This is a genomic window from Nonomuraea sp. H19 (genome assembly GCF_052068215.1).
Taxonomy (GTDB): Bacteria; Actinomycetota; Actinomycetes; order Streptosporangiales; family Streptosporangiaceae; genus Nonomuraea.
Genome location: NZ_JBQHCV010000003.1, coordinates 1 through 115,343 on the forward strand (window position 1 = coordinate 1; position 115,343 = coordinate 115,343).

The window sequence follows — 115,343 nt, forward strand, 5'->3', positions numbered from 1 at the left end:
CCAGCTGGGCATCAGAGCCGGTGAAGGCAATGTTCTTGACCCGGCCGGTCACGGTCCAGATCGAGATCGTCCGGGCGCGGTGGTCGAAGGACAGGCACCGGTCGTCGAACGGCTGAGCGGCCGTGGAGCAGAAGCGGATCGGTTTGCCCTCGATCTTCGCCCGCCGGGTGGTGCCGGGCGGGCCGTAGTTGCCGGCGTTGAGGTTGGCGCGCAGCGCGGTGTAGGCGTCGGCCACCTTTTTGATGACGTGCTGGGCGGCCTGGGCACCCAGCCCATCGGCCCGGAGCCGGCCGTACACGTGTTTGCGGAGGGCATATTCGCGCCGCGCGCCGGTGGTGTGCGCGACCGTGGAGGTGAGGTTGGCGGCGTGGTTGCAGGCACGCAGGGTAGCCTCCAGCGCCGCCGCCTGCTTAGGTGTCGGCAGTAGCCTCACCTGCACCACCAGTTTCACGGTCGAACATACTAGCGTGTGATACAGGTCACTGTCCTGGGACCCGAATATTTCGAAATTAAGAGCCTGCCCTGCGTAGGGATACGTACATTCCCCGATGTTCTGCCCGTCCGCCACGCCTACTCTCTGGCCCGTCGAGCGCCTTCCGAGCAAGGTGGGTACATGCGCGCACTGTCCGTGTTACTGTCGTCCCTCATCGTGATCACCACCCTCTCCACTCCCGCGAGCGCGGGAACGAAACCGGCCCCGGCCACGCCGTCGGACGTCGTCTTCCGGCGGGCCGATTTCACCGCCGGCACGGCCGAGGGCACGACGGCCGGCGACGGCCTGTCGTTCGGCACCGCCGCGGGCACCACCTCCTACACCGACGCGCTCGGCACCAAGACCTGGGAGTACGCCCGCTGGACCGGCCCCGAGCAGGCCATCGGCTTCCCGGCGACCGAGCTGATCGCCTCCTGGACCGCGGACCTCCCGCCGGGCAGCTGGCTGCAGGTCGAGGCCCGCGGCAGGAACGCCGAGGGCCTGACGAAGTGGTATTCGCTCGGCCGCTGGGCCTACGCCGAGGGCGACATCCGCCGCACGTCGGTGCCGGGGCAGGGCGACGCGGACGCCACGGTCTCCGTGGACACGCTGGTCGCGGCGGCGGGCAAGCAGATCAGCGCCTACCAGCTGCGCCTCACCCTCTATCGCACGCCGGGCTCGGCGGTGATCCCGCGCGTTCGTACGTCCGGCGCCATGGCCTCCAACGTGCCCGCACGCAAGACGGTGCCGGTCAGCCCGGGCGGCGGCGCCTGGGGGACGGAGCTGAACGTGCCACGCCGCTCCCAGAACGTGCACGAGGGCCACTACCCCGAATGGGACGGCGGCGGCGAGGCGTGGTGCAGCCCGACCTCGACCACGATGGTGCTGGGCTACTGGGACAAGTGGCCGAGCGCGCAGGACACCGCGTGGGTCGATCCGTCAGACCCGAACCCCGAGGTCGACTACGCGGCCCGCTACACCTACGACCACGCCTACCAGGGCGCGGGCAACTGGCCGTTCAACACCGCGTACGCGGGCCGGTACGGCATGGACGGGTTCGTCACCCGGCTGCGCTCGCTGACCGAGCTCGAGCTGCTGATCAAGGCGGGCATCCCGGTCATCACCTCGCAGTCGTTCAAGAAGGGAGAGCTGCCCGGCGCCGGGTACGGCACCAACGGCCACCTCATGGCGGTCGTCGGCTTCACCACCGACGGAGACGTGATCGCCAACGATCCGGCCTCGCCGAGCAACAACGCGGTACGCCACGTCTATCCGCGCGCCGACTTCGAGAACGTCTGGCTGCGCAGCTCCAGCAGCGGCGGCGTCGCGTATGTCATCCACCCGCCGGGCCACGCTCTGCCGGCTACGACGCCTGGCCTGCCCGCCAACTGGTGAGCTCCGCCAGGCCCTCCTCCCGGGTCTTGATCGGGCGGTAGCCGAGCTCGCGGGTGGCCTTCGAGATGTCGATCGTGCATTCCAGGCCGGACAGCCACACGCTCATGTAGTCCAGCGGCGGCGCCCCGGCCGGGCCCAGCCGCCGCCAGATCGCCTCCCCTGCCGCCGCCGCGGCGAGCGCCGGACGGAGAGGGAGCGATCGGCGCGGCGGGGTGACGCCGTGGGTGGCCAGCAACTCGGTGAGGAAGTCACGGAAGACGACAGGGCTGCCGTCGGTCACGAAGTACGCCTGCCCGGGCCGGCCCTTCTCAGCCGCTGCCAGCAGCCCTTCGACGGCGTTGTCCACGTGCGTCGTGTCGGTGAGGTGGCGCCCGCCGCCGATCCAGGCGAACCTGCCGCTCCTGATCATGGCCGTCAGCTCCGGGAGCAGGGTCGTGTCGCCGGCGCCCCAGACGAACCGGGGCCGCAGCACGACCGTCTCGATGCCCTCGGCGTCCAGCACCAGCCGCTCGGCGGCGGCCTTGGACGCAGAGTAGTTCGCCCGCGAGTCCGGCCGCAGCGGCGCGGTCTCGTCCACGCGGACCAGCGGCTGCCCGTCCATCAGCGCGGCCTCGGTGCCGACGTGCACCAGCCGGCGCACTCCCGCCTCGCCGGCGGCGCGCACCACGTTGGCGGTGCCCTCGACGTTGTCGGCCCAGAAGGCCGCCCGGTCGCCGCCGCGCGAAGTCCTGGCCGCGGCGTGGAAGGCGATCTCGCTGCCCGCCGCGGCGGCACGCAGCGCGGCCACGTCCTGGACGTCGCCGCGTACGGCTAACGCGCCCAGGGCCTCGACCGTGGCGGCGGCCGCTTCGCTGCGGGCCAGCGCCCGTACTTCATGCCCGTCGCCGACCAGGCGCGAGATGAGCCGCCCGCCCACGAACCCCGAACCGCCGGTGACCAACACCGTTGCCATGGCCTGTCCCTTCTTTGGTAAGTATGTCGTCCGCTATAGTTTCAGGCATGCCGAGACCAAAGTCCAATTCGCGGGAGAAAATCGTCGAGAGCGCGCGCAGGCTGCTGAGCTCTCAGGGCTACCAGGGCACAGGGCTGGCGCAGATCGTCGCCGAGAGCGGGGCGCCGCGGGGGTCGACGTACTTCCTGTTCCCCGGGGGCAAGGAGGAGATCGCGGTGGCGGCCGTCAGGGCCGCGGCGGCGGACTCGGTGGCGTTCATCGTCGAGTGCCGGCGCGCGAGCCGTACCGCGCGGGAGTGGGTGAGCACCATGGGCGCGCACTTCGCCCGCCACCTGGAGGAGAGCGGCTACACCGAGGGGCTGCCGATGACGACGGTGACGCTCGATTCGGTCCCCGGCTCGGCGGCACTCAGCGCCGCCTGCCACGAGGCCTACGAGTCGTGGGTGACGGCGCTGGAGGAGAGCCTGGTGGCGTACGGGGTGGCGGCGGAGGAGGCGCGCGGGCCGGCCATGCTGATGCTGGCGACCCTGGAGGGCGGCATGATCCTCGCCCGCGCCTACCGGTCGCTGGAGCCGCTGGAGCTGATCCAGGCGCAGATCCTGGCGCTGCTGCCGGACCAGGATCAGCCAACTCGACGCGGGACGGAGACTTCCGTACCCTAACAACCCTCGACGACCGTGGGGTGGGACGGATGACCGAGGACGAATCGACGCTGGAGAGAACCCGGGTCGTGCGTCCCCAATCGAGCGGTCCACCGTTGCTGCTGTCCTCCGCGGGCGCGCGGGTGCTGGTCGCGGGCACCGGCGCGCATCGCCCCGCGTCGCGGTTACCGCAGGTCCCCGCCGTGCCGTCGACCGTCAACGACGTCGGACAGGGCCTGGTCGAGCGGGCGGGCCTGGCGCCGGCCAATCTGCACGTGCTGCTGGACCCGGCGACCCCGGCCAACCTGGGCGAGGCGCTGGAGCAGCAGGCGCGCGAGGCCACCTCGGTCCTGATGTTCTACTACGTCGGACACGGCGTGTTCAGCCCGGACAACGAGCTGCACCTGGCCACGCGCGCCACCGTGGACCTCGGGCAGGGGGTGCCGGGCTACCAGGCGCTGCCGTACGGAGTGGTGCGGGGCATCCTGTCGGCGGCGCGGGCCGAACTCGTCGTGGTGGTGCTGGACTGCTGCTTCACCGGGGGCGGGCGACCGGTGTCGGCGAAGGCGATGGAGCAGGTCTTCGAGGGGATGGGGCGCGGCGCGTACGTGCTGGCGTCGTCGAGCCGGGACGACAACGCCTGGTCGTTGCCCGGCGTCCGGCACACGGCGCTCAGCGGGGCGCTGCTCAGGTTGCTGAACGAAGGCGAGACGGCGGGGCCTGCGGCGTTCACCCTCGATCATCTCTACCACCGGCTGGCCAGCACGCTTCCGGACGCCGGGTTCCCTCGACCGCGGCGGCAGGCCACCGACGTAGGAAACCGGCCGGCGCTGGCGGCCAACCCCGCCCACAAGGGGCCTGCGCCCGCGGGGCCGCCGATGCGGTCGCCCGGCGACCTGTCCAGCCCCTATCGGGGTCTGCCCCCTTACCGGACCGAGGACGCCGAGCTGTTCTTCGGCCGCGAGGACCTGACCGAGTCGCTGGTCAGACGGGTGCGGCAGGCTCTGCGGGCGGGCGGGCCGCCCGTGGTCATCGGCTCTCAGGCGTACGAGGCCGGCGGGCCGCTCATCGTCACCGGACCGTCGGGCTGCGGGAAGTCGTCGGTGCTGCGGGCGGGGCTGATCCCCGCACTGCGGAAGGAGTCCGCGGAGGACCTGTCGTGCGTCGTGCTGACGCCCGGCGCGGATCCGCTGGGGGCGCTGGCCGGCGAGCTGGCCGCGCTCGGCGGGGGCGACCCGGCCCGGCTGAGGGCGATCATCGAGTCCGATCCCGCAGGGGTACGGCGCGGGCTCCCCCGGCAGTTGCTCGTGGTGGTCGACCAGTTCGAGGAGATGTTCACCGCCTGCGCGGACCCGGCGGCCCGGCGGCGGTACGTCGAGGCGCTGGCCGAGCTGTCCCGGTCGGCGGCCGTGGTGATCGCGGTGCGCGCCGAGTTCTTCGGGCGCTGCGCGGCCTACCCGGGGCTGATGGAGACGATGCGGCGGCCCGAGGTCGTCGCGCCCATGACCGAGGCCGAGCTGCGGGCGGTGATCGAGGAGCCCGCGGTCCGATCGGGGCTCAGCGTGGAGCCCGGGCTCACCGACCTGCTGCTGGAGGATTCGCGGGCGGAAGAGGCCGCGCTAGAGCGTTCCGGCGGCCTGCTCCCGCTGCTCTCCCACGCTCTGCTCGCCACGTGGCAGCGGCGCTCCGGCGGCGTGCTGACCATGGCGGGCTACCGGGGCGCCGGGGGTGTCACGGGTGCGCTGGCGATGAGCGCGGAGGACACGCTGCGGGGGCTCGGGGCGGAGTTCGAGCCGGTGGCGCGGGATCTGCTGGTCCGGCTGGTGCTGGTGGACGAGCAGATCGGCGGCACGACGCAGCGGGTCGCGACGGCCGACCTGGCGCCCGAGGGGCTGTCGGTCGCCGGGCAGGTGCTGGCGGAGCTGGCCAGGGCGCGGCTGGTCACGGTGGACGAGGGCGAGGCGTCGCTCGCGCACGAGGCGCTCATCCGGGCCTGGCCGCGGCTCGGGGGCTGGATCGACGCCGAACGCGCGGCGCTGCTCGTCCGCCGCCGGCTGGGCGAGGACGCGGCGGCCTGGCAGCGATCGGGCCAGGACCCGGCATACCTGTACACCGACAGCCGCCTGGCGGCCGCCCAGGCCGTGGCGGCCTCCCTGACGGCACCGGACACGCCCGCGAAGACGCGAGACCGGGCAGCGCCAGGCACCCCGCCGCCGACGAGCGGCACGGCACCACACGGCCCGGCGATGGCGAGCGGCACTGCGGCACCAGGCGTGCCGCCGGCACTTGGCGGTGCGCCGGGACCAGGCGGTGCGCCGGGACCAGGGCCGGGCGGTGTGCCAGGGCCGAGGGCGGCCGCACCCGGCGGTGCGGCGGTCCATGGCCTGCTGGACGGCGCGCTGACCCCCGTCGAGCGGGAGTTCCTGGACGCCTCGGAGCGGCGGCACCGGCGGCGCGAGGTGATCGGCCGGGGAGTCATCGCCACCCTTACGGTGCTCGTGCTCATAGCCGCGGTCGGCGGCGTGCTGGCGCTGCGGCAGGCCGGCACCTCGTCCGCGGCGGCCACGACGGCGGCGACGCAGCGCGACCAGGCGCTGTCCCGGCAGATCGCCGCGGCCGCCGCCACCATGCCGGACACCTCGCTCGGGGCCCAGTTGGCGCTGGCCGCGTACCGAGTCTCCGCCACCCCAGAGGCCCGGGGGGCGTTGCTCGGCACGCTCTCCCGTCCGCTGGGAGCGCGGATGATCGGCCACACCGCGCCCGTCGAGCGCGTCGCCTATCGTCCCGACGGCCGCGTCGTCGCCACCGTCTCCGGCGACCGCACCGCGCGGCTGTGGAACGTCGCCGACCCCCTCCGCCCCAAGAGCGCGGGCGTCGCGAAGGGCCACACGGGCAGCTTGACTGCAGCGGCGTTCAGCGCGAACGGACGGGTGCTCGCGACCGGTTCCGCCGACGAGACCGCCCGCCTGTGGGATGTCTCCGACACCGCCCGGCCCCGCGCCCTGGCCACGATCAAGGGCCACCAGGAGCCGGTGGTCGCCGTGGCGCTCAGCCCCAACGGGAACCTCCTGGCCACGGCGTCCGCCGACAAGTCGGTGCGGCTGTGGAACATCGCCGATCCCGCCAAACCCCAGCCCGTCTCCGTGCTGAAGCAGGCCACCGCCCCCACCGACGTGGCCTTCAGCCCCGACGGGCGGATGATGGCGGTCACCTCCTCCACCGGCGTCACGCTCCTGGACGTGATCACCCCGGCCAAGCCCGGCAACCTGGCCGCGCTGGCGTCCAAGGACGTCAGGAGCGTGGCGTTCGCCCCCAACGGGGTCTACCTCGCCACGGCCTCCAGCACCGGGGCCATGCAGCTGTGGAACATCACCGCGGCCAAGCTCACCGGCACGGCCACCGGGCCCGCCTCGCCGATCGGCGACATCGCCTTCAGCCCCGACGGCAACGTCGTGGCCGGCGCCTTCGCCGACGGCACCGTGAGCCTGTGGGACGTCTCCAGCCCGAGCGCCCCGAGGCGGGCGGCCACGCTGACGGGGTTCGGCGGTGCGGTGACGGGGGTGGCGTTCAGCCCGAACGGCCAGAACCTCGCCACCTCCTCGGCCGATGGCACCGCCCGCGTGTGGAACGCCGCCGATCCCGCCCGCGTCGCCTCGCGCGCCCGGCTCGCCGGGCACACCGGGCTGGTCAACGGGGTCGCGATCGCCAAGAGCGGCCGCACTCTCGCCACCGCCTCCGGCGACAGGACCATCAAGTTGTGGGACGTCTCCGATCCGGCGTCGGCCGCGCCCGTGTCCACGTTGAGCGGGCACACCGGCGAGGTCGTCGCGGTGGCGTTCAGCCCGGACGGCCGCCACCTGGTCTCGGCCTCCCGCGACCAGACCGCCCGGCTGTGGAACGTCGCCGACCCCGCCGCCCCGAAGCAGGTGGCGACGATCTACGGGCACGCGGGCGGCCTGCGGTCGGCCGCGTACAGCCCCGACGGCAAGCTGGTGGTGACGACCGGGCAGGACGGCAAGACGGTGCTGTGGAACGTGTCCACGCCCAGCAGCCCCAAACGGGTCGCGACGCCGGGCGCCGCCGACGACCGGCTCGACACGGCGGCGTTCCGGCCCGACAGCCGCGTCCTGGCGACCGGCTCGGGGGCGGCGTCGGTACGACTGTGGGACGTGTCCAAGCCGGCCGCGCCGCGCCGGCTGGCCGATTTCACCACGCACACCGGCGGCCTGCTCGACCTGCAGTTCAGTCAGGATGGCAAGACGCTGGCCACGGCCGCGTCGGACGGGATGGTGCGCCTGTGGGACGTCACCAGCCCGGAGCAGCCGAAGCAGGTGTCGGTCCTGCAGGGCCACCTCTCGGACGTGACCGGCGTCGCATTCGGCGCCGACGGCCGCACGCTCGCCACCGCGTCCCGGGACCGCACCATCCGGGTGTGGAACGTCGCCGACCGGACCCGGCCGGCGCTGTGGGCGGTGCTCGCGAGTCCGTACGCGGTGAACGACGTGGAGTTCGGCCCCGAGGGCACCGTCCTGGCCGGCACCTCCGACGTGGCCACCCAGCTGTGGGGCGTGGACGTGGAACAGGCGCGCGCGAACGTCTGCGACTCGTCGGGGATGTCGATCACCCGCACCGAATGGGCTCAATACCTCCCGGGTCGCCCTTACGCCCTTCCCTGCCAGGCCCAGAACTGATCGCCCCGCGTGCCCTCCCCTAGCATGGGCAGTCAGCGGTTTCTATGGGCTTCAGGAGGGACGATGGCGGTCGCCGAGCTGCCGGGCGTCACGTTGCACCACATCGACGAGGGTCCGCGCGACGCCCCGGTGCTCCTGCTCGTACACGGGTGGGGTGGCGACGCGCGGGCCTGGGCGCCGGTGACCGCCGCGCTGCCGCCCCGCTTCCGGGTCATCGCCCCTGACCTGCGCGGACACGGACACTCCTCAGGGCCGCCGGCCGGGTACCGGCCCGCCGAGCTGGCCGCCGATCTGGTGGCGCTGATGGACCGGCTCGGCGTCGAGACGGCGGTCCCGGTCGGGCACTCGATGGGCGCGCAGATCGTCACCGCCCTGGCCGTCGGGCATCCCGGCAGGGTGCGCTCCCTCGTGGTGGTCGACCCCGCCTACGGCGCGGACGCGGAGGAGGAGCGGCTGTTCGCCGGTCGGCTGGCGGCGCTGCGGGCCGATGGCGCGGCGGCGGCGGTACGCCAGCTCGGCGCCGATGCCCTCCCCCCCGCCGTACGCGACCAGCTCCTCGCCACCCCCGGCCACGTGCTGGCCGAGTGCTACGAAGGCATGTACGTCACCGCGGAGGCGTTCGGCACCCGTCGAGCGGCCGAAACGTACCTGGCCGGACGGCGCTGCCCGGTGCTGAGCCTGCATTCGCTCCCCGAGCCCGCCGCCTGGGAGTCGGCCATCCCCGCGCCGCCGGGATCGCGCGTCGTCACCTGGCCGGGCACCGGCCATTTCCTCCACCTGGAACGCCCGGAGGCCTTCGCCGCCCTCCTCACCCAGTGGCTCGCCTAGAAGCCGGCGTCACCGGCTTGGCGCGGAGTGCCGGCCCGGGGATCGCTCCCCGGGCCGGCTCCGGCCTTCGAGCGGGGGACGGGAGTCCGCTCGACGAGGGAGGCGACAGCGGCCATGCACAGCTCCCCCAGCGGCCGCCGGGACAGGTCGATCGCGGCCACCGGCAGCCGGTGGTCGCGTAGCCAGGCATCCTGGGGCGGCGTGAGCCGGGCGCCGGCCAGCAGCACCCCCGCACTCCCCCGGGCGGCGACCCGGCCGAACCACCCGGCGTCGGCCAGGGAGACCACCAGGTCGCCGTGCGCCTGCCGGGTAGCCCGCTCGGCGCTCTCGATGACCTCGCCCGCGTACGGCGCCGCGAGGTCGTCGATGAGCAGGTCGAACAGCCAGAGATTGAGCGGGATGCGCCGCCGGTAGCCGCGGCGGCGCAGCACGTCCAGGACGCGCGCCCGGGTCGGAGGCGACACGTCCGCCCTGCCGTTGATCACCTTGGACACGGTGGACGGCGAGACGCCGGCTTCACGGGCGATGACCGACAGCTTCGGGGGGTTCACGGCACGCTCCGGGTAAGATCATCGAGATTGCCCAGGGTGACGCCCGGCGGGTTGTTCAGAGCGTCCGATAGGTCGCGTCGCGGAAGGTCGCCTGGCATCCCTCGCCCGCCAGGTCCTGCACCCACAGGCCGACGAACGCACCGGTGAAGCCGAAGCTCCGGATCTGGCCGTCGATGATCTCGTCGGCGTTCTCGTCCGACAGGACCGTGGCGTCCAGTTCCACAGGGATGGGCTGGTCGTCGCAGGTGAAGCGCAGGACCGGGCCGTCGAACTCGACGCCGAGCCGCCTTCCCGGCGCTCCGGTGAAGTGGACGGTGCGGACGCCCCGGTCGCTGCCGGTCAGGACCAGACCGTCGGTGGTGATCGCCAGGTGGTACCAGTTGCGGGAGTTGTAGTAGGCGGTGATCCCGGCGGACTGGTGCACGCTGTCCGGCTCGAACGTCACGTTCGCCGCGAACGCGCACCGCTTGCTGGTGACCCGGCGGCCGACGAGGCTGGGGGCGCGCAGCCCGTACGGGGACTGCCCGCCCGTGATCGTCACCCGGTCCCCGTCGAAGGTCACCCAGTCCGGCGAGGCGGGGCGGCGCAGGGTGCTCCAGTCGCTGCCCACGGGCGGCCACGGGTGCGGCGGCAGGGCGGGCATGGGCACCTCGACCGCGGCCACTCCCCCGGCCACCCGCGGCCAGCCGTCCACCCACTCGACGGGCTGGAGCGCGGTCTCCCTGCCCAGCACGCACCGGCCGCGCGTGGTGTAGGGCCGGGCGACCAGGTGCGCGACGTACCAGCTGCCGTCCTGGATCTGCACCAGGCAGCCGTGCCCGGCCTTCTGCAGCTCCAGGTTCGGGTCGTGGCGCGAGGTGAACATCGGCCCGGCCGGGTCCGGCTCGTACGGCCCCTCCAGCGAGCGCGACCTGAGCACGGAGGCGCAGTGCTCGTAGCCGGTGCCGCCCTCGGCGACCAGCAGGTAGTACCAGTCGTCGATCTTGTAGACGTGCGGTCCCTCGGTCACGTGCCGGTTCTCCAGGATGAGCCGCGGCTTGCCCCCGTCGAGCGGCTGGAGCTCGATCCCCGCGAACCCGTGCCCCGGGCGGGAGTCGAAGACCATGTTCAGCAGGTACGAGGTCCCGTCGTCGTCGTGGAAGAGCGAGGCGTCGAACCCGCGCCCCGGCAGCCGGACCGGGTCCGACCACGGGCCGTCGATGGCGGGGGCCGTGACGAGGTAGTTGGCGATGTCCTTGAAGCCGTGGGCGTAGGTGTCCATCACCCCGTAGACCAGGTGGAACAGGCCGTTCGCATAGGTGAGGTCAGGCGCCCACACGCCGCCGGAGTCGGGCACGCCGGACAGGTCGAGCAGCCGGCGGTCGGTCAGGATGCCGCCCAGGGGCCGCCAGTTGACCAGGTCGCGGGAGTGGTGGACGCGCACGCCCGGATACCACTCGAACGTCGAGGTGGCCAGGTAGTAGTCGTCGCCCACCCGCAGGATGGACGGGTCCGGGTGGAAGCCGGGGAGGACGGGATTGCGGATCATCGAATGGCCTCCATGGGGATGCCGCTGCGCCAGTGCTTCTGCGGCGAGAACATGAACAGTGCAAGAGAAATAATGGCCAGCGGCGACCCGGTGATGACGAGCGAGGTCATGTCGCCGGCGGACGGCACCGGGGCGTGCCACGCGTGGCGGCGGCTCACCGGCCCCGCCGTCGGGCACAGCTGCGCGGCGGCCGGGCTCCGGTCCTGGCCGGCGCGGCCCGCCAGGGCGGCCGGCAGGCTCGCGGCCACCGCCGTAGCCGTCTCATCTCTGCCTCCAGTCACAGAAACCGATCGCTGCGAACGCTACGACCGTGTGGCCATGACCACAAGAACACGTTACGCATACGTTACACGGAATGCGGAAATACCCGGTTGCCCAGGAAACATGTTTCTCCACGGCTCGCCGTTGACCGGAATCCTTGGCACTCCTACGTTAGACATCGGTTTCTATAACGTCCTCCGAACGGAGGCCTTGCCCGTGCCGCACCGTCCGAAGACGTTGTTCGCCATGCGCGCGTTGATCACCGGTGAGCTGCCCGCTTGCGCCACGAGACCGTGCGCCTCACCTGATGGCGTTCTCCGCCTGGAACGCCCGATCCGGCCGTGGGCGTCGCGCTGGTGGAGCAGCAGTGATCGATGGGGACCATCGGCTGGGATGCCGAGGGATCGCGGTGGCCATAAACTGCGAGCGTTGGCGTACCTCCCACAGCTGTCCGTGAAGGGTCGGCCTTGTCGCGAAAGATAACCCCAAGAGGGGTGAGTACGGACGACGAGCGGATCACCATCCGGGACGTGGCCGCGCGGGCCGGGGTGTCGGCCACCACCGTCTCCAGGGTGATCAAGGGCGACTACCCGGTCGCCCAGTCCACCAGGACGCGGGTGCTGCGGGCCATGCGCGAGCTCGACTACGTGCTCAACGTGCACGCCCGCGCCCTGTCCGGGGCCAGCACGAAGATGGTGGCGTTCGTGCTCGACGACGTCACCGGACCCTCCTTCGCGTACGTCGCCAAGGGCGTGGAGCAGCAGGCCACCGCCGAGGGGCGGCTGTGCATGGTGTGCACCACCCACGGCGATCCGGCCCGCGAGCTGGCCGTCGTGGAGGCCATGCGGGAGCAGCGGGCCGACGCGGTGATCCTGGTCGGCGGGGGCTCGCTCGACGACACCTACCGCGAGCGCATGTCGCACTTCGCCCACGCCCTGGACAAGGCGGGCTCCAGGCTCGTCCTGTGCGGGCGGCCGCCGCTGGGCGACGACGTGCCGACCACGGTGGTCGAATACGACAACGAGGGCGGCGCGTACGCGATGACCAGCCACCTGCTCTCGCAGGGGCACCGGCACATCGCGCTGGTGGGCGCCTCCGCCCCCGACGACCTCAACACCACGAAGGTCGGCCGGCAACGCGGCTTCGTGCGCGCGCACGAGTCGTTCGGCGTGCCGTACGATCCCGGCCTGGTCGTCCCGGCCTGGTTCGGCCGCGCCGACGGCTACGAGGCGACACGACGGCTGATCTCGCTGGGCACCCGCTTCACCGCGGTGTTCGCGGCCACGGACATGGTGGCCATCGGCGTGCTGGCCGCGCTGCGCGAGGCGGGGATCCGGGTGCCGGACGACGTGTCGCTGGCGGGCTACGACGACATCCCGTTCGCCGCCGACCTGGAGCCCGGGCTCACGACGGTGCACATCCCGACGGAGGAGCTGGGCCGCACGGCGGTGCGCCTGGCCCTGCACCGGGACGAACGCCAGCACGTCGTCCTGGGCACCCACATCGTCGTCCGCGACTCCGTCCGCCCGCCCAGCCGCGACTCGACGCGTCAGGGGTGACGCGGGGGCGCGGTGGACTCTCGCACGATCAGGCGCGGCGGCACCAGCGAGATCTCCGGTTGCGGCAGCCCGTCCAGCTCGGCCACCGCCGCGTGGAAGCACGCCCGCCCCAACCCCAGGAAATCCATCCGCACGGTGGTCAGCGCGGGCGTCCAGAAGGCCGAGCCCGGGATGTCGTCGAACCCCACGATGCTCACATCCCCGGGCACGTCCTTGCCCGCGTCGTACAGCGCCCGCCGCACCCCCTGCGCGATGTCGTCGTTCCCGCAGAGGATCGCCGTCACGTCGGAACGAGCGGCCAGCCGCTGCCCGGCCACATACGCGGACGCGATGTCCCATCCGCATCCGATGACCTCCGGGATCGCGGCCCGCGCCGACGTCAGCGCGTCCCGCCAGCCCGCCAGCCGGCCGCCGGAGCGGCCCTCGGACGGGGTGGCCACGTGGTGCACGGTCCGGTGGCCCAGCTCCAGCAGGTGCCGGGTGGCGTCGGCGGCGGCGCGCCGCTCGTCCAGGGCGATGGCGACCCGCCCCAGGTCGGGCGCGCCCGGCTCGGCGGCGACGACGGCCGGGATGTGCGGCGGCAGCGCTTCCAGCACCGCCTTGCTCAGCGGGTCGTACGCGATCACGACCACGCCGCCCGCGCTCGGGTCGCTCATGTAGTCCACGGTCTGCTTGACCTCGGCGGATTCCACGACCCTGATGCCCAGCGCCACGCCGTCCGTCCTGGCGGCCTCCTCGATGCCCTGCAGGATGCAGGCGTACCCGTAGAGCGTGGTGTTGGAGGTCACCACGGTGACGCCGTTGGCGCGGCCGAAGCCGAGCGTGCGCGCGGCCCGGTTGGGGCGAAAGCCCAACCGGTCGATCGCGGCCAGCACTGCGGCGCGGGTGGCCGGCCGTACCCTGGGTGACTCGTTCAGCACGCGCGAGACGGTCTGGTGCGAGACGCCGGCCTCGGCGGCCACGTCGCGGATGCTCGGGACGGCCCCTTTACGGACATGTCGGGGGCTCGTGTTCACGATCACATCGTAGTCGGGGCATACCCTGCCAGGCGGAGCACGCCCCAGTGGCTGGTGTCCAGGTAGCTGCGGCCGGTGCTGTCGTTCCAGGTCACCGCACCGGTACGGGCCGTGCCCGTCGCGTCGTTGACCTGCACGTCGAAGCCCAGCAGCGTGCCTTCCTCCAGGGTGATCGCGGGCAGCCGGACGGCGGCCTCGACGACGTACCCGCCGGGCACCACCTTGGCCACCGCCGACAGGTTGTCCTTGACCCCGGACGCGTCGAACGTGCCGCCGACGCTGAGCTTGCCGGAGAAGCTGACCCGGTACTGGCCGTCGTCGTCGGTGTAGCCCTTGGTCTTGCCGTTGCCGGGGTCCACGAAGATCTCGACGGAGTCCTGCTCCCAGAGGTTGGCGGACTCCTCGCTCAGGACGGGGTCGGTGACCTGGGCGAGGACGTACAGCGTGGACCCGCTCCACAGCGACCTGACGGCGGCGGTCGCGCCGGAGGTGCCCTGGATCCAGGTGGCGGTGCGGATCTCCGGCGCGGCCCGCCACGCGGGATCCACCACGCCGTCGAGCACGGGCGCGCGGTGGGCGGCGGAGGTGAGCTTGACGGCGGGTACGGCGGTGACCTTGCCGGTCCAGGAGATGGCCGTGGTCCGGTCGCGCACGGTGACCTGCACGTCGGTGCCCTTCTTGACCAGGGCTTCGACGCGGTATCCGGTCGCGGTCCTCCTGGCCCCGGGGCCGGTTCGCTTGACGACGTGAGAGATGCCGTCCACGGTGAACGTCACCCGGTCGCCGAGGTCATAGGTCGGGTCGGTGACCTCGGCGAGCACGTACAGGCCCTTGCCGGACGAGCGCGACTGGAAGCCGGCGGACACGTCCTCCACCCGGGCGATGGGCGTGTCGGGCAGCAGGTCCCATTCGAGGTCCCGTTTGCCGTCGACCTTGGGAGAACCGGCGGGCGCCTCCAGGCGGCGGATCAGCGGCGGGAGCTTGGACGGGTCCGCGACGGCCCAGTAGGCGGGCTTGGCCTGCAGGTCGTGGTCGAAGAGCAGCGGCGCGTTCAGCCGCGGGATCGGCCAGGACTGCAGCCAGCTCACGTCGTCGGACTCGCCCCAGACGGTGACCGAGCTGAGCTTGCCCGCCTGCCGCCGGAAGACGTCGAACAGCTCCTTGTACCGGTGCCCCTGCTCGGCGAGCAGCTCCGGCGAAATCGTGTCGTAGGAGGAGACGAAGTCGGTGTAGATGCTCACGTCCAGCTCGGTGACCTGCTGGTCCACGCCGAGCGGGGCGAAGCGCTCGATGGTGTCCTCGACGTAGGAGGCGGGCGGCTGCTCGATGTTGAGGTGGAGCTGGTGTCCGACGCCGTCGATCGGAACGCCCTCGTCCTTGAGCCGCTTGACCAGGGCGTACAGGGCCTCACGCTTGCGCGGGAACTCGGTGTTGTAGTCGTTGATGAACAGCTTGGCGTCCGGGTCGGCCTCGCGGGCGACGCGGAAGGCGGTGCGGATGAAGTCGAGGCCGGCGATCTCGTACCACTTGGAGCGGCGCAGCCCGTCGGGCTGGTTCTCGTCCACGACCTCGTTGACCACGTCCCAGGCGGCGATCTTGCCCTTGTAGCGGGTCACGAGGGTGCGCACGTGGTTCTCCAGGCGGCGCAGCAGCGTCGCCTTGTCGGCGCCGGCGAACACCCAGTCGGGGGTCTGGCTGTGCCAGATGAGCGTGTGCCCGCGGACCGTCATGCCGTGCTCGACGCCGAAGTCCACCAGGTGGTCGCCGTCGGCGAAGGTGAACTCGCCCTCCCTGGGCTCGGTGGCGTCCCACTTCAGCTCGTTGCCGGGGGTGATGCCGTTGAAGTGCCTGGTCAGCAGCTCGGCGTGCACGCCGAGCGTTTCGGGCCTGGTGAGCGCCGAGCCCATGACGAACGGCACCTTGTCCTTGAGCGCGGGGATGTCGGTCTGGATCGGCTTCGGCGCGACGTAGGTCATCGCGAAGTCGTCCAGGTAGAAGGGGAACGTGCCGCTGTCGGACTCGACGTACACGCTGAGGAAGTCGACGTCATAAGCCAGCGTGTACGTCCCCGCGAGCCGCACCCACTCCCCTGCCGGCACGGCCTTCGGCGCCACGATGCGCTCGTAGGAGGGTGTGCCGGCGGTGCGCCGCTCGATCGACAGGCCGAGGCGGCCGGCCGTGGCGTCGGGGCCGAGCCGTACCCACACCTCCAGGGCGTACTTGTCGCCCTTGCCCATCCGGCCGAGCACGTTGATCGCGGGGCCGTCCCACGTGGCGGAACGGCCGGTCACGGCGAGGCTGCGGGCGCCCCCGTGGGCGGCGGCCGTGCTGGACTCCAGCGTGGCGGCGGCACGCGGCGACCAGTCCTGCGCGGTGCCGTCCTCGAAGCCGGTGCTGATCGGCTCGCGCGTGGGGTCGCCCTGCGGGCTGATGACGATGTCGTCCAGGTAGAACTGGGCGGTGGCGTCGGAGCTCTCGGCGTAGAGCCGCATGTCGGTGGAGTCGGCGCTGAAGAGGTACGTGCCCGCCAGCCGCACCCACTCGCCGTCGGTCACGGTGGCCGCCGCGACCCGCTCGTACGTGGTGGTCCCACCGGTGGGCGTGCGCTGCACGGTCAGCGCGATCGTACCGGCCGGCTGGCCGCCGGCGAGGCGGGCGTAGGCGGTCACGCGGTAGGTGACGCCCTTGACGAACGGCGCGGGGAGCGAGGCCCCGTGCCAGGTTGCGGTCCGTCCCGTGGTGACCAGGCTGCGCGTGCCCTCATGGGCGGCGTCCGTGGTGGCCGTGACGGAGACACCGTCGCCGCGCGGGCTCCAGCCCTGCGTGGTGCCGTCCTCGAAGTCGTACGTGAGGTCGGCCGCGTGCGCGGGCAGCGCGGGCACGACACATAACAGGGCGGCGACCACCAGGGCTCGAAGGGTGCGCACGGCGCTCCTAGGTCATTCCGAAAATGAAAGTTTCAGGAATATGCCGATAAATATCAGGCGGACTCTAGATCCGCCGCGTTCGAGCGGTCAAGACACGTGTCCCGGGTGACGTCGGTACTCCTGCAACCGCTTGTTGCAGGAAAGGTGCAGTTTTACTGGGCCCATTGACGTGTCATGGCTATTACGCGAACGTTTCATGCAACCGATTGCCGCACCCCCCGCGAGGTTGCGTATGCGACTTCTATTCCTTCTCCCCGTGCTACTGATCGCGACGGCCACACCCGCGGCGGCACAGACGCGCACCACCATCGTGGTCGCCGCGGACGGGACCGGCCAGCACACGACCGTGCAGGCCGCCGTCGACGCCGTGCCGTCCGGCAACACCCGGCCCGTCACCATCCTGGTCCGCAAGGGCACCTACAAGCAGCAGGTGGTCATCCCGGCCGACAAGCCCCACATCTCGCTGGTCGGCGACACGCGCGACCCGCGCGAGGTGGTGCTCACGTTCGACGTCTCCGCCTCCACCCCGAAGCCTGACGGCTCCGGCAACTACGGCACCTCGGGCAGCGCCTCGTACGTGATCAGCGCCCCCGACTTCACGGCCCGCAACCTCACCTTCGAGAACTCCTACGACGAGGCCGCCCACGGCAACAGCCAGGCCGTGGCGGTGCGGACGACGGGCGACCGGCAGGTGTACGACAACGTCAGGTTCCTCGGCAACCAGGACACGTTGTACGCCAACACCGCCTCCGCCACCACGTTCGCCCGGCAGTACTTCCGCAACTGCTACGTGGAAGGCGACGTCGACTTCATCTTCGGCCGCGCCACCGCCGTCTTCGACAGCTGCGTCATCAAGGCGCTCGACCGCGGCAGCACCGACAACAACGGCTACGTCACCGCGGCCAGCACGGAGCTGAGCAACCCGTACGGCTTCCTGATCTACCGCAGCCAGCTGACCAGCGACGCCCCCGCGCGCACGGTCCATCTGGGCCGCCCGTGGCCGGCCGGTGGCTCGGCGACGGCCCGCGGACAGGTGCTGGTGCGCGAGTCGTGGCTGGGGCAGCAGTTCAAGGACGCGCCCTGGACCGACATGTCCGGCTTGAGCTGGCGGGACGCCCGGCTGTCCGAGTACCGCAACCACGGCCCGGGGGCGACGGTCAACGACGACCGGCCACAGCTCACCGCCGAGCAGGCGGCGGCCTTCACGCCGGAGAAGTACCTGGCGGGCAGCGACGGCTGGAACCCCGTGCGCCGGCAGCACCCGCGCCCCGACCCGTACCGGCTGGGCCGGGAGGCCCTGCCCCGCGACGACGGCTGGGCGGCGGCCACCACCGGCACCACGGGCGGCTCGGCGGCCCGCGCCGAGAACGTCCACGTGGTCTCGACCAGGGCACAACTGGTGGCGGCGCTCGGCGACCCCGCCGACAACACACCGAAGATCATCTTCGTGAAGGGCGCGATCGACGCCGACACCGACGACTCCGGTAACCCGCTGACGTGCGAGGACTACGCCGTCAACGGCTACAGCCTGCCCGCCTACCTGGCCGCGTACGACCCGGCCGTGTGGGGCAGGACCAGCGTCCCGTCCGGGCCGCTCGAGGAGGCGCGCAAGGCGTCGTACGCGAAAATGGCCAAGCACGTCAGCATCACGGTCGGCTCCAACGTCACCCTGGTGGGCGTGGGCCGGGACGCCGCGCTGAAGAGCTTCGGCATCCGCGTCAGCAACGCCGACAACGTCATCGTCCGCAACCTCACCATCACCGACACCCGGGACTGCTTCCCGCAATGGGACCCGACCGACGGCGCGGAGGGCAACTGGAACGCCTCGTTCGACAACATCGAGGTCTCCGGCTCCACGCATGTCTGGCTGGACCACAACACGCTCAACGACGGCGACAACCCGGACTCCGGCCAGCCGCTCTACTTCGGCCGCCCGTACCAGGTGCACGACGGGCTCCTGGACATCGTCCGCGGCTCGAACTACGTGACCCTGTCCTGGAACCATCTCAGCGACCACGACAAGGTGACCCTGATCGGCAACACCGACAACCCGGCCAGGTACGCCGAGGAGGACAAGCTCAAGGTCACCGTGCACCACAACCACTTCGAGGGGCTCGGCTCGCGCGCTCCCCGGGTGCGCTTCGGCCAGGTGCACGTCTACAACAACTACTACACGGGCAGTGACCGGCACGGATACAGCATCGGCGTAGGCGTCGGCTCCAAGGTCTATGCCGAGAGCAACGTCTTCGACGGCATCCCGGCCGCGAAGGTCCTGGGGGCGTTCAACGGCACCGCGATCACCGCCAAGGACAACCTCGTGGACGGGGCTCCGGCCGATGTGGTGGCCGCGTACAACGCCGCCAACGGGACGTCGCTCGGCACGGACACCGGCTGGACGCCGACCCTGGTCGCCCGCGTCCACCCGCCCATGGCCGTGAAGTTCTTGGTCCCGGCCGGCGCCGGGGCGGGACGTCGGCTCTAGCGAGAAGGCGGCGCCGTTCACCGGCGCCGCCAGGCCGTCCTCGATCGCAGCCGGCACCCGGTCATCACGCGCGCAAGAGCTCGCGCTTCAGCGCGTCACCGACATAGATCGAGTCGATGGCCTCGCCCCGGTATGGCGGACGCTGCGGAATTCTCAGCAACGCGCACGCGTCCAACCAGACTTGTGTGCGTCGGGGCCTCGAACCCCCAACCTGCCTGACATGATCGGGTTGACAGGCCAAAGAGCGGCTATGCGACGCGCTGCCACGTATCACCGAAATCAGCGATGACCTTAAGCTGGCCACCGAGCGCACGAATGTACTCACCCAGGGTGGTAAGTTCGGCGACGGTCCCACTTTCGATCGCAGAAACACGCTGCTGAGACACGCCCATCACCTCGGCGACCTCTGCCTGGGTCATCCCCGCCTTCCTGCGCATCTCGGCCAGAGACTCCGCCCGGACTCGGGAAACCCTGCGCTCACGAGCTTCCTTCAGCGCTTCACGGTCATCAGGGTGAACGAACTCCTCAAGGAATTCGTCCCGGGTATAGGAGTGAAACTCAGCGCTCACGGCTGCTCCTTCAAATAAGCCTCATACCATTTTTCGGCCAGTGGAATCGCTTCCTGATACCAGCGGCTCCATTGTCCGGACTTGTCTCCCGCGACCAAAGACAGCGTTTCGACTTGGGTCGAATATGAACAAGATTCGCACTTCGCTGTCGCCGCTTGACCCAGGACGGAGTTGACTGGTCGCGGAGGCCATCTTGCATAGCGCCTCATACGGAGAGTGGGTGCAGCGCGGCCACCCTCATCGTCCCTGCTCGCCCGATCGCTGGCCTAGTCTCGAAGACATGGACAGCGACAACCTGCTCGGCCAGTTCCTCCGCGCCCGCCGCGAGCTGATCCAGCCCCAGAGCGTCGGCATCCCGGCGAGGCGCTGTCCCTGCCGGGCAGCCTGACCGCCACCGCACCCACAAGAACGTACCGGCTACCGCCAGAGACCCCAGATCTGATCCCCGTCGGCATCATCACGCCGCTCGGCACGAAGCAAGCCGCGACTCGCCGCTGACCGAGCCCGGCCACCGGCACGCCGCTCGGCACGAGGCAGCCCGCGACGCGTCCCCCACCGAGCCGTGCCGCCTTCGCACTCCGGCCTTCGCGGCCGCCAAGGCGCGGCTTCGCCATGCCCTCGATCATCGATCGACGACCACCATGGGAGTGACCGCAACATGCCCGTCAACGACACCCCCGTCTGGTTCATCACCGGATGCTCCACCGGCCTCGGCCGCGCGCTCGCCGCCGCCGTCCTCGAACGCGGCTGGCGAGCGGTGGTCACCGCCCGCGACCCGCGCCAGATGACCGATCTGGTCGCCGGCCACGGCGACCGCGCCCTGTCCCTGCCACTCGACGTCACCGACAAGGCCCAGGTCGCGGCGGCCGTCAAGCAGGCGGAGACCGCCTTCGGCCGGATCGACGTCCTGGTCAACAACGCCGGCTACGGCTACCTGGCCGCGGTCGAGGAGGGCGAGGACCACGAGATCCGCGCGCTGTTCGACACCAACGTCTTCGGCCTGGCGGACGTCACCAGAGCGGTCCTGCCGGGCATGCGCGCCCGCCGGGCCGGCCATGTCGTGAACGTCTCCTCGCTCGGCGGCCTGGCCGCCTTCGGCGCGACCGGCTACTACCACGCCACGAAGTTCGCCGTGGAGGGCCTGTCGGAATCGCTGGCGGCAGAGGTCGCCCCGCTGGGTATCAAGGTGACGATCGTGGAGCCGGCCGCGTTCCGTACGAACTGGTCCGGCCCCTCCATGCGCCAGTCCCCCGTCCGCATCGACGACTACGCCGAGACCGCGGGCGCCCGCCGCACGGCCACCCTGGCGACGTACGGCCACCAGCCCGGCGACCCGGCTCGCGCCGCCGAGGCGGTCGTCGCCGCGGTCACGACCGCCGACCCGCCGCTGCGCCTGCTGCTGGGCAAGGTCGCGTACGACATCGCCGCCGCCCGCCTCGACACACTCAAAACCACCTTCGACGCCTGGCGCGACCTCACCCTCAGCGCCGACTACCCCGAAGACAAGGAACCCGCATGACCTCCACCCAGAAGATCGTCCTCGTCACCGGCGCGAGCAGCGGCATCGGCCAGGCCACCGCGCTGCGACTGGCCGGAGAGGGTCACCACCTGGTGATCGGCGCTCGCCGCGAGAACCGCCTCGCCGCCCTCGCCTCAGCGATCAGGGACGGCGGTGGCAGCGTCGACACGCATCGCCTCGACGTCACCGACCGCAAGGACGTGGCCGCCTTCGCCGACACCGCCGTGGAACGGCACGGCCGGATCGACGTGATCGTCAACAACGCGGGCGTCATGCCGCTGTCCCGCCTGGACTCGCTGCTGGTCGAGGAGTGGGACCGGATGATCGACATCAACGTACGCGGCCTGCTCAACGGGATAGCCGCGACGCTGCCCCACTTCCAGCGGCAGGGCGGCGGCCACTTCGTCACCGTCGCCTCCATCGGCGCCCACCAGGTGGTGCCGACGGCGGCGGTCTACTGCGCGACGAAGTACGCCGCCTGGGCCATCACCGAGGGCCTGCGCCTGGAAGTGGACCCGAGTATCCGGGTCACCACCATCTCGCCGGGGGTCGTGGAGTCCGAACTCGCCGACACCATCACCGAGCCCGGCGCGCGTGAGGCGATGCGCGCCTACCGGGCGGCGTCCATCCCGGCCGACGCCATCGCCGGCGCCATCTCGTATGCGATCGGCCAACCGGCCGACGTGGACGTCAACGAACTCATCATCCGCCCGACCAGGCAACGCTGACCCCATGACCGCCGCCACCACACAAGCGGGCGAAGCGGTCGTCGGGCTGGTCGGCCAGGCGCTCAGAAAGCCCCGGTGTACGGCGCGATCGTCGTCGCGGTGAGCGCGGTCCCCAGGTAGCCGTTCAGCGTGTGCGGGTTCACCAGGCCGATGAACGCCTCGTCGTGGCGATCGACGGGAAAGCGATCGCCGAGCCGCCGCGGAACGGCGACGAAGTCTCCCGGGTCGGCGAGGTTGACCCACCGGCCCACGCCTGGGGGGCGCAGGCCGTTGCCGTCGACCGGCCCGGGTTCGAGCTTGTCGAAGACGGCCCCCGGCAGGCCGAGTGGCGAGCCAAGCGTGACCAGGAGCTCCACCTCCAGGTCCGGGTAGGTGTGCAACGCCTCGTAGGCGACCACCGAGCCGAGCGAGTGCGCCAGCACCACCCGGGGCCGGTGCTCTCTGATCGCCTCGGCGACCTGCGCGCGGGCCGGCCCTCGCCGCTCTGGCAGGGCGAGATAGGCGTGCACCTCCCTGACGAACGCCACCATGATCCGGGCCAGCAGCTTCACCGGCACTCCGCGCCGCCGCGCCAGCCAGTCGAGTCCTTGGCGCAGCGGCATCGTGGCCGGACCCTGCTCATCCGCGGGATCGGGCACTCCGGCCGCCCGCAGCCACGCCCAAGCCAGCGGGACCTCCTCCGCCGACAGCGACTCCACCCGCTCGTCGTCGCCCGGCCCCTGCGCTTCGGCGTCGGCGAGCAGGTGAGCGTAATAGGCCACCCGCAGCTCGGGCACGGGCGCGGTGAAGCCGCCCGCCTGGTATCCCTGGGCGAGCTTGACCTGCCACTTCTCGGCCAGCTTCGCCGCCGCCTGCATCGGGCCGAGCCCGACCTGCCGGTTCCGGATCCCGTGCACGGCAAGGACCGGCGCTTTCACGCTCATCGACTCTCACTTTCGCCGGGTACGGAGAACAAGGCCAGCTCAGGCCCGAAGCTCACTACGAAACCGCGCGGATGCGGCAGCAGCCACTGCGCCGGGTGTGGCACGATCAGCGGCGGGCCGTCGCGTTCACCGGTGGCCGCGTCCCACAGGCACACCCGATGCCCGCTGGTGGTGACCACCCGGGCGCGGCCGCCGGCCCTAGTCACCACCGCTGATCCGACCAGCTCGTCGTGGGCCAGTTTCATGACCAGACGGCGATGGGGCATGTCCCACACCCACACCTTTTTGCCGCTGCAGATGAGCGCATGAGCACGCCCGTCGATATCGGCCACCTCCATGTGCGTGATCGGCCACCCGCTCTTGACGGGGAGGGCCTTGACCAGGCGGCCGTCGGACAACCGGATCAGCCGGAAGAGGTCACCCGACGACATGAGGGCGTGCGCCGTGCCGTCGATGTCGGCCGCCAGCAACTGCCTGCGCCGGGACAGATCCCTGGCCCATCGGGTGGAGCCGTCCACCAGGTCCCGCGCCTCCAGCCAGCGGCCGCTCGCGATCACGGCGTGCGGCCGCCCATCGATCTCGGCCGCCAGGACGCTATCAACGGGCTTGCCGAGCTTGCGGGTGTGCAGCAGCACCGCATCGGGGAGGCTCCACACGTGCACGCGGTGGTGCGGCGAGGAGCAGATGGTGAGCGCGTGCGGACGGCCCCGGAGGTCGGACACGGTCACCGCGCTCACGGGCTGGTCATGGTCGAGCCTTTGTGCCTGGACACCGTCGGCCAGATCCCACAGGCACACCTCGTGTTCGCCGGAGGCGGTCAGCCCGTAGGCGCGGCCGTCCACGGTTGCCACCGCTGCCGACTTGATCGGTTGGTCGCTCCTCAATGTGTGCACCAGGATGCCGTTGTCCAGGTCCCACACGCGCGCGTCCCGGTCGCCGGCCGTGGTGAGGGCGTAAGGTCTTCCGCGTACTTCGGCCGCCGCAATCGTGCGCACCGGTGCTTCGTGGTGGCTGATGCCTCCAGCCAGGTCCCAAACCCGGACGACATGGTCGACGTCGGTGGTCAGTGCGTAGGGGCGCTCGTCGTCCGGGGTGAATGCCGCGGCCTGGACGTTGCCGTGGTGATCAGAGAAAACCTGGTGAAGGGCGCCGCCGGTCAGATCCCACGCGTGCAGGCTCTTGCCGCTGACGGTGAGCACGCGAGTCCGCCGCAGGACCTCGACCACGCCCGCTACCCTTGCCGGCCCCTTGTGGCGGAGTTCGTGGCGGAGCGCGCCTGTGTCGAGGTCCCAGACGGACACGACGTTCACGCTGGTGGTGAGGGCGTGAGGACGCCCGTTGAGCTCGAACGCCGTGATCCCGTGCACCGGGTCGAGGTGGCCGAGGGAGTGGCGCAGCGCGCCGTCGGTGAGGTCCCACACGCGTACGCCGTTCTCCGCGGTGGTGATGGCGTGGGGGCGTTTGCCGATCTCCACACCGGCCACCGCGCGCAGGCGGCGAAGATGGCGCAGGACTCGCCGCTCGCCCCCGTCCGTGAGGTCCCACAGGCGCAGGCCGTCCTCGGCGTACGTGAGCGCGTGCGGGCGCTGGTGTACGGTCAGCGGGTCCACGAGCCGCACCGGTTCCCCGTGGCGCAGGTCGCAGCGGTGCACGCCCTCGGCGAGATCCCGGACGTGCACGGTCTTCCCGGCGGTGACCAGGGCGTGCGGGCGGCCGTCGATCTCCGTCTCCCGCACCTCCTGGACCTGACGGTCATGGATGACGTTGTAGCGTTCGGTGCCGTCCGTCAGGTCCCAGAGTCGCATCTCCGTCCCCGCGGCGGTCAGCGCATGGGGCCGGCCGCCGATCTCTATCACCCGAACGGCCCGCACCTGCTGCCCGCAGGCCAGGACGTGCCGCTCCGCGCCCTCCGCCAGGTCCCAGAGCCACACCTGGCTGCCCTCGGCGGTCAGGGCGTGGGCGCGGCCGTCGATGTCCGCCGTCGCCATCGCCCGTACGTGGTGGCGACGGTTGAAGGCGCGCCGCAGGGCGGGGTGGATGTTCGCGTTCGTCGCCCACACCGGCCGGACGGCGGGCGGTCCGCCATCGGTCACGGCGTGCGCGAGCTCCGGATGGCGCCAGCGGATCGCGTCCAGTTCCAGCAGGCGGCGGCGGGCCTCGGGGGTTCGTTCGGGATGATGCTTGATCGAGGTGTCGAGGATTCTCGCGTGGAGCTTGGCCGTACGGTCGGTGGCGCGGTGCGCGTTCGCCGCCGTCGCCGCCGGATCGGCGTGCACCAGGAAGCGGGGGTCGAGCAGCAGGGCGTTGACGGCCTGCGGACCGGCCGCGACGGCGTGCTCGACGAGATGGCGGCGCACGTACGGCGAAGCGAGGTGCCACAACCGGCTCCTGCCGTCGGGCGCGAGGGGGACCGTGTCCCGCAGCCTGGCGAAGACCGCTTCGGCGACACCCCGGCCAGTGGTGCCCTGGCCGGACTGGTCCTTGCGCATGTGCTCGACGATGGCGTGGTGGAAGAAGCGATAGAGCTGGCGTCCATCGGGGCCGGTGTTGGTGCGCAGGTAGAAGGTCGCCGCCGCGAGCGCCCGCCGCGTGTCGGACAACGTCGGCGCCAGCGCGTGCGACCCGCTGCCGACGGAGGGAGCGGATGCGGTGGCCACCGTGTGGAGGGCGTCGAGTGGCATGCCCTCGCCGCGTGCGCAGGCCACGGCCCGCAGCACCGGGCGCAGCCACGGATCCTGCTCGGTGAGCGTTTCGAGGTGCAGTTCGAGCATGCCTGGCAGGTCGGTGGGGAGACGCTCGACGCTCTCACGGGCATCCAGCGGGTCGCGCAGCCGAGTGAGGTAGTCGGCGAACAGCACGGCCAGGAGGAAGCGGCCGTGGTGGCGGGCGCGGGTGAGCCGATCGGCGGCTTGGCGTGCGACCTCGGTGACCGCACCGGCCTTGCCGGGGGAGGCGTGCGGCCACAGCGCGTCTTCCAGGTAACCGGCGAGGTCGGCGGCGAGTTGCGGGGCGGGCACGCGGTCCAGGTCGATCAGCTCGCCGTCGCTCCTGAGCCGTTCCCGTAACGCGGGGAAGCCGCGCCAAGGGCGGGTGCCGATGAGCACCCGGCACAGCGGCCGCCCGTCGCGGGTCGCGGTTACAAGGGGCAGCACGACCTGCGTGACGAGTTCCTCAGCACGCAGGGCCTCGTCGAGCGCGTCGAGCACGACGACAGCGGGGACGGGTGCGTCCCGCAGCCGCTCCAGCACCGCCTGGGTGGTCCATGGGCCGCCCGCCGGAGGAGCGCCCAGGCTGAGCTGGCCGGCGAGGGAGGAGAGGATCTCGGCCTGGCTGCGCTCGCGGGTATGGACCGCGGCCAGGAAGGGATGCACGCTCGGCCGCTCGGCGGCGGGGATGCGGCTGCGGATGGTGCCCGCGACGGCTTGGAGGTCCTTGTGCGCCAGGCAGAGCGTGACGCCCAGCAGAGCGGACTTGCCCGCGCCGGGCCCGCCGGTCACCACCAGGAGCGATGGTTCGGAGCCTGCCGGGTCGTCCAGCCAGGCGTTGATCCGCAGGCGCTGTTCGCGCCGGCCCGCGAAGCGGCACTCCTCCGCCGCCTGTGACGACGTGCCGGAGGCACGGGAGACGAAGTGCAACGGGTCCAGTCCCGGGTCGGCCTCGGCGGCGAACTGCCATAGGGCGCTGTCACGCCGCCGCTGGAACTGGTCGAAGAGATTGTGGGCGTAGGCGGGGTTGGGGAAGAACGGCGGCGGCTCAGCGAACGCCTCCAGCCGCGGTGTACGTACCACCGTCTGCCCGAAGCCCTGCCCGTCCCGCTCGGCGAGGCGGGCCAGCTCGCGGTCGATCTCCTCGGCGAGGGTCTCGACGGGGATGTACGCGAGCGCGGGCGAGACGTCCAGGACGCCGTCGCGCAAGCGCTCCAGGACGGTCACGGTCGCCTGGGTGAAATGCGCCTTGTAAGCCTTCTCGTCCTCCGTGCACGCGGCGATGACCCAGGACTTCCTGTCACGGACCCGGAGCCGTTGCGCGAGCTGGTACACCGCCGCCCGCCCCGCCCCGCACACGTCCAGCAGGAACAGCGTGGGAGCCCCGTCCGGGGTGTCCTCCACCTCGTCCAGCCAGGTGTTCACGCGGACGGCGGTGCGAGGCAGAGAGCCTGATTCGCTGTCGTGCACTGCGAGGTACAGGGTCGTGTCCGAGTTACCCAGAACGCCGTGGCCGCTGAAGTGCACGATCAGCGCTTCGCCGGCCGCGCGCCCGCGCAGCTCCTGCCACGCCTTCTCCGCCTCGGCCAGCGAAGGGTGCAGCAGCGGCGCGTCGCCGTGCACGCTCAGTCCTTGGAGCCGGGCGATCGTGCGGGCCAGCTCGGTCACGGCAGGGGCCACGCAGGCCAGTGGCTCGAACCCCGTCGCCGCCGATCCCGCGGGATCCCACTCGCTCTGCTCGACCACCCGGAAAGATCCCGCCCCTACCACGAGCGCCCGCGTCACCGTGCCCCGTCCTCCTCGTAGGTCTCGCGAGATAGCCAAAGCGTAGGAGAAGAACGCTGCGGTGTCCGCTGAGATGCACATTCTGTGCACCTGGGTCCGCACGGGATGTCCCCGGCCCTGTCCTGGTAAGTCAGGACCACTGATCGCCGGTATCGGCTTGCTCGGGGCCCGGTGCCCGGCCGGACGAGGGGCGGGTCCACGCGACCCGCCCCTCGGGAGGATCACGTCCCGTAGGCCCTGACCTCCAGGAGGCCGACGGAGCTGGTGCCGTTGCCGGTCAGCAGCACCCGCAGCCGGGTCGTGCTCGTGCCGGTGAAGGTGACGGTGTTGTAGGCGTTCTTGGTCAGCGTGTACGCCGAAGCGCCCGGCACGTCCACGTACGCGCTGCCGTTCCAGTACTGCAGCTTCCACGACGCCGGCATGTCGATGCCCTGGTCGTCGTCGAAGAAGTAGACGTCGGCCTTGTTCAGGGTGCGCGCCGACGACCAGGTCAGGTCCACCCACTGCTGCCCGGTCTCGGGCCAGCAGCCCCAGCGCGGGTTCACGGTGTCGTTGGACGACGGCGGGTCGATCCCGTCGTTGACCGCCGCGACGCTCTCCCACGACGAGGTGTACGACGCCGACGGCGTGGCCGACAGCGCCAGGTTGGCGGGCGGCTGGACCCCGCCCCGGTTGTAGACCTTGACCTCGGTGAGCCCGGTCCTGGCCCCGGAGGCGGCCGTGGCCAGCACCCGGACCCGCTGGGCGGTGACGGCGGAGAACTGGACGACGTTGTAGTTGGCCCGCGGCGTGGCCGGGGTCTTGGCCTGGCTGGGCACGCTGACCCAGTTACTGCCGTTGTGGTACTGGATGTCGTAGGACGCCGGCGCCCGGTAGGTCGAGCTGGCCGGGCGGCTGTCCTTGAAGTAGAGCCGGACCTCGTTGAGCGTGCGGGCAGAGCCGAAGTTCAGCTCGTACCAGTCCTGCCCGGCGGTGGTGCCGCCCCAGAACGGCTCGTTGATCGGGTAGCCGTCGACCGCGCCCGCCGTGGAGCTGCCCGAGGCCGTGGTCGAGGCGGTGGCGGTGGCGCCGGCGGCGAGGTTGGTGAGGTTGGCGGTCAGGTCGACGCCGGCCTTGGCGAGCATGTCGACCATGCGGGCGCTGGTGTGGTTCACCTGCGTGGGCGACTGGAGGCCGGGAGCGGCGACGTGGTGGGTGACGGTGCCGCTCGTGGTGACGTCACCGGTGGCCGGGTCCCACGTGAACGGCACCAGCGACGACACCGTGGCCACCCGGCTGCCGTTGACGTAGATCGAGTAGCCCTCGGGTACGCCGGCGTAGCGGACCACGCCGTCGGCCGGGTCGTCCCAGACGATGGTCAGGTCGGCGTTGCGGTAGCGCAGGTTGTTGACGGTGAAGTGGGTCCAGCCGATGTTGATGGGCGAGAGCTCGACCTTGGCGTCGTTGCGCGGCCGGAGTCCGGCGACGTCCTCGACGACAGTCCAGTTGCTGCTGCCCAGGATGTTGTGGTGGATCCAGGAGCGGTAGGTGATCGAGGAGCCGTTCCAGTCGGCCCAGAACTCGTTGGCGTCCGGCCACTGGGTGTTGCCGTTGACGTATTGGGCCCAGGCGTTCCAGTAGAGCAGCTTCTTGTAGTCGGTGGCGCTCATCCACTCGTTCGGGTAGTCGCGCAGCACCTTGGAGTAGAGGCGGAACTGGACGGTGGAGTTGATGGTGGAGAAGTTGTTGGAGCCGGGCTCGCCTGCGTCGGCGGCGGCCTTCTTGTCCACCTGGTTGGCGGTGAAGAAGGGGAAGATCGGGTAGTGCGCCGGATCGTCGTACAGGCGCAGGGCCTGCTTGTACGTGGCCGTGTTCGGGATCGCGCCCACCGAGAACGGGTAGTAGTTGTTGATCTCCTTCCACGGCACCCACTCGTTGGTGGACTTCAGCCGGTGCTCGAACAGCTGCCTGCTCGGGTTCCACAGCACGTTGACGATGGCGTTCTGGATCTGGGTGGCGAGCGTGCGCATCTCGGTGGCCTTGGCGGCGTTGCCGATGGCCTCGTACGCCTGCGCCGCGGCCAGCGCGCCGCTGTACTGGTAGGCGGCCTCGGCGCGGTCCATGCGCTGGTTGGGCCTCCAGTGGAAGGACACCGCGTCGGCGTCGTTACCGGTCAGGGCGCCCCAGTCGTACTCGATGAGCTTGTTGTTGTCGGTGTCGTAGTACGACAGCTGGCCCTTGACGTCCTGCTCGGCGTAGCGGGCGAGGTTGGCGGCGATGGCGGGCTGGCCGCCGTGGATCTGGTAGCTCTTCCAGGCCGCCTCGCCGATGTACTGGGTGTAGCTGTTGGACCAGTTCTCGGGGTCGCCGGGGTTGTCCAGGAAGCGGCCGTTCTTGGAGATCTGGCCGACGCTCAGCCAGTCACCGTAGGAGTAGATCGGGTTGCGCAGGTATTTCAGGTCGTCGATGTGCATCGGCTGGGTGAGCGCGATCGCGTTGTTGTAGCCCAGCACGCCCTCGGTCGAGGTGGGGAACTGGAAGGTCTGACCGGGGATGTCCGCGTCGAGGTGGTTGAAGCGCATCAGCCACCAGCGGTAGTAGATGTTCTTCTTGATGGCGGGCTCGGGCACGTCGATGTAGGGGACGTTCTCGGCCCACCACCGGTTGTACGCGCGCACGTGGGTGGCGAACGCCGTCGCGGCCGAGTAGCCGGCGTAGGCGTCGTACTCGGTGCGGGAGGCCGGGATCTCGTTGGTGACGAAGCCCATGACGACCTTGACGGTCACGGTGGCGCCGGCCGCGACGGTGACGGACCTGTTGAGGCCGCCGCTGGAGACGGTGAACCCGTCGCCGGTGAGCCTGGGGTAGATCGTGGTGAGGTTGTTGTAGGCGTTGACCTGGCCGGTCAGCTCGCTGCCGCTGCCGGACGTGGCATACGGAGAGGTGGCCCTGACCTGCAGCGTCGTCGAGCTGGAGCCGCCGTTGGTGATGGCCAGGTTGGCCACGGCGACGTTGTTCTCGGTGATGAACTTGGTCTGGTCGACGGTGATCGAGCCGCTGGTGTGCCGGCTCTTCCAGTGGCTGGGCGCCTGCCAGCGAGAACTCACCTGTTCGGTGAACGTGCCGGGCGTGACGGCGACGGTGAAGGCGTTGTTGTTGCTGATGCTCTCCCAGTACGCCGCCTGCCCGGCGAAGCCGAGCGTGCCGGGCGTGTGGGTCTTCATGAACAGCGCCCGCCCGCGCGTCATGAGCCAGGTGCCGGCGGGGTCGTTGCCCGGCCGGGCCAGCAGCCGGTCCATCCAGAAGTCGGTGCCGGAGCTCTCGGCGTCGTAGATGGCCTGCATCATGTTGCCGGTCGTGTACGTGCCGGGCGCGGCGGGCACGGCCGGGCCGCCGAACGTCGGGAAGCCGATGGTCTGGTCGGCCGCCGCCGGCGGACCGGCGACGAGTAACCCCGCGATGAGCAGCAGGGCGAACAGGGCGCGCCTCATGAGAAGGCCCTCCATTCGAGCACACCGGTGGAATAGCCGGACCTGGAGGTGATGTTCAGCCGCAGCCTGGTGGTGCTGACCGGGCTGAATGTCGTGGTGTTGAAGGTGTTGGCCGCCACGCCGCAGCCCGACTGGCCGGGCACGTTGACGTAGGCGCTGCCGTTCCAGTACTGCACCTGGCAGGAGGCCGGCAGGTCGATGCCCAGGTTGTCGTCGAACCAGTACACCTCGGATCTGGAGATCGTCTGTGCGGTGGGCCAGCGGTACTCGATCCACTCGGTGCCCTGGTGGTCCCAGTTGCCGTAGGCGCCGTGGCTGTGATCGGCCGAGTTCGCCGGGGTGTAGCCGTCGTTGATCGCGGCGAGCGTCTCCCACGGCGAGACGTAGGAGGTGGAGGGGGTGGCGCTGGCCGCCAGATTGCCCGGAGTGGTCGGGCCGCCGGTCTGGACGACCTTCTGCATGGTGCCGTCGGCGTTGAAGTAGAGCTTGTCGAGCGTCACCGAGCGGCGGAAGTTGCCCCCGCCCGGGGCGCCGGCGTTGTGGTAGACCATGTACCACTGACCCTTGAACTCGATGATCGCCGGGTGGTTGGTGGTCGAGCTGACCTGGTCGAGGACGACGCCGCGGTGCGTCCACGGGCCCAGCGGGTTGCTGGCGGTGGCGTAGCGGATGCAGGCGTAGTTGGGCGCCGAGCAGCCGGAGTCGTTGGCCGCGTAGGCCAGGTAGTAGACGCCGTTGCGCTTGAACATCCAGGGGGCTTCCCAGAAGTTCGACACGCCGCTCGGGGTGATCACTGAGCCGTTGATCGTCGTCATGTCGGAGTTGAGGCGGGCGGCGCGCAGGCCGTAGTAGGAGCCCCAGTACATGTAGACCTGGCCGTCGTCGTCGGTGAACACGGTCGGGTCGATGTTGAGCGGCGAGGAGTTGGGGGTGCTGTCGCTGATCAGCGGGCCGCCCTTGGCGTCGCGGAACGGGCCGAGCGGGCTGTCGCCCACGGCCACGCCGATGTTCATCCAGCCGGGGCCGTTGCCGTTGATGGAGACGTACCAGTAGTACTTGCCGTCGGCTCCGCGCTCGACCTCACTGGCCCAGGCGTCGGCGCCCGCCCAGGGGAAGCTGGAGATCGACAGCTTGGCGCCCTGGTCGGTGAAGGTCGTGGCGTCGTTGGAGGTGAAGACGTGCCAGTCGCGCATGACGAAGTTGGTGCCGCCGGTCGGGGCCTCGTCGTGGCCGGTGTAGACGTACAGGGTGTCGCCCACGACCAGCGCGGCCGGGTCGGCCGTGTAGATCGCGGTGGTGATCGGCGGGCCCGCGAGCGCGGGCCCTGCGGTGCCGAGGAGGAGCAGGAGTGCCGCGGCGAGGGCCGCCGCCCAGCGTCGTCTCATGAGGTCGCCCCTTACAACCTAGCGATTGCTTGTGTTAACGCTAACATCACTGACCCGAATCGAAGCGGTGAACCTGAAAGGTTTTCGGGAACGTAAAACGGCCAAGCAGGGGCTGTCAATCGGCGACTGCAACCACATGCATAGGGCATGAACTGGCCTTATAGAAATGGCCGGTCGCTGATCAGCCAGCGAGCGCTTGGTCACGGTTTCATATCACCGAAAAGGCTTTCGGCGTGCCGGCCGCTCACTCATCAGAACTTCATGCCTGTCGCGGGCGGTGTTCGCGCGGCGCTTCGCCGAGCTGGTCGGGCAGCCGCCACTGGTCTATCTGACGGAGTGGCGGATGACGCTCGCCGCCGACCTGCTCCGCACGCCCGGTGCGACCGTGGCGGCGGTGGCCCGGCGGGTCGGCTATGCCGACGGATTCGCCTTCAGCAACGCCTTCAAGCGGGTTCGCGGCATGCCGCCCAGCAACCTGGTCCGCTCCCGGAGGTAGGGGGTACTATTGGACGAACGCCCAGGGCGATCGTCCAAACGAGGAGAGCATGGCCTCCACTTCCGCGGAACGCGGCAAAACGACCCGGCAGCGGCTGCTCGACGCGGCCGTCGCGCTGGTGCCCGAAGTCGGCTGGGGCGGCGTCACGACCAGGCTGGTCGCCGAGCGGGCCGGGGTGGCGCCCGGCGTGGTGCACTACCACTTCGCCTCGGTGACGGAGCTGCTCGTCGCGGCCGGGACCGGGTTCAGCGGCGTGCTGCTCGAGCAGTTCGCCGTGGCGCTCACCGCACAGCCGGGCATCGGGGAAGGGGTGGACTGGCTGCTGGGCGAGCTGTCCCGCCACAGCGGCACGGATCCCGCCTCGTTGCTGGTCGTGGAGATGTTCCTGGCCTCGACGCGGCTTCCCGAGCTGCGGGAGCGGCTGGGCGAGCAGATCACCGGATTCCGTGCGCGCGTCGCGTCCTGGCTGGCCGAGCACGGTTACCAGGGCGACGCGGACGCCGCGGCCGCGATGCTGGCGGCGGCCGTGGACGGCATCATGCTGCACCGCGCGCTGGACCCCGGCCTCGACTTCGCCACGCTGGCGGGGCCGCTGCGCGCCATGTTCGGGCTCGATGGCTGACTTCGGAAAGGGAATCAACCGTGAAAGTCCTCATCTGCGGTGCCGGCATCGCCGGGCTGACGCTGGCCTGGCACCTCGAGCGCGCCGGCTGGGAGGTGGAGCTGGTCGAGCGCGCGGCGGCCTTCCGGGACGGCGGATACATGATCGACTTCTATGGTCCCGGCTACCAGGTCGCCGAGCGGATGGGATTGCTGCCCCGGCTGCTGGAGAGCCGCCACCTGGTCGACGAGCTGAGCTACGTCGATCGCGACGGCCGGCGGACCAGCCGTCTGACGCTCACCTCCGGTTTGGAACAGGTGCTCAGCCTGCTCCGCGGCGACCTGGCGCGGGCCATCGCCGACGACGTGCGCGCCCCCATCACGTACGGCGCCAGCGTCGAGTCCGCCGAGCAGTCCGCGCACGGGGTGTCCCTGCGGCTGACCGACGGCACGACGCGCGAGGTGGATCTGCTCGTGGGCGCGGACGGCACGCATTCGCGGGTGCGCGAGCTGTCTTTCGGTGACGTGCTGCCGCGTTACCTCGGGCACCAGGTGGCGGCGTACATCATCGAGGACGAGGCGCTCTCCCGCCGGATCGGCACCCGCTACCGGATGCTGACCGAGCCGGGCCTGATGGCCGGCGCGTACGCCCTGCGCGGCGGCCGGCTCGCCCTGCTGTTCCTGCACCGCGAGCCGGACCCCGCGCTGCCCGCCGATCCGGCGGCGGTGCTGCGCCGGCGCTTCGGCGACCTCGGCTGGATCCTGCCCGAGGTGCTGTCACGCTGCCCGGACCCGCCCGAGCTCTACTACGACCAGGTGACGCAGGTCGAGATGGAGCGCTGGCACCAGGGCAGGATCGTGCTCTTGGGGGACGCCTGCCAGGCCGTGTCGCTGTTCGCCGGGCACGGGGCGACCCTGGCGATGGCCGCCGCGTGGGTGCTCGCCGACGAGCTGGCCGCCGGTGGGGACCTGTCCGCCGCGCCGGCTCGCTACCAGCGGCGGATGGCGCCGGCGATCGCCGACGTGCAGGGGTTCGGGCGGCGGTTCATCCAGTGGATGGCCCCGTCCAGCCGGTGGCGGATCACCGTCCGCGACCTGCTGTTCCGCCTGGCCGCCCTGCCGGGAGGCGACCGCCTGTTCGTCAACTCGCTCAGCGCCGGCGGCCACAACCTGATCACCAGCCGCTCCGGCCTTCTCGACGGCGTCCGCCAGGACTAGCCGGGACGGCTGCCGATCTCAGCTCTCGACGCGCTTCTTCAGGGCCTCGTTCAGGTTCTCGAAGTTCCGCGTCGTGCCCTCGATCAACTTGCCCAGGAACGGCACGAGCAGGCCCTTGAAGCTCTCACTCTGCACCAGATGCGTGCCGCCCTCCGGCGTGGCCGTCAGGGTGAACTCGTGCGTGCCGTCGAACAGCCCCGGCACGATGAGGTGGCCGACCCACTTGAGGCGCTTGCCCGGCTCGGCGGCCAGCACCTCGGGCTTGAACGTCACCGGCCGGCCGTTCTCCGGGAACATGCGCAGCACCAGCCTGCCGCCCACGACCGCCTCCCCCGAAGCCTCCCGCATGAACGGGTTCCACTCCGGGTAACTCGCGAAGTCCACGAGCACTGCCCACACCTTCTCGGGAGACGCGTTGATGTCGATGGCAGAGCTGATTGCGCGCATGCGAGAGCCGCATCATGACGAAGGAAGTGATCCCTTTTGCGGGATACGAGGCATTTATACACGCCTTTCTGATCTCCATCGTTACGTAGCCGGCACAGTGTGGCGCCTCACGCAGCCGGTTCCGTCTCATCCTCCTCGTCCACTTTGCCGGCGGCGCGCTGCAGGGCCAGCATGGCCGCCCTGAAGCGGGCGCACCGCGCCTCGAGCTCGCGTTCGTCCTCGACAATCCACTGTTCGATCATGGGTACCAAAGTGATCACACGCCAGGCCGGCGGGCGGTGGACTTGACGCAGACTTTTCACGCCGGCAACTCGACCGTGCCGCGCTCGCTGTCCACCCTGAGTGCGCCCGCTCCAGCCGGCGCGCGGATCGCCGACCGGTCCGGTGACCGGCTCGGCGAGGTCAGCCGATTTTGTCCAGGAGGAGCTCGGCCTGCGGGGCGAAGGACGGGTCGCCGGTGCCGGTCGCCAGCTCCAGCAGGCGGCGGGCGAGCGCCAGGTCGCCACGCTCGTAGCGGATCTCGCCGAGCCGGCAGGCGGCCTCGGCCACCAGGTCCGGCTCCTCGGTCAGGCTGAGCGTCAGCTCGTAGTAGCGCAGGGCGCCGTCACGGTCGCCGAGCCAATAGCACAGCTCGCCGAGGTGTGCCGCGGCCATCCCGGACTCGGAGTCGCCCGCGTCGATGACCCGCTGGTACCAGGTGAGCGCCCCGGGGAAGTCCCGGTTGCGCTTGGCCAGCGCGCCCAGGTGCATCGCGCCGAGCGCGCTCGTGTGCCCCTCGCTCTCCTCGACGGCGCGCACGTACCACTCGCGCGCCAGCTCCTCGTCCTCGTCGTGGTAGGTCTGGCCGAGCGCGATCATGGCCCGCGTGGCGAGGCCGGCGTCGCCCGCGCCGAGCACCTTCAGGTACGTCTCCCGTCCCTCGTCCACCATTCCGGCCCCGACCAGGGTCTGCGCGAGCGTGGACAGCGCGATGGGCTCGCCGCTGGCGGCCGCCTCCCGCAGCGTGCGCAGCGACTGCGTGGTGTCGCCCCGGTTGTCCTGCAGCATGCCGAGCAGGCTCTCGAACATCGGCCTGATGGGGCTGTCGGCGTCGGCCGCCTGCCGCTGCGCGACGTCGTAGAAGGCGGCGTCGTCGCCTTCGTCGTCGAGCAGTTCGAGCAGCCTGCCCCCGGCGACGAAGCGCACGTCGGGCTCGCCGTGCTCGCTCAGCCGCTCGTACGCCGCCCGCGCCGTGGCGGTCTCGCCCAGCTCCGCCAGCCGGTCGGCGGCCCGCAGCTCGGTGTAGGGGTCCGAGCCGGCCAGCGCGTAGTACTGCCGCACGGCCACCGGGTCCTCGCAGCGGCCGCCCAGTTCGCCGGCGGTCTCCGCGGCATGCTCCCCCATGAGCGGCAGCACCTGCAGCGCCAGCGGGTGGTCGCCGCGCTCGCAGGCGCGGTAGGCGATGGCGTGGAGGTTGCTGACGGCGTTCTCGGCCAGGTCGGTGCCGGTGTCGGCGGCCGCGGCGAACGCCTGCGCCGCCGCCAGCTCTTCGCCCTCGTCATACAGCCACACGCCGAGCGCGAGTCCGCCCCTCGCCACCGCGTCGGGCAGACCGGACTCGATGGCCAGCCACGCCTCGCGGGCGGCGCCGTCCGCGTCGCCCAGCTCGTGCAGCGCCGTGGCGAGGTCGACCCGCACGCTGGGCGAGATGTCCGGGAAGCCGACGTCGATGCCCTTGCGGTAGGTGTCCGCCGCGCGTTCCATGTCGCCGCCGGCCTTGTGCGCGTCGCCCCACGCCCAGTAGCCCATGGCCACGGTCTCCGGGTCGCCGGTCCCGACGGCTCGCTCCGCCTCCCGCACCACGGCGTCGTGGTCCTGCTCCAGGAGCAGGTGGGCGAGCAGCCGGCGCAGGCATTCCAGGTCACCGCCGGACGCTCCGGCGGTGAGCGCCGCCCGTACCCCCGTGGTGTCGCCGCGCGTCTCCAGCAGCTCGGCGAGGAGGTCGGCGGTCGCGGGCATCGCGGCGCGGGCGGCCTCGATCGCCCCGTCGAGGTCGCCCCGGCGGTGCCGGACGACGGCGATGTTGCGCCAGGCCATCGTGCTCGTCAGCGCGTCCTCGGTGGCGGGCAGGAAGCACAGCTCGGCGCGGGAGTAGTGGCCGTCCCCGGCGAGGAGCGCGCCGAGTTCGATCCTGGCCCGCGCGGCCTGGGCGGGCTCGCCCAGGTCGATGATCAGCCGCCAGAACGCGGCGGCCGTGTCGTCGTCCAGGCCTCCCGCCTGTTCGATGACCTCACCGATGGCCTGTGCGCGGGCCACGGGCTCGGCCTCGGCCAGCAGACGGCGTACGGCTCGCGCGTCCTCGTCGTTGAGCGCGAGCAGCGCCGCAGCCGTCAGCTCCGACCCGGTCTGCTCGGTCAGCGACGCCAGGGCGCCCTCCTGGTCGCCCTCCGCGGCCAGCACCCAGGGCAGCTCCTCCGTGGTGGCCCTGCCGAGGAGGTGGCGGGACACGGCGGCGGCGTAGGCGTCGTCCTCCTGGGCCGCGGCCCGCTCCAAGGCGAAGTGCGCGGACTCGGTGTCACCGGCCTCCAGCAGGCGGCGGCCGGCCTCCAGCATGGTCGCGGGCGCCGATTCGGGGTCGAGGGCCGCCGCCCGCTCGAACGCCGCCTTCGCCTCCTCCAGGTCACCGCACTTGGCCAGCAGCGTGCCGAGCAGCCGCTCGGAGGTGCCGGTCGGCTCGGGCGGCGCGGCCTTCAGGTCGGCGAGCGCGCCCTCGGGATCGCCGTGGTCGTGCCGGAACCTGACCAGGTGCAGGGTCGCGGTCTCGCCGAACGCCCCAGCCAGCGACTCGCGGGCCTCCTCGACGCGGCCGCACGCCACCAGCGACTCGCCGAGCAGCAGGGTTCGCTCGCGCCACCGGCGCTCGTCGCCGGTGTCCGGCATCCCGGCGAACGCCTCCACGGCCTCGGCGTACTCCCCGAGGTCCATCAGGACCTTGCCGGCGGCGTTGAGCGCCACCCCGTTGAAGTGCTCGTCCTCTCCCACGGCCCGCAGCCAGGCGTCGATGGCTCCGCGCTGGTCGCCCGCGTCGCCGCGCAGCGCGCCGAGGTAGCAGCCCGCCTGCTGGCGCAGGTCCGGGTGGCCGGTCGCGGCCACCAGCGCGAGCGCTCGGCCGGCGGCGGCCGTCCGTCCGGTGCGCTGCCAGCCGTGCGCGGTCTCCATCGCGAGCGTGCTCGCCATCCAGTACGCCTCCCCCGTGGGCAACGCCCGCGCGGCGGCCTCGAAGTCCCGGTCGAGCAGCAGCGTCCCGAACGTGCTGAGGTCGTCGGAGCCCAGGGCGAAGGCCGCGCGGGCGGCGTCGGGATCGTCGAGCCTGAGCCTGGTGAACCCCAGCGGTACGGCGCCCCGCTCCGTCCACCCCTCGTCGATCATCCGCTCGTACAGGCGGCAGGCGGCGAGCAGGTCACCCTGCTGCTCGTACAGCCCTGCCAGGTCGGCCGCGACCTGGATCCGCAGGCCCCTGCTCTCGGTCTCCATCGCCGCCTCGTACGCCGCCCGCGCCTCACCGGGATGGCGCTCCGCGACGAGCCCGCCGAGCGCGTGCGCCACCCACGGCGCCAGTACGGGATGGCCCTCATCCCTGGCCCGGCGCAGCAGCGCGACCGCCTCGTCCTCGTCGGCCAGCACCTCCTTGCAGATCATCGCCGCGTACGACAACGCGAGCGGGTCGCCGGAGCCGGCCGCCGAGCGGAACAGCTCGGCCGCGTCGGACAGCTCGTACCCGATCGAGGCCAGCACCTGAGCGAACACGGCCGTGCCGATGGCGGCAACGGCCCGGTCGGGGTGGTCCATGGTCGCGCGGTAGCGGACCAGCCCCTCCTCCCTGCCCAGCCGCTGGTGGTCGAGTATCGCCCGCATCACCGGATGCAGCTCGTCGCCCGACGCGCGCAGCAGGTGCAGCATGAAGGCGGCGTTGAAGCCCTGGAGCACGTCGTCGCCCTCGGCCACGTACGCCAGCAGCTCATCGGCCTGCTCGCGGTCGCCCTCGCCCATCTCCAGCTCGGCGAGCGTCACCATGGCCCTGAGCGACTGCGTGGCGGCGCCCGAGTCCGCGGCCTTGCGCAGCAGCAGCCTGGCCTCGGCCAGGTCGCCGGCCTGCAGGCGGGCCAGCGCGGCGTCGGTGTCCTGGAGCGCCTGCTCCTCCACGGGGTCGGCCAGCGGCTGCTGCCTGGCGGCGTGCTCCAGCAGCAGCGTGGCCTTGAACGCGGCGTCGGGGTCGGCGTGCTCGGTGGCCGTCCGCGCCAGTGCCATGACCTCGTCGTACGCCTCCGGATGCTGGTCGAGCAGCAGGCCGAGCAGGGTGACGCTGATCGAGGCCCACTCGCTCTCCCCCGCCTCCAGCACGGCCCGCAGCGCGGCCAGCGCGTCGGCGACCGCGCCCGCCTCGGTGTGCATCTGGGCCAGGCACGCCTGGGCCTGCACGACGTACTCGCGCTGCCCGCTGGCGATCACCCGGTGGAAGATCGCCTTCGTCTCGTCGTCGTCACCGAGCTGAGCGGTGACCTTGGCCAGCTCGATCAGCGAGGGCAGCCGGATCTCGGGCCTGGGGTCCTCGGCGGCCACGCGGTAGGCGGCCGCGGAGTCGGCGTACTCGCCCAGGTCCACCAGCACCGCGCCGAGCAGCTTGTGCGCCATGGCCAGCTGGTCGGGGTGGCCGACGGCGATGGCGTGCTCGCACACCTCGCGGGCCGCCTCGAAGTCGCCCTCCTCGGCGTACATGCGGTAGAGCCGGAACGCCGACAGCGCCACCACGGCGGGGTCGCCGCAGGTCAGCAGCGCGCGGTAGTCGTCCTCGTCCTCCGCGGCCTCGTACAGGTCGCGGGCCGAGGCCGGGTCCTGGTGGAACTCGGGCAGCTCCAGCCGCGCGGCCAGCTCGGCCACGGCGGGGCTGTCGCACCTGCGGGCCCGCTCCAGCGCCTCCAGCGCGCCCGGCGCGTCGCCGAGCTGCGTGCACACCAGCACCATCGCCGTGTCGGCGAGCGCGGCGACCTCGAAGTCCGCGCCGTCGGAGGCGATCGTCAGCACCCGGTGCGCCGCCGGCCACTCCTTGGCGGCGACCAGCATCATGCCCATGGCCATGGCCGAGCGCTGCCCGAACACCGGGTCGCCCGACTGGATCACCGACCGGTGCGCCGCCTCGGCGCCGTCGAGGTCCCCCTGTTCCTGCAGCAGCCCGGCCAGCAGGTGGGACGCCTCCGGGTCGCCCGTGGCCGCGATCTCCCTGAACAGCGCGGCGGCCCGGTCGAGATCTCCCTCTTGCCAGCAGCCCATGGCCGCGTCGAGCTGTTCTGACGCCATTCTTCACTCCAAGGTCATCCGATAGTGTGAAAAAGCTACACATGTGCCACCCTGCGTTACAGGACAATCGGAGATCTCCCGTCCGCGCACGCCGGACTGCGGGAGCGCCGTAGCGTAGTTCTCATGGCCAAAGCGTTCTGGATCGATCAAGAGTTCGACAGAGACCGTGACGGGCGCTATGCCGTACACGTGCGCAAGAACCTGGAAGAGTTCGAGTGGGGTGACATCGCGCCCATCAGATTCGCGTGCGCGGCGTGGCGGCTGGCCACGCCGCCGTCACTCACCCCCGGATATGTGCGGTGGGACCGGCGCGTGCTGGAGGCGACCTGCCACCGCAACACCTGGGACGGCACGCTCTACGCGCGGATCAGGCTCGTCTCGCCGCTGCCGGAGGAGCTGACCCGGTCGCGGGCCTGGTGGCGGGACCGGGGCTGGCTGGGCTGGCAGGAGACCTTCGGTCAATACGTCGAGCCGTCCCAGCAGGACCTGGCCAGGATCCCGTTCCTGCGGGCCTCGCTGCTCGTCGAGGCGCCCGTGCCGCTCGACGACCTGCCGCCGGAGCCCGAGGGCCCGCACGACGACGTCGAGCAGCTGGCCCACCGCGCGGTGGTGGTGCTGGCCCGCGAACTGAACGCACTGGTGTCCCCGGTGCTCGACCAGCTCGGCGGCTGAGGGCCCGGCATTTCAGGTTGATCTGTGGGTAGCAGGGGCCCCATGAGAGTCCTGCTCCTCATCGTGCTGGCGGCCGTCGCGGGCTGTGCCGTGGACACGGCCTCGCCCGCGCGGGCGGCCGAGCGCTTCCACGCCGCGCTCGCCGCGCACCAGGAGGAGGCCGCGTGCGCGATGCTCGCCCGCAGGACCGCCGACAAGCTCCCCGACCCCGGCCAGACGTGCGCCGACGCCCTGGGCGAGCTGCGCCTCGGCCCGGGCGGCGCCGTCACGTCCGTGACCGTATGGGGCGAGAACGCGCAGGTGCGGCTGGCCGGCGACACGCTGTTCCTGCACCGCTTCAGCGACGGGTGGCGGGTGCGGGCGGCCGGCTGCGAGCCGGTGCCCGACCTCCCGTACAAGTGCGAGGTGGACGACTGATGCGCACCGTGTTCGCGCTGACCACATTCCTGATCGTGGTGGGACTGGCGTGGTTCTTCGCTGTGGGGTGGTCGCGGCTGTGAGGCGATGGCTCAAGGCGAACTCGCTGGCCCTGGCATTCATGATCATGTTCGTGCTGGCGGTGGCCGGACAGGCCGTGGCCGGGATGCTGGAATTCAACGATCAGCAGCGGGCGAACGGCTCGGAGGCGGTGTCGCTCCTCCAGTACGTGGGGTCCTCGGATTTCGCGGTCGACGTGGCGGAGAACTGGCAGTCGGAGTACCTGCAGTTCTTCCTGTTCATCATGCTCACCGTCTGGCTCGTGCAGCAGGGCTCGCCCGAGTCCAAGGAGCTGGACATGGCGGGGGCGGAGTCCGACGAGCAGCAGCAGATCGGGAAATACGCCACTGACGAATCGCCCGCGTGGGCCAAGGTCAAGGGGATGCGGCTCTGGCTGTTCAGCAACTCGCTGGGGATCGTGATGGGGCTCATCTTCCTGCTGTCGTGGCTGGCGCAGTCGGTGGCCGGGCAGGCCGCGTACAACTCCGAACGGCTCGACGACCTGCGGGATCCCGTGTCCTGGGGTGCGTACGTCACCTCGGCGGAGTTCTGGAACCGGAGCCTGCAGAACTGGCAGTCGGAGCTGCTTGCCGTGCTGTCGATGGTGGTGTTGTCGATCTATCTCCGCCAGCGCGGATCCCCCGAGTCCAAGCCGGTGGGGGCGTCCCACGCTTCCACGGGGGTGGAGGGCTGACCGGTGATCACGGCGACGACGCGGGTGCCGGGCGCGAAGGCGCCTTGCCGTACGAGGTCGAGGATCCCGTAGAGCATCTTGGCAACATAGATGCCCTCGACTTGATATTCCTCGATGAATCCGTCCAAGGCCGGCGTTGACCTGGCGTATCCGCCGAAGTGATAGTCCAGGTTGATCGACCAGTTCGACCACGTGCGGCCGTACGCCTCCCGCTGCAGCCTCGCCACCTCATCGGCCAGGAACCCCGCCCCTTTGAGCACCGCGAACCCCAGGGCCCGCTTCCCTTCCGGCAACCCGGCCGAGATCCCCGCCAGCGTCCCCCCGGTCCCGACCGGGCAGCAGATGACGTCGTACGCCTCGCCGATCTCCCCCGGCAGCTCGGCGCACCCGCGCACGGCCGCGGCGTTGCTCCCGCCCTCGGGCAGGATCGCCACGTCCGCACCCCACTGCGCGCGCAGCCGCGCCCGCACCTCCTCGGTGTGCTTGAGCCGGTAGGAGGCCCGGTCGAGGTAGGTGATCGTCATGCCGCACGCCACCGCGTACGCCAGCGTCGGGTTCAGCGGCAGGTGCTCCTCGCCGCGGATGACCCCGATCGTCTCGATCCCGTGCCGCCGCCCGGCCTCGGCGACGGCCCTGATGTGATTGGAGTAGGCGCCGCCGAAGGTCAGCAGCCGGCGATGGCCCAGGTTGTACCGAAGTTTGCGCGGTTTGTTGTCATCGGGCATCAGGAACACCCGGACCTGGCCGAGCCCTGGAGCCAGGAGCTCCTCCATGGCGCTAGTCTACGGTCGGGTCTTTGTTGAGGAGTGTTTGGTTATGCGCGTTGTTGAAGCTTTTCGTGCCGCCTATGGCGCGTCCCCCCAGACGGTCTGGCACGTGCCGTGGGGCGTGACGGCCGCGATCACGCCGCGTACGGACCAGACCATCCGCCTCCTCTCGCTCCAGTCCTCCGGCGAGCCCGTCACCGTCGCGAGCCACGCGGAGTCCACGGGCTGGACCCGCTACGTCGTGGGCGTCCTGGCCATGCTCGGCGACCGCGTCGCCGGCGCGGACATCGCCATCGACGGCACCATCCCGCCGGGCGCCGGCCTCAGCTCCAGCGCCGCCCTGGAGGTCTCCGTCGCCTCGGCGCTCAACGACCTCCACCAGCTCGGCATGACGCCGATGGAGATCGCCCGGCTCTGCCAGCAGGCGGAGAACCACTTCGTCGGCGTGCCCTCCGGCATCCTGGACCAGGCCGCCTCGGCCCTGTGCCAGGAGGGGCACGCCCTGTTCCTGGACTGCCGCTCCCTCGGCTCCCGGAACATCCCGCTCGACCTGGCCTCCCACGGGCTGAGCATCCTCATCATCGACACGCAGGTCCACCACGAGCACTCGGGCGGCGAATACGCCAAGCGCCGCGCGGAGTGCGAGTCGGCGGCCCGCAAGCTCGGCGTCGCCGCGCTGCGCGACGTCACGGACCTGGCGGCGGCGCTGGAGCAGCTGCAGGGCGACGAGCGCAAGCGCACCATGCACGTCGTCACCGAGAACCACCGCGTGGAGGCCCTCATCGGGCTCCTGCGGGCGGGCGCCGTCACCGAGATCGGCGCGCTGCTGAACGCCTCCCACCTGTCGCTGAGGGACCAGTACGAGGTGTCGTCGCCCGAGCTGGACGTGGCGGTGGAGGCGGCCGTCAAGGGCGGGGCGCGGGGCGCCCGGATGACCGGCGGCGGCTTCGGCGGCTCGGCCATCGCCCTGGTGGCCGACGACCGCCTGGACGCCGTCCGGGAGTCGGTCGCCGGCGCTTACGCCGAGCGCGGCTTCCAACCCCCGCGTTTCCTCCCCGCCACCGCAGCCCCGGGCGCCCATCGCCTGGCATAACGCCCATCCCGCCGCCCAGCCCTCCCGGCTGGGCGGCCGCGCGCTGGGGCGGAGGCCCGGCGGGCACGTCGAAGAGGCAGGGAGCTCGATCGACGCGTCAGAGGGGCGGGAAGTTCGGGGGACGGCGTTCCAGGAAGCTGGCAACACCTTCGGCGAAGTCGGGCCGCCCGAACGAGGCCATCATCTCCTGGACCGCCGTCTTCGCGGACTCCTCCAACGGCACGTCCCAGTCGTGCCACACCTGCCGCTTGATCACCGCCATGGACGCCGGCGAGCTGTGAACCGCCAGCTCCCTGGCATACGCCTGGGCCTCCCCCAGCAGCTCATCCCGGGGCACCGCCCGATTGGCCAGCCCCAGCTCGTACGCCTCCCGCCCGCTGAACACCCGGCCCGACAGCAAGATGTCCATGGCCCGCTGCTGCCCCATGATCCGAGGCAGCACCCACGACAGCCCGTATTCGGCGATCAGCCCGCGACGCGGAAAAGCCGTGGTCCACTTGGCGTCCTCGGCCGTGAAGACCAGGTCGCAAACCAGCGCGTGCACCATGCCCAGCCCGGCGCAGGCCCCGTTGACGGCCGCGATGATCGGCTTGCCGATGGTCGTGGGGAAGGTGTTGGGCCGGGGATCGGGCGTCTCGTCGTACGAGCCGGTCTGGATGGCGGCCAAGGTCTTGAAGTCGGCACCAGAGCAGAACCCCTTGCCGGCGCCGGTCACCACCACGGCCCGGACCTCGGGGTCCTTCTCCGCCGCCGCCAGCAGGTCGAAGTAGCGCCGCCCCAAGGCGTCCGTCCAGGCGTTGAGCGTGTCGGGACGATTGAAGGTGAGCGTGAGCACGCCCTGGTCGACAGTTGAGAGCACAAGTTCCGCCATGCCCTAACAGAACCAGGTTCTAGCTAAGACCGGCAAGTTCTGTCTCCCATCAACCGGGGCCTCGCGTGGAACGGCCGCCACAGCCGCCCGCGAGGGGTCAACGGTGGTGGACGAAGGCGGGGTAGAGGACGCTGGCGTCGTAGTACCGGTGGAAGACCGGCGTGGCGCTGCCCGAGAGCGGCGGCACGATCCACGACCAGTCCGCCGGGCAGACCCGCCCCGCCTTCTCCTCCTTCGCCAGGTGGGTGAGGAAGCGCCGGGACTCCGTGTGGTGATCGGTCATCGTCACCCCCGCCCGCTCGAACGAATGCAGCACCGCGACGTTCACCTCCACCAGCGCATGATCCCGCCACAGCGAGCGCTCGGTGGAGGTGTCCAGGCCGAGCCGCCGGGCCACCACCGGGAGCTGGTCGTACCGGCCCGTGTCGGCGAGGTTGCGCGCGCCGATCTCGGTGCCCATGTACCAGCCGTTGAAGGGCGCGCACGGGTAACAGATGCCGCCGATCTCCAGGCACATGTCCGAAATAGCCGGTACGGCGTGCCAGCGCAGGCCGAGCTCCTCGAACCACGGGTATTCGGGGTGGACCAGCGGCACCTCCAGCACGGCGTCCCCGGGCAGGTTGCACAGGAGCGGATCCCCGAGCGCGGGCTGGATGATCAGCGGCAGCACGTCGAACCGGCCGGACGACCTGCCGCGCCACCCCATGGCCTTGGCCAGGTCGGTGAGCTCGGCGTTCTTGGGATCGCCGATGACCCGGCCGTCGCGGGTGCGGTGCCCGGCGTAGCGGATGAGCTGGTCGTTCAGTATCCGGGGGCCGGGCAGGACGGGGGTGTCGGGCGCCAGCACGGTGACGGTGGGCCTGATCTTGCCGTTGGCGGTGGCCTCGCGCAGGTGGGCGACGCATTCGAGGGCGACCCCCTCGGCCGTGCTCACGTCCCGGCGGTCGCGCACCCGCAGCGACCGCCAGTAGAGCCGGCCGATGCACCGGCTGCTGTTGCGCCAGGCCACCCTGGCGCCGAACTCGAGCTCCTCGAACGTGTGCGTGTAGGTCCCGCAACGGGCGACGTCCTTGGCGACGTCGCGCAGCCGGGCGTACAGACCGCCCACGGAGGGGTTCTCGGCGTGGAAGAGCCTGATGAAGCGCTCCGCCTCACGCAGGTCGGTGGTTCGCTCGAACAATGTCCGTACGGGGAGCGCATCGAGGGGACGCAGGGACCTGATCCAGGTAGGCACGCGGCAACCAGCACTTCTCCATAATCGGATCGCCCCGCCGTGTTCCGGGTACGGCGGCACGTCCTGGTGGTGGCGCCCTTCCTCGCCTCCATCACAATTTCCCGCGGCTCCGGCCCAGGGGACCGGCCCTCCCATCCTCCCCCGCGGCGTCCGGCCTGTCACGCCAAATCGAAATTGAGTGAGCGTCCCATTACAAAGCGTGAAATGTGCCCCCGGCCGGACCGGGGGCACATGCCGTCTACCTGGCCAGGCGCTCGTCCCACACGCAGGTGAGGTGGACGACGCGGCGGTGCCGCCACTTCTTGCCGATCTTGCGCGGTAGCTCCCTGGCGGGAACGCTGATCGACAGCCGGTGGGCGGGGACGGACGTGACGCCGTCCTCGGTGACGAGTTCGGCGGCCGGCTCGATGACGTGGTCGTCGATGAACTCGTCGACCTTGGACTTGGAGAAGGCCACGACCTTGCCGTCGCTCATCCAGCACGTCAGCGTGCCGCCGTGGAAATCTGGCTCGCCGTGCACCCTGACGGGGCCGTCGTCGGCGAGCGCGGGCCCGGCCAGGCAGGCCAGGCCGAGCACCGCGGCGGTCCCGGCGATGGCGAGGCGTCGCTGCAACATGGGATCTCCCTCTGGAGGTGGTTGGACAACCCCGAGAGTGACCCCGCGCGCCTGAAGCGAGACTTAAGACAGCCGAAGAATTCTTCAGCGAGATATGGCCCGCATAAATCGAAGGCCCTCCCCAGCGTCTGGGAGAGGGCATTCGATGATGGCTCCCGCGATAACGCGAACCAGGCTCTTGCCGTTATCAGTCCACTCTGATTCAGCGGCGATGTCGGCCGGCCGATCGAGTTCAGACCGGTTCAGGACAGTTCACTCGAGGTGGCTCCCTTTCGGCCGATCGGCCAATCACGCCTCTGCGACCGGTGCCGGGCGGCGCATTAGCGCCAGGGCGATCGCGCCAGCTGGCGGATTTCAGCCGCCGCTTGCGATCAGGTCATCAGACGAATCGGGCGCCGGTGCACACGGGCGCGTTCCCGCCGAGGCCGGAATCCTTCGCGCAGGCCTTGTACCCGAACTTGTGTATGGATCGGTGCGCGTCAGTGTAGGCCGTCTTTTTGTTGAGACTCGTGTGCCGTGATTCCCACTTCTTGGTCGAGATGTTGTAGACATGAATGATGAGAATCACACCAGACGCGTCGGAATCCTTGGGGGCGCGAGCCCAGAAATAATTGAGATTGCCGTATTTCCCCGAGCGAAGTTGGATCGTGAATGTGCGGCCACCTATGGTGACCTTCTTCTCCGTCACAGTGCCCACCGATGTCGCGTTGGGTGGCACTTCTGAATTCCAGTAGCTCGCCGCCGATGCGGGGGTTGCGCCCAGCAGAGTGATGCCCGCCATAGCAACGGCGGTCACGCCGCGTTAAATCCAAGAGCTTCCCATGATCGCTTTCCCTTTGCTTGACTCGCTGTCTGACAAAGGACCTTAGAGAGCGTTGGCATGTCGGCGGAATGTTCTGATCGGCGGTGGACACCCGTCTGCCACTCCCACTTGCGCTTTCAGGATGAAGACACAACGCATGCGCCTCTCCGCCCGCCTGTATGCCGTCGTCGCACCCATGGGGTAGCGGGGCTGCCCGGTCGCCTGGCGGCGGCCCACGTCGAGCTTGGCGTTGAACTTTCGGGCGGCGGGCTCCGTCTGATTCGTATGAGCCGGATCTTGCTCGTCGTCGTCGTGCTGGTGCTGACCGGGTGCAGTGCCTCGGCGGAACTGCCGCGTTTCACCGAGCCCGCCCGCTCGGTCGAGGAGGTCGCGCGTCAGTTGCGCGAGTTCGAGCTGCGCGGTGAGACGCCCTACCCCGCAGTGGGTGATGTCTTCCAGCTGTGCCTGGGGACGTTTGATTCCCAGGCACCCGCCGAGCCGCAGGCATTTCCCGCCTTGGTCGCTCATCTGAAGACCGACCCGCCCGTCCACGCGCGGTTCATGCTGATGCCCGACGCGGCGCAAGCGGCTCGCCTGGTGGCCCAGGCCACAGGAGTGGCTCGTGGCTGCGCGGGCCCGGCGAGCGGCACCCTGGGTGAGGGGATGGAGGGGAGACCACAGTGTCCGCCTTCAACCGTGGCGGCTGGTCGGGCGTGCAGGTCATCACCAGCGGGCGGAACGGGAGCGACACCGATGACCCGTTCTTCTACAAGCCGTTCACCACAGGGCAGTTGGTGGTGAACAAGGGCGCGTGGGTCGTCGAGCTGGGTTGGGAGATTCGCGGCAGCTTCGGGTCCCCCGACCCTGATTGGGCCGAGACAGGGCTGCAGGTCTCCGAGTCCGTGCTGGCCGTGGCCGACGGCGCCGTGACCGCGCCGCATGCTCAGGACCAGATGACCCGGGTGGTCCGTGCCCTGCCCGATCCCGGCGCTTACGGCAAGCAGCTGAAGGTCTGGCCGGAACCCGGCAAGCCGCGCCAGTTCCGGGAGCAGGGGTCGGGCCCGCCGATGAGCAGCGACATGTCCTGCAGCGCCGTGTCGTCCAGAGAGCGCCTTCCGAGCTTCGTACCCTCCGTGGAGCGCTCGCTGGTCGGCGAGGTCGCCGTGCACGAGATGGTGTCTTTGGCCCGTGACGAGCAGCAGGCCGAGCAGGTGCGGCGGGCCTGGCTGCACGATAAGGGCTTCTCGATCGGCTTGCCGCCGGACCCTTGTGGATACTCCGACCCGGGATTCGTCCACAGCGAGCAAACCAACGCGAAAGGCATCGCGCCGTCGGTCACGGCCTTCCGGCACGGGGAGTGGACGGGGGAGATCGAGCGGTTCGCCGCGCGTCACCCGAAGGCGACCGCCACTTCCGGCTATCGCGACTCTTATGCTCATGTAGCGGTAGCCGTACGGAGGTGCGATCGCCGTCTACCTGCGATGGCAGGGCCCGGCAGGGGTGGATCCGCAGCCGGTGTTCAAGCACGGCGAGTCGGCCCTGAAGCGCACGCTGGACCGGCTCGCACGGGCCGCCTGAAGTGGCGGTCTCTGATCAAGTCGGGTAGTGGCTCGCTTGTTGGCTCCCGGCACGACTCAGGCCCCCTTCCTTTGATCAAGGAAGAGGGCCTGGTGTGGCAACACAGCTTCTAGCAAAGCTCCCGCGATAGGACTCGAACCAGAATCTCGTGATGTTGATCAGTTCGTGCTGATTCAGGCGCGAGGTCGTGCCGGTCAGTGGTGTTCAGTCCTGTCCAGGCGAGTTCATCGTGGGTGGCTCCCGGTCTGGCTCCCCTTCGACCTTTCGGCCAATCACGCCTCAGACGTTTCCGTCGGGCTGTCAACCATCCTGACTTCTTCGATGCGAAGCATTCGAGTTGATCGCTCCACCTTGCGTATTGCCAGGTCAATCCGTCTGTTCATGTGCATCGTAGTGTGCCGCCGGGTCACTCTGGGCACCCTTGGTGTCACTCACTTTGTCACTTGGCCGCTTACCGGCAGCGACTTCTGATCGCTTCGGTGTGAAGCATCCGAGGGGATCGATTGAGCACATGTGTTGTCTGGCCAGACAACCGCACTATTTCGTCACACGCATCACTTTATAGATGGCGAGGCGCGAATTGGACGAGCAATAGTACTTCGTTTTCCCGATAGTGAGCGCGTTCATAATCTTGGCGGCCTTGTAGCACGCCTTACTAGAGGGGTAGTATTTCACGAAAGTATCTGCGCTGGCCGGGGCCGTGTTGACCGTCAGCGTCAAACACGTCGCTGCTGCCAGCATGGCAATCGTAAAGAATCGCTTCACAAAACGCCTTCCCTTGAAGTTGATACTAGAGGCTAGTTCAACGATGGCCGAATAAATGTCGAGTGAACACCCGACAATCACCGGATAGCATCCTGGATGTCCTGCCAAGGTTGTGGATGTAACCATAGAGTGCGGCGGTATATTTCTGGTATGTCGTGGATACGTTGGCGACGGCTTACGAAGGATGCGCATGTTCCCGCCAGCATCACCCTTGGCCTGCCCGTCTGCCGTCGTCCCATCCGTAGGGGTAGCGGGCCAGCCGCGGGGCTGCCCCCGGTCGCGCGCCCGGCGCCCAGGGCCGTGATGGAGCGAAGGCGGCCCCGCGGCTGGTCTGCTAGGGCTTGCCCTGGGACGGCGGCAGGCGGGCAGGCTTCCACGCCAACCCACTCAGACGGGAAGGGAACGATCTTGGCTGCCCGGAGCCGGAGCGCCCCCGCCGGAGGCAGGCAGTAAGGCCGGCACCGTGACCGCGCACGCGTGCGCTTACCAGGTCGGCCCCGTGACCGGAGAAGTGCGCTCCCCTGTGATCAGATCTGTACCGTCGCACGGCGGCCCCCTCCACTCGTCCGCGCCAGCCGTCCGGCGTGCTTTTAGCCGTCCGCCGGGAGCGTCAGCGGGAGGCGGCGGCGTGCCGAGACGGCGGCGCGTGCGGCCCCCGTGGGGCCGCTTTAATCTTGAGCGACGGGGATGTCTCGGTCGAACGCATCGCCGATCTCGTCGGGCACTCAACACCGAACACCACGCAAACCGTCTACCGGCACCAGATTAGGCCGATCATCGTCCATGGAGCTGAGACCATGGACGTTGTCTTCGGTAACGGTGACCAAACTGGGTAGTGGCTCCCTTGTTGGCTCCCGGAACGACTCAGGCCCCCGATCCTTGATCTAGGAAGGGGGCCTGACCTGTGTGTTCCCAAGCTCGAAAGAGCTCCCGCGATAGGACTCGAACCTATAACCTGCCGGTTAACAGCCGGCTGCTCTGCCGTTGAGCTACGCGGGATCGAACATTGTGCTCGCGACCGGGGCTTTTGGCCCCTCCGTTGAGCGCAGGACTAGATTAGCGCACTCCTGGAGTGCGTGTCGCATCGTAAGCGGGGTAGGCCCGGAGACAGCGGAGGTGCGAAATGCGTTATCGGATGACATTCGCTGTTGGTCTGGCTGTCGGCTACGTGCTGGGCAGCCGGGCCGGACGCGAGCGGTACGAACAGATCAAGCGGACGGCGCAGCGCGTCGCCGACAACCCCAGGGTCCAGGAGATCGCGGGCGTGGTCGGCGCCCAGGCGTCGAAATACGCGGGCATGGCCAGGTCGCGGGTGGGCGACACGTTGCAGCACCGGATCCCCTTCCTGAGCGGCGACGACCACAAACACGACCACGGGACCGGCTGGCCCGAGGACGACGCTGAGAAGAAGGCCCGCGAGAGCGGGATCCCCTACTGAGGCGGACGTCACACGCCCATGCTGCGGCGCAAGCCCTCCAGGGCCTGCTCGGCCTGCGCGCGCAGGCCGGGGTCCTCGGGGTCGAGGCCGTCGTCGAAGACGAGGGTCCAGCCGAGCACCTCACCCCCGGGGCGGCGCCTGGCCACCAGCCGCACGCCGCCCCGGCCGGGCAGGCTGACGTGCTTGTTCACCACGATCGTGGAGTTGACCCGCTCCCGGATGGTCTCGGGCAGCAGGCGCGGCTCGGGGATCCGCTCGAAGTGCCACGTGCCGTCCACGGCGAGGACCCGCAGCCCGTCCTCGTCCCACGCCGCCTTGTCGATCTCCTCGTACGGCACCCGCTTCCCATCGGACAGGAACAGCGCCAGATTCGTGGCCACCACATGACCTTCGTCCGAGGCGGCGAACGTCAGCACCCGCTCCCCCGGCTCGGTCTCGAGGGATTTGCGCACGTCGGCGGGCAGTCGGCGGAAAAAACTCATTCCACCACGGTATCGGCGAGCAGGTCGAGGGTGAGCGCCGCGCTCCAGGAGAAGTCCCGGCAGCCGCGCCCGCTGCCGTCGAAGGGGTCGAAGCACTCGCGGAAGCCGGCCTGCCGCACCAGGCGGAGGGTGCAGTTGGAGAGCTGCTGCACGAGGTGGTCGAGCGAGTGCACGGCCGCGGCGCTGCGCAGCAGCCAGTTGGTGTTCACCCACGAGGGCCCGCGCCAGTAGCGGGTGCGGTCGAACTGGGCGGAGCGGATCTCGCAGCTCGGCACGGGATAGCCGGTGGCCCCCATGAACCTGGCCGACTCCAGCAGCTCCACGGCGGCCTGCAGCTGCTCGCTCGGCAGCCCGGGATCCAGCAGCGGCGCGAACCCGCCCACCGTGCAGACCTTGATCAGCCGGTCCGTCCGCAGGTCCCTGGCGTAGAAGCAGCCGTCCCACAGGCGGTCGAGCATCGCCTGCCTGATCCGCTCGGCCTGCTCGACGTGGGGTACGGGGTCGGCGTGCGCGAGCGGCGCCAGCTTCGCCAGCGCCTGGCAGGAGGCCAGCCAGATCCCGTTGAACATCGGGTCCTCGACCGCGAACGGATGCTCGTCACGCAGGTATCCGGCGCTGTATCCGGCGTCGCGGTAGCGCATGGCGAGCCAGACGTACCGGTCGTGGTCGCTGTCGGGGTGGCGTTCGTCGAGTTCCACGTTGCGGTAGCCGTACCTGATGGCGGGCAGCGCGGCCAGCGGCTGGTCCCAGGCCGGGCTGTCGTCCATGCCCGACTCCCAGGGGTGCACGATCGCGGCCAGGCCCGCGCCGCCGAGGTCGCGGGCCGAGGCGAGGTATTCGTGCTGGGCGACCAGCGCCGGGTACGCCTTCCTGACGAACGCCTCGTCGCCGGTGTGCCGGTAGAGCCACCACAGGGCCAGCCCGTGCAGCGGCGGCGCGGTCAGCCCGGAGGTGAGCACGTGCGGCGCGGCCGCGTGCTCTTGTGAGCGCCATACGGACGGCCCGGGGAAGTAGGCCTCGCGCGTGTGGAAGACGATGTGCGGCACCATCCCGGTCGCCCACTGGCCGCGCAGCAGGCTGAGCAGCTCCTCGCGGGCCCGGTCGGGGCGGTGCCTGGCCAGCCCGATGACCACGAAGGCGGAGTCCCAGCTCCATTGGTGCGGGTAGAGGCCTGGCGCGGGCACGGTGCCCGTGCCTGTCCAGTTCGCCTCGAGCACGGCCAGAGCCTCGCGCCCGAGCGCGGCATCGTCGATCGCCGGCCGCGCCTCCATCACCCAACTATGCCTGGCGATCCCTCAGGAAGCTATGTCCTCTTGGCCCACTTCGTCAGGAGCATGACGCCGGCGGCGACGACGCCGATGACGAGCCCCCATTTGAGGAGCCAGAGCGCGAACCCGACGAGGGGGCCGAGCAGTACGAGTGCGGCGACGACCGCCGCGATGATCAGAAGTATGCGTCCCATGTCTGCAACGGTAAGAGATCTTTTAAGCGGTTTGCAGGTGACACAGGGTTGAATCAGGGACAAGTCAGGGTCCCCCCGAGCTAAAGGAACTTAACCGCTCAGCCCCTCCGTTGAGCCGGTATAAACGGGGCATCGGGGGGCCTCTTCACGGGGGAGCGTGATGAGCCTGAGACCACCAATGAGCAGGGAAGGCGTCGAGCACGCGTTGCGCGCTCGAGCCGACGAACGCGACCGCATCTCCGGCGACCTGCTCGATCTCGAATCCCACACCACTTATCAGTTACTCAAGGGGGCATCCTTACGCGGCGCGACCGAGCGGCGCTGGGCCGCCGCACACGAGTCGCTGGCCACGCTGTGGCTGCTCAACGACGCCTACCGGGCCGTGCTGCGCGACGCCGAGCAGCTCAGGGCCACGCGTGGCAGGCTGGGCGCCGAGCAGCTCGCCGAGCTGACCGAGCTGCTGGCCGGCGCCTCCGTGGTGCTGCGGGCCGCCGCCAAGCCCGTCGAGCAGCGCTCGCTGCTCCCCCAGGCGGACGAGCGGCTGACCCTCGCCCAGACCGTGGCCCGGATGGACGCGGCCTTCCAGGACGTCACCTCCGCGCTCAACGACATCGACGCGGTGTGGAACGCTCTCCTGCCCCTCCTCGACGCCGCCGACGGCGACCTGCGCAGGATCCACGACCTCGAACGCGACCTCGGTGAGGACGCCGGGCTGGACGCGCCGGCGGCCGAGCTGAAGCGATTACGTGCCGCCGTGGTCGAGGACCCGCTCGGCGCGGCCGTCGAGCCGGACCTCGACCGGCTCACCAGGCTCCTGGCCACCACGCTCACCGAGCTGGAGCTGGCGATCGTCGTCAAGGAGGAGTACGCCAGGCGCCGCGAGGACCTGGTGGCGGCGCTCGACCGGGTACGGGCGGCCGAGAGTGAGGCGAGGCTGGCCCACGGCGCGGTCGTCGTCAAGATCGCGCTCCCGCCGCAGGCCCAGCCCCGCAGCGGGGTGGATGCGCTGGCCGACCGGCTGGACGCGCTCGACGCCGCGGCCGACCGCTGGGTGCTGCGCGCCAAACGGCTGGCGGAGCTGGAGAGCGAGGCCCGCAAGGCCGCCGACCAGGCGCGGGCCGCCGCGAAGGCGCTGTACGGCCTGGTCGGCCGGCGCGACGAGCTGCGCGGGCGGCTCGGCGCCTGCCAGGTGATGGCGGTGCGGAAGGGGATGGCGGAGGACCCGGCCGCGTCCGAGTTGTTCGAACGGGCCCGCGTCCTGTTGTGGAGCGCTCCCTGCGACCTGACGAAGGCGGCGGCGGCCGTCGAGACCTACCAGCGCGCGATACACGGAGGTAAGCCATGACCCGCTGCGCGCAGCCGGACTGCACGGGCACGATCGAGGAGGGCTACTGCGATCTGTGCGGCACCGCGGAGAGCTCGCCTGCCGCGCGGTCCTCCGCTCCATTGCGGGCGGAGCCTTCGTCCCCGCACACCAATCCGGTGAGCAGGCCGGCGACCGCGCCGACCGGCAGCAGCGGCAGGTCGCGGGCCGGCGTGCTGGCCACCATCGCCGACCTGCCGTCGGCGCCCTACCGTGACCCGGCCAACGCCGTGATGACCGATCCCGAGGTGCCCGAGGACAAGCGGTTCTGCGCCAACCCCGCGTGCGGCAAGCCGGTCGGGCGCGGCAGGGAGGGCCGGCCCGGGCTGACGGACGGGTTCTGCCCGCACTGCCGCACGCAGTTCTCCTTCACCCCGAAGCTGGGCAAGGACGACCTGGTCGCAAGCCAGTACCGGGTGCTCGGCTGCCTGGCGCACGGCGGGCTCGGCTGGATCTACCTGGCCGCCGACGAGAACCTCGACGGCCGCTGGGTGGTGCTCAAGGGCCTGCTCAACACCAACGACGCCGAGGCGCTGGCGGCGGCGGAGGCCGAGCGGAGGTTCCTCACCACGGTCGACCACCCCAACATCGTCAAGATCTTCAACTTCCAGCGCTCGGCCGGGCTCGGCTACATCGTCATGGAGTACGTAGGCGGCCCGTCGCTGCACGAGCTGCGCCGCCAGGGCCCGCTGCCGCTGCGCGAGACCCTGCTGTACGGGCGGGAGATCCTGCACGCGTTCGGCTACCTCCACGAGCAGGGCCTGGTCTACTGCGATCTCAAACCGGCCAACGTGATCAGGGTCGGCAAGCGGCTCAAGCTGATCGACCTGGGCGCGGTGCAGCCCATCGGCTCGCCGCCGGGCACGTCATGGGCCACCCGCGGCTACCACGCTCCCGAGCTGGAAACCCACCCGTCATCGGTGACCAGCGACCTCTACACCGTGGCCAGGACGCTGGCGGTGCTGTCCATCTCGGGGTTCAACCCGGTCGTGAACGGCAAGGAGGCCCCGCTGCCGCAGGACTGCGGGCACCCGTCGTTCACCAGGCTGCTGCGCAAGGCGACCGCCGTCGATCCGGCCGAGCGGTTCCAGAGCGCGTGGGAGATGGAGGAGCAGCTCGTCGGGGTGCTGCGGGAGGTGTGCGCCCTCGAGGACGGGGTGCCGTACCCGGCTCTTTCCACGCTGTTCGGGCCCGAGCGCGCAGCGGTGGGGACAGCGCTGTCGGAGGAGGGCGGCCAGGTGTTCACGCCGCTCGATCCCGCACTGGCGGCGCGCGGGCTGCCGGTGCCGCTGGTCGACCCGGCCGATCCGGCCGCGGGCGCGCTGGCGGGGCTGCTCGGCCGGGACGGCAGGGAGCTGATCGACCAGCTCGCCGCGATGCCGAAGACTCCCGAGACGACGCTGATGAGGGTCAGGCTGCTGGCCGAGGAGGGCGCGGCGGAGACGCCCGACGCGCTGAACGAGCTGGCCGCGGAGCTGCCCGGCGACTGGCGGGTCACCTGGTATCGCGGGGTGCTGGCGATGACCACCCGGCAGGTGGACGTGGCCGTGTCGATGTTCGACGCGTGCCTGTCGATGCTGCCGGGCGAACCGGCGCCCAAGCTGGCGCTGGCCTTCGCGCTGGAGTGCGCCGGGCGGCCGGCCTCCTCCTGGTACGACACCGTCTGGCGAACCGACCGCGCCTTCGTGAGCGCGGCGTTCGGGCTGGCCAGGACGGGCAGGATGAGCGCGCTCGACGAGGTGCCCGCCACGTCGAGCTACCGGGTGGCGGCCCAGATCGCGCTGGCGGCCTCGGCGGCCCGCCGCCCCGACCCGGCCGCGCTGGCTCCGGGAGACCTGGTGGCGGCGGCGGACCGGCTGGCGAACCTGGCCGACCTCGACCCGCACCGCCGCGACCTGATCATCGCCGAGCTGCTGCACGGCGGGCTGACCTGGCTCGACACGAACTCCCCGCCGCCGGGCCTGAAGCTGGCCGGCGCGCCGTTCACCGAGCTGGAGCTGCGCAGGCGGCTGGAGTCCATCTACCGCAGGCTGGCCCACGCGGCGGACTCCCGCCAGGACCGCCACGCCCTCATCGACCAGGCCAATGCCGTACGACCGAGGACGTGGGTATGAGATGCTGCCCGGTTTGCGAAGCGCCCGTGCTGGCCGGTGACACGTACTGCGAGGCGTGCGGCCATGAGCTGGACGCGCCGGCGTGCACCTCGTGCGGGGCCGCGGCCGTCGACGCGGAGGGCTACTGCGAGCGGTGCGGCCTGCGCCAGCCCACCGGCAGGGACCACGCGGAGACGGTGCTCGACGGCGGCGCGGCGGCCGTCACCGACAAGGGGCTGCGCCGCAGCCGCAACGAGGACGCGATGGCCCTGCTGGCGTCCGGCGACACGATCGTGACCGTGGTCTGCGACGGGGTGGGCAGCTCGCCCCGGGCCGACGAGGCGTCCGCGGTGGCCGTCGAGACCGCGGCCGCCGCGCTGGCCAGGGGGCTGCCGCAGGAGGAGGCGTTCGAGCTGGCCGGCCGGGCCGTGGCCAAGCTGGCGACCTCCGTGCACGACGCCCCTGCCTGCACCTACGTCGCCGCCGTCGTCGAGTCCGGCCGGGTCACGCTCGGCTGGGCCGGCGACACCCGGGCCTACTGGCTGCCCGGCGGCACCCTGTTGACCGAGGACGACGCGGTGGAGACCGGTGAGATCACCGCCTGGCTGGGCGCCGACGCGGAGGACGTCGCGCTCAACGTACGGACTTTCGCCCCGACCGAGCCCGGGCTGCTGCTCGTCTGCAGCGACGGCCTGTGGCGCTACCTGGCCGGCTATTCCTTCCCCAGCACGGGAACCCCGCTCGAGATGGCCCGCGAGATGCTGCGGCACGCGCTGGACTCCGGCGGCCAGGACAACGTGACCATTGCCGTGATCCCCCTAGGAGATGCGCATGAGTGACCAGCCCGCCTTCACCTTGAACATCGACCAGAACAAGTACCTCCCCCTCGACGGCCGTGAGGTGCACGCCATCCTCACCGTCGGCTCCACGGGCGGCGCCACCACGCAGGCCGTGTCCGCCGAGGCCGCCGAAGTGATCATCATTGACACGTCGGGCTCGATGAGCGGCGGCAAGATCCGCGAGGCGCGGCAGGCGGCCGCGACCGCCGTGCAGACCCTGCGCGACGGCGTGCACTTCGCGGTGATCGCCGGCACTGACCAGGCCAAGATGGTGTATCCCGGCGGCCGGCCGCACCTGGTCAAGGCCACCCCGGCCACCAGGGCCGAGGCCGTGGGGGCGATCGGCCGGCTGCTGGCGCACGGCGGCACCGCCATGGGCGAGTGGCTGAAGCTGGCCGGGCACCTGCTGACCGGGCACCCGTCGGCGGTCCGGCACGCGCTGCTGATGACCGACGGCCAGAACAACGAGCGCGCCGACGTCTTCGACTCCGTGCTGGCCGGCTGGAGTGGCAAGTTCGTGTGCGACTGCCTGGGCGTGGGCGCCGACTGGGTGCCCGCCGAGCTGCGGAAGGTGGCCGAGGCGCTGCTCGGCACGTTCGACTTCGTCCGCGACCAGGGAGATCTGCCGGACTACTTCCGCCGGCTCACGCAGACGTCGATGAGCAAGACCGTGGCCGAGCTGTCGCTGCGGGTGTGGGTGCCGCAGACCGCGCGGCTCAAGTTCGTCAAACAGGTCTCGCCCGTCCTGCTCGACCTGACCGGCAAGCGCACCGACGTCAACCCGCTGACCGGCGACTACCCGACCGGCTCGTGGGGCGCGGAGGAGCGCGAGTACCACATCTGCGTCGAGGTGCCGCAGGGGCAGATCGGCCAGGAGATCAGGGCAGGCTGGGTCAAGCTCGTACGCCCCGACACGCAGGAGGTCGTGGCCAGCGGCAACGTGCTCGCCCAGTGGACCGACGACCTGGCGCAGTCCACCCGGATCAACGGGAAGGTCGCCCACTACACCGGCCAGGCGGAGCTGCACGAGCTGATCCAGGAAGGGCTCGGCGCCCGCGCGATGGGCGACGTGGACACCGCGACCGCGCGCCTGGCCAGGGCCAGGGAGCTGGCCGCCGAGTCGGGCCGGGAGGACACCGCCCGGCTGCTGGAGAAGGTGGTCGAGGTCGACCCCGCGACCGGCACGGCCAGGCTGCGCAGGAACGTCGACAAGGCCGACGAGATCGAGCTCGACACCGGCTCGGTGCGCACCAGCAGGCTGCGCAAGGAAGGAAACTGATGGCGACCTGCCCGCAGGGGCACGCGTCCGGCGCCGACGACTACTGCGACGTGTGCGGCGCCCAGCTGACGGCCGCGCCCTCGCCCCAGGCACAACAGAGCCCTGTCGCGGAGCCGGCGGAGAGCTGCCCGGTCTGCCGGACGCCGCGCGCCGGGCAGTTCTGCGAGGTGTGCGGCCACGACTACAGCGACAACGGCGCCGCCGTGCCGCTCCCGGCGACCGGCGCGCGGTGGGAGGCCGTCACGGCCGCCGACCGCGTCTACTACGAGAAGGTGATCGCCGAAGGCGGTCCCGACGCCGACGCGGTGGCGTTCCCGCCGTACTGCCCCGAGCGCTCGTTCGGCCTGTACGGCGAGCAGGTACGCATCGGGCGGCGCAGCAAGGCCAGGAACCTGGCGCCCGAGATCGACCTGTCCGGGCCGCCCGAGGACCCGGGCGTCTCGCACCTGCACGCCGTGCTGCTGGCCCAGCCGGACGGTTCGTGGACGCTGGTCGACCCCGGCTCGTCCAACGGCACCCAGGTGAACGGCAAGCCGCTCAAGGTCAACGTGCCCGTCAGGATCGGTCCCGGCGACCGCATCCACCTCGGCGCGTGGACCGTCATCACCATCAGGGAGGGCACGCCGTGACCCTGGTACAGACCCGGGGCGCCCCGTTACCCGTACGCCGCAGCGTTCCCGGCAGGATCCGCGTCATCTCCGGCGTCACCGTCGCCTCGCTGGCGCTGCTGCTCGCGGCGCTGGTCGCCGGCAGCTCGGCCGCCCGCGACGGGCTGCAGGTCATCGGGCATGACGCGGGACCGCAGGTGGTCGCCACCGCGGGGCTCTACCTGGCGCTGAGCGACATGGACGCGCAGGTCGCCAACGCGCTGGTGATGGGCAACGGGTACGCGCAGCAGCGCCGGGAGGCCGTCGCCCGGTACGAGCGGCGCCGGTCGGAGGCCAACCAGGCGCTGCTGAAGGCGTTCGAGCTGGCGGGCGACAACCCGGCCGAGCGGCGGACCGTGCAGTCGGTGCTGGACGGGCTCGGCAGGTACGAGCGGCTGGCCGGGCAGGCGCTGCTGCTCGACGAGCGCGCCGGGCACGCGCCCGGGCCGCCGCCCGAGGAGGTGGTGGTCACCTACCGCCAGGCGACCGACCTGATGCGGCGCGAGCTGCTGCCGCAGGCCTACAACCTGACGCTGGAGAGCGGCACGATCGTCCGCCGCACGTATGACGAAAAGGCGCTCATGGTGCCGCTCCTGCGGATCGCGGTCATGGTGGCCGGGCTGATCATGCTGGGCTGCCTGCTGTGGCTGCAGATCTTCCTGGCCAGGCGCTTCCGGCGGGTGTTCGGGCCGGCGCTGATGGCGGCCACACTGATGACCGCCGCGGCGCTGATCTTCGCGGAGGCCGAGCTCGGGCGGGACCAGCAGGCGCTCCACGAGGCCAAGACGGCCGGCTTCGACCCGATGCTGACGCTGGCCAAGGCCCGTGCGATCAGCAACAGCATGCAGGGCGACCAGAGCCGCTACCTGCTGGACAAGGAGCGGGCCGACACCTACGAGCACACGTACCTGGACAAGTCGCTGTCGATGATCTACTTCGAGGCGGGCAACCTGGACACGTACCACGACAAGGTGATCAAGGGCTCGACGGACTTCCTCGGCCTGCTCGGGCCCGAGCTCGTCGGCAGGCAGGGCACCGCGGCGCTGGCCGCGTACCGCAGCTTCCAGGCCGCCGACCAGGACTTCCGCGAGCTGGTGACGAGCGGGCGGACCAACGAGGCGGTCGCCGCGCGGCTCGGTCCGGTCGCCGCCTCGTTCGACGCCTACGACCGGGCGCTGGTGGCGCTGGCCGGCCGGCACGAGGACTCGTTCGAGCGGGCGATCAGCACCGGCGAGAGCGCGCTGAAGGAACTGTGGGTGCTGCTCCCGTTCGCGATCGGCGGGATCGGCGTGCTGGTGATCGCCGGAGTATGGCCACGACTCAAGGAGTACCGGTGAAGCGCGTGCTGGCGGTGGTGTCCGCCGTGGTGGTCGCGATGATGGTCGCCGGCTGCGGGACCGGCGGGGCGGAATCGATCGTCGACAAGGACAGCCTGGTCATCGGGGTGCGTCCGGACCTGCCCTCGGTCGGGTTCCGCAAGTCCGGCGACACGTTCGAGGGCTTCGACGTGGACGTGGCCCGCTACGTCGCCGGGAAGCTCGGCAAGGGCTTCTCCTTCCACCCCGTGCTGGCTGACGACCGGGAGAAGGTGCTCATCAGCGGGAAGGCCGACATGGTGGTGGCGACGTACACCATCAGCCAGGACCGCAAGGCGAGGGTGCTGTTCGCGGGGCCGTACCACATCTCCTACCAGGACATCCTGACGCGGCCGGACGAGCGGATCGACAACGTGCGCGATCTCAAGGACCGCAGGATCTGCGAGATCAAGGGGTCCAACGCCGCCCAGCGGGTCGTGACGGAGCGGAAGGTCGCGGCGCAGGTGGTGCCGTTCGGCGACTACCAGGCGTGCCTGACGGCGCTGAAGAGCCGGCAGGTGGACGCGGTCACCACCAACGACGTCATCCTGGCGGGGCTGGCCAAGCAGGACGGCTCGGGGCTGCGGCTGGCCAACGCGCAGTTCAACGAGCAGCGGACCGGGGTCGGCCTGCGCAAGGGCGACGTGGCGGGCTGCGAGGCGGTCAACCGGGCGATCACCGACATGTACCAGGACGGGACGGCGGCGAAGCTGCTGGACAAGTGGTTCGGCACGTCGGGGCTGAACCTGACCGCGATCGCGGTGCCGCAGTTCGAGGGCTGTTCCTGAACGTGCGAACGGGCCGGGGCTCGTGCCGCCCCGGCCCGCTTCGAAGGGGGTCAGTCCAGGTAGTCCCGCAGCATCTGGGCACGCGTCGGATGGCGGAGCTTGGCCAGGGTCTTCGACTCGATCTGGCGGATGCGCTCCCGCGTGACGCCGAACTCCCTGCCCACCTCCTCCAGCGTGCGCGGATGCCCGTCGGCCAGCCCGAAGCGGAGCTGGATGATGCGCTGCTCGCGGTCCGACAGCGTGGCGAGGATGTCGTCGAGCTGATCCTGCAGCATGATGAAGGCCGCGGCCTCCATGGGCACGACAGCGTCGGCGTCCTCGATGAAGTCACCGAGGTCGGAGTCCTCCTCGCCGATGGGCGACTGCAGCGACACGGGCTCCTGGGCGATGCGCTGGATCTCCACCACGCGATCGACAGGGAGGTCCATCTCCTTGGCGATCTCCTCGGGCATCGGCTCGCGGCCGAGGTCCTGGTGAAGCTGGCGCTGCACTCTGACGAGCTTGTTGATGGTCTCCACCATGTGCACCGGGATGCGGATCGTCCGCGCCTGGTCGGCGATGGCCCGGGTGATCGCCTGCCTGATCCACCAGGTCGCGTAGGTGGAGAACTTGTAACCCTTCGTATAGTCGAACTTCTCGACCGCCCGGATGAGCCCGAGGTTGCCCTCCTGGATCAGGTCCAGGAACAGCATGCCGCGGCCCACGTACCGCTTGGCGATCGACACCACGAGCCTGAGGTTGGCTTCGATGAGCCGCTGTTTGGCCCGGGTGCCCTGCCACACGAGCTCCCTGAACTCCGGGAAGGCCAGACGCGAGACCCCGTTGGCCAGCTTGTCCTCGGCGAACAGGCCGGCTTCGATCGACTTGGCGAGCTCCACCTCCTCCTCAGCGGTCAGCAGCGGCACCCGGCCGATCTCCCGAAGGTAGATGCGGACCAGATCGCTGGTCGGCGCCCGCTTGCCTACGTCTTCCTCATCGGCGCGGGTGGTTTCCTCGTCGCCCTGGGGCTCGAGGACCTCCACGCCGTTCTCGGCGAGCATGCGCACGACGCGTTCCAGCGCGTCGGACGGCAACTCGGACCGGTCAAGCGCGGCTGCGACGTCATCGACGGTTACGCTTCCGCGCTCCCTTCCCTTCGCGACGAGGTCCGCCACTTGATCTACCGATGGCGGTCCACTAGTTGGCAGCACCGATGCACCCACGGGAGACAGTCTGCAGTATTGGTTCCATCAAATGGCAGACCCATTTTTGTCACCGAAGGTAAGACGATCGTCCTTACCGAATTGAGATCGGCATAAGGTTTAGCCGAACATTGATCAGGAAAGTAAAGTCAATTACGCGATCAGGATTCACGCGCCCGGCGACGCCGATGGGCCGGACGCATCTCTTTTGCTGCCTGGATGTCGTTGCCCATCCCCTTTGTCGCAGTTTGGACCGCGCCAAGTTTCCTGGTCAACCACCCTGATATACCGCTTGCGATCGCCGCCGAACTGTTATCAACCATCGGCGCGACAGATCATCTTTTGGGAAGTTCGCGGGAGTCCGCGACCTCGCTCGTGCCGGTGCCGGGTCAGCTCCCGGCGGCGCGGTCGCGCAGGACCCTGCGCTGCTGCTCCAGCGCGACCAGCTCCCCGAACAGCTTGTTGTACTCCTGCTGCTCCTCCACCGGATTGAGCCGCTGGATCCGCGACTTGACCTGCGCGATGGCCCGATCGACCGCGATGGCCTCGATGGCCGCCAGCATGGCGCCGGCGTAGCGCTCCTCGGCGTGCGCGTCGGCCTGGATGGCCTCCACCGCGAACCGCGTCACCAGCGCCCGCGCGCCCTCCTCGTGCGCGTGCTCCAGCAACCGGTCCACCCACTCGCGGCCACCGTGCCCGGCGTCGGCCACCCCGCCGGCCGCCAGGACGACCCTGTGCAGCACGACATGGTCCGGCGCCGTGAAGGCCTGCGGGTCGAGCGCGTCGAAGCGCGGCCCCAGCAGCGCAGGCCGCTGCACGGCCAGCTTGAGCAGCTCGCCCTCCACCCGCACGCTCGGATCCATCGGCGCCGCCCTGACGGCGCGCTGCGGGCGGCCCTGCTGCGCCCCGCCGACGGCCGCGATGCGCTGCATGACGAACCGCTCGTCCATGAACCCGAGCCACCGGTCCAGGTCGATCGCGTAGCGCTTGCGCAGCCCCACGTCCTTGATCCCGGCCACGATCGGCGCGGCGGCGTCCAGTGCGGCGATCTTGCCTTCGTTGCTGCGCAGGTCGTAACGGGAGATCGTGCTCCTGATCGCGAACTGGAACAGCGGCTCGCGGCTCGCGATCAGATCCCGCACGGCCGCGTCGCCCTGCTTGATGCGCAGGTCGCACGGGTCGAGCCCGTCACCCTGCACCGCGACGTACGTCTGCGTGACGAACTTCTGCTCGTCGGCGAACGCCCGCAGCGCCGCCTTCTGCCCCGCCGCGTCCCCGTCGAAGGTAAAGATCACCTCACCGCGGAATTCGGCCTGGTCGAGCAGGAATCGGCGCAAGATCTTGATGTGCTCCTCGCCGAACGACGTGCCGCACGTGGCCACCGCGGTCGGCACCCCGGCCAGATGACACGCCATCACATCGGTATAGCCCTCGACGATCACCGCCTGCGCCCGCTTGGAGATCTCCCGTTTCGCGAGATCAATCCCATAAAGCACCTGGCTCTTCTTGTAAAGCGGCGAGTCAGGCGTATTCAGATATTTCGGACCATCATCGGAATCAAGCAGCTTCCGTGCGCCGAAACCGATCACATCGCCCGTCGCGTCCCGGATCGGCCAGATCAGCCGCCCCCGGAACCGGTCCATGGGCCCGCGCCGCCCCTCCTTGGCCAGCCCGCCCTTCACCAGCTCCTCGGCGGTGAAGCCGCGCCCCAGCAGATGCCGCGTGAGCGCCTCCCATTCGGCGGGGGCGTAGCCCACCCCGAACATCTCGGCGTCGGCCCGCTCGAACCCCCGCTCCGACAGGAACCGCCGCCCGACCGCCGCGTCGGGCCCGAACAGCTTGCCGGCGTAGAACTCGGCCGCCGCCTTGTGCGCCTCGATCAGCCTGGCCCGCTCGCCGTGGTCGCGCCGGGGAACGTAGCCGCCCTGCTCGTACTGCAGCTGGATCCCGGCCCGCTGCGCCAGCCGCTCGACCGCCTCGCTGAACGACAGATGCTCGATCTTCTCGACGAACGTGATCACGTCGCCGCCTTCGGAGCAGCCAAAACAGAAGTACATTCCGCGCTCGGGGGTGACGTTGAACGACGGGCTCTTCTCGTCGTGGAACGGGCACAGCCCCTTGAGGTTGCCGCCTCCGGCGTTGCGCAACTGGATGTGCTCGCCGATCACGTCGGCGATGGGCGAGCGCTCGCGTACGAGCGCGATGTCGACATCACGGATCCGGCCAGCCACGCCGGTGAGTCTATTCCGCCCCACCGACCTTCCCGGCACCTGCCGCCAGAATGGCGTCACCTGTGGGTGTCTAAAGGGGGAAACCGGCTCTGCCGCGCCCCCGGGTCGGCTACAAAGGTAAAGGTTGTCGGTGGAAACGGTGACACAGGTGGAGATCATGCGATCGGGGCATCTCGGACGATGGGCGGCCGTGACGGGCGCCGTGCTGCTGACCGGTGCCTGCTCGCAGGTGACCGGCCTGGCGGGCGTGAGCGCGACCGCGCCCTCCACCGCCCCGCCGGCGGGCACGCCGTCGGTCACCGCCACGATCCCCGAGCCGGCCCCGACCGCGGAGCACCAGGCCGCCGAGGAGGAGCCGCCCAAAGGCGACGACCCGGTGAAGGTGCCGCCGCCGAAGCTGTCGAAGTACACCTATACGTTTCCGGTCAAGGACTGCAAGACGACCTACCAGCGCAAGCTGCTCGTGCTGCCCAAGACGACGATCTGGGCCGGGCAGGGGTGCGCGTTCGTGGCCCCCATCGGCGGCGTCGTGGACGAGGTGAACATCAAGAACAAGTGGCGGCCGTCCACGGACGTGGGCGCCGACCGCGAGGGCAGGTTCGTCACGATCATCGGTGACGACGGCGTCCGCTACCTCGGCGGCCACCTCGACTCGGTCGCCGAGGGCATCAGGCCGGGCGTCCGGGTGAAGGCCGGCCAGTTGCTCGGTCGGGTGGGCAAGTCGGGCAACGCCCGCGACACCGGTCCCAACCTGTATTTCGCGATCTCGTGGAAGACCGGCCCGGCCTTCTGGTGGGTCCGCAGGGGCATGGTCAAGCCGTGGGACTACCTTGCCGCCTGGCAGTCGGGCAACCGCACGCTCTCGCCCCGTGAGGAGACGCTGGCGCTGCGCGGCAAGCTGGGCGAGACACCGCGCTGCGCGATCCAGTGCGCGTCGAAGAAGACCCCGCAGCCGGCCAAGACCCAGGAGCCGAAGAACGACGAGGACGTGGTCAGCGTTGTCCCGTCGACAGCTCCTTTTGGTCAACAATGACGCCTGACCTGATGAGCTCCTGGATCTCCTCGACGACGTCCCAGGTGTTGACGTTCATGCCGGCGATCACCCGGCCGCCGCGCAGCCAGTAGGCGATGAACTCCAGGCTGTCGACGTCGCCGCGGTAGACGATCTCGTCGTAGCCCTCGATGTCGCCGGAGAACTCCATGCCCAGCTCGTACTGGTCGGTGTAGAAGTACGGGATCGGGTCGTGGACGACCTCGCGGCCGAGCATGGACCGGGCGGCGGCGGGGCCGCCGTTCAGGGCGTTGGCCCAGTGTTCGACGCGCAGGTGGCGGCCGTACAGCGGGTGGAAGGACTCGGCCACGTCGCCGGCCGCGAACACGTCGGGGTGCGAGGTACGCAGCGCCGCGTCGGTCAGGATGCCCTGTTCGACGTCGAGTCCGGCGTCGCGGGCGAGTTCGACCTCGGGGGCGGCGCCGATGCCGGCCACGACGAAGTCGGCCGTGAGCCGCTCGCCGGAGCTGAGCCGTACGCCGGTGTCGGTGATCTCCGCGGCGGCGGTGCCGAAACGCAGGTTGACGCCGTTGCGCGCGTGCAGGCGGGCGAACACGTCGCCCAGTTCGGGGCCGAGCGCCCTATTGAGCGCGGTGGGCTCGGGCTCGACGACCGTGACCGCGCAGCCGGCCGCGCGGGCCGCGGCGGCGGTCTCCAGGCCGATCCAGGACGCGCCGACGATGATCACGCTGCCGGATTGGGCGAGGCGTTCCCTGATCGCCTCGCTGTCGCCGACCGTGCGCAGGTAGTGGGCGGGCCCGGGCAGGCGCCGGGGCGTGGAGCCGGTCGCGATGAGCAGTTTGTCGTACGGCTGGCGGGCCCCGTTGTCAAGCCTGACCAGATGGTTGTCGAGCTCGATGCGGGTGACCCGCATGCCCGGTCGCAGATCCACGCCGTTGTCCGCGTACCACTCGGGGGCGTGAACGAAGATCTTTTCTCGCTCGCTCTTGCCCTGGAGGAATTCCTTGGACAGGGGCGGTCTCTCGTAGGGCCGCTCGGTCTCCGCGCCGATCAGCACGATCTCGCCGTCGAAGCCCTCCTCGCGCAGCGTTTGCGCGGCCTTGGCCCCAGCCAGCCCGGCGCCGACGATCACAAATGTGGCCATGGGCGCAGTATCCGCCCGGCGCGGGCATCGGGAAAGCGGGTTGTGTCAGGCGGCCGGGCACATGGGCAAAGCTTGGTCATCGGGAGAGCCTGCGGTGCCAGGCGACCGCCGAGGTGTCGGTGAGCGAGGCGATCTGGTCGATGACCACGCGGACGCGGGCGGCGTCGTCCGGGGCCTCCATGTATGCGGGCCGGAAGGCGGGCTCCAGCGTGCCCGGCGCGCCAAGGGTGATCAAGGCGGCCAGTTCGGTGATGATGTCGCGCTGCCTGGCCTGATTGGCGTGGTGGTCCTTGGTGGTCATGACGTAGTGGGCGGTGACGCCCTTGAGCAGCGCGCACTCCAGCCGGGTCGCGTGCGGCACGACGAGATCGGCGCGGTGGCGGGAGCCGTACACCTCTTTGGTGGCGGTCTGGGCGGAGCGGCAGAAGCGTCCGATGAGGCCGCTCGTGAGGGCTTTGAGCCCGGCCAGGTCGGACAGCGTGGCCTCGAAGCGGCGCGGCCACAGCGGGTCGGTGATCAGCTTGGCGAAGACCTCTTCCAGCTCGTTCACGTCGGCGCCGGGGGCGTACCAGGTGCGGGTGATCTCGGACACGTCTCTGCGCTCGATGGGCGAAAGGAGCGCCTCGGGGGTGACGTGGCCGGAGTGCAGGGCGTCTTCGAGATCGTGTACGGAGTAGGCGACGTCGTCGGCCCAGTCCATGATCTGCGCCTCGAAGCTCACCCGGCCTTCCGGCGCGCCCTCCCTGATCCATTCGAACACCGGCAGGTCGTCGTCGTACACGCCGAATTTCGGGGACTTGTCGCAGGTCCACGGATATTTGATGGAGGCGTCCAGCGCGGCCCTGGTCAGGTTGAGCCCGGCGCTGCGGCCGTCCTCGGTGAGCACCTTGGCCTCCAGCCTGGTGAGCAGGCGCAGGCTCTGCGCGTTGCCCTCGAAGCCGCCGCAGGAGGCCGCCAGCGCGTTGAGCGCCACCTCTCCGTTGTGGCCGAACGGCGGGTGCCCCAGGTCGTGCGCCAGGCACGCCGTTTCCACCAGGTCGGGGTCGACGCCCAGCGTGGCGCCCATCTCCCTGCCCAGCTGGCCGCATTCGAGCGAGTGCGTCAGCCGGGTGCGCGGGATGTGCTGCCCCCCGCCGAGCGTCTCTCCAGGGCCTACGACCTGCGTTTTCGCGGCCAGCCTGCGGAGCGCGGCGCTGTGCAGCACGCGGGCCCGGTCGCGCTCGAACGCGGACCGTTCCGGATTGCCGGGAGGTTCCGGAACCCAACGTGCTCGATCGTGCTCGTCGTAGTACGACATTGGTTCAGTGATTTTATCCAGTTTCTCGACTCCGCTAAGGTCAAGCCTCGCGAGAACCCATTCCCCGGGAGTCCTCCTCCATGACGACAGCGTTCCGAGCGGTGCTGGCCTTCGCCCTGCTCGCCGGCTTCTACATACTGGTCGCCCTCATCGTGGCGACGGCGATCTTCTTCGACGTCCTGCTGCTCGTCGACTTCCACGCGAACACCATCAAGTTCGCGATCGTGCTCACCTTGGCGGCGGGCGCGCTCGTGCGCGCCCTGGTCATGGTGAGCCGCCGCAGGGCCGGCGACCAGCCGGGCGTGCCGGTGGGCCGCGAGCACGAGCCCGTGCTATGGCAGACGGTCGAGGATCTGGCCCAGCGGGTGCGCACGGCGCCGCCCCACGAGATCCGCCTGGTCGCTGAGGTGAACGCGGCGGTCTCCGAGGACACGCGCTTCCTCGGGCTGAAGGCGACGCGGCGGCGGATGTTCATCGGCCTGCCGCTGCTGCAGACGCTGACGGTGGACGAGCTGCGCGCGGTGCTCGGGCATGAGCTGGGCCACTACAGCGGCGCCCACACGCGCCTGGGCGCGCCGGTCTACCGCGGGCGGGTCTCGCTCATCGCGACCGTCCAGGGGCTCGGCAACCACCCGTTCATCCAGCGCCTGTTCACCTGGTACGCCAAGCTCTACCTGCGCCTCTCGCAGGCCGTCTCACGCAAGCAGGAGTTGGAGGCCGACCAGTTCGCTGTCTCGATCGGCGGCCGGCAGGCCATGGCGGGCGCCCTGCGCAAGATCCACGCCACGGCGCTCGGCTGGGACGTGTACGTCAGCAACTACCTGTCGCTCACGGGCGCGGGCGGCGCCCGGCCCGCCTCGGTGTTCGGGGGCTTCCACGCGCTGATGAGCGACCCGGAGCGGCAGGCCGAGATCGCCAAGCAGGCCGAGCAGCCCGAGGAGGTCTCGCCGTACGACTCCCACCCGAGCCTGGCCGACCGCCTGGCCGCGATCGAGCAGCTGCCGGAGCCACAGCACGTGCCTGACCCCCGTTCGGCGCTGACCCTGCTGGTGGACCCGAACGTGGCGGTGCAGGCGGTCGAGCAGTCCATGTGGACGCAGCAGGCGCTGGCGGAGCTGCGGCCGGTGCCGTGGGAGGAGCTGGTGGCGCACGGCATGTACGCGGGCCGCAACGCCGACGCGCTCAACGACCTGGCGGTGGCCGGTCAGCGGGTGATGGGGGCGTCGCGACCGTACCTGGACGCGGCGTTCGAGGCGATCGCGCGCGGGCGGCAGGCGGAGCTCGCGGACAAGCTGCGCGAGCTGGGCTGGAGCCCGTCGGAGACGCTGCTGGCCGGGGTGCTCGGGCAGGCGATTGAGGCGGTGCTGATCCAGCTCGGGGAGGCCAAGTGGACGCTGTCGTGGTCGGGTCCCGCGCGGCTGCTGTTCGACGACGGCGAGGAGGTGGCGCTGTCGGAGTACGCGGCCCAAGTGGCGGCCGATCCGGCGGCCGTGGCGGGCTTGCGGCAGTGGCTCGGCAGCCACGGAATGCGCCACGACTACATTCCGGTGCAGGAACTCGCCACATCCTGACCGACGGGCCCCGCCGCCCCGGCGAGCGGGGCCCGTCGGTCAAGGGGTCGGGTGGCGCCTCTTCACCAGCGCCTCGATGCGGGCGAGCTGGACGGACAGGTCGGAGACCTCGGAGCGGAGGGCGGCGATGGCCACCGCGGCGCTCTGGTCGGTCTGGTAGTCGTGCAGCGCGAGCTCGGAGGCCACCTGGTCGCTGCGCCGGGCCGAGATGAGCAGGACGGACGCCTGCAGGCCCGCCAGGCACGACAGCACCAGGTTCAGCAGGATGTACGGGTAGGGGTCGAAGCCGTGCCGCCCGTTGCCGGCGATCCAGGCGCCGAGGACGACCAGGAACGTGATCACGAACGGCCACGACCCCATGATCAGCCGCACCCGGTCGGCGGCCCGCTCGCCCAGGGTGAGCTGGCGGCCGCTGCGGATTCCCGGATGCCGCTCCCAGCGGTTGCGCCGGATCCTGCCCAAGATCGTAAGCGGGTGTGAATGGGTGGTCATGAGGCGAGCGTGCCGCGACGCGGATGAGAACAGGATGAAAGCTACGGCAGGGCCAGGCGGGCGGTGACCACGGCGCCGCCGAGCGGGTCGCCGTTGCGCGCGCTGACGGTGCCGCCGTGCGCGCTGACCACCGCCTGCACGATCGACAGGCCGAGCCCCGCCCCCGCGCCGCTGCGGGCGTCGTCCCCCCGGGTGAAGCGGGCGAACGCGGCATCGAGCAGCCCGGGCGGGAACCCGGGGCCGTCGTCGGCGACCTGCACGGTGGCCGTCTCCCGGTCGTGCGCGACCTGCACGCGTACGGTGGTCGCGCCCGCCGCCGCGCTGTTGCGGGCCAGATTGGCGAGCACCTGCCGGAGTCGTTCGGGATCCGCGTTCACCACCACGGGATCGCCGGACGCCTCGATGCGCACGCCGAGCGCGGGCCCCAGGCGGCGCGCCTCCGCGACGGCCAGGTCGAGCAGATCCACGGCCTCGGTACGCACGACGAGCGCCCCCGTCCGGGCACGGGCCAGCAGCAGCAGGTCGTCGGCGAGCCTGGACAGCCGGTCCGCCTCCTCGAGCGCCGCCCGCAGCGACTCCTCGACCTCGCGGTCGTCCCCGATGGCGTCGAGCGCCAGCTCCAGCTCGCCGCGCAGCACCGCGATCGGGGTGCGCAGCTCGTGGCTGGCGTCGTCCACGAACGCCCGCTCGCGCTCGGCGGCCACGCCCAGCCGGGCCAGCATGTCGTTCAGGGTGTGCGCGAGCCGGGCGATCTCGTCCTCCCCGGGCACCTCGGGCAGCCGGCTGTCGCTCTCCAGCGACGAGATGATGGCGGCCTCGCGGGTCAGCGCGTCGACGGGCCGCAGCGCGGTGCGCACGACCGCCCACGCGCCGGCGGCGAGCGCGCCGGCCAGCAGGGGCGCGGCCAGGAAGAGCACGATCGCCAGCCGGTTCCTGGCGGCGTGTACGGGCTCGGCCGACACCCCGACCGTGAGCACGCCACCGCTCGGGCCGACGCGCTCCGACAGCAGCCGCACGGGGATCGGCCCGCCGTCCTCGCCCGCCCGCAGCGTCCGCGTGGTGAGCGTCACGTCCCCGACCTGGCGGACCTGCTCGGGCGTGAGCAGCCGCTGGTTCGGCAGCGCGGCCGAGCCGGCCAGCAGGTCGCCGCCGGGGCCGTACAGCTGCGCCAGCGGATCGTCGGCGAGGGCGGCGGTGTCGCCGACCTCCAGCGCGGCGGCCAGGTCACCGGCGCGGCCGGCCAGCCCGGCGTCGATGGCGTCCCACAGTTGACGGTCGAGCGCGGCGTACAGGAGGGTGAGACAGAGGGCGAGCGCGCCGACGGCTCCCACCGCGGTGACCAGGGTCACCCGGGCGCGCATGGAGCGTGGGAGCAGCCGCACACTCGCCAGCCTGGCACAACCGCGATCGAACGCCGACTTCGGCTCTCATCATTCTCTCATCGGCGGCCCCGCAAGCTGAGGAAGCGAACAACGGATCGCTTCCCTGAGGAGCACGCCATGACCATCCCCACCTACGACCCGCGCCGGTCGCCCGCCTACCCCGCCCCCGCTCCCGCCCCCCATGCTCCGGTGCACCGGGCGCGGCGGAACGGCCGGCGCGCGCTCGCCGCCGCAGTCGCCTTCGTCGCCGTCGTGGCGGCCGCGGGAGCAGGGGGCTACCTGGGCGGCCGGGACATCGCCAGGGCGACCGCCCCGAGCGTGTCCGCCGCCGTCCCCGCGGCCCCCGCAGGCGCCGTGAACGCACCCGCCATCCTGGCCAAGATAGAGCCGTCGATCGTCACCGTCCGCACCCGCTCGGTCGGCGTCAACGCGTTGCTGGAGCCCGTCGCCGAGCAGGGCACCGGCACCGGGTTCGTGATCGGCGCCAACGGCATCATCGCCACCAACAACCACGTCGTGGAGGGCGCGCAGACCGTCACCGTGACGCTCCACGGCGGGAAGACGCTGACGGCGAAGGTGCTGCGCAGCGACCCGGCCGCCGACCTGGCCGTGCTGCAGGTGAACGCCGGCGACCTGCCCGTCGCCCCGCTCGGGGACTCCTCCACCTTGCGGGTCGGCGACCCGGTCATCGCGATCGGCAACGCCCTGGCCCTGCCGGGCGGCCCGACGGTCACCGAAGGCATCGTCTCCGCGCTCGGCCGTACCGTGCAGACCGACGCCGGCGCCCAGCTGAAGCACGTCATCCAGACCGACGCGGCGATCAACCCGGGCAACAGCGGCGGCCCGCTCGTGAACTCCGCCGGCCAGATCATCGGCATCAACACCGCGGCGGCCGGCGACGCGCAGAACATCGGGTTCGCCATCGCGATCAACGGCGCCCGGACCACCATCGATGGCCTGCTCAATTGAGATTTAGGGTGGAGCCATGAGGGTGTTGGTCGTCGAGGACGATCCCGGCATGTCACGCATGCTGGTCCGCGGTCTGCGGCGGGAGGGCTACGCCGTGGACGTCGCGGGAGGCGGCGAGGACGCGCTGTGGAGCGTCACGGAGAACAACTATGACGCCGTCGTGCTGGACGCGATGATCCCCGCGCCCGACGGGTTCGAGGTGTGCCGCCGGATGCGCGCGGCGGGCCGCTGGGCTCCCGTGCTCATGCTCACCGCGCGCAACTCCGTCAACGACCGCGTACGCGGCCTCGACTCGGGCGCGGACGACTACCTCACCAAGCCTTTCGCGCTGTCGGAGCTGTTCGCGCGGCTGCGGGCGCTGACCCGCCGCGATCCGCACGAGCGTCCGGCCGTCCTGCGGGTGGGTGACCTCACGTTGGACCCGGTCAGCCGCGTGGTGCGGCGCGAGGAGAAGCCGATCACGCTCTCGCCCAAGGAGTTCGCGCTGCTGCACGAGTTCATGCGGCGGCCCGGTGAGGTGCTCAGCCGCACCTACCTGATCGAGCACGTCTGGGACTTCGCGTACGACGGCGCGTCGAACGTCGTCGACGTTTACGTGCGCTACCTGCGCGACAAGGTGGACCGGCCGTTCGGCCGCGACAGCATCCACACCGTGCGCGGCGCCGGTTACCGCCTCGACCCCGCGGCCTCTGAAGCGGCCACCCGCGGTTCCGGGCAGCCGCCTGCCGAGAGGGCTTGAGGCGAGGCCCTGCCGGGAACGCGACCGGGGGCCGCGTTCCCGGCGCGTCAGGTCACGCGTGGCCGCGGGCCAGCTCCCTGTCCGCCTGTTCCTGCACGCCGTCGAGGTCGTCGGCGATCTCGGCGCCCGCCACCGCGTCCGGCAGGTCGTCCTCCATCCGCCGCAGCGGCCGGTACCACAGGCCCAGGGCTCCCCACACCACCAGCAACGCGCCCGTCACGGCGAGGAGCAGCCCGACCCCCCTGCCGGGGCCGACGCCGACGAGATCGCCGACGACCGTGCCGGCCAGCGCCCCGCCGGGCTCCAGCAGCGGGCCGAACAGGTCGGACAGCGGCGGCGCGGTGAGGAAGGCCAGCGGCGTCATGGACACCGCGAGCATCTGGTTGGTGGCCAGCACCCTCCCCTGCAGCTCCAGCCCCACCTTGAGCTGGATGATCGACAGCCAGTGGGCGTTCAGGATGCTGAGGAACAGCCACGACATCAGGCCACCGGCCGCCGCCAGGGCGACCGACGGGCGCAGGCCGATCAGCAGGATGCCGAAGCCGAAGCCGCTGACGAACCCGACCATGCCGATGGCCCGCCGCTCCGTACCGCCCCAGAACACCATGACCAGCGCCCCGAGCACCGCGCCCAGGCCCTGTGCCGCGGTCACCGTGCCGACGGCGGCCACGTCGCCGAACGACAGCACGGTGGGCACGGTCACCGCCAGGGCGAGCATCCCGAGGTAGTTCTCCACCACGAAGAACCCGATCATGATCATCAGCGGTCGCCGCCGGACGAGGAAACGCCAGCCGCCGGCCACTGCCTGCGTGAACGTCTCCTCCAGCCGGTGGAACAGCCGATCGGGGAAGCGCACCAGCAACAGCGTCGACAGGCCGATGACGAAGGTGACGATGTTCACCGCGGCCACCCCGTGCACCCCGATCAGGGTGATCAGCGCCGCCCCGGCCAGCGGGGCCATCAGCATGCCGAGCCCGGTGCCGATGTTGGCGACCGCGTTGGCCTGCATGAGGTACGGCTTGGGCACGAGCTGGGCCACCGCCGCCAGGTAGGCGGGCCGGTGGAAGGCCGTCACCAGCGACAGCACGCCCGAGATGGCGCCGACCTGCCAGACCTCCAGCCGCCCCGCCACCAGTAGGGCCACCAGCGCGGCCGTCGCGACGGCGGAGACCGCGTCGCAGGCCAGCATCACCAGCCGCCGGTCCACCCGGTCCGCCACCGCCCCGCCGAGCGGGGAGGCCAGCAGCGACGGCAGCGTGGCCAGCATCGAGATCAGCGCGTAGTCCGACACCCGCCCGCTCTCCTGGTAGGCCCACACGCCCAGGGCGAAGGAGGTGAGCGCGCTGCCCAGCAGTGACGCGGTCTGGCCGACCGCCACGGTGTAGAAGCGGCGCAGGTCCTTGCGGGCGCGCTCACCGACCACCTCGACGTCGGCGATCGGCTCCGGCAACCGGCCCGCGGCCCAGTCCCCGAGGTGGCCGTCGATCAGCTCGGCCAGGCGCTGCGCCTGGTGCTTGATGAAGTAGTGGCCCGCGCGCGGGATCGTGGCGAGCGCCACGCGCTCGGCGAACGCGCCCCACTCGCGGTAGCGCTCCTGGTAGAGCTCGGTGGAGCGGTCGCGCTCGCCGATCACGCACAGCACCGGCGCCGCCAGCTTGCGCGCGCCTCCGGCGGCCAGCTCGCCGCTGAACCAGGCCTGCGCCTCCTCCACGTCGTGCCGCAGGCCGCGCAGCATGATCGAGGTATCGCCGGAGTCCTCGTCGAGTGCGCCGAGCGTACGCAGGAAGTCGCGTTGCGACCGGTCGGAGGACCATCTGTTCGCCGGGAACCTCCGGTTCCACCAGGCGGAGATCCGGCCGGGCAGCCGGGCGTCGGGGAAGCTGCCGCCGACGAACAGCCCCGCCACGGGCACGCCCGACTCCTCCAGGCGCAGCGCCAGCTCGGTGGCCGCGGCCGAGCCCACGCAGTGGCCGTAGAGTGCGACGGGCCCGGTGCTCAGCGAGGAGAGCTCCGCCACCACCCGGTCGACCAGCTCGGACAGCGTGAGCATCGGCTCTTCCGGCCGGGCCGGGTCGTGGCCGGGTAATTCGACGGCGAGCACCGCGGTGCCGGGATGCCGGGCCGCCAGCTCGGTGGCCAGCGGCCCGTAGGCGGCGGCCGAGCCGCCGCCGTAAGGCACGCACAGCACGGTACGGCTCGCGACCGCGGGTCCCGCCAGCCGGTGCAGCAGCCCGGGCTCGGCCCCGTCGCCGGAGTCGAGATGGGCGGCCAGCTCGCGGATCGTCGGCCGGGTGAACAGGTCGATCACGCGCAGCGCCGGGTCGATCTCCCTGACCGCGCGCACCGCCATGAACGAGTCTCCGCCGAGGGCGAAGAAGTCGTCCTCGACGCCGAAGTCGTCGGTGCCGAGCACGCCGGCCCAGACCGCGGCGATCCGCAGCTCGGTCGGTGTGCCGGGGGCGACCCGTTCGGCCGCCGCGGCCACCTCCGGCATGGGCAGCGCGGCTCGGTTGACCTTGCCGAGCGGGGTGAGCGGCAGCGTGTCGAGGACGACGATGGCCGGCGGCACCATGTATTCCGGCAGCCGCTCCCGCAGACCGGCGCGGACCGCCGCGAGATCGACGGTGGCCGGGGCGATCCAGGCGGCCAGGCGGCGGTTGTGCGCCTCGCCGATCGGCAGCACCGCCGCCTCCAGCACGCCCGGCTGGTCGTGCAGGGCGGCCTTGACCTCGCCCAGTTCCACCCTGAACCCGCGGATCTTGACCTGGTCGTCGACCCGGCCCAGGAACTCGACCAGGCCGTCGGCGTTGAGCCGTACCCGGTCTCCGGTGCGGTAGCAGCGGGTCGTGCCGGTGACCGGGTCGGGCACGAAGCGCTCGGCGGTCAGGTCGGGGCGGCCGAGATAGCCGCGCGCCAGGCTCGGGCCGCTGATCCACAGGTCGCCCGGCACGCCCGCGGGCAGCGGGCGGCCGGCCGGGTCCACCACGTAGCAGTCCACGTTCGGCAGCGGCCGGCCCAGCGGGACGGCCGCCGAGCCCGTGGGCGTCTCCGGCGCGGTGCAGCTCAGCACCGACACCGTGGTCTCCGTGGGGCCGCAGTGGATCTGCAGCTCCAGGCCCGGCCGGGCGGCCCTGATCCGCTCGGCCAGCTCCCATGACGTCGCCTCACCCGCCAGGATGAGCAGCTCGGCCGGCAGCATGCGGGCCAGGTCGCCGTGCGCCGCCAGCAGCTCCAGGTGGCTGGGCACCATCTTGATCACCTCGACCGGGTGGGCGGCGAGGTAGGAGATGTAGGCGTCGGGGTCGGTGGCGGTGTCCTGGTCCACCAGGTGCACGGTGGCGCCGCTGGTGAGCGCCCCGAACAGACAGGTCATCACCAGGTCCGAGGCCATCGTGGAGACCACGCCCCAAGAGGCGTAGGCGCCGCCGATCCGCTCGGCCACCGCTCGCAGGTAGTGCAGGACGGCCCGGTGCTCCACCGCCGCGCCCTTCGGCCGCCCGGTCGAGCCGGACGTGAACAGCACGTGGGCCAGGTGCCCGGGCGATACGCGCACCTCCGGAGAGGTGTCCGGCAGGTCCTCGGCCAGCACGTCTTCCAGGACCAGCGCACCGGGCAGCCGTCGGGCCAGCGCCCGCTCGGCCAGCACCAGGCGCGCTCCGCAGGACACCATGTACGCCAGCCGGTCGTCCGGGTAGGCCGGTTCGAGCGGCATGTACGCGGCTCCCGCCTTGAGCACGCCCAGGATCGCGGGAACCAGGGGCCCGTGCCGTTCGGCGAGGATGCCGACCACGTCGTCGGCTTCGACGCCGGCCGCCAGCAGCCGGTGCGCGATCCGGTTGGCCTGCCGGTCGACCTCGGCGTACGTCAGCGTGCCTGCCGGATCCGCGACCGCGACGGCCTCGGGCGTGCGCGCCGCCCAATCCTCGAACCACGCGTGCAGCGGCCTGGACAGGTCGTAGTCCCGGCGCGGGCCCGCGATCAGAGGGCCGGCGACCGGCTCCAGCGGCACCGCGCCCACCGGGGAGTCGAGGGCGGCGAGCATGCCGTCCAGCAACGTCACGTACCAGCCGGCCAGCCGGCCGGCCGTGCCCGCGTCGAACAGGTCGGCGCGGTAGGCCAGCGAGCCCTCGTAGCCGTCGCCCGTATTGACCAGGGCCAGGTTGAGGTCGTACTTGACGGTCCGCAGCGGCGGCTCGAACACCTCGGCTTCCAGCCCCGGGAAGCGCGCCGGCTCGGGCCGGGCGTCCAAGACGTTCAGCACCGCCTGGAAGATCGGCGTGGTGGCCACGTTGCGCTCCGGGTGCAGCACCTCCACCGCGCGCTCGAACTGCGTCTCCCGATGGGCGAACGCCTCCAGAGCGGTGTCGCGGGCGCGGGCGAGCAGCTCGCGACCCGTCGGATCACCCGACCGGTCGCCCCGCATGACCAGCGTGTTGACGAAGCAGCCCAGCATCTTCTCGGTGTCGGGATGCAGGCGGCCCGCCTCCAGGACGCCCACCGGCACGTCGTCGGTCCCGGAGATCCGGCCCAGCAGCTCCTGCCAGGCGGCCAGCAGCACCATGAACGGCGTGCCGCCGATCTCGGAGGCCGCCGCCCGCACCCGGGCCGCCAGCCCGGGATCGAGCCGGACGGGCACCTCGCCGCCCGCCCAGGCGGCGACGGCCGGGCGCGGGCGGTCGGTGGGCAGGTCGAGCACCGGTTCGAGGCCGGCCAGCCGGTCGGTCCACCACGTCACGTCGCCCGGCGGCTGCCCGGCGAGCCACTGCGCGTAGTCGGCGTACTGCACGCGCGGCGCCGGCGGGCGCTCGGCCAGGCCGAGTCCGGCGGTGTAGAGCGAGGCCAGCTCGGCGATCGCCACGTCCCTGGACCAGGCGTCGAAGGCGATGTGATGCACGGTGAGCAGCAGCAGGTGCTCGTCGTCGTCCATGCGGTAGAGCACGACCCGCGCCGGCGGCTCGCGGTCCAGCGCGAACGGCCGGTACGCCGCCCGCTCCAGCCGTGCCGCCAGCAGCTCCCGATCGGTCAGGTCCTCGACCGTGACCGGCACCAGATCGGCGCCGACCACGGTGGTGCCGTCCTGGTCGACCAGCGTGCGCAGCACCTCGTGCCGCTCGACCAGCTCCCGCACGGCGGCCAGCAGCGCGGCCGTGTCCAGCGGGCCGCGCAGCCGGACGGCCGTCGGGACGTTGTACGCGCCGCGGTCGCCGGGCTCGGCGAGCTGGTCCAGAAACCACAGCCGGGCCTGCGCCGGCGACGGCGCCGCGGACGACCCCTCCGGCCTGGCGGGGATGCCCGGCACGGTACGGGCCGCGGCCTGGCGGGCGGCGGCCAGCCGCATCGCCAGCCGGTCACGCAGGCCCTGCTGCGTCCCGGCCGTCGGCCCGCCTCCAGCGTCGTGCGTGCCCTGCTGCGTCCCGGTCATCGGCCCGCCTCCAGCGTCGTGCGTGCCCTGCTGCGTCCCGGTCATCGGCCCGCCTCCAGCGTCGTGCGTGCCCTGCTGCGTCCCGGTCATCGGCCCGCCTCCAGCGTCGTGCGTGCCCTGCTGCGTCCCGGTCATCGGCCCGCCTCCAGCGTCGTGCGTGCCCTGCTGCGTCCCGGTCATCGGCCCGCCTCCAGCTCCGCCATCAGCAGCGCCTCGACGGCCGTGGCGAACGCCGCCAGCACCGGACGTTCGAACAGCAGCCGCACCGGCACCTCCATGGCCAGCGCCTCCTTGAGGCGGGCGGCGACCAGCATGGCCGCCAGCGAATGGCCGCCCACCGCGAAGAAGTCGTCGTCCACGCCGACCGTTTCGAGGCCGAGCACCGCCTGCCAGACCTCCGCGACGAGCAGCTCGGCATCGCTGCTGGGCGGGACCGGCGTCCCGGTGGCGGCGCGCTCCGGTTTGGGCAGCGCGCCCCTGTCCACCTTGCCCGACGAGGTGGTGGGCAGCTTGTCGAGCGTCATCCAGCGGCGCGGCACCATGTAGTCGGGCAGCCGCTCGCGCAGCGCCGCCTCCATCGCGCCGGTGTCGGCCGTGCCGATCAGGTAGCCGACGAGGTGCTCGTCGTGCACGGCGACCACGGCGTCGGGCACGCTCTCGCGCAGAGCCGCCTCGATCTCGCCCAGCTCGATCCGGTGGCCGCGGATCTTCACCTGCTGGTCGCGGCGGCCGAGGAAGTCGAGCGTGCCGTCAGTGCGCCAGCGCGCCAGATCACCGGTGCGGTAGCGGCGCTCGCCCGGTGCCAGCGGATCGTCGGCGAACGCCGCCGCGGACAGGCCGCGGTAGCCCCCGGCCACGCCCGCGCCGCCGATCCACAGCTCGCCGGGGACGCCCGGCGGGACGAGGCGGCCTGCCTGGTCCAGCACGTAGGCCCGCTCGCCGGGCAGCGGCCCGCCGATGGACACACTGTCGTCGATGGGGGCGGCGATCCTCGTCATGGTGGAGTAGATGGTCGTCTCGGTCGGCCCGTAGGAGTTCCACAGCTCGCCGACCCTGCCCGCCATCTCGCCGGCCAGTGCCGAATCAAGGACCTCGCCGATGCTGACCACGCGGACCCGGTCGTCGCCCGCCCACCCGGCGGCCACCAGCATGCGCAGCGTGGTGGGGGTGGCGGTGAACAGCGTGACGCCGCAACCGTCGATGCGCCGGGCCACGGCGTGCCCGTCGACGGCGGAGGCCCGGTCGAGCAGTTCGAGGCGGAGCCCGTTGCACAGGCTGACCCACAGGTCGAAGCCGAAGACGTCGAAGGAGAACGGGGTGAGGCCGAGCATGACGTCGTCGTCGCGGATGCCGGGCGTGACCCGCATGGCGGCCACGAACGCCGCCAGGTTGGCGTGGGAGACCTCGACGCCCTTGGGCCGGCCGGTCGAGCCGGAGGTGTAGAGGACGTAGGCCAGGCCGTCAGGTGTGGTGGCGGGCGACGCGTCGCCTTCTGGCAGGCCGGCGAGGTCCGTCAGGTCCAGCACGGTCGCGCCGGTGGACTCGGCCAGTTCCCGCGCGACGTGGACGGTGTCTCCCGCGGCGAGCACGACCGTGGCGCCGGAGTCGGCGAGCTGGTGACGCAGCCGCTCGGCCGGGTGGTCCGGCTCGAGCGGCACGTAGGCCGCGCCGGCCCTGGCCACGCCGACGAGCGCGGCGGGCAGGTAGCGGTCACGCGGCAGGCACACGCCCACGACATGGTCGCCTTCAGGGGCGCGATGCCCGGCCTGGGTAGCGGACTGGGCGCCTGGAGAGGCGGGCCAGGCCGGGAGCCTGCCGTGCAGGGCGGTGGCGACGCGGGCCGACGCCTCCGCCAGCTCGGCGTAGGTCAGCGACCCCGCACCGTCCGCCACCGCGACCCGCTCGGGGTGGCGTCCAGCCTGCTCCAGCACCGCGTGCACCACGGTCGCCGCGCCGAGCCCGGGCAGCGGCGCGCCCTCACCCCACGCCAGCAGCGTGGCCCGCTCCTCCGCGGTGACCAGCTCGAACGCCGACAGGGGCAGGTCCGGACCGGCGGCCGTGGCCTCCAGCAGCCGCATGAGCCGGTCGGCGAAGGACCCGGCCTCCTCCTGGGTGAAGTGGTCGATGTCGTACTCGACCTGGATCTCCACGCCTTCCACCGTCGTGTTCACGAACAGCGTGTACGGCGCCTGCGCCCCGCCGCCGCTCAGCTCGCCGAGCAGCTCCACGGTGAGCCCGTCGCGTGCCAGCCGCACCGGCACGGCAGGCGGCTGGTAGGACAGCACGACAGGAGTGAGCATCGTGCCACGGGGGCGCTCGATGCCGGAGACGGCCAGCCGTTCCCCGGGCGGCAGGCCGATGTGGTCGAGCGATCGGGTCGTGGCCGCCGCCGCCTGGATGATGGCCCTCCGTACGGACAGGTCACCGTCGAGACGGAGCCGTACCGGAAGCACGTCGACGAGCGGGCCGACGAGACCCTCCAGCTCGGGGTGGGCACGGTCGGCGACGGCCGCGCCGAGCAGCACGTCGGGCCGGTCGGTCTGCGCCGCCACCAGCAGGCCCAGCACGGTGAAGTAGACAGCGAACGGGGTCGTGCCGGTCGCCGCGGCCAGCTCGCCCACCCTTGCCGCCGTCCGCGCCGGCACGGTGCGCACCAGCCGGGTGCCGCGGAAACGGCTGGGACCGCTCTGCGCGCGGGCCGACAGGTCGTACGGCGGCGCCGCCCCGGCCAGTTCTTCGGCCCAGAACGCGCGGAGCCGTTCGGTCCTGGCGGGGTCCGCGGCCAGCTCCTGCTCCAGCAGTGCCACGTCGCCGACCTGGACGGGCTGCTCCGCGACGGTACCGGTCAGCGCCGCCATGAGCGTGGCGTTGGACCAGCCGTCGTAGGCGGTGTGGTCGGTGACGACGATCAGCTCGGCCGTCCGCTCGTCGTGCCAGAGCAGGGCCGCGCGCAGCAGCGGGACGTCGGCGGACAGGTCGAAGCCGTGGACCGCGAGCCGCTCCGCCAGGCCGGGCGCGTACCGGTGTTCCTCCAGCGGGACCGGCGCCGGCGGCCGCACCTCGGCTACCGGTTCGCCGTCCAGGGCCACGGTGACCGTGCGCAGCACTTCGTGTTCGCGAACCAGTGCGTCCAGCGCGGCCCTGACGGGCTCGGCGGAGTCGAGCCCGGTCAGGCGCAGGCGGAAGGCGAGTGTCGTGGCGTTCTTGGTGTGGCTGACCTCACGTAGCAGCCACATGCCGTGCTGCGCGGAGGTGAGCGGGTAGCGGTCCCTGCCGTGGTGGCGGCTCAGCCGGGGCCCGGCGGGTCCTGGAGATGCGGCCTTGGCCGCCTCCACGAGAGGGGCCAGCTCGGCGATCGTGGGCCGGCCCAGGAACGTGGTGAGCGCCACGCGCGCGCCCAGCTCCCGTTCGATGACCGCGCAGATCCGGGCGGCGGCCAGCGACTCGCCGCCGAGATCGATGAAATGGTGGTGGACGCCGACCTGCTCGACGCCGAGCACCGCGCCGACGATCTCGGCGAGGCGCCGCTCTGTGTCGTTCCGCGGCGCGACGTAGGCGCCGAGTTCGGGGGTGAATTCCAGCGTGGGCAGCGCGGCTCGGTCGACCTTCCCTGTGGGGCCGAGCGGGATGCGCTTCATGAGCGCGATCCTGGACGGCACCATGTAGTCGGGCAACCGCTCGCCCATCCATCGACGCAGCCCGGCCTCGGCCAGCCCCGCCTCCCCCGGCTCCGTCCCGTCCAGGATGGGGGTGTCCGGCGCGGGTTCCACGTAGGCGACCAGGCGCCGTACGTCCCGGGCGTCGTTCTGCGTCAGCACGACCGCGTGGTTGACGCCCGGATGCCGGGTCAGGGTGCCCTGCACCTCGCCCAGCTCGACCCGGAACCCGGCCACCTTGACCTGGTCGTCGTTACGACCCGCGTAGTGGCAGATGCCGTTCTCGCGGCGGACGAGGTCGCCGGTGCGGTAGTGGCGCACGCCGTCCTCGTCGGTCACGAACCGTTCGGCGGTCAGCGCCGGCCGGTTCAGATAGCCCCGGCCGACCAGCGGCCCCGCCACCCACAACTCGCCGATCTCGCCGTCGGCCAGCGGCCGTCCATCAGAGTCGCGCACGGTGAGCACGGAACCGGCGTAGGCCGAGCCGATCGGCGGCTCGCCCTCCTCGTCGCGGAGCACCTCGTAGGAGGTGCAGGTGACCGTGCATTCGGTCGGCCCGTATACGTTTACCACGCGGCGCACGCCGGGGTTGGCGTAGATGCGGTCGGCCAGGGCCCTGGTGAGCGGCTCGCCCCCGGCGATCACCATGCGCACGCCGGCGGGGAGCGGCTCGCTCAGCAGCGCCACCAGCGCGGAGGGGGCGCCGTAGACGGTCGTCACCTCGTCGCGGGCCGGAAGAGCGGACAGGGCCAGCAGGTTGTCGGCGACGATCACGGTCCCGCCGCAGAGCAGCGGCAGGAACATCTGCGTCACCGAGGGGTCGAAGCACACCGACGTGGCGAACAGCATGCCGTCCAGCTCGTCCGGATACTGCATCGCCTCGTGGCGCAGCAGCGCCATGACGTTGCGGTGCTCGATGACCACGCCCTTGGGGCGGCCGGTCGAGCCGGAGGTGTAGATCACGTAGGCGGCGTCCGCCGGGCCGCCGGGCACCGGAGCAGCGTCTTCACCAGAGGGTCCGGCACCGTCGGCCACGGATTCGATCAGCAGGGCTTCGGCGCCCGACGCCCGCAGCACGGCCTCCTGCCTCCGGGCCACCGGCTCCGAGGTGATCAGGTGCGCCATGTCCGCGTCGGCGGCGATGAACTCCAGCCGGTCGGCGGGATAGGCCGGGTCGAGCGGCACGTAGGCCGCGCCCACCCGCCACACTCCCAGCAAGGCGGCGATCAGCCAGTCGTCCCTGTCGAGGCACACGCCCACAGCGTCGCCAGGTCCCGCGCCGCGGCCGCGTAACTCGCCGGCGATCCGCTCGGCGCGAGCGTCGAGTTCGCGATAGGTCACGCGGGTTTCGCCGGCGACCACGGCGATGCGATCAGGCGTGCGCCGCACCTGCCCCGCAAAGGCCTCGTGAACGCGGTCGGTTTCCAGGATGCCAGCCACGACAGATCTCCCCGTTCGGCTCCGATTGATCGCGGCAAGGTTCGCACGGCTATGCGGGAGGCGGGATTTTTGGTAGATATCATTACCATAACAATGATCATGACATTCGGTAAGCACGTGATAACGACCTGACCTGCGGCGACGTCTGTTCGGGATCAGGGTGTTCGGGGGTTCAGAGCTTCGGCCGGTTCGCGCATGGCCGGCGCGGCGCTCTCGCTCACCGGCGGCCGCGCCGTCTGATCAGGATCTCCACCACGACGAGGTTGACGATCCACCCGAGAACCTGCCCGATCGGGATCACGGACGGGGCGTTGGCGCCGATCGAGCCCGCGTTCGCCGTGCCGCTGAACGGCAGTTGGGCCAGCAGGAAGAGCGGCACCAGGACGCGTGAGGTGACGGCGAGGAAGGTGAGCGCGTAGTTGCGCATCATCCAGTTCCGGTGCCGTACGAAGTCGCGGCGGCGGGCGGCCTGGACGGCCAGCCAGCCGGTGACGAGCCACAGGACGGCGGGGACCACCAGGCCGATCTGGGTGATGAGGCGGCCCGAGAGCAGCGCCACCGGTATGGCGGTCAGCGCGGAGGGCGCCACGCCCGCGAGGAGATAGCACCGGCCGATCGTCCGGTGAACCCGCCTGCGCGCCCGGATCGCCGGGACGAACTGGAGCGGGCCGAGCACGAGCGCGACCAGCGCCGTCAATATGTGCGCGACGAGCAGGTAATAGTGCGGCCCGCCGCCCACGTCGAGCCGGCTGTCGCCGGCGTCGAGCCCGAGATAGGGGCTGACGAGCACGGCGCCGAACACTGCCGCGACGACCAGCATCAGCCAGATGCGGCGGGCTCGCGGCGGAGCGGCGCCGACCGGCCCGGTTGGGTGGTGGGTCATGAGTTCCTCCAGGTCATCGGCTGATCCCGGAAGTGCGGTGATGTCTGTGGCCCAGCCCCGATCGCCGCCGCCTTCATCGTCGCGCCCTTACCGGTTGGTGATCCGACGGCTGCTCATCATGCGGCGGCGGCCGTCAGCCCGCATCCACCCGGTGGCGGCGTCCCGGCTACTCAAATCGGCGTACACACGCCCCTGACCTCGCAACGAGTCCACGGCCGCCGCGGCCGCGGCACCGATGACCGCGTTTGATCTCGTTGTCGTTGACGCGTGGCCGGTGGGCCCGGGTGAAGACCGCGGCGGCGTAGCGGCGCCCGTCGGGGAACCGTACGACCCCAGCCTCGTTCCGCACGACCCCGAACAGCCGCCCGCCCTCGCGAACAGGCCCTGGATCGTCATCCGCAGGCCCCTCCACCCGTCGGCGATCAGAGTAAGGGATCACCCATCCGCTTGAAGTCCTGAAGACTCTCCTGCGAGTGATGGCCGGGAAACGGAAGCGACAGTTTCCCAACACTTTTGGTAATCATAAAATCACCTACAGCGAGCGAGGGAGGAGATCGGCATGGGTGGAAAGCACGGCGGCAGCCCCAAGAAGGACAAACCTTTCGTACCCGAGAAGCCCACCCCGGACGAGAAGAAGGGCGGCGACGGCAGACACAGTCGCGGCGGCAGCGGGGGCAACGGCGGCGGCAAGAAGTGACTGGCGTCTCCGACAGGGTCGAGGCACTGATCAATGAGGTCAGCGCCATCGTCCCGGACGCCGGACACATCTGGGAGGCCATGAGGGCCGTTCCCCGTCACCTGTTCATCCCTCCGGTCGGGCAGGCGTACGACGCGGGCGAGACGACGGTGATCGACCGTGACACCAACCCTGGCGCCTGGTGGGGCGCCGTCTACTCCGACACCAGCATCGTCACCCAACTCGACGACGGCGCCACCGACATCTCGACAGGCTCAGGCGACTTCACCTCGTCGGCCTCGGCGCCCAGCACGGTAGCCGACCTGCTGCAATGGCTGGGTCCCGAACGTGGTCACCGAGTGCTGGAGATCGGCACGGGCACCGGCTGGACCGCCGCCCTGCTGTGCCGCCTGGTCGGCGAGCCCGGCAGCGTGACATCGATCGAAGTGGACGCCGCTGTGGCCGAGCAGGCCGCCAAGCGCCTGAACGAGACCGGGATTCACCCGCACCTCGTTGTCGGCGATGGCGCGGACGGCCACGCGGCACACGCCCCCTACGACCGCGTCCATGTGACCTGTGGTGTCCGCGCCGTCCCCTACACATGGATTGAGCAGTCCCGTCCAGGCGCGGTGATCGTCCTGCCGCACTGTCCCGGTTTCGGCACCAGCCACGGGCTGCGGCTCATCGTCATGCCGGGCGGGACCGCGCATGGCCGTTTCCCGGGGTTCGCCTCCTACATGATGATGCGTTCGCAGCGCAAACCGGTGGGCCGCCCGGCCCGCGGTCCGCAGGACAAGCACCACCTCACCACGCACATCGACCCTCGTACGATCGCCTGCGCCCCCGCCGGAGCCGATCTCGCCATCGCGGCATTGACCGGCCTGGCCTCGCATGGCAGCGCGGAGCCCGATGCGGAGGGGCACTTGTACCGGCTGTGGCTGTCCGACCCCGCCGACCCGTACTCCTGGGCGGTCGTGGAGTGGCGTCCCGGTGTGGAGGAGTACGAGATCTACCAGGTCGGCGGCCGGCCTTTGTGGGAGGAGACCGTCGATGCCTTCTTCCGGTGGGTGAGCTGGGGCGAGCCTGGGCGCGACCGGTTCGGCATGACGGTTACCGCAGACGGGCAACGCATATGGCTGGACCGGCCGGATCAGGTCATCGGACAGCCCATATCGCACGATCCAGCACCGGCGAATTGATCATTAAGCTTCGCAGCCGCAGCTGCGTCTGATGACCAAAGGGGCATGCGCGGTAAGCGCCCGGGAAATGTCGCCGAACAGCAGCTCGACGGCCTGCTCGGCCATGGCCCGCAGGGGCTGTTGGGTTACCGTCAGGGCTGGAGCGGTGTGGGCGCTCTCGGGGGTTCCGTCGAGGCTGATCAGCGCGAGCCGGTCGGGGACGGGAAGCCCGCAGGCCCACGCCCCGGACAGGACCCCGGTGGCGTGCTCGTCCGTGGCGGTGATCAGGGCGCGTGGCATGGTGCCTTCAGCGATGAGGTGGCGGGTCAAGGCGTCCGCCGCGGCGCGTGAGTAGTCGCAGCGCAGGAGTACGGCGTCGGGATCGCCGGTGAGGGCCGCGGTCCATGCCTGACGCCGCAGGCCCACGGGTCCTGCGTCGTGCGGGCCGGCCAGGAAGGCGATGCGCCGGTGCCCGTGCCGGCGCAGGTGCGCGACCGCCTCGTGCACGGCGGTCTGGTTGTCGGCCGCCACCACCGGCGCGTGCCCGTCAGGGGGTCCGTGATGGACGTACACGGCTGATACGCCGGCCGCTTCGGCCTGGGCCGCCACGTCGCCACCTTCCTCGGCGGAGACGATCACCAGCCCGTCGACCTGGGCGGCCAGGAAGCGCGCGACGAGATCCCGCTGGCGGTCCGCGGAGTATCCGGCGTTGCCGACCAATGTGAGCCGGTCGCGCTTCTCGAGCGCTTGCTCGATGTGCCTGGCCAGGGCGCCGAAGTAGGGATTGGACGCGTCGGCCAGCACCAGGCCGGCCACGCCCGTGGTACGCGAGCGCAGCGCCCGGGCGATGCGGTTGGGGCGGTAGTGGAGCTCGGCCGCGGCGGCCAGGACGCGTTCCCGCGTCGCGGCGGCGACGGGACGAGGACCGTTGTTGATCACATAGCTGACCACGGCCGTCGAGGTCCCTGCTCGGCGGGCGACGTCGGCCAGCGTGATGGGCTTGTCCGGGCGTTTCGTCATGGCAGTTTACATCCTGCCATCTAATCGATTAGATAGCGTCGATCTAAACGATTAGACAGAAGGTGAGAAGTGCCGGCTCTTCCCTTGATCATCGATACCGACACCGGGTCCGACGATGCGGTGGCGCTGCTGCTGGCGGCCGCCAGCGGTCTGGGCGACGTGCGCGCCGTGACCACGGTGGCGGGCAACGTGCCTGTCGCCACGGGGACCCGCAACGCGCTCGTTTCCCTGCAAGTGGCCGGGCACGTCGACGTCCCTGTTCATCCGGGATCCGAACGCCCGATGACGCGTACGCCATCCACCGCCCAGCAGGTGCACGGCCAGGACGGCATGGGCGACATCGGCTTACCCGACCCGCTGCGGTCCGCCGAGCCGGAGCACGCGGTCGACGCCTTGCTGTCCTACCCCCGCAGGCACCCTGGTGAGCTGACGCTGGTCACGCTCGGCCCGCTCACCAACATCGCGGCCGCGCTGGTCCGCGACAGCGATCTGCTCACCCGGTATCGGCATGTGTACTGCATGGCCGGCGCCGCCGACATGAGCGGCAACATCACGGCCACCGCCGAGTACAACGCCTGGGCCGACCCCGAGGCGGCCCGGGTGGTGCTGCGGGCGGCCACGCCGGACAAGGTGACCTGGATCGGCTGGGACGTCTCCCGCAAGGACGCCGTCATGACGCCCGAGGACCAGTCCCGGCTGGAGCGGCTCGGCACCCCCATGGCCATCTTCGCCCACCGTGTGAACCGAACTGTCGCCGACTGGGCCCGCGACGTCACCGGCCTGGCCGGCTACGACCTCCCAGACCCCGTCGCCATGGCAGTGGCTCTGCGGCCCGAGCTGATCATTGAGCGAGAGCAGGCTCATGTGGACATCGCCCTCGGCGACGAGACACGCGGCCAGCTGATCATCGACCGTCGCCGCGCGGCCCATCCGCCCAACGTGACGCTGGTCCGCCGGGTCAGTGAAACAGGCTTCAAGGACCTGCTGTTCACCACCTGCGCCGGAGCCGATCGTGAACTGGAAGGACGCCGATGAGCTCCGACGCCGTCACCGCTCCCGTGCCGCGTTATGAGCTGCACTGCCATCTCGACGGATCGGTACGCCCCAGGACGGTCGCCGACCTGGCACGCCGCCAGGGGATCGTCTTGAACGCCCCCGTCGAGCGACTGGTCACGGCGCCCGCGGACTGCGGCAGCCTGACCCGGTTCCTCACCTACATCGACGTGCCGCTGCAGGTGCTGCAGACCCCCGGCGCTCTCCACCGGGCCGCCCGCGAGCTGGTCGAAGACTGGAGCGCCGACGGCGTGGTCTACGGCGAGGTGCGCTTCGCCCCGCAGTTGCACGGCCGGCGCGGCATGTCTCAGGACGAGGCGGTCGAGGCCGTCTTCGAGGGTCTGGCGGCAGGGCGGCAGGCCACCGGCGTACGCACCGGGTTGCTGTTGTGCTGCCTGCGGCACCAGACGCCCGACGAGAGCCTCGCCGTGGCCGAGACGGCGCTGCGGCACCGCGACAAGGTGGCCGGACTCGACCTCGCGGGCGATGAGCGGCACCATACCGCCGCCCCGCACCGGGCAGCCTTCGATCTCGCCCACGGGGCGGGACTCCCCTGCACGGTCCACGCCGGTGAGGCGGCAGGCCCCGGCAGTATGTGGGAGGCGATCGACGTGCTCGGCGCGCGCCGGATCGGCCACGGCGTCAGGTGCGTCGGCGAAGACGCGCTCCTCGAACGGCTGCGGCGCGACGGCATCGCCCTGGAGATGTGCCCGACCAGCAATGTGCAGACCGGCGCGGTCCCAAGCCTGCAGGCACATCCCGCGGCCCGGCTCCTGGCCGACGGGCTGGCCGTCACCATCAACACCGACACGCGCACCACCTCCGCGACCACCCTGTCCCAGGAGTTCAACAACCTGCGCGCGGTGGCCGGGTGGACGGCCGCGCAGGACGGACTCGTGCAGGCTCACGCGGCCGGCGCGGCCTTCGCCACCATCCGCCCCGGACGCGACGGCGAGACGCCATGAGTCTTCGCCATCTTCGAACATGCAGGTCGGAGGCTCTGGCGTGGCGCTCGCTCGGGATACTCATGCTGATCTCGGGCGGGAGTCTGCGGTCTTGATCATCCGTCATGTCATCGGTCGAGGCTGTCACATTTGGGTCATTGAACCCAACCCAGCCAGCCGGGTTGTTGATGTCAAACAGCCGCTCGCGGCGGCGCGGCCCGAAGGGCACATCAGCCCCCAGCGTCATCTCCCGGTGCGGTACGCTCTCGCGGCCCACGGCCGGCGACGGCGTCCGCGAGGGTCGCAGCCAGGTCTCCGTTGTATGTAGCGTACGGAAATGACAAGAAGCGAGCGACTCGCGGACCAGCTGGACCGGCACTGGCACAAGAACCTGCGGCCGCGGCTGCACGGTCTTGCCGATGAGGAGTACTTCTGGGAGCCGGTGCGCGGCTGCTGGAGCATCCGCCCACGTGGCACGTCGGCCGCACCGATGTCGGCAGGTTCGGGGGAATGGACGATGGACTCCGCGTCCCCTGACCCGGTGCCGGCGCCGGTGACCACGATTGCCTGGCGGCTGGCGCACATCATCGTCTCCTGCCTGGGCTATCGGGTCGGATGGCACTTCGGCGGCCAGGACGTCGACTCCCAGACATTCGCCTTCGCGGGGACCGCTGACGAGGCGCTAAAACAGCTCGATGAGATGTATGGGAGATGGAACGCGGGGGTCCGCGAGCTCTCGGACGCTGACCTGGAGAATCCGCCCACGGTGGGCCCCGAGCGGTTTCCCATGGAGGGCATCGTCCTGCACGTCAACAGGGAGCTGATCCATCACGGCGCCGAGATTTCCCTGCTGCGCGACCTCTACCGCTGGCAGGACGGAGCCGTACCGCGCCGAATATGACTTTCCGGTAACCGGCGATCGAGCTTCGAAAACCTACGTGGACTCCGTGACGCTCCGTGGCTGCGAGCTTCAGTGAAGCTGCGCCCTCTTGAAGGAGCTGGTCAGGGTGGTGGTGTGAGGGTTGTTCGGAGTGCCCGGCCGGCAGTGCCCGCCACCTGGACCGTATCGACTTCAGGTGGCCGCGCAGCAGATCGGCGAGGTAGTTCACGGTGCGCGTGGACAGCGGCAGGCGGCACTGGTAGACCAGGGACACGGTGTCCCCGGCATGCTTATTGGTTTTCGTCACACAATTCCAACAGCCGCCGGGGGCGCCTTGGTTACGCCCTGCCGTCCGTGCGGGCCGGTCACGGGCGGACGGTGAACTTCCCGTCGGGCCGTTTGTGCAGCCAGCCGCGGTCGGCCGGCTTCGTCAGCTTCCCGCGCAGCGGCTCCAGCTTGCCCCGCACCCCGGTGTCCACGCCCAGCGCCTCGCCGATCTGCCGGGTAGCGACCGGACTGCCGGCCGCCCGCACGGCAGCCAGGATGCGCTGATACTCCGCCGGCAACGCGGACTCCGAAACTCCCATGAACGACAGGCGGATCGGCGGAAGCCGTCGTCTCTCCTTGCCGACGCGAGCTCAGTGGGAACGGCCACCGTGAACAACCGTGCGAACCCGGGAAGCCCCGCAGCGACTGGGGCTTCCCGGAGTCCTTGGTGTTCCGGGGATTTCTAGCGGGTGTCGGAGTCGGTGTCTTTCAAGGCGGCGCGGCCGGCCTCCAGGCGGGCCACCGGGATCCGGAACGGGGAGCACGAGACGTAGTCCAGGCCCACGTCGTGGCAGAAGTGGACCGAGTCCGGGTCGCCCCCATGCTCCCCGCAGATCCCCAGATGAAGATCCGGCCGGGCTGCCCGGCCCTCCGCGGCGGCGATCTCGATCAGGCGGCCCACGCCCTCCCTGTCCAGGGTCTCGAACGGGGAGACGCCGAAGATGCCCAGGTCCAGGTAGCGGTGGAAGAACGAGGATTCCACGTCGTCCCTGGAGAAGCCCCACGCCATCTGGGTCAGGTCGTTGGTGCCGAACGAGAAGAACTCCGCGGCTTCGGCTATCTGGCCCGCGATGAGGGCTGCTCTCGGGACCTCGATCATGGTCCCGATCAACGCCTCGACGCCTACCTCGGCGAGGATCTTGACGGCCTCCTCCCGTACGGACTCGAGCTCCTGTACGGCGGCCACCAGCGGGATCATGATCTCCGGCCGCGCGCCCGGCACCTCCTTGGCCGCCTGGGCGATCGCCCTGACCTGCATCGCGAACAGGCCGGGGATGGCCAGGCCCAGGCGGACGCCGCGCAGGCCGAGCATGGGGTTCTGCTCGTGGAGGCGCTTGACCGCCACCAGCAGCTTGCGATCCTTCTCCGTGACGTCCGACGACGTGGCGACCTTGACGGACAGGTCGACGATGTCGGGGAGGAACTCGTGCAGGGGCGGGTCGATCAGGCGGATCGTAACAGGATCGCCGTCCATAGCCTGAAAAATCCTGATGAAGTCGGACTTTTGCAGAGGCTCCAAGGCGTCCAGCGCCGCCTGGCGCTCCGCATCCGCCGAGGCCAGGACCAGGTCCTCGACCAGTTGGCGGCGCTCCCCCAGGAACATGTGCTCGGTCCGGCACAGCCCGATCCCCTGCGCCCCGAAGCGGCGGGCCCGCGCCGCGTCCTCCGGCGTGTCCGCGTTCGCCCGGACCCCGAGCCTGCGTACGCCGTCCGCGTGCCGCATGATCCGGTCCACCGCCCTGACCAGGTCGTCGTCCGGCTCGGCGCCCTCGAAGTACTCGACCACGGCCGAGTCCACGACCGGCACCTCGCCGAGGAAGACCTCGCCGGTCGTCCCGTCGATGGAGATCACGTCGCCTTCCGAGACGACGACACCGCCGGGCGCGGTGAACTTGTGCTCGGCCGTCGAGACCTCCAGCTCCTCAGCGCCGCACACGCATGTCTTGCCCATGCCGCGGGCGACCACGGCGGCGTGGGAGGTCTTGCCGCCGCGGCTGGTCAGGACGCCCTTGGCGGCGATCATGCCGGACAGGTCGTCGGGGTTGGTCTCGCGGCGGACGAGGATGACGGCCTCGCCCTGCTCGGTCAGCTCCACGGCGCGCTCGGAGGAGAAGACGGCCTTGCCGACGGCGGCGCCCGGCGAGGCGTTCATGCCCTTGGCGATCTTCTTCTTGGGAGCGCCGCCGTCGAAGCGGGGGAACATGAGCTGGGCGAGCTGGTCGCCGGTGACCCGGGTGACGGCCTCGTCGATGGTGATGAGGCCCTGGTCGACGAGCTGGGTGGCGATGCAGAACGCGGCCCCCGCGGTGCGCTTGCCGACCCGCGTCTGCAGCATCCACAGTTTGCCGCGCTCGATGGTGAACTCGATGTCGCACAGGTCCTTGTAGTGCGTCTCGAGGGTCTCCATGATCGAGCGAAGCTCGTCGTAGGAGTGCTTGTCGAGGCGTTCGAGCTCCTCCAGCGGGATCGTGTTGCGGATGCCCGCGACCACGTCCTCGCCCTGGGCGTTCTGCAGGTAGTCGCCGTAGATGCCCTGCCGGCCCGAGCCCGGGTCGCGGGTGAAGGCGACACCGGTGCCGGAGTCGTCGCCGTAGTTGCCGAAGACCATGGCCATGATGTTCACGGCGGTGCCGAGGTCGGCGGGGATGCGTTCCTGGCGGCGGTAGAGGATGGCGCGCGGTGCGTTCCAGGAGTCGAAGACGGCCATGACGGCCAGGCGCATCTGCTCGCGCGGGTCCGTGGGGAAGTCCTTGCCGGTCTGCTCGCGGACGATGCCCTTGTACGTCTCCACGAGGCTCTGCAGCTCGCCCGCGTTCAGGTCGGTGTCCTGGCGCTTGCCCTTGAGCGCGTCGAGCGCCTGCTCGAACAGCTCGCCGTCGATGTCGAGCACGGTCTTGCCGAACATCTGGATGAGCCTGCGGTAGGAGTCCCACGCGAAGCGCTCGTTGCCGCCCGCCTGCTTGGCCAGGCCGTGCACGGACTCGTCGTTGAGGCCGATGTTGAGGACGGTCTCCATCATGCCCGGCATGGAGAACTTCGCTCCCGACCGCACGCTCACCAGCAGCGGGTCGTCGGCCTGCCCGAGCCTCCTGCCCATCTGGGCCTCGAGCGCGTCCAGATGCTCGGCGATCTCCTGTTCCAGGCCCTCCGGCAGGTCGCCTGCCGCCAGGTAGTGGCGGCAGGCCTCGGAGGTGATCGTGAATCCGGGGGGAACGGGTAGCCCGAGGTTGGTCATCTCGGCGAGATTCGCGCCTTTACCGCCGAGAAGATCTTTGAGATTCCTGTTGCCCTCGGTGAAGTCGTAAACATGCTTGGCCACCGCAGCTCCAATCCAACGCCTCTGCCCCGGACTCTACCGGTGGAATTGATGACGAAACTGCACTCCTCGGCTAAGTCGATGTTTGAGCTGGTGAAGGACGCACCAGAGGTCTAATCCAATTATACGCCCGTTGATCGGAAATTGGTTTATACCAATTGGTTTAAACCAATTCTTAGGAAAGGGGGAGACCGGCCGGAGAATCACCGCGCCCGCTCAAGCCAGCGGATTGTCCTCGGGCGGCGTGCCGGGCACGCCGTCGCGCGGCGGCAGCCACAGCACGAACGTCGCCCCCTCCCCCAGCCTGGAGAACACCGCCACGCGGCCCCCATGCGACTCCACGATCTGGCGGACGATGGCCAGGCCGAGACCCGTGTGGCGGTCGCGGCGGCTGGCCTCGCCGCGCCAGAACCGGTCGAACACCCGCTCCTGCTCGGCCTCCCCCAGCCCGGGACCGTCGTCGCGGACCGCCACCCACAGCCAGCCTTCCGACCGACCGGCCGCGACCTTGATCGTGCCGCCGGGCGGAGACAGGCGGACGGCATTGGACAGCAGGTTCGCCACCGCCCGCCGCAGCGCGTCGGAGTCGCCGGTCGTCTCCAGGCCCCGCCCCAGGTCGCGGGTGATCGTCACGTCGCGACCGGCGGCCGGGGCGGCGTACTCCTCGCACGCCTCCCCCGCCACCCACGCCAGGTCCAGGTCGGCGTCGGCGAACGCGCCGCCCTGCCGCCTGGCGCTGGCCAGGAGGTCCTCCACCAGCCTGGTCATGCGGGTGGTCGCGCGGTCCACGATGGCCACGGCCCTGGCCCGCTCGTCGTCGCTGGCGTCGGGGGCGGCGAGCACGGCGTCGACGTTCGCCCGGATGATCGTCAGCGGGCTGCGCAGCTCGTGCGAGGCGTCGTCGATGAGCTGTCGCTGCGCGCTGAACGCCTCCTCCAGGCGGTCGAGCATGGTGTCGATGGTGTCGGCCAGGTCCTTCAGCTCGTCGCGCGGCCCGTTCAGCTTGATGCGCCGCTTCAGGTCGGTGGCCTGGATCTCCTCCGTGGTACGGGTGATCGACCGGACCGGGCGCAGCACCCGGCCCGCGAGCACCCAGCCGATGCCCAGGCTGGCGACGTAGAGGCCGGCCAGGGTGAGCAGCGAATAGTCACGCAGCGTCGCCATCGTCCTGACGTTGACCGCGTTCTCGACCTCCTCGGCGAAGACCACCTCGCGCTTGCCGAGGTAGGTGCTGCCGCTGTAGGCCTTGGCGAATTCCGTCGTGATCGGGCGCTGATCGGTGGACTTGGAGACCGCGTAGTAGATGCCGCCGAGCACGAGCGCCGCCAGCACGAACAGCAGGCCGGAGTAGAGCACGGTGATCCGGAAGCGGATGGTGTGGATCATGTCGGCTCCTTGAGCCGGTAGCCCCGGCTGATGACGGTCTCGATCAGGCCCTCTTCCTGCAGCTTGCGGCGCAGGTTGCCGACCGTGACGCGGACGGTGCTGGTGAACGGGTCGGCGTGCTCGTCCCAGACGTGTTCGAGCAGCTCTTCGGTGGACACGACGTGGCCCGGCCGGGTCATGAGGTAGTGCAGGACGCCGTACTCCTTGGGGGTGAGCGCCAGCGCCCTGCCGTCGATCGACACCTCCAGCCGGGCCGTGTCGATCCGCAGCCGGCCCACCTCCAGCACGGAGGTGCCGCCGCCGGTGTCCCTGCGCAGCAGCGCCCGCACCCGGGCCAGCAGCTCGGGGAACGCGAACGGCTTGACCAGGTAGTCGTCGGCCCCCTCGTCGAGCCCGCGCACGCGGTCGTCCAGCCGGTCGCGGGCGGTCACCATGATGATCCGCACGCCCTGGCCCGCCGCGCGCACGGTGCGGCACAGCTGGAAGCCGTCGCCGCCGGGCAGATTCAGGTCGAGCAGGACCAGGTCGTACGTGTTGACCTGCAACTTCTCGTGCGCCGACGGCGCGTCGTAGGCCACGTCCACGGCGTATCCCGCACGGATGAGGCCCACCCGCAACGCGTCGACCAGGTCCTCCTCGTCCTCAACCACAAGCAGTCGCATGCCTCGGACCCTAGTTTCGGATGATGCGTTCCGCGATGGGCGCGGCCCGGTCGATCGGAATGGCGAAGCCGATGCCGATGTTGCCGCCGCCCCGCCCTGCCGCGATCGCGGTGTTCACGCCGACGACCTCGCCGCGGGCGTTGACCAGCGGGCCGCCGGAGTTGCCCGGGTTGATCGAGGCGTCCGTCTGCACCGCCGTACGTGCGGCGCCGCCCAGCCGCACCTCCCGGTCCAGGGCGCTGACGATGCCGGAGGTGACGGTGCCGGACAGGCCCAGCGGGGAGCCGATCGCGAGCACCTGGTCGCCGACGGACAGGTCCGCGGACCTGCCGAGCGTGGCGGGCGGCAGGTTCCCGGGGGCGGACACCTCCAGCACGGCCAGGTCCTCGCTGTCGTCCTCGCCGATCACCCGGGCGGACAGCCTGCGGCCGTCGTTGAGGATCACGGTCACCTCGTCGGCGCCCTCGACCACGTGCTCGTTGGTGAGGATGTGGCCGCGGTCGTCCACCACGAACCCCGAACCGCCGCCGCGCCCGACGTCCACCGAGACCACGCTGGGCAGCACGCGGGCCGCCGTCGCGCTCAGCCCGGTCAGGTTGGCCGACGGGGCGGCCGCGACCCTGGGGAGGGCGGCGGCGGGGGGCGGCTCGGACCCTTCGTAGAGCCGCTCCCCCGCCACGCCCGCCGCCGCTCCGGTGACGGCCGCGACGAGCGCGGCGGCCACCAGCAGGCGTCCCTTGGGCGGCGTCTTGGGTGTGCCCGGTGTGCCGGGTGCCTTGGATGCGCCGATGACCGGCTGCTCCTCGCGGGTGCCGAGCGGCGGCGTGACGAACTCCGGCCCGCGCGGACTGCCCAGGCCCCTCACGGAAGCCTCGAGAACCAGAGCATCGACGTCACCGCCGCGATCAACGCGGAGATCAGTCCCGCCGCCACGAACCACTGCCATACCTCCTGACGCTCGGTCCGGTAGCCGACCGAGGTGCCGATGTCCTCGTAGACGGCCTGCAGCTGGTCGCCGCTCGCCGCCTCGTAGAAGCCGCCGCCGGCCGTCTCCGCCAGCCCGCGCAGCGCCGGGCCGTCCACCGGCACCGGCACCTCGTTGCCGGACAGGTTGATGGTGCCGCCGGGCGTGCCGTACGCGATGGTGGTGACCGGGACGCCCCTGTTGGACGCCTCGGTCGCCGCCTCGCTCACGGGGCGGCCCGTGGTGCTGGAGCCGTCGGACAGCAGCACGATGTGCGCGGGCGGCCTATCCTCCTGCGAGTCCAGCGAGGCGATGGCCTCCAGCGAGGAGTAGACCGCCTCGCCGATGGCGGTGCCGGAGGACGTGCTGAGCCGGTCGAGCGCGCTCAGCACCGCCTGCCGGTCCGTGGTCGGCGGCACGGCGACCGAGGCCGCCGAGGAGAACGACACCAGGCCCAGGTTGAACCGCTCCGGCAGCCCCTGCACGAACTGCCGGGCCGCCTGTTTGGCCGCCTCGAACCTGTTCGGGGAGACGTCGGTGGCGCCCATGGACGCGGACACGTCGAACGCCACCATGATCGTCGCCCGTTCCCTGGGCACCTGCACCTCGGCCGTCGGCCGCGCGAACCCGATCACCAGCAGGGTGAACATGAGCAGCAGCGCGGCCGCGGGCACATGCCTGCGCCAGCCGGGCCCGCGCGGCGCGACCTTGTCGAGCAGGTCCAGGTTGGTGAACCGGACGGCGTACGCGGTACGCCGCAGCGCCATGATCACGTACGTGACGGCCAGCAGGGCCACGGGGATGAGCAGCAGCAGCCAGATGGGCGAGAGCAGCGTCATGCCACATCACCTCCCTCCCGCGGCCCGCCCGCGCGTGCGGGCAGGGTGGGGCTCGCGGCCAGCATGGCCAGGCGGCGCTGGCTCATGATGTGCTTGACCAGGTCCCGCACCCAGTCCCGGTCGGTACGCAGCCGCAGGTGCGTGGCCCCGGCCCGGCGCAGCGCCTGCGTGATCGCCTCGCGTTGCCCGGCCGCCGCCTCGGCGTACCTGCGGCGCAACCGCGCGTTGCCGGTGGCGACCTCGCGCCGCCGGCCCGTCTCCGGGTCGATCAGCGTGAGGACGCCCACGTCCGGCAGGGTCAGCTCGCGCGGGTCGAGCACCTCCACGGCCAGCACCTGGTGCCTGGCGGTGAGCTTGCGCACCGGCAGCTCCCAGGTCTCGGGCGAATCGAGGAAGTCCGACACGACGACGACCAGGCCGCGGCGGCGTACCACCCGGCCCAGTTGCTCGGCCGCCACGCCCAGCAGCGGCTCGGCCACCCCGGGCGGGGTGCGGGGCAGCGCGAACGCCGCCTGCAGCAGCGCCATCAGGTGCGGCCGGCCCGTCCTGGCGGGCAGCGTCCTGACGCCGCCGCCGTGCAGCAGGTGGGTGCCGATCCGGTTGCCGGTCCGCTGGGTGAGGAAGCCGACCGCGGCCAGCGCGGACAGGGCCAGCTCCCGCTTCTCCATCGCCGCCGTGCCGAAGTCCATGCTGGCGGTGGCGTCGAGCAGGGCCCAGATCTCCAGCTCCCGGTCGGCGACCAGGTCCCGGACGTGGGGTTCGTTGGTGCGGGCGGTGACGTTCCAGTCCATCCGCCGCACGTCGTCCCCCGGCTGGTACGCCCTGGTCTCCGCCGGCTCGCTCCCCGGACCTGGCACCAGGCCCAGGTGTTCACCCTGGAGCAGCCCATCCAGCCTCCTGGTGATCGTCAGCTCGAGCCTGCGCAGCGCGGGCTCTGCCATCAGGTACGGCTTCATGCCACGGCTTCCTGGCGCAGCGTCTCCTGCTGGGGCGTGATGACCGGCAGCGGCACGGCGGCCAGCACCCGGTCCACGATCTGCCGCGGCGCGACCCCGTCGGCCAGCGCGTCGAAGGAGAGCACGAGACGGTGCGCCATCACGTCGTGGGCCAGGTCCCGTACGTCCTCCGGCAGCACGTAGTCGCGCCCCCGCATGAGCGCCAGCGCCCGGCCGGCCGCCAGCAGGCCGAGCGTCGCCCTGGGGCTCGCGCCGAAGGCCAGCAGCCGCCGCACGTCCTCCACCCCGTACCGCTCGGGGTCGCGGGTGGCGTAGACCAGGCGCACGGCGTACTCGGCGACCGCGTGATGCACGAAGACCTCCTCGGCCCGCCGCTGCAGGGCGACGACCTGCGCGGGGTCGAAGATCGGCTGGGCCGCGGGCGGGTCCACGCTCATGCGGTAGACGATCGCCAGCTCCTCCGATTCGCTGGGATAGTCCACGTCGATCTTCATGAGGAAGCGGTCGCGCTGCGCCTCGGGCAGGTGGTAGACGCCTTCGGACTCGATGGGGTTCTGGGTGGCCAGCACCAGGAACGGCGTCGGCACCTCATGGGTGACGCCGCCGATGCTGACCTGCCGCTCGGCCATGATCTCCAGCAGCGCCGACTGCACCTTCGCAGGCGCTCTGTTGATCTCGTCGGCGAGCAGCAGGTTGGCCATGACCGGGCCGAGCTCGATGTCGAAGCTCTCGGTCGACGGCCGGTAGATCCTGGTGCCGACGATGTCGGACGGCACCAGGTCGGGCGTGAACTGGATGCGCGCGAACGTGCCGCCGACCACGGTGGCCAGGGTCTCGGCGGCCAGCGTCTTGGCGATGCCGGGCACGCCTTCGAGCAGGCAGTGCCCCTTGGCGAGGACCGCGACGAGCAGCCGTTCGACCATGTGGTCTTGGCCGACGATCACCCGCTTGACCTCGAACAGCGCCCGTTCGAGCAGCGCGGGGTCCGTCATGGCCGCATGTCCTCCTGGTAGGGGCAGTCGTCCACGACGACCCGGAGTTCAAGGGCGCTCGGCTCGGGTTCGGCGAACGCGGCGCTCCCGGTCATGACCAGTGCTCCCGCGGCCAGTGCCACTAGAGCGAAACGTGATCTACGCATGGGTTTCCTCGTCCCTCGTATCGGCCTCATATCGGGCTTAGGAGGCATGTCATCAGGCGACCGCGAAAACCTGCGTAACTCCCGGCTTTACACGGTTTTTCGGTTGCCGGGGTAGACCTTCCACAGCCCCGGCGCGACCCGTCCCCATGGAGCCGGTGCGTCGTGGGTGGCCGTCCTTCGGAGGGAAAGCCGGACGGCCACCCGCGCGCGGGTGGCCGTCCGTTACCCATGGGTCAGCCGATCAGGTACTTCATCACCTTCTTCAAGGCCGCGTTCCGCTCGTTGTCGGTGCCCAGCTGCTCCAGGCCGAACCCCAGCAGCACCGTGTCCTTCGTGCTCACGGCCGCCGTCTTGTCGGCCTGCGCCCGGACGAAGTCGCCGGCACCGGCCGGGCTGCCCGCCGGAGGTCCGGGAATCGTCCAAGGCCCGAGCCCGCTCTCGAAGCCCTCGGCGTTGAGCGTGCCGCCGGTCGTGGTGACCCTGGTGTCGTCGACGAACGCGCCCACGCCGCCGGTGCCGGGGTCGGTCACGTAGCTGATCGACACCTCGACCTGCTGACCCGCGTACGCGGACAGGTCGAAGGCCACCTGCTGCCAGCCGCCCGAGTTCTCGGTGAACCGGTTCCAGGAGCCGCTGGTCCCGGTCGGCGTGCACGGGTTGCCCGGGGTCAGGTAGCGCAGCAGCCAGGGGTGCTCCTCCAGGAGGAACCCGGCCGCGCACTCCGTCGGGACCCCGGTGTCGGTGCCGCCGTTGAGATCCGGCAGCGTCGTCCAGTTGTCCTGGCCGGCCGTGTGCGCTTCGACGATGACGTTGTCGTAGCCGGGCTCGGTGTCGAAGGACAGCTGGAACGCCAGCCGCGGCTGCTGCGCCGCCGTCACGGAGCCCAGGTCGATCGTCCTGGTCAGCCGCATGTAGGAGTCGTCGGCGTGCGAGCCGTTGACGAACCACTGGCCTTCGACGGGATCGAACGGACCCGGGGTGCCGAGCTGGTAGTCCGCCGCCGGCGTGCCCGCGAAGCGCGGGAAGTCCGTGCCCATGGGCTGCAGCACGCCCGCCTCGTCCACCGGGTTGTCGGCCGTGGCCGGGCCGCCGAAGGCGCCGTTCACCCCGGCCAGCGGGCCGGTTGCGGTGAAGCCGCTCGGGTCGGCGCGCGGGGTGCGGCCGCCGACGCCCAGGTAGTACTGGGTGAAGTCGTCGGCCAGCAGCAGGCACTCGTCGAACAGGCCCTGGATGCTGGTGACCACGCAGTCCCCGTCCGGGTTGCCGTCGATGCCGTAGTAGACGCCGCCGACGATCGTGTCGAGGATGCCGTAGTACGCGGTGGTCTCGCCGGTGTAGAGGAGCTTGCCTCCTTCGTTGAGATAGTCGCGGACGGCGATGGTCAGGTCCTGCTGCGACCGCTTGACGTCGGCGTCCGGCAGGTCGCCGAGCGGGGTGACCGTGACCACGTCCTGCTGGTCCATGGACAGCCGGTTGTCGCCCAGCTCCCACACGAGGCCCTTGAAGTGGGACAGCACGCCCAGGTGGTGCGGCACGCCCTGGGCGTCGACGTCCCAGGTCTCGGACGCGTATCCGGCGGCCTTGAGGGCCTGCTGGTACTTGGTGGTGTACTTGGGCGCGGTCACCGCCGCCGGATAGTCCGGGTTGAAGCCGGTGTAGTCCTCATTGGCGATCACCAGGACCTTGGCCGCGGAGTCCTTGGCCAGCGTGTAGGTGAAGTGCGGGCTGGAGACGACGCCGGTGCCCGGCTTGAAGCCCTGGAACCAGACCTCCACCTTGTCGCCCGGTTTGGCGCCGCTCACGCTGGCGCGGTATTCGGCGAAGTACAGATCGTTCTCGCCGCCGTACCGCTCGCCGCCCGTCCACTCCGACAGCGGCCTGACCTGCGCGGGGCCGCCGTTGATGCGGAAGCGCATCATCTTGGCGAGCAGCGACCGGCGCGCGGTGACGGCCACCGGTTGCGGGTCGCCGTACGAGACCGCGAAGGAGTCCGGCGCGAAGTCGGGCACCGTGCGCCCGACGACCGAGACCGGCTTGTCCGGCGTGTGCACGGACTTGGCCGCGGCCAGCGCCAGCGGGATGTTCATGGCGAACTCGCCCTGGATCAGCTCCTCGTCGTCGGGGAAGGTGAACCCGAGTCCGCCGGCGCAGTCATCCAGCGTCCACTCGTCGTTGGGGTCGCGCTCGGCCGCCGCCTCGCAGGTGGACATTTCCGGCGTGATCGACATGGCGCCGCGCAGGTTGGTCATGTGCCCGTCGGTCTCGCCGTTGGTGGTGTAGAGCTCGGCGCCGATGTCCGGGTCGTACGTCGGCACGGCGGGGTTCGCGTCGTCGCCCAGCAGCGCCTCGAAGATCAGATCGTCGGGCGACGGGGTGGCCTGCTGCCAGCCGATGCCGTAGAGCAGCAGCATGGCCGCGGAGTGGTAGTTCATCAGGTACTTGAACCGCACCCGCTTGCTGAGGTTGTCCAGCGCCACGGTCTCCGGCTCGGACTGGGCCGTCTTGCCGCGGTAGGTCTGGCTGGAGACGATGCCCGACGAACCCTCGTCGTCGTAGCGCCACTTGTAGGCGAAGTTGCGGTTGAGGTCGACGCCGTCGGCGCTGGTGACCTGCCCGTCGCCGTCGTTGTCGCGCAGGTTCTTGCGCCACAGCCGGTTGTCGGGAGTGAACGTGTGGTCGTAGCCGTCGGGGTTGGCCACCGGCAGGAACCACAGCTCCGTGGTGTTCACGAGCTTGGTCAGCTCGGCGTCGATCCCGTACCCGTTGAGGAAGTGGTGCAGCAGCCGCCGTACCATCTCCGGCGTGATCCACTCGCGGGCGTGCTGGGCGGCGAGGTACAACATGGCCGGGCGAGTGCCGTCACGCAGCTTGCGCGCGTCCTTGGTCACTTTGATGGCGGTGATCGGCGTGCCGTTGAGGCTGGTGCCGATCTCGACGACCTTCGCGATGCCGGACTTGGCGTTCGCCGCGGCGACGATCTCCTCGCGGATGCCGCCCGCGCCCGCGTAACGCTTGAAGACCCCGTCGCCCTTCTGCGCCAGGCGTGCCTGGTTCGCGACCTGGGCCTTGAGCGTGATGCCCTGCTTGGCCAGCCGGTCCGCCAGCGCCGAGGCGAGGATGACCTCGACGGTGACCTTGCCGTCCGCCCGTTTGACGATCCTCATCTCCTCGCGGTCCACGCCTGCCGCGATGAGACCGGCCAGTTGGTCCGCGGTGAGTTCGCCGGTGTAGACGAACACGCCGTCCGGACCCGCCCCCGGTTCCGGCACCGCCGAGGCCGGGGGAACGGTCAATGACCCGAATATCAGGAGCAGACCGGCGAACAAAATGAACGTGCGCTTCATCGCGCCTCCGAGAAATCAGCCCCCGAATGCCGCTAGGGATGCCCGCAATCTCTGCGTATGCCGGACGCTTGTCAATCACGACGGCCACATGTGGTCACACCTCATCCGAGTGACACCCGGATCCGTATGACCGGACGAACGGGCCAAGGTGAAACCGCCGCAACCGCCGCTCTACGTGGGACAACGGTGCCGGTCAACCGGGCGCGCGTCACGGCGGCGCGCCGGTGCCGCTCCTTCCGTTCAACCGCCGGACCATCCTTTACGGCGGAGCCACGTGGGCTCCTTCCACCGCACGGGGCTGAGGACCCTCCAGGGAGACGCTCCTCCGCTTCACCGCCGCGCCGCCGCGACGCGCGCCTGTTTCACCGGCTTCGTGGTTTCACGCGTGCACCGGCCGTCGAAACAGAAAGGCCGCCCACCGATGCGCGGAAGGCGGCCTTTCGAAAACGAAAAAGCAGAGGATCAGTCGTTGAGGTGCTGGCGAAGATAGGACTCCACGCCGTCGATGGAGATGCGCTCCTGACGCATGGAGTCGCGCTCGCGGATCGTCACGGCCTGGTCTTCGAGGGTGTCGAAGTCGACCGTGATGCAGAACGGCGTGCCGATCTCGTCCTGCCGCCGGTAGCGGCGGCCGATCGCGCCCGCGTCGTCGAACTCGACGTTCCACTTGCGGCGCAGCTGTGTGGCCAGGTCGCGGGCCTTCGGCGACAGGTCGGCGTTGCGCGACAGCGGCAGCACCGCGGCCTTGACCGGGGCGAGCCGGTGGTCGAGCCGCATGACTGTGCGCTTCTCCATGACGCCCTTGGCGTTGGGCGCCTCGTCCTCGCTGTAGGCGTCCAGCAGGAACGTCAGCGTGGCGCGGTCCACGCCGGCCGCGGGCTCGATGACGTAGGGGACGTAGCGCTCCCCGGTGTCCTGCTCGAAGAAACTGAGGTCGACGCCCGACGCCTTGGAGTGGGAGGAGAGGTCGAAGTCGGTGCGGTTGGCGATGCCCTCGAGCTCACCCCACTCGGAGCCGGTGAAGTTGAAGCGGTATTCGACGTCGACGGTGCGCTTGGAGTAGTGGGACAGCTTGTCCTTGGGGTGCTCGTAGAGCCGCAGGTTGTCCTTGTTGATGCCCAGGTCGGAATACCAGCGGAAGCGCTCGTCGATCCAGTATTGGTGCCATTCCTCGTCCGTGCCCGGCTTGACGAAGAACTCCATCTCCATCTGCTCGAACTCACGGGTGCGGAAGATGAAGTTGCCCGGCGTGATCTCGTTGCGGAACGACTTGCCGATCTGGCCGATGCCGAATGGGATCTTCCTGCGCGCGGACTGCTGGACGTTGAGGTAGTTGATGAAGATGCCCTGCGCGGTTTCGGGCCGCAGATAGGCCAGGCCGGACTCGTCCTCGACCGGGCCGAGGTAGGTCTTGAGCAGACCGCTGAACTGCCGGGGCTCGGTGAAGGTGCCCTTGTTGCCGCAGTTGGGGCAGGTGATGTCCGCCAGGCCGCCCTCGGGCGACTTGCCGTTCTTCTCCTCGTAGGCCTCGATGAGGTGGTCGGCCCGGAAGCGCTTGTGACAGGACAGGCACTCGGTCAGCGGGTCGGTGAAGGTCTCGACGTGACCGCTGGCCCGCCACACCTCGGGCGCCAGGATGACGCAGGAGTCGAGGCCGACGACGTCCTCGCGGGCCTGGACCATCGACAGCCACCACTGCCGCTTGACGTTGTTCTTCAGCTCGACGCCCAGTGGACCGTAGTCCCACGACGCGCGCAGTCCGCCGTAGATCTCGCTCGACGGGTAGACGAGCCCGCGGCGTTTGGCGAGGCTGACGATGGTGTCCATGACGTCGGTGCGTCGTGCCATTTGGTTGGTTCTCTTTCCGGCTGGAGGTCGGCGAGTTGAATTGATGAGATCCCAGCTTAGGGGACGGTCGCACAAACTCGCGCGCCAGTATTGTTATGTCCTGTCCTGCAGGTAAACGTCCTCGAACGCGCTGGGTTCGTTGACCATGAGGATCATGAGCGGATACATCGCCATCCGGGCGGCGGAGAGCGCTCTGCGGTAGAAGCCCGCGCCCTCCCACTCCGTGACCAGCGCCCACAAATTGGGCTCATCGACCGATCGGGCCAGCCTGCCCCGCTGGAAGCCCGGTTGGTCGGTGAGCGTGTCGAGGATGACATGGCCCTGCTTGACGAAGTCTTGGGACTGGGACTCTGGCACGGAGTATCGGATCACGGCGAGCACCCGACCAGATTAGAGGGGTAACAGCCACCAAGTGCACGAACTTCCCGTGGCCCTTGATCCGGCTTCCCATGGCCCTTGAGGAGATGGCTCCCGTAGGCTCGGGGTGTGGCTGCCAACAACAAGCTCCCGCTCCCACAGGGCGAGCGGTTCTTCACACCGGGCGCGACCGGCCTGCGCAAGGCCGTGGAGCAGCGTAGCGCGCTGCCGATGACATACCTGTTCACGCAGGTCCCGCGGTGGCTGACGCCCGTGGTGCTGGTGGTCCTGCTGCTGGTCGGGTTCGCCGTGACCAATCCGCTGGGCGGCGTGGCCGTGCTGCCGGTGATCGCGTTCATCGGCTGGCTGGCCTACCTGTCGTGGCCGTCGCTGGGGATCGGCGGGAAGCTGATGCGGGTCGCCATGCTGACCTTTCTCGTGCTCCTGGCGGCGACCCGCTTCGGGGCGCTCTAGGGCAGCAGCGTGTAGTGCGGGAAGTTGCCCGGCAGGCGCTCGCCGTCCGGGCCGGCGGTCGCGGCTCTCACCAGCAGCTCGCCCCCCACGAACGCGCCGCGCCAGGAGGCGCCGAGCCCGCCGAACAGCTCCTCGCGGTCGCCGCGGGAGCGCGGCCGGTTGTGGCCGACCTTGAACGCCCGCACCTCGGGCGCCAGCCGGTGGAAGGTCTCCTCCTCGTCGCAGGACAGCGTGGCCACGAGGGCGCCGTTGCTGGCGTTCATGGCGGCCAGCAGCTCCGCCTCGGTGTCCACCAGCACGATCGTGTCGACCGGGCCGAAGGGCTCGGCGTGGAAGAGGGGTGACGAGCGGGGCGGGCTGAGGAGCGCCGTCGGGGGGAAGTACGCCGAAATATCCTGCCCCGGCAGGAAATGTCCGGCAGCCAACGGCGCCCGGTGCACCGGCACGCCGCCCCGCGCGACGGCCTCGTCCACCTGGTCGGCCAGCTCCTTGGCCTTCGAGGCGTTGATCAGCGGGCCGAAGTCCAGCTCGGGCAGCGGATCGGCGGGATCGGCGACCGCGAGCGGATGGCCGTACCGCAGCGATCCCACCGCCGCCAGATAGGCGGAGAGGAACTCGTGGAACAGCGACCGCTGCACCACGAACCGCGGATACGCGGTGCAGCGCTGCTTGCCGTAGTCGAACGACGCCCGGATCTGCCGGGTGAGCAGCTCCCAGTCGCCGTACTCCCACACGCCCCAGCAGTTGAGCCCCTCCTGCTCCAGCACGTGCCGGCGGCCGAGGTCGGCCAGCGAGGTCGCCACCTTCGCCCCCGCGTCCCTGCCGCCCACGAACGACACGCAGCCCAGCGACCGCCCCGCCACCAGCACCGGCGACAGCTCCGCCCCTCCCCCGCTGACCAGCGTGAAGGGCAGTCCTTCCCGTACGGCGAGCGCGCAGGCGAGGGTCAGGCAGCACAGCCCGCCGTCCGTGGGGGTCTTGGCGATGACCGCGTTGCCGGCCAGCGCCTGCACGAGCATGGCGTGCATGAGCACGCTCATCGGATAGTTCCAGCTCGCGATGTTGCTGACGGGGCCGGGCAGCGGCATGCGGCCGGCCACCATGCGGTCGATCTCCGTCAAATACCAGCGCACGCCGTCCAGGCAGCGGTCCACGTCGGCGCAGGCGGTCTTCCACGGCTTGCCGATCTCCCACACCAGCAGCAGCGCCAGCAGGTCACGGTGGGCGGCCATGGACTCCACGGCCGCGGACACCATGGCCTTGCGCTCGGCGAGCGGCAGGTGCCGCCAGCGCCGGTGTTCCTCGACGGCGCCCGCCACCGCGCGCCCCGCGCCCGCCCGGTCCAGCCGGGGCGGCCCGGCGATGGCGGTGCCGTCCAGCGGCGAGAATCCGGGCACCGGGCGCCCGTCGCGGTGCCAGATGCCGCCCCAGTGGTTGAGCACCCGGTCGTCGTGGAACGCCTCGGGCGCCGCCGCGCAGCAGCGGTCGTAGGCGTCGTGCCAGGCCGTACCCGGTTTGAGCCGCATGCATATCCTCCTCAGTCGGACCAGTCCGCGGTGATGAGCTCGGGCAGCGGCTCGAACTCCTTGATCGCCTCCAGCGAGGGGCCCATGGCGGCGTTGGCCTCGCGCTCCACCATCACCTCCACCAGCACAGGCAGCCGTTCCCGCGCCGACTCGGCGGTCGCCCAGGCCAGCGCGTCGCGGATGTCGCCGGGCAGCTCCACTCGGCGCGCCGGGCAGCCGAACGCCTCCATGGCCTTGACATGGTCGATGCCGCCTTCCCCGTAGTGCAGGTCCACGGCGTAGTTCATGCCGTACGGGATCTCGGCCTGCCTGATGAGCCCCAGATACTCGTTGTTGATCATGACGATGACGAACGGGATCCGGTACTGCGCCGCCACCGCGATCTCCTCCATCAGGAACTGGAAGGAGTAGTCGCCCACCACGGCCACGACCTGCCGCTCGGGATGGGCGCACTTGACGCCCATGGCCGCCGGCACCTCCCAGCCCAGCGGCCCGGCCTGCCCGCAGACCAGGTAGCGGCGCGGCAGGTAGGTCGTCTGGAACTGGCCCGACCAGATCTGGTAGAGCCCGATGGCGGTGACGAACGTGGTGTCCCGGCCGAAGAACTCGTTGATCTCCTTGAACACCCGCGGCGGCTTGATCGGCACGTCGTCGAAGTCGTCCCGGCGGCCCATGGTGCGGCGCAGGTCGGCGACCTTGCGCACCCATTTGCCCGGCTCCCGCGGCTCGCTGCGGCTGCGTGCCTCGGCGAGCAGCTCCGTCAGCACCGGCCGGGCGTGGCCGACGATCCCGAGGTCGGGTTCGAAGACCCGGCCGATCTGCGTGGGCTCGATGTCGGCGTGGATGAACGTCCGTCCCCGGCGGTAGACGTCCAGGTCGCCGGTGTGCCGGTCGCCGAACCTGGCGCCCACGGCCAGCACCAGGTCGCTGGCGAGGAATGCGGCGTTGCCCCACCGGGTCTGGGTCTGGATGCCGGCCATGCCGGCGAACAGCGGGTGGTCCTCGGGGAAGGCGCCCTTGCCCATGAGCGTCACCTGCACCGGGATCTGGAGGTGCTCGGCGAGCTCGCGCAGTTCCTCGCTCGCGTCGGCGATGATCACGCCGCCGCCGGCCAGGATGATCGGCCGCTTGGCCTCCGTCAGCAGGCCGACGGCCTTGCGCACGGCACGGGGCAGCGGTCCGGGCACCTCGACGGGCAGCGGCGCGTCCACGTCCCGGTCGTACAGACAGGTGCCGCGCTGCACGTCGATCGGCAGGTCGATGAGCACCGGGCCGGGCCGCCCCGAGCGGGCGATCCGGAACGCCTCCCTGAACACCCACGGCGCCTGGGCGGGCTCCTTGAGCTGCACCGCCCACTTGGTCACCGGCCGGGCGATCTCCACGATGTCGACCGCCTGGAACGCCTCCTGATGCAGCTTGGAGGAGACGGCCTGCCCCGTGACGCAGATCATCGGGATCGAGTCGGCCAGCGCGGTGTAGAGGCCGGTGATCATGTTGGTGCCGGCGGGGCCGGAGGTGCCGATGCAGACGCCGACGTTGCCGGTCACCCTTGCCCAGCCGTCGGCCGCGTGGGTGCCGCCCTCCTCGTGGCGCACCGTGATGTGGCGGATCGAGCTGTGCTGGAGCGCGGCGTAGAGCGGCAGGATGGCCGCCCCCGGGATGCCGAAGACGGTGTCCACCCCCTCCGACTCCAGCACCGCCACCACGGCCTCCATGCACGGAATCCGGTTTCCGCGGGCTCTTTCGCCGCCTGCGAAAACCGAGGTTGCTGTGCTTGTGGTTCGCTCGCTTCGCTCGTTCACGTATTGAGCCTTTCGATCACCTTGAGCAGGGCGGAGTGGTCGAGCGAGCCGTGGCCCTGCGCCCTGGCCGCGGCCACGAGCTGGGCGACCTGCCCGGTCAGCGGCAGGCTGACCCCGGCCTCGCGGGCGGCGGCGACGGCGATGCCCATGTCCTTGTGGTGCAGGTCGATGCGGAACCCGGGGGTGAACTCGCGCTTGACCATGGTGTGCCGCTTGAGCTCGAGGATCCTGGAACCGGCCAGGCCGCCCGCGAGCACGTCGAGCCCGGCCGTCGCGTCCACGCCGGACGCCTCGAGCAGCACGATCGCCTCCGACACCAGCCCGTAGATGCCGCCGACGACGAGCTGGTTGGCCGCCTTCACCGTCTGCCCGGCGCCGGCGGGGCCGACGTGGACCACGGTCGTGCCGAGGATCCCGAGGATCGGCCGGCCCGCCTCGACGTCCTCGGGCGCCCCGCCCACCATGATCGAGAGCGTGCCGTCGATCGCGCCGCGCTCGCCGCCGCTGACCGGGGCGTCCAGCGCCCGTACGCCCGCGGCCGCCGCCTCGCGTGCCACCCAGCGGGAGGTCTCGGGCCTGATCGTGCTCATGTCGATGTAGACCAGGTTCGGCCGGCCGTACTCGATGACCAGCGGCGCGACCTCCTCCACCTGGGGCGAGTCGGGCAGCATCGTGATCACCACGTCCGCGCCGCCGACCGCCTCGACCACGCTCGACGCGCCCTTGCCGCCCAGGCCGGCGAGTTGCTCGACGCGCTCGGCACTCACGTCATAACCGGTCACGACATGTCCGGCTTTGAGGAGGTTGGCCGCCATCGGGCTGCCCATGATCCCCAAGCCGACGAACCCGATGTTCATGAGTCCCTCCAGTCGAACGCGCCCGGCCCCGCGTGCCGGTACTCCAGGCCGACATGGCCGCGATAGCCCGCGGCTGCCAGCCGCGCGAAGATCTCCTGGTACGGCATGCGCCCGCTCCCAGGCCGCCCCCTGCCGGGGTCGTCGGCGATCTGCACGTGGCCGAACCGCGCGCAGTGCCCGTCGATGAGCGCCGGCACGTCCTCGCCCATCCGGTGCAGGTGGTAGAGGTCGGCCAGGAAGGCCACGTTCTCCCTGTCCACCTCGTCGATCAGGTCGAACGCCGCCTGCGACGACGTGATCGGATATTTCGGGTTCTCGTGGGAGTTGAGGGCCTCGACGACCACGGTCGCGCCGATGCCGGCCGCCGCGTCCGCCGCCCTCCGCAGGTTCGCCACGGCCAGGTCCCTGTCGGTGTCCGGGCCGTTGCCGTACAGGGCGTTCAGCACCCCGCAGCCCAGCTCGCCGGCCAGCCGTACAGCGGCGTCGATGTTCGTCCGGAACCGGGCGGAGCCGACCGGCCTGGCCAGCAGGCCGCGCTCGCCGGCGGCCATGTCGCCCGCGTCGAAGTTCAGTGCGACCAGACGCACCCCGGCGTCCTCGATGGCCTGCCGCAGCGCCGTCAGCTCCGCGCCCGACGGGTCCGGGCCGTCGAACGGCCACCACAGCTCGACGGCGTCGAACCCGTTCTTGGCCGCCGCGGCGGGCCGCTCCAGCAGCGGCAAATCCGTGAACAGGATGGACAGGTTGACGTCGAACGTGTTCATGGCCTCACTCCGTTCGGCGGGCTCGGCCGCCCGACGCCGAGCGCATGAGACGGGCCGTTTCCGACGGGGTCCTGCCGACCCTGACCCCGGCCGCCTCCAGGGCCTCCTTCTTGGCCTGGGCGGTGCCGGACGAGCCGGACACGATCGCGCCCGCGTGTCCCATGGTCTTGCCCTCCGGCGCGGTGAACCCGGCCACGTAGGCGACTACCGGCTTGGTGACGTGCCCGGCGATGTAGGCGGCGGCCCGCTCCTCGGCGTCGCCGCCGATCTCGCCGATCATCACGATCGCGTCGGTGCCCGGGTCGTCCTGGAACGCCTGCAGGCAGTCGATGTGGGTGGTCCCGACGACCGGGTCGCCGCCGATGCCGACAGCGGTGGAGAAGCCGAGGTCGCGCAGCTCGTACATGAGCTGGTACGTCAGCGTCCCCGACTTCGACACCAGCCCGATGCGCCCGGCCGAGGTGATGTCGGCGGGGATGATCCCGGCCGAGGACTGCCCGGGGCTGATCAGTCCGGGACAGTTGGGGCCGATGATCCTGGTACGGCCGTTCGCGCGGGCGCGGAAGCGCACCGCGTCGTGGACGGGGACGCCCTCGGTGATGACCACGCACAGCGGCACGCCCGCCGCCACGGCCTCCTCCACGGCGGCGCCGGTGAATCGGGGCGGCACGAAGACCACCGAGACGTCGGCCCCGGTCTCCTCCGCCGCCTCGGCCACCGAGCCGAACACCGGCACCGTACGCTCGCCGAAGTCCACCGACCGCCCGCCCTTGCCCGGGGTCACCCCGGCCACGACGTCGGTCCCCGCGGCGAGCATGCGGGCCGTGTGCCTGGTGCCTTCCGCGCCGGTCATGCCTTGTACGAGCACCCGGCTGTCCTTGGTCAGAAAGATCGCCATCTCACGCACCTGCCGCGAGTCTGGCCGCCATCTCGGCGGCGCCGTCCATGGTGGAGACCTGGCGGACGGCCGGGTGCCGGGCGTCGCTGAGGATGCGCCGCCCCACCTCGGCGTTGTTGCCGTCCAGCCGTACGACGATGGGCCTGCCGCGGCCGCGCTCGCCGAGGAGTTCGAGTGCGGTGACGATGCCGTTGGCCACCGCGTCGCAGGTCGTGATGCCGCCGAAGACGTTGACCAGCACCGAGCGCACGTCGGGGTCGGCCAGGATGATCTCCAGGCCGTCGGCCATGACCTGGGCGGACGCGCCGCCGCCGATGTCCAGGAAGTTCGCGGGGGCGGCGCCCGCTCCGGCGACCACGTCCAGCGTGCTCATGACCAGGCCCGCACCGTTGCCGACGACGCCCACCCGGCCGTCCAGTTTGACGTAGTTCAGTCCCTTGGCCCTGGCCCGGTCCTCCAAGCCGTCAGCCGGTTCCGCGTACTCCCAGGAGTGGCGGAAGTGCGCGTTGTCGTCGAGGGTGACCTTGCCGTCGAGCGCCACGATCCGCTGATCGGTGGTGCAGATCAGCGGGTTGACCTCGACGAGCAGCGCGTCCTCTGCGACCAGCACCCGCCACAGCCTCTCCAGCACCTCGGCCGCCTGCTCGGGCAGGCCCGCCTTGGCGGCCAGCAGCCGCGCCACGTCCGCGTCCACCCCTGTCACCGGGTCGACCGGCAGCCGCACGATGGCGTCGGGGTCGGTGGCCGCCAGTTCCTCGATCTCCATGCCGCCCTGGCCGGACACCATCGCCAGGAAACCGCCCTCGGCGCGGTCCACCAGGAAGGCCGCGTAGTACTCCTCGAACGGCACGGTCGCGGCCTCGACCAGGACGCGGCGCGCGAGGTGTCCCTTGATGTCCATCCCGAGCACACGGGCGGCCTCCTGCTCGGCGGAGACCGGTCCCGCCGCCGGCCTGATCCCGCCCGCTTTGCCGCGTCCACCGGTCTTCACCTGGGCTTTGATGACAACGGGCGTGTTCAGTTCCGCCGCGATCGCGCGGGCCTCGCCCGGGGTGGCCGCGATCCTGCCTGCCGGGACCGGGATCCCGTGACGCCCGAAGAGCTCCTTCGCCTGATACTCGTACAGGTCCATGCGAGCCTCCTTTTGTCTACGGTATACCGTATGGAGTATCCTTCGTCTAGGGTCTCGACAGGCGTCCGTCTTCTGGATATTCCATACAGTATGGAGAATGCAATCCGAGATTGGCGTGGCCGCGCGTACCTCCCCGGACCCGTCCCCGCCGACCGCACCCGCATGTTCTGGCTGGCCTGGGCGGCGATGGCGGCGATCAGCCCGCTCCAGTACGGCTACGCCGCGCTCCTCGCCCAGCAGGCCGGCGGCCTGACCCTGCTGGCCGTCTGGATCGCCTGCCAGGCCGCGGGCGCGCTGCCCGCGCTGCACGGGGTACGGCGCGGCCGCCTGAGCGTACGCACCGCGCTGGCCGCGGGGGCCGCACTGAGCGGCCTCGGCCTGGCCACGGCGGCCCTCACCGGCCCCGGCCCGGCCGCCCTCGTCGGGTACGCGCTGCTCGGCGGGCTGGGCGCGGGCCTGGTCTACGGGGTGTGCGGCGAGGTCGTCGCCTCCTGGTACCCGGAGCGGCCGGCCGCCCGGGTCGGCCTGATCACCGGCGCCTTCGGGTACGGGGCCGTGCCCCTGCTGGTCTGGGCCGGGATCGACCCGGCCGCCACCTCGACCGCCTTCCTGGTCGCCGCGGCCGTCGCCGTGGGCGTCATCGCGGCCGCCGCCCGTCACCTGCGGCTGCCGGCGGCCCTGTGGTGGCCCGAGGACCTGGACCCGCGCTCGCACGCACTGGACGCGGCCCGGCTGCGCAGGACACCCGAGGCGGCCCGGGAGTTCGGGCTGGGTCAGGCGCTCCGCACGCGCACGCTCCCCGCGCTCGCCCTGATCCTGACGTGCGCGGGCGCGGTGTCGGTGTTCGACGTGATCGTGGTCGCGGGCACCGGGTCGTGGGGCGCGCTGGCCCTGCTGGTGGCGCTCAACGGCGGGAGCCGGTCGGTGGCCATGCGCTGCTCGGAGCTGTTCGGCCGCAGACGGGTGCTCGCCGCCGTCCTGACCGCCCTCGCCATCGGCCAGGCCCTGCTGGCGGCCGCCGCCGTGCACACCGACTCCTCAAGCGGCGTCTCCACAGCCGGCTCATTGCCGACCGGCGTCTCCATGGCCGGCGAAGCGGCAGCCGGCGCGTCGGGCGGCGGGTTGCTGCTGTGGCTCGGTGTCGTCGCCGCGGGGTTCGGGGGCGGGGCCTTCTACCCGCTGGTCGCCAGCCTGGTGCGCGAGTTCTTCGGCGTGGAGCGGGCCAGCGAGATCCACGCGGTGGTCTACAGCGCGAAGGCCGTGGCGGGAGTCGTGGCCGTCGTCCTCGCCCTGGTCGCCCTCGTCGCCCCCGTCGAGGCGCTGCTGACCGCCGCCGCGCTCGCCGCGCTGCCCGCTCTGGCCACGCCGCGGCTGCGCATCCCCGGCAGGCCCGCCACGATCCCGTTGTGACGAGGCCCTTGTGACGAGGTTCACGGGCCGGGTTCACCCAGTGAACGGTATGCTGTAGGCAGTCGACGAAAAACAGTTACACGCAGCCCCTGGAGACGTGCCCATGTTGCTGTCGGATCAGGCCGGTCAGACGGCGGCCGCCAAGATTCCCCGCCCCGCCACGCTCCGGGAGAGCGTCATCGAGGCCATCCAGGAACTCATCGTCTCCGGCCAGCTCAAGCCCGGCCAGCATCTCGTCGAGAGCGAGCTGGCCGGCGTGCTGGGGGTGTCGAGGCAGCCGGTCCGCGAGGCGCTGCAGCAGCTCAGCGGCGAGGGCTGGGTGGACCTCCACCCGGGCCAGGGCGCGTTCGTGCACGTTCCCACGGTAGAGGAGGCCGACCAGCTGCTCGCGGTGCGCGCGCTGCTGGAGACCGAGTCCGCCAGGCTCGCCGCCAAGCACGCGGGCGAGCACGGCGTGCAGCGGCTGCGCGCCCTGTGCGCGCGGGGCATCGCGGCGGTCGAGTCCGACGACGTCGATGCCGCCGTGGCGACCAACTCGGAGCTGCACGCCCTGGTGACCGCGCTGTCGGGCAACAAGGTGCTCGCCGAGCTGGCCAGCCAGGTGGCCAGGCGGGTGCGGTGGTACCACACGCCGGTGGCCAGACAGCGCGGCATG

Annotated in this window: 87 protein-coding genes, 1 tRNA gene and 2 pseudogenes (1 of these 90 running past the window's edge); 36 read left to right on the top strand and 54 right to left on the bottom strand. The window is 70.9% G+C overall.

All coding sequences use genetic code 11. The annotated features are described in order from the left end of the window. Window positions 1–451 (bottom strand): annotated as a pseudogene (locus ACTMTI_RS06770) (RNA-guided endonuclease TnpB family protein); the annotation flags it as partial. Between the two features lie 162 nt (window positions 452–613). On the opposite strand from ACTMTI_RS06770, the gene ACTMTI_RS06775 reads away from it, so the two are divergent. After that, window positions 614–1,867, top strand: a complete 1,254-nt coding sequence (locus ACTMTI_RS06775; RefSeq protein WP_441118863.1) for a C39 family peptidase — start codon at window positions 614–616, stop codon at window positions 1,865–1,867. On the opposite strand, the gene ACTMTI_RS06780 is transcribed toward ACTMTI_RS06775, so the two are convergent. Next, entirely contained in the window at window positions 1,836–2,819 is a 984-nt protein-coding gene (locus ACTMTI_RS06780; protein WP_441118865.1) for an NAD-dependent epimerase/dehydratase family protein, read from the bottom strand. The two genes, ACTMTI_RS06775 and ACTMTI_RS06780, sit on opposite strands and share 32 nt — an antisense overlap. Before the next feature lie 47 nt (window positions 2,820–2,866). Between ACTMTI_RS06780 and ACTMTI_RS06785 the strand changes: the two genes are divergently transcribed. The 3 genes from ACTMTI_RS06785 to ACTMTI_RS06795 all read left to right on the top strand — a co-directional run bounded on the left by ACTMTI_RS06785 (window position 2,867) and on the right by ACTMTI_RS06795 (window position 8,979). Further along, window positions 2,867–3,481, top strand: a complete 615-nt coding sequence (locus ACTMTI_RS06785; RefSeq protein WP_441118867.1) for a TetR/AcrR family transcriptional regulator — start codon at window positions 2,867–2,869, stop codon at window positions 3,479–3,481. A 29-nt stretch (window positions 3,482–3,510) separates the two neighbouring features. Next, window positions 3,511–8,151: a caspase, EACC1-associated type gene (locus ACTMTI_RS06790; RefSeq protein ID WP_441118868.1), complete on the top strand. Its 4,641-nt coding sequence runs from the start codon at window positions 3,511–3,513 to the stop codon at window positions 8,149–8,151. Window positions 8,152–8,214: 63 nt separating this feature from the next. After that, entirely contained in the window at window positions 8,215–8,979 is a 765-nt protein-coding gene (locus tag ACTMTI_RS06795) for an alpha/beta fold hydrolase (RefSeq protein ID WP_441118869.1), read from the top strand. Here the strand turns inward: ACTMTI_RS06795 and ACTMTI_RS06800 are convergent. From ACTMTI_RS06800 to ACTMTI_RS06810, 3 genes are read right to left on the bottom strand one after another with little or no spacing between them, the layout of a single operon-like run. After that, the gene (locus tag ACTMTI_RS06800; RefSeq protein WP_441118871.1) at window positions 8,976–9,530 is read right to left on the bottom strand and encodes a LacI family DNA-binding transcriptional regulator; all 555 of its coding nucleotides are present in this window, start codon (window positions 9,528–9,530) and stop codon (window positions 8,976–8,978) included. The two genes, ACTMTI_RS06795 and ACTMTI_RS06800, sit on opposite strands and share 4 nt — an antisense overlap. Before the next feature lie 55 nt (window positions 9,531–9,585). After that, a complete protein-coding gene (locus ACTMTI_RS06805; protein WP_441118872.1) occupies window positions 9,586–11,058 on the bottom strand; it encodes a glycoside hydrolase family 43 protein in 1,473 nt (490 codons plus the stop codon). Next, a complete protein-coding gene (locus ACTMTI_RS06810; protein WP_441118873.1) occupies window positions 11,055–11,306 on the bottom strand; it encodes a hypothetical protein in 252 nt (83 codons plus the stop codon). The genes ACTMTI_RS06805 and ACTMTI_RS06810 overlap by 4 nt, the downstream gene beginning before the upstream one ends. Window positions 11,307–11,813: 507 nt before the next feature. Between ACTMTI_RS06810 and ACTMTI_RS06815 the strand changes: the two genes are divergently transcribed. Next, window positions 11,814–12,878 carry a LacI family DNA-binding transcriptional regulator gene (locus ACTMTI_RS06815; protein ID WP_441118875.1) on the top strand — a complete coding sequence of 355 codons (1,065 nt, stop codon included), beginning with the start codon at window positions 11,814–11,816 and terminating at the stop codon, window positions 12,876–12,878. Here ACTMTI_RS06815 and ACTMTI_RS06820 read toward each other — a convergent pair. Both ACTMTI_RS06820 and ACTMTI_RS06825 read right to left on the bottom strand, forming a co-directional pair. After that, a complete protein-coding gene (locus ACTMTI_RS06820; RefSeq protein WP_441118876.1) occupies window positions 12,869–13,894 on the bottom strand; it encodes a LacI family DNA-binding transcriptional regulator in 1,026 nt (341 codons plus the stop codon). The two genes, ACTMTI_RS06815 and ACTMTI_RS06820, sit on opposite strands and share 10 nt — an antisense overlap. 2 nt (window positions 13,895–13,896) lie before the next feature. After that, window positions 13,897–16,821: an endo-1,4-beta-xylanase gene (locus tag ACTMTI_RS06825; RefSeq protein ID WP_441118877.1), complete on the bottom strand. Its 2,925-nt coding sequence runs from the start codon at window positions 16,819–16,821 to the stop codon at window positions 13,897–13,899. 256 nt (window positions 16,822–17,077) lie between these two features. Here ACTMTI_RS06825 and ACTMTI_RS06830 point away from each other — a divergent pair, with 256 nt between their 5' ends. Further along, on the top strand, window positions 17,078–19,303 hold the full coding sequence (locus tag ACTMTI_RS06830) for a pectinesterase family protein (protein WP_441118879.1): 2,226 nt from the start codon (window positions 17,078–17,080) through the stop codon (window positions 19,301–19,303). A 248-nt stretch (window positions 19,304–19,551) separates the two neighbouring features. Here the strand turns inward: ACTMTI_RS06830 and ACTMTI_RS06835 are convergent, their stop codons facing one another. Beyond that, a complete protein-coding gene (locus tag ACTMTI_RS06835) occupies window positions 19,552–19,872 on the bottom strand; it encodes a helix-turn-helix domain-containing protein (RefSeq protein ID WP_441118880.1) in 321 nt (106 codons plus the stop codon). 658 nt (window positions 19,873–20,530) lie between these two features. Here ACTMTI_RS06835 and ACTMTI_RS06840 point away from each other — a divergent pair. Together ACTMTI_RS06840 and ACTMTI_RS06845 are read left to right on the top strand one after the other, a co-directional pair. After that, window positions 20,531–21,391 carry an oxidoreductase gene (locus ACTMTI_RS06840; protein WP_441118881.1) on the top strand — a complete coding sequence of 287 codons (861 nt, stop codon included), beginning with the start codon at window positions 20,531–20,533 and terminating at the stop codon, window positions 21,389–21,391. Continuing rightward, a complete protein-coding gene (locus ACTMTI_RS06845; protein ID WP_441118882.1) occupies window positions 21,388–22,119 on the top strand; it encodes an SDR family oxidoreductase in 732 nt (243 codons plus the stop codon). The genes ACTMTI_RS06840 and ACTMTI_RS06845 overlap by 4 nt, the downstream gene beginning before the upstream one ends. Before the next feature lie 62 nt (window positions 22,120–22,181). On the opposite strand, the gene ACTMTI_RS06850 is transcribed toward ACTMTI_RS06845, so the two are convergent. The 4 genes from ACTMTI_RS06850 to ACTMTI_RS06865 all read right to left on the bottom strand — a co-directional run bounded on the left by ACTMTI_RS06850 (window position 22,182) and on the right by ACTMTI_RS06865 (window position 32,387). Next, window positions 22,182–23,042 carry a hypothetical protein gene (locus ACTMTI_RS06850; RefSeq protein ID WP_441118883.1) on the bottom strand — a complete coding sequence of 287 codons (861 nt, stop codon included), beginning with the start codon at window positions 23,040–23,042 and terminating at the stop codon, window positions 22,182–22,184. After that, window positions 23,039–27,532, bottom strand: a complete 4,494-nt coding sequence (locus ACTMTI_RS06855; protein ID WP_441118884.1) for an AAA family ATPase — start codon at window positions 27,530–27,532, stop codon at window positions 23,039–23,041. Before ACTMTI_RS06855 ends, ACTMTI_RS06850 begins: the two co-directional genes overlap by 4 nt. A gap of 221 nt (window positions 27,533–27,753) precedes the next feature. Continuing rightward, window positions 27,754–31,002, bottom strand: a complete 3,249-nt coding sequence (locus tag ACTMTI_RS06860) for a discoidin domain-containing protein (RefSeq protein ID WP_441118885.1) — start codon at window positions 31,000–31,002, stop codon at window positions 27,754–27,756. Then, entirely contained in the window at window positions 30,999–32,387 is a 1,389-nt protein-coding gene (locus tag ACTMTI_RS06865; protein ID WP_441118887.1) for a glycoside hydrolase family 43 protein, read from the bottom strand. Before ACTMTI_RS06865 ends, ACTMTI_RS06860 begins: the two co-directional genes overlap by 4 nt. A 265-nt stretch (window positions 32,388–32,652) precedes the next feature. Here ACTMTI_RS06865 and ACTMTI_RS06870 point away from each other — a divergent pair. The 3 genes and pseudogenes from ACTMTI_RS06870 to ACTMTI_RS06880 all read left to right on the top strand — a co-directional run. Further along, window positions 32,653–32,883: pseudogene (locus tag ACTMTI_RS06870) on the top strand (helix-turn-helix transcriptional regulator); the annotation flags it as partial. Between the two features lie 49 nt (window positions 32,884–32,932). After that, window positions 32,933–33,505 (top strand): TetR/AcrR family transcriptional regulator, encoded by a 573-nt coding sequence (locus ACTMTI_RS06875; RefSeq protein ID WP_441118889.1) that lies wholly within the window; start codon window positions 32,933–32,935, stop codon window positions 33,503–33,505. 20 nt (window positions 33,506–33,525) lie between these two features. Continuing rightward, complete coding sequence (locus tag ACTMTI_RS06880; protein ID WP_441118890.1) at window positions 33,526–34,701, top strand: FAD-dependent oxidoreductase; 1,176 nt, start codon at window positions 33,526–33,528, stop codon at window positions 34,699–34,701. 18 nt (window positions 34,702–34,719) lie between these two features. Here the strand turns inward: ACTMTI_RS06880 and ACTMTI_RS06885 are convergent, their stop codons facing one another. The 3 genes from ACTMTI_RS06885 to ACTMTI_RS06895 all read right to left on the bottom strand — a co-directional run bounded on the left by ACTMTI_RS06885 (window position 34,720) and on the right by ACTMTI_RS06895 (window position 40,482). Next, the gene (locus tag ACTMTI_RS06885; RefSeq protein ID WP_441118892.1) at window positions 34,720–35,148 is read right to left on the bottom strand and encodes an SRPBCC family protein; all 429 of its coding nucleotides are present in this window, start codon (window positions 35,146–35,148) and stop codon (window positions 34,720–34,722) included. A 107-nt stretch (window positions 35,149–35,255) separates the two neighbouring features. Continuing rightward, a complete protein-coding gene (locus ACTMTI_RS06890; protein WP_441118893.1) occupies window positions 35,256–35,390 on the bottom strand; it encodes a hypothetical protein in 135 nt (44 codons plus the stop codon). A gap of 160 nt (window positions 35,391–35,550) precedes the next feature. Next, the gene (locus ACTMTI_RS06895; protein WP_441118895.1) at window positions 35,551–40,482 is read right to left on the bottom strand and encodes a hypothetical protein; all 4,932 of its coding nucleotides are present in this window, start codon (window positions 40,480–40,482) and stop codon (window positions 35,551–35,553) included. A gap of 123 nt (window positions 40,483–40,605) precedes the next feature. On the opposite strand from ACTMTI_RS06895, the gene ACTMTI_RS06900 reads away from it, so the two are divergent. The 3 genes from ACTMTI_RS06900 to ACTMTI_RS06910 all read left to right on the top strand — a co-directional run bounded on the left by ACTMTI_RS06900 (window position 40,606) and on the right by ACTMTI_RS06910 (window position 42,325). After that, complete coding sequence (locus ACTMTI_RS06900; protein ID WP_441118897.1) at window positions 40,606–41,154, top strand: hypothetical protein; 549 nt, start codon at window positions 40,606–40,608, stop codon at window positions 41,152–41,154. Between the two features lie 42 nt (window positions 41,155–41,196). Then, window positions 41,197–41,571 (top strand): hypothetical protein, encoded by a 375-nt coding sequence (locus ACTMTI_RS06905; RefSeq protein WP_441118898.1) that lies wholly within the window; start codon window positions 41,197–41,199, stop codon window positions 41,569–41,571. Window positions 41,572–41,650: 79 nt separating this feature from the next. Continuing rightward, a complete protein-coding gene (locus ACTMTI_RS06910) occupies window positions 41,651–42,325 on the top strand; it encodes a DUF6766 family protein (protein ID WP_441118900.1) in 675 nt (224 codons plus the stop codon). Here ACTMTI_RS06910 and ACTMTI_RS06915 read toward each other — a convergent pair. Further along, window positions 42,250–43,098, bottom strand: a complete 849-nt coding sequence (locus tag ACTMTI_RS06915; RefSeq protein WP_441118902.1) for a 1-aminocyclopropane-1-carboxylate deaminase/D-cysteine desulfhydrase — start codon at window positions 43,096–43,098, stop codon at window positions 42,250–42,252. The genes ACTMTI_RS06910 and ACTMTI_RS06915 overlap by 76 nt on opposite strands. Window positions 43,099–43,141: 43 nt before the next feature. Between ACTMTI_RS06915 and galK the strand changes: the two genes are divergently transcribed. After that, window positions 43,142–44,185: a galactokinase gene (gene galK / locus ACTMTI_RS06920; RefSeq protein ID WP_441118903.1), complete on the top strand. Its 1,044-nt coding sequence runs from the start codon at window positions 43,142–43,144 to the stop codon at window positions 44,183–44,185. A gap of 97 nt (window positions 44,186–44,282) precedes the next feature. On the opposite strand, the gene ACTMTI_RS06925 is transcribed toward galK, so the two are convergent. The 5 genes from ACTMTI_RS06925 to ACTMTI_RS06945 form a co-directional block, all read right to left on the bottom strand. Beyond that, window positions 44,283–45,056, bottom strand: coding sequence for an enoyl-CoA hydratase-related protein (locus tag ACTMTI_RS06925; RefSeq protein ID WP_441118904.1), 774 nt, complete (start codon window positions 45,054–45,056; stop codon window positions 44,283–44,285). Between the two features lie 97 nt (window positions 45,057–45,153). Further along, window positions 45,154–46,236, bottom strand: coding sequence for a nitric oxide synthase oxygenase (locus tag ACTMTI_RS06930; protein ID WP_441118906.1), 1,083 nt, complete (start codon window positions 46,234–46,236; stop codon window positions 45,154–45,156). Window positions 46,237–46,528: 292 nt separating this feature from the next. Next, window positions 46,529–46,906, bottom strand: a complete 378-nt coding sequence (locus ACTMTI_RS06935; RefSeq protein ID WP_441118908.1) for a hypothetical protein — start codon at window positions 46,904–46,906, stop codon at window positions 46,529–46,531. 379 nt (window positions 46,907–47,285) lie between these two features. After that, complete coding sequence (locus ACTMTI_RS06940; RefSeq protein ID WP_441118909.1) at window positions 47,286–47,702, bottom strand: hypothetical protein; 417 nt, start codon at window positions 47,700–47,702, stop codon at window positions 47,286–47,288. A gap of 69 nt (window positions 47,703–47,771) precedes the next feature. After that, window positions 47,772–48,260 carry a hypothetical protein gene (locus ACTMTI_RS06945; RefSeq protein ID WP_441118910.1) on the bottom strand — a complete coding sequence of 163 codons (489 nt, stop codon included), beginning with the start codon at window positions 48,258–48,260 and terminating at the stop codon, window positions 47,772–47,774. Between the two features lie 128 nt (window positions 48,261–48,388). On the opposite strand from ACTMTI_RS06945, the gene ACTMTI_RS06950 reads away from it, so the two are divergent. Beyond that, entirely contained in the window at window positions 48,389–49,399 is a 1,011-nt protein-coding gene (locus tag ACTMTI_RS06950; RefSeq protein WP_441118912.1) for a hypothetical protein, read from the top strand. Window positions 49,400–49,823: 424 nt separating this feature from the next. Here ACTMTI_RS06950 and ACTMTI_RS06955 read toward each other — a convergent pair whose 3' ends face one another. Both ACTMTI_RS06955 and ACTMTI_RS06960 read right to left on the bottom strand, forming a co-directional pair. Beyond that, on the bottom strand, window positions 49,824–50,051 hold the full coding sequence (locus ACTMTI_RS06955) for a hypothetical protein (protein WP_441118914.1): 228 nt from the start codon (window positions 50,049–50,051) through the stop codon (window positions 49,824–49,826). Between the two features lie 927 nt (window positions 50,052–50,978). Further along, window positions 50,979–51,050: transfer RNA gene (locus ACTMTI_RS06960), tRNA-Asn, on the bottom strand. A 124-nt stretch (window positions 51,051–51,174) separates the two neighbouring features. On the opposite strand from ACTMTI_RS06960, the gene ACTMTI_RS06965 reads away from it, so the two are divergent. Next, on the top strand, window positions 51,175–51,489 hold the full coding sequence (locus ACTMTI_RS06965; protein WP_441118916.1) for a YtxH domain-containing protein: 315 nt from the start codon (window positions 51,175–51,177) through the stop codon (window positions 51,487–51,489). Between the two features lie 8 nt (window positions 51,490–51,497). Here the strand turns inward: ACTMTI_RS06965 and ACTMTI_RS06970 are convergent, their stop codons facing one another. From ACTMTI_RS06970 to ACTMTI_RS06980, 3 genes are read right to left on the bottom strand one after another with little or no spacing between them, the layout of a single operon-like run. Then, window positions 51,498–51,971, bottom strand: a complete 474-nt coding sequence (locus ACTMTI_RS06970) for a hypothetical protein (protein ID WP_441118917.1) — start codon at window positions 51,969–51,971, stop codon at window positions 51,498–51,500. Beyond that, window positions 51,968–53,242: an amylo-alpha-1,6-glucosidase gene (locus ACTMTI_RS06975; RefSeq protein ID WP_441118918.1), complete on the bottom strand. Its 1,275-nt coding sequence runs from the start codon at window positions 53,240–53,242 to the stop codon at window positions 51,968–51,970. Before ACTMTI_RS06975 ends, ACTMTI_RS06970 begins: the two co-directional genes overlap by 4 nt. Window positions 53,243–53,274: 32 nt before the next feature. Next, on the bottom strand, window positions 53,275–53,433 hold the full coding sequence (locus tag ACTMTI_RS06980) for a hypothetical protein (RefSeq protein ID WP_441118920.1): 159 nt from the start codon (window positions 53,431–53,433) through the stop codon (window positions 53,275–53,277). 178 nt (window positions 53,434–53,611) lie between these two features. Between ACTMTI_RS06980 and ACTMTI_RS06985 the strand changes: the two genes are divergently transcribed. From ACTMTI_RS06985 to ACTMTI_RS07015, 7 genes are read left to right on the top strand one after another with little or no spacing between them, the layout of a single operon-like run. Then, complete coding sequence (locus ACTMTI_RS06985; RefSeq protein ID WP_441118921.1) at window positions 53,612–54,778, top strand: hypothetical protein; 1,167 nt, start codon at window positions 53,612–53,614, stop codon at window positions 54,776–54,778. Beyond that, the gene (locus ACTMTI_RS06990; RefSeq protein WP_441118922.1) at window positions 54,775–56,910 is read left to right on the top strand and encodes a tetratricopeptide repeat protein; all 2,136 of its coding nucleotides are present in this window, start codon (window positions 54,775–54,777) and stop codon (window positions 56,908–56,910) included. Before ACTMTI_RS06985 ends, ACTMTI_RS06990 begins: the two co-directional genes overlap by 4 nt. Before the next feature lie 26 nt (window positions 56,911–56,936). Then, window positions 56,937–57,728, top strand: coding sequence for a protein phosphatase 2C domain-containing protein (locus ACTMTI_RS06995; protein ID WP_441118923.1), 792 nt, complete (start codon window positions 56,937–56,939; stop codon window positions 57,726–57,728). Continuing rightward, the gene (locus tag ACTMTI_RS07000; RefSeq protein ID WP_441118924.1) at window positions 57,721–59,007 is read left to right on the top strand and encodes a vWA domain-containing protein; all 1,287 of its coding nucleotides are present in this window, start codon (window positions 57,721–57,723) and stop codon (window positions 59,005–59,007) included. Before ACTMTI_RS06995 ends, ACTMTI_RS07000 begins: the two co-directional genes overlap by 8 nt. Continuing rightward, window positions 59,007–59,636: an FHA domain-containing protein gene (locus tag ACTMTI_RS07005; RefSeq protein ID WP_441118925.1), complete on the top strand. Its 630-nt coding sequence runs from the start codon at window positions 59,007–59,009 to the stop codon at window positions 59,634–59,636. Before ACTMTI_RS07000 ends, ACTMTI_RS07005 begins: the two co-directional genes overlap by 1 nt. Continuing rightward, entirely contained in the window at window positions 59,633–60,991 is a 1,359-nt protein-coding gene (locus tag ACTMTI_RS07010; RefSeq protein WP_441118927.1) for a hypothetical protein, read from the top strand. The genes ACTMTI_RS07005 and ACTMTI_RS07010 overlap by 4 nt, the downstream gene beginning before the upstream one ends. Beyond that, on the top strand, window positions 60,988–61,797 hold the full coding sequence (locus ACTMTI_RS07015; protein ID WP_441118929.1) for a transporter substrate-binding domain-containing protein: 810 nt from the start codon (window positions 60,988–60,990) through the stop codon (window positions 61,795–61,797). Before ACTMTI_RS07010 ends, ACTMTI_RS07015 begins: the two co-directional genes overlap by 4 nt. A gap of 50 nt (window positions 61,798–61,847) precedes the next feature. On the opposite strand, the gene rpoD is transcribed toward ACTMTI_RS07015, so the two are convergent. Next, window positions 61,848–62,951, bottom strand: coding sequence for an RNA polymerase sigma factor RpoD (gene rpoD, locus ACTMTI_RS07020; protein ID WP_441118930.1), 1,104 nt, complete (start codon window positions 62,949–62,951; stop codon window positions 61,848–61,850). A 416-nt stretch (window positions 62,952–63,367) separates the two neighbouring features. Beyond that, window positions 63,368–65,209 carry a DNA primase gene (gene dnaG, locus ACTMTI_RS07025; protein WP_441118931.1) on the bottom strand — a complete coding sequence of 614 codons (1,842 nt, stop codon included), beginning with the start codon at window positions 65,207–65,209 and terminating at the stop codon, window positions 63,368–63,370. A gap of 130 nt (window positions 65,210–65,339) precedes the next feature. Here dnaG and ACTMTI_RS07030 point away from each other — a divergent pair, with 130 nt between their 5' ends. Continuing rightward, complete coding sequence (locus tag ACTMTI_RS07030) at window positions 65,340–66,242, top strand: peptidoglycan DD-metalloendopeptidase family protein (RefSeq protein ID WP_441118932.1); 903 nt, start codon at window positions 65,340–65,342, stop codon at window positions 66,240–66,242. Here ACTMTI_RS07030 and ACTMTI_RS07035 read toward each other — a convergent pair. Together ACTMTI_RS07035 and ACTMTI_RS07040 are read right to left on the bottom strand one after the other, a co-directional pair. Continuing rightward, a complete protein-coding gene (locus ACTMTI_RS07035; protein ID WP_441118933.1) occupies window positions 66,202–67,365 on the bottom strand; it encodes an NAD(P)/FAD-dependent oxidoreductase in 1,164 nt (387 codons plus the stop codon). The genes ACTMTI_RS07030 and ACTMTI_RS07035 overlap by 41 nt on opposite strands. 76 nt (window positions 67,366–67,441) lie before the next feature. Next, complete coding sequence (locus tag ACTMTI_RS07040; RefSeq protein ID WP_441118934.1) at window positions 67,442–68,662, bottom strand: deoxyguanosinetriphosphate triphosphohydrolase; 1,221 nt, start codon at window positions 68,660–68,662, stop codon at window positions 67,442–67,444. 80 nt (window positions 68,663–68,742) lie between these two features. On the opposite strand from ACTMTI_RS07040, the gene ACTMTI_RS07045 reads away from it, so the two are divergent. Next, entirely contained in the window at window positions 68,743–70,233 is a 1,491-nt protein-coding gene (locus ACTMTI_RS07045; protein ID WP_441118936.1) for a M48 family metallopeptidase, read from the top strand. Between the two features lie 39 nt (window positions 70,234–70,272). On the opposite strand, the gene ACTMTI_RS07050 is transcribed toward ACTMTI_RS07045, so the two are convergent. After that, window positions 70,273–70,725, bottom strand: coding sequence for a DUF1003 domain-containing protein (locus ACTMTI_RS07050; RefSeq protein ID WP_441118937.1), 453 nt, complete (start codon window positions 70,723–70,725; stop codon window positions 70,273–70,275). A 41-nt stretch (window positions 70,726–70,766) separates the two neighbouring features. Continuing rightward, window positions 70,767–72,107, bottom strand: a complete 1,341-nt coding sequence (locus ACTMTI_RS07055) for a HAMP domain-containing sensor histidine kinase (RefSeq protein ID WP_441118938.1) — start codon at window positions 72,105–72,107, stop codon at window positions 70,767–70,769. A 117-nt stretch (window positions 72,108–72,224) separates the two neighbouring features. Here ACTMTI_RS07055 and ACTMTI_RS07060 point away from each other — a divergent pair, with 117 nt between their 5' ends. Continuing rightward, on the top strand, window positions 72,225–73,076 hold the full coding sequence (locus tag ACTMTI_RS07060) for a S1C family serine protease (RefSeq protein ID WP_441118939.1): 852 nt from the start codon (window positions 72,225–72,227) through the stop codon (window positions 73,074–73,076). A 16-nt stretch (window positions 73,077–73,092) separates the two neighbouring features. Further along, entirely contained in the window at window positions 73,093–73,815 is a 723-nt protein-coding gene (locus ACTMTI_RS07065) for a response regulator transcription factor (protein WP_441118941.1), read from the top strand. A gap of 52 nt (window positions 73,816–73,867) precedes the next feature. On the opposite strand, the gene ACTMTI_RS07070 is transcribed toward ACTMTI_RS07065, so the two are convergent. The 3 genes from ACTMTI_RS07070 to ACTMTI_RS07080 all read right to left on the bottom strand — a co-directional run bounded on the left by ACTMTI_RS07070 (window position 73,868) and on the right by ACTMTI_RS07080 (window position 85,216). Then, window positions 73,868–79,417, bottom strand: a complete 5,550-nt coding sequence (locus ACTMTI_RS07070) for a non-ribosomal peptide synthetase/MFS transporter (protein ID WP_441118943.1) — start codon at window positions 79,415–79,417, stop codon at window positions 73,868–73,870. After that, window positions 79,414–84,333, bottom strand: coding sequence for an amino acid adenylation domain-containing protein (locus ACTMTI_RS07075; RefSeq protein WP_441118944.1), 4,920 nt, complete (start codon window positions 84,331–84,333; stop codon window positions 79,414–79,416). Before ACTMTI_RS07075 ends, ACTMTI_RS07070 begins: the two co-directional genes overlap by 4 nt. 217 nt (window positions 84,334–84,550) lie before the next feature. Further along, complete coding sequence (locus tag ACTMTI_RS07080; RefSeq protein WP_441118946.1) at window positions 84,551–85,216, bottom strand: DUF2306 domain-containing protein; 666 nt, start codon at window positions 85,214–85,216, stop codon at window positions 84,551–84,553. Between the two features lie 559 nt (window positions 85,217–85,775). Here ACTMTI_RS07080 and ACTMTI_RS07085 point away from each other — a divergent pair. Together ACTMTI_RS07085 and ACTMTI_RS07090 are read left to right on the top strand one after the other, a co-directional pair. Further along, window positions 85,776–85,913, top strand: coding sequence for a hypothetical protein (locus tag ACTMTI_RS07085; protein WP_441118948.1), 138 nt, complete (start codon window positions 85,776–85,778; stop codon window positions 85,911–85,913). Beyond that, on the top strand, window positions 85,910–87,091 hold the full coding sequence (locus ACTMTI_RS07090; RefSeq protein ID WP_441118949.1) for a methyltransferase domain-containing protein: 1,182 nt from the start codon (window positions 85,910–85,912) through the stop codon (window positions 87,089–87,091). The genes ACTMTI_RS07085 and ACTMTI_RS07090 overlap by 4 nt, the downstream gene beginning before the upstream one ends. Window positions 87,092–87,094: 3 nt before the next feature. Here the strand turns inward: ACTMTI_RS07090 and ACTMTI_RS07095 are convergent, their stop codons facing one another. Beyond that, window positions 87,095–88,090 (bottom strand): LacI family DNA-binding transcriptional regulator, encoded by a 996-nt coding sequence (locus ACTMTI_RS07095; RefSeq protein ID WP_441118950.1) that lies wholly within the window; start codon window positions 88,088–88,090, stop codon window positions 87,095–87,097. Between the two features lie 69 nt (window positions 88,091–88,159). Here ACTMTI_RS07095 and ACTMTI_RS07100 point away from each other — a divergent pair, with 69 nt between their 5' ends. From ACTMTI_RS07100 to ACTMTI_RS07110, 3 genes are all read left to right on the top strand, one after another. Further along, window positions 88,160–89,125, top strand: a complete 966-nt coding sequence (locus tag ACTMTI_RS07100) for a nucleoside hydrolase (RefSeq protein ID WP_441118951.1) — start codon at window positions 88,160–88,162, stop codon at window positions 89,123–89,125. Next, the gene (gene add / locus ACTMTI_RS07105; protein WP_441118953.1) at window positions 89,122–90,108 is read left to right on the top strand and encodes an adenosine deaminase; all 987 of its coding nucleotides are present in this window, start codon (window positions 89,122–89,124) and stop codon (window positions 90,106–90,108) included. Before ACTMTI_RS07100 ends, add begins: the two co-directional genes overlap by 4 nt. Window positions 90,109–90,424: 316 nt before the next feature. Further along, complete coding sequence (locus ACTMTI_RS07110; protein WP_441118955.1) at window positions 90,425–90,988, top strand: DinB family protein; 564 nt, start codon at window positions 90,425–90,427, stop codon at window positions 90,986–90,988. Window positions 90,989–91,332: 344 nt separating this feature from the next. Here the strand turns inward: ACTMTI_RS07110 and ACTMTI_RS07115 are convergent, their stop codons facing one another. The 12 genes from ACTMTI_RS07115 to ACTMTI_RS07170 all read right to left on the bottom strand — a co-directional run bounded on the left by ACTMTI_RS07115 (window position 91,333) and on the right by ACTMTI_RS07170 (window position 105,849). Further along, window positions 91,333–91,554 (bottom strand): hypothetical protein, encoded by a 222-nt coding sequence (locus ACTMTI_RS07115; protein WP_441118957.1) that lies wholly within the window; start codon window positions 91,552–91,554, stop codon window positions 91,333–91,335. Between the two features lie 143 nt (window positions 91,555–91,697). Continuing rightward, on the bottom strand, window positions 91,698–94,334 hold the full coding sequence (ppdK, locus tag ACTMTI_RS07120) for a pyruvate, phosphate dikinase (RefSeq protein WP_441118959.1): 2,637 nt from the start codon (window positions 94,332–94,334) through the stop codon (window positions 91,698–91,700). Window positions 94,335–94,547: 213 nt separating this feature from the next. Further along, on the bottom strand, window positions 94,548–95,717 hold the full coding sequence (locus ACTMTI_RS07125) for a HAMP domain-containing sensor histidine kinase (RefSeq protein ID WP_441118961.1): 1,170 nt from the start codon (window positions 95,715–95,717) through the stop codon (window positions 94,548–94,550). After that, the gene (locus tag ACTMTI_RS07130; RefSeq protein ID WP_441118962.1) at window positions 95,714–96,379 is read right to left on the bottom strand and encodes a response regulator transcription factor; all 666 of its coding nucleotides are present in this window, start codon (window positions 96,377–96,379) and stop codon (window positions 95,714–95,716) included. The genes ACTMTI_RS07125 and ACTMTI_RS07130 overlap by 4 nt, the downstream gene beginning before the upstream one ends. 10 nt (window positions 96,380–96,389) lie before the next feature. Further along, window positions 96,390–97,244, bottom strand: a complete 855-nt coding sequence (locus ACTMTI_RS07135; RefSeq protein WP_441118963.1) for a S1C family serine protease — start codon at window positions 97,242–97,244, stop codon at window positions 96,390–96,392. Further along, complete coding sequence (locus ACTMTI_RS07140) at window positions 97,241–98,182, bottom strand: VWA domain-containing protein (RefSeq protein WP_441118965.1); 942 nt, start codon at window positions 98,180–98,182, stop codon at window positions 97,241–97,243. Before ACTMTI_RS07140 ends, ACTMTI_RS07135 begins: the two co-directional genes overlap by 4 nt. Beyond that, window positions 98,179–99,138 (bottom strand): DUF58 domain-containing protein, encoded by a 960-nt coding sequence (locus ACTMTI_RS07145; RefSeq protein ID WP_441118967.1) that lies wholly within the window; start codon window positions 99,136–99,138, stop codon window positions 98,179–98,181. Before ACTMTI_RS07145 ends, ACTMTI_RS07140 begins: the two co-directional genes overlap by 4 nt. Beyond that, on the bottom strand, window positions 99,135–100,130 hold the full coding sequence (locus ACTMTI_RS07150; RefSeq protein WP_441118968.1) for an AAA family ATPase: 996 nt from the start codon (window positions 100,128–100,130) through the stop codon (window positions 99,135–99,137). The genes ACTMTI_RS07145 and ACTMTI_RS07150 overlap by 4 nt, the downstream gene beginning before the upstream one ends. Next, a complete protein-coding gene (locus ACTMTI_RS07155; protein ID WP_441118969.1) occupies window positions 100,127–100,276 on the bottom strand; it encodes a hypothetical protein in 150 nt (49 codons plus the stop codon). The genes ACTMTI_RS07150 and ACTMTI_RS07155 overlap by 4 nt, the downstream gene beginning before the upstream one ends. A gap of 233 nt (window positions 100,277–100,509) precedes the next feature. After that, window positions 100,510–103,620, bottom strand: coding sequence for a M14 family zinc carboxypeptidase (locus tag ACTMTI_RS07160; RefSeq protein ID WP_441118970.1), 3,111 nt, complete (start codon window positions 103,618–103,620; stop codon window positions 100,510–100,512). Window positions 103,621–104,082: 462 nt separating this feature from the next. Beyond that, on the bottom strand, window positions 104,083–105,468 hold the full coding sequence (locus ACTMTI_RS07165; protein WP_441118971.1) for a glycine--tRNA ligase: 1,386 nt from the start codon (window positions 105,466–105,468) through the stop codon (window positions 104,083–104,085). A gap of 93 nt (window positions 105,469–105,561) precedes the next feature. After that, complete coding sequence (locus ACTMTI_RS07170) at window positions 105,562–105,849, bottom strand: antibiotic biosynthesis monooxygenase family protein (RefSeq protein ID WP_441118972.1); 288 nt, start codon at window positions 105,847–105,849, stop codon at window positions 105,562–105,564. A 105-nt stretch (window positions 105,850–105,954) separates the two neighbouring features. Here ACTMTI_RS07170 and ACTMTI_RS07175 point away from each other — a divergent pair, with 105 nt between their 5' ends. Beyond that, window positions 105,955–106,299, top strand: coding sequence for a DUF6703 family protein (locus ACTMTI_RS07175; protein WP_441118973.1), 345 nt, complete (start codon window positions 105,955–105,957; stop codon window positions 106,297–106,299). Here ACTMTI_RS07175 and ACTMTI_RS07180 read toward each other — a convergent pair. The 6 genes from ACTMTI_RS07180 to sucC all read right to left on the bottom strand — a co-directional run bounded on the left by ACTMTI_RS07180 (window position 106,296) and on the right by sucC (window position 113,278). Next, entirely contained in the window at window positions 106,296–107,825 is a 1,530-nt protein-coding gene (locus ACTMTI_RS07180; RefSeq protein WP_441118974.1) for an aldehyde dehydrogenase family protein, read from the bottom strand. The genes ACTMTI_RS07175 and ACTMTI_RS07180 overlap by 4 nt on opposite strands. 11 nt (window positions 107,826–107,836) lie before the next feature. Then, window positions 107,837–109,540 (bottom strand): glyoxylate carboligase, encoded by a 1,704-nt coding sequence (gene gcl / locus ACTMTI_RS07185; protein ID WP_441118975.1) that lies wholly within the window; start codon window positions 109,538–109,540, stop codon window positions 107,837–107,839. 83 nt (window positions 109,541–109,623) lie between these two features. After that, window positions 109,624–110,484: an NAD(P)-dependent oxidoreductase gene (locus ACTMTI_RS07190; protein ID WP_441118976.1), complete on the bottom strand. Its 861-nt coding sequence runs from the start codon at window positions 110,482–110,484 to the stop codon at window positions 109,624–109,626. Then, entirely contained in the window at window positions 110,481–111,248 is a 768-nt protein-coding gene (locus tag ACTMTI_RS07195; protein WP_441118978.1) for a hydroxypyruvate isomerase family protein, read from the bottom strand. Before ACTMTI_RS07195 ends, ACTMTI_RS07190 begins: the two co-directional genes overlap by 4 nt. A 4-nt stretch (window positions 111,249–111,252) precedes the next feature. Beyond that, on the bottom strand, window positions 111,253–112,146 hold the full coding sequence (sucD, locus tag ACTMTI_RS07200) for a succinate--CoA ligase subunit alpha (protein WP_441118979.1): 894 nt from the start codon (window positions 112,144–112,146) through the stop codon (window positions 111,253–111,255). A 1-nt stretch (window position 112,147) separates the two neighbouring features. Further along, window positions 112,148–113,278 carry an ADP-forming succinate--CoA ligase subunit beta gene (sucC, locus tag ACTMTI_RS07205; protein ID WP_441118981.1) on the bottom strand — a complete coding sequence of 377 codons (1,131 nt, stop codon included), beginning with the start codon at window positions 113,276–113,278 and terminating at the stop codon, window positions 112,148–112,150. Between the two features lie 90 nt (window positions 113,279–113,368). Here sucC and ACTMTI_RS07210 point away from each other — a divergent pair, with 90 nt between their 5' ends. Both ACTMTI_RS07210 and ACTMTI_RS07215 read left to right on the top strand, forming a co-directional pair. Then, window positions 113,369–114,688 (top strand): hypothetical protein, encoded by a 1,320-nt coding sequence (locus ACTMTI_RS07210; RefSeq protein WP_441118982.1) that lies wholly within the window; start codon window positions 113,369–113,371, stop codon window positions 114,686–114,688. 103 nt (window positions 114,689–114,791) lie between these two features. Beyond that, window positions 114,792–115,343 carry the 5' portion of a GntR family transcriptional regulator gene (locus ACTMTI_RS07215; RefSeq protein WP_441118983.1) on the top strand. The gene runs 183 nt beyond the window's last position, so only the first 552 of its 735 coding nucleotides appear in the window; the start codon lies at window positions 114,792–114,794; the stop codon falls past the right edge of the window.

Excerpts from the sequence above, each read along its gene's own strand:
- ACTMTI_RS06775 (WP_441118863.1), top strand. The coding sequence starts at position 614 with ATGCGCGCACTGTCCGTGTTACTGTCGTCCCTCATCGTGATCACCACC.
- ACTMTI_RS06780 (WP_441118865.1), bottom strand. The coding sequence starts at position 2,819 with ATGGCAACGGTGTTGGTCACCGGCGGTTCGGGGTTCGTGGGCGGGCGG.
- ACTMTI_RS06785 (WP_441118867.1), top strand. The coding sequence starts at position 2,867 with ATGCCGAGACCAAAGTCCAATTCGCGGGAGAAAATCGTCGAGAGCGCG.
- ACTMTI_RS06790 (WP_441118868.1), top strand. The coding sequence starts at position 3,511 with ATGACCGAGGACGAATCGACGCTGGAGAGAACCCGGGTCGTGCGTCCC.
- ACTMTI_RS06795 (WP_441118869.1), top strand. The coding sequence starts at position 8,215 with ATGGCGGTCGCCGAGCTGCCGGGCGTCACGTTGCACCACATCGACGAG.
- ACTMTI_RS06805 (WP_441118872.1), bottom strand. The coding sequence starts at position 11,058 with ATGATCCGCAATCCCGTCCTCCCCGGCTTCCACCCGGACCCGTCCATC.
- ACTMTI_RS06840 (WP_441118881.1), top strand. The coding sequence starts at position 20,531 with ATGCCCGTCAACGACACCCCCGTCTGGTTCATCACCGGATGCTCCACC.
- ACTMTI_RS06845 (WP_441118882.1), top strand. The coding sequence starts at position 21,388 with ATGACCTCCACCCAGAAGATCGTCCTCGTCACCGGCGCGAGCAGCGGC.
- ACTMTI_RS06850 (WP_441118883.1), bottom strand. The coding sequence starts at position 23,042 with ATGAGCGTGAAAGCGCCGGTCCTTGCCGTGCACGGGATCCGGAACCGG.
- ACTMTI_RS06860 (WP_441118885.1), bottom strand. The coding sequence starts at position 31,002 with ATGAGGCGCGCCCTGTTCGCCCTGCTGCTCATCGCGGGGTTACTCGTC.
- ACTMTI_RS06865 (WP_441118887.1), bottom strand. The coding sequence starts at position 32,387 with ATGAGACGACGCTGGGCGGCGGCCCTCGCCGCGGCACTCCTGCTCCTC.
- ACTMTI_RS06875 (WP_441118889.1), top strand. The coding sequence starts at position 32,933 with ATGGCCTCCACTTCCGCGGAACGCGGCAAAACGACCCGGCAGCGGCTG.
- ACTMTI_RS06885 (WP_441118892.1), bottom strand. The coding sequence starts at position 35,148 with ATGCGCGCAATCAGCTCTGCCATCGACATCAACGCGTCTCCCGAGAAG.
- ACTMTI_RS06890 (WP_441118893.1), bottom strand. The coding sequence starts at position 35,390 with ATGATCGAACAGTGGATTGTCGAGGACGAACGCGAGCTCGAGGCGCGG.
- ACTMTI_RS06895 (WP_441118895.1), bottom strand. The coding sequence starts at position 40,482 with ATGGCGTCAGAACAGCTCGACGCGGCCATGGGCTGCTGGCAAGAGGGA.
- ACTMTI_RS06900 (WP_441118897.1), top strand. The coding sequence starts at position 40,606 with ATGGCCAAAGCGTTCTGGATCGATCAAGAGTTCGACAGAGACCGTGAC.
- ACTMTI_RS06905 (WP_441118898.1), top strand. The coding sequence starts at position 41,197 with ATGAGAGTCCTGCTCCTCATCGTGCTGGCGGCCGTCGCGGGCTGTGCC.
- ACTMTI_RS06915 (WP_441118902.1), bottom strand. The coding sequence starts at position 43,098 with ATGGAGGAGCTCCTGGCTCCAGGGCTCGGCCAGGTCCGGGTGTTCCTG.
- galK (WP_441118903.1), top strand. The coding sequence starts at position 43,142 with ATGCGCGTTGTTGAAGCTTTTCGTGCCGCCTATGGCGCGTCCCCCCAG.
- ACTMTI_RS06925 (WP_441118904.1), bottom strand. The coding sequence starts at position 45,056 with ATGGCGGAACTTGTGCTCTCAACTGTCGACCAGGGCGTGCTCACGCTC.
- ACTMTI_RS06935 (WP_441118908.1), bottom strand. The coding sequence starts at position 46,906 with ATGTTGCAGCGACGCCTCGCCATCGCCGGGACCGCCGCGGTGCTCGGC.
- ACTMTI_RS06965 (WP_441118916.1), top strand. The coding sequence starts at position 51,175 with ATGCGTTATCGGATGACATTCGCTGTTGGTCTGGCTGTCGGCTACGTG.
- ACTMTI_RS06970 (WP_441118917.1), bottom strand. The coding sequence starts at position 51,971 with ATGAGTTTTTTCCGCCGACTGCCCGCCGACGTGCGCAAATCCCTCGAG.
- ACTMTI_RS06975 (WP_441118918.1), bottom strand. The coding sequence starts at position 53,242 with ATGGAGGCGCGGCCGGCGATCGACGATGCCGCGCTCGGGCGCGAGGCT.
- ACTMTI_RS06980 (WP_441118920.1), bottom strand. The coding sequence starts at position 53,433 with ATGGGACGCATACTTCTGATCATCGCGGCGGTCGTCGCCGCACTCGTA.
- ACTMTI_RS06985 (WP_441118921.1), top strand. The coding sequence starts at position 53,612 with ATGAGCAGGGAAGGCGTCGAGCACGCGTTGCGCGCTCGAGCCGACGAA.
- ACTMTI_RS06990 (WP_441118922.1), top strand. The coding sequence starts at position 54,775 with ATGACCCGCTGCGCGCAGCCGGACTGCACGGGCACGATCGAGGAGGGC.
- ACTMTI_RS07000 (WP_441118924.1), top strand. The coding sequence starts at position 57,721 with ATGAGTGACCAGCCCGCCTTCACCTTGAACATCGACCAGAACAAGTAC.
- ACTMTI_RS07005 (WP_441118925.1), top strand. The coding sequence starts at position 59,007 with ATGGCGACCTGCCCGCAGGGGCACGCGTCCGGCGCCGACGACTACTGC.
- ACTMTI_RS07035 (WP_441118933.1), bottom strand. The coding sequence starts at position 67,365 with ATGGCCACATTTGTGATCGTCGGCGCCGGGCTGGCTGGGGCCAAGGCC.
- ACTMTI_RS07040 (WP_441118934.1), bottom strand. The coding sequence starts at position 68,662 with ATGTCGTACTACGACGAGCACGATCGAGCACGTTGGGTTCCGGAACCT.
- ACTMTI_RS07045 (WP_441118936.1), top strand. The coding sequence starts at position 68,743 with ATGACGACAGCGTTCCGAGCGGTGCTGGCCTTCGCCCTGCTCGCCGGC.
- ACTMTI_RS07050 (WP_441118937.1), bottom strand. The coding sequence starts at position 70,725 with ATGACCACCCATTCACACCCGCTTACGATCTTGGGCAGGATCCGGCGC.
- ACTMTI_RS07060 (WP_441118939.1), top strand. The coding sequence starts at position 72,225 with ATGACCATCCCCACCTACGACCCGCGCCGGTCGCCCGCCTACCCCGCC.
- ACTMTI_RS07065 (WP_441118941.1), top strand. The coding sequence starts at position 73,093 with ATGAGGGTGTTGGTCGTCGAGGACGATCCCGGCATGTCACGCATGCTG.
- ACTMTI_RS07070 (WP_441118943.1), bottom strand. The coding sequence starts at position 79,417 with ATGACCGGGACGCAGCAGGGCACGCACGACGCTGGAGGCGGGCCGATG.
- ACTMTI_RS07080 (WP_441118946.1), bottom strand. The coding sequence starts at position 85,216 with ATGACCCACCACCCAACCGGGCCGGTCGGCGCCGCTCCGCCGCGAGCC.
- ACTMTI_RS07085 (WP_441118948.1), top strand. The coding sequence starts at position 85,776 with ATGGGTGGAAAGCACGGCGGCAGCCCCAAGAAGGACAAACCTTTCGTA.
- ACTMTI_RS07095 (WP_441118950.1), bottom strand. The coding sequence starts at position 88,090 with ATGACGAAACGCCCGGACAAGCCCATCACGCTGGCCGACGTCGCCCGC.
- add (WP_441118953.1), top strand. The coding sequence starts at position 89,122 with ATGAGCTCCGACGCCGTCACCGCTCCCGTGCCGCGTTATGAGCTGCAC.
- ACTMTI_RS07110 (WP_441118955.1), top strand. The coding sequence starts at position 90,425 with ATGACAAGAAGCGAGCGACTCGCGGACCAGCTGGACCGGCACTGGCAC.
- ACTMTI_RS07115 (WP_441118957.1), bottom strand. The coding sequence starts at position 91,554 with ATGGGAGTTTCGGAGTCCGCGTTGCCGGCGGAGTATCAGCGCATCCTG.
- ACTMTI_RS07125 (WP_441118961.1), bottom strand. The coding sequence starts at position 95,717 with ATGATCCACACCATCCGCTTCCGGATCACCGTGCTCTACTCCGGCCTG.
- ACTMTI_RS07130 (WP_441118962.1), bottom strand. The coding sequence starts at position 96,379 with ATGCGACTGCTTGTGGTTGAGGACGAGGAGGACCTGGTCGACGCGTTG.
- ACTMTI_RS07140 (WP_441118965.1), bottom strand. The coding sequence starts at position 98,182 with ATGACGCTGCTCTCGCCCATCTGGCTGCTGCTGCTCATCCCCGTGGCC.
- ACTMTI_RS07145 (WP_441118967.1), bottom strand. The coding sequence starts at position 99,138 with ATGAAGCCGTACCTGATGGCAGAGCCCGCGCTGCGCAGGCTCGAGCTG.
- ACTMTI_RS07150 (WP_441118968.1), bottom strand. The coding sequence starts at position 100,130 with ATGACGGACCCCGCGCTGCTCGAACGGGCGCTGTTCGAGGTCAAGCGG.
- ACTMTI_RS07155 (WP_441118969.1), bottom strand. The coding sequence starts at position 100,276 with ATGCGTAGATCACGTTTCGCTCTAGTGGCACTGGCCGCGGGAGCACTG.
- ACTMTI_RS07160 (WP_441118970.1), bottom strand. The coding sequence starts at position 103,620 with ATGAAGCGCACGTTCATTTTGTTCGCCGGTCTGCTCCTGATATTCGGG.
- ACTMTI_RS07165 (WP_441118971.1), bottom strand. The coding sequence starts at position 105,468 with ATGGCACGACGCACCGACGTCATGGACACCATCGTCAGCCTCGCCAAA.
- ACTMTI_RS07180 (WP_441118974.1), bottom strand. The coding sequence starts at position 107,825 with ATGCGGCTCAAACCGGGTACGGCCTGGCACGACGCCTACGACCGCTGC.
- gcl (WP_441118975.1), bottom strand. The coding sequence starts at position 109,540 with ATGGAGGCCGTGGTGGCGGTGCTGGAGTCGGAGGGGGTGGACACCGTC.
- ACTMTI_RS07190 (WP_441118976.1), bottom strand. The coding sequence starts at position 110,484 with ATGAACATCGGGTTCGTCGGCTTGGGGATCATGGGCAGCCCGATGGCG.
- ACTMTI_RS07195 (WP_441118978.1), bottom strand. The coding sequence starts at position 111,248 with ATGAACACGTTCGACGTCAACCTGTCCATCCTGTTCACGGATTTGCCG.
- sucD (WP_441118979.1), bottom strand. The coding sequence starts at position 112,146 with ATGGCGATCTTTCTGACCAAGGACAGCCGGGTGCTCGTACAAGGCATG.
- sucC (WP_441118981.1), bottom strand. The coding sequence starts at position 113,278 with ATGGACCTGTACGAGTATCAGGCGAAGGAGCTCTTCGGGCGTCACGGG.
- ACTMTI_RS07210 (WP_441118982.1), top strand. The coding sequence starts at position 113,369 with ATGGAGAATGCAATCCGAGATTGGCGTGGCCGCGCGTACCTCCCCGGA.